99 protein-coding genes, 2 tRNA genes and 2 pseudogenes (2 of these 103 only partly in view) are annotated in these 112,936 nt (G+C 67.3%); 54 read left to right on the forward strand and 49 right to left on the reverse strand.

Annotated elements, in window-relative coordinates; genetic code table 11:
• Together dkgB and AC5P7F_RS14860 are read right to left on the reverse strand one after the other, a co-directional pair.
• On the reverse strand, positions 1 to 395 hold the start of the coding sequence (gene dkgB / locus AC5P7F_RS14855) for a 2,5-didehydrogluconate reductase DkgB (RefSeq protein WP_014648825.1). 415 nt of this gene lie to the left of the window's left edge; 395 of the gene's 810 nt are visible here — the first part of the coding sequence; the start codon lies at positions 393 to 395; the stop codon falls past the left edge of the window.
• A 245-nt stretch (positions 396 to 640) separates the two neighbouring features.
• The gene (locus tag AC5P7F_RS14860; RefSeq protein WP_164076993.1) at positions 641 to 2,761 is read right to left on the reverse strand and encodes a methyl-accepting chemotaxis protein; all 2,121 of its coding nucleotides are present in this window, start codon (positions 2,759 to 2,761) and stop codon (positions 641 to 643) included.
• Between the two features lie 183 nt (positions 2,762 to 2,944).
• Here AC5P7F_RS14860 and AC5P7F_RS14865 point away from each other — a divergent pair, with 183 nt between their 5' ends.
• Together AC5P7F_RS14865 and AC5P7F_RS14870 are read left to right on the forward strand one after the other, a co-directional pair.
• On the forward strand, positions 2,945 to 3,400 hold the full coding sequence (locus AC5P7F_RS14865; protein ID WP_014648823.1) for an Rrf2 family transcriptional regulator: 456 nt from the start codon (positions 2,945 to 2,947) through the stop codon (positions 3,398 to 3,400).
• Positions 3,390 to 4,295, forward strand: a complete 906-nt coding sequence (locus AC5P7F_RS14870) for an FAD-dependent oxidoreductase (protein WP_164076994.1) — start codon at positions 3,390 to 3,392, stop codon at positions 4,293 to 4,295. The genes AC5P7F_RS14865 and AC5P7F_RS14870 overlap by 11 nt, the downstream gene beginning before the upstream one ends.
• A 95-nt stretch (positions 4,296 to 4,390) precedes the next feature.
• Here the strand turns inward: AC5P7F_RS14870 and AC5P7F_RS14875 are convergent, their stop codons facing one another.
• The 4 genes from AC5P7F_RS14875 to AC5P7F_RS14890 form a co-directional block, all read right to left on the reverse strand.
• Complete coding sequence (locus tag AC5P7F_RS14875) at positions 4,391 to 5,611, reverse strand: RtcB family protein (protein WP_164076995.1); 1,221 nt, start codon at positions 5,609 to 5,611, stop codon at positions 4,391 to 4,393.
• 56 nt (positions 5,612 to 5,667) lie between these two features.
• Positions 5,668 to 6,792 (reverse strand): slipin family protein, encoded by a 1,125-nt coding sequence (locus AC5P7F_RS14880; protein ID WP_014648820.1) that lies wholly within the window; start codon positions 6,790 to 6,792, stop codon positions 5,668 to 5,670.
• 356 nt (positions 6,793 to 7,148) lie between these two features.
• Positions 7,149 to 7,221: transfer RNA gene (locus AC5P7F_RS14885), tRNA-Gln, on the reverse strand.
• A gap of 649 nt (positions 7,222 to 7,870) precedes the next feature.
• Positions 7,871 to 8,827 carry an aldo/keto reductase gene (locus AC5P7F_RS14890; protein WP_014648819.1) on the reverse strand — a complete coding sequence of 319 codons (957 nt, stop codon included), beginning with the start codon at positions 8,825 to 8,827 and terminating at the stop codon, positions 7,871 to 7,873.
• Positions 8,828 to 8,996: 169 nt separating this feature from the next.
• Between AC5P7F_RS14890 and AC5P7F_RS14895 the strand changes: the two genes are divergently transcribed.
• Together AC5P7F_RS14895 and AC5P7F_RS14900 are read left to right on the forward strand one after the other, a co-directional pair.
• Complete coding sequence (locus tag AC5P7F_RS14895; protein ID WP_046433148.1) at positions 8,997 to 9,854, forward strand: class I SAM-dependent methyltransferase; 858 nt, start codon at positions 8,997 to 8,999, stop codon at positions 9,852 to 9,854.
• 171 nt (positions 9,855 to 10,025) lie between these two features.
• The gene (locus tag AC5P7F_RS14900) at positions 10,026 to 10,565 is read left to right on the forward strand and encodes a pseudouridine synthase (RefSeq protein WP_164077011.1); all 540 of its coding nucleotides are present in this window, start codon (positions 10,026 to 10,028) and stop codon (positions 10,563 to 10,565) included.
• Between the two features lie 93 nt (positions 10,566 to 10,658).
• Here the strand turns inward: AC5P7F_RS14900 and AC5P7F_RS14905 are convergent, their stop codons facing one another.
• On the reverse strand, positions 10,659 to 11,033 hold the full coding sequence (locus AC5P7F_RS14905; RefSeq protein ID WP_014648816.1) for a hypothetical protein: 375 nt from the start codon (positions 11,031 to 11,033) through the stop codon (positions 10,659 to 10,661).
• Between the two features lie 200 nt (positions 11,034 to 11,233).
• The gene (gene hrpB, locus AC5P7F_RS14910; protein ID WP_046433145.1) at positions 11,234 to 13,738 is read right to left on the reverse strand and encodes an ATP-dependent helicase HrpB; all 2,505 of its coding nucleotides are present in this window, start codon (positions 13,736 to 13,738) and stop codon (positions 11,234 to 11,236) included.
• Between the two features lie 67 nt (positions 13,739 to 13,805).
• On the opposite strand from hrpB, the gene AC5P7F_RS14915 reads away from it, so the two are divergent.
• Positions 13,806 to 14,603: a TatD family hydrolase gene (locus tag AC5P7F_RS14915; protein WP_046433165.1), complete on the forward strand. Its 798-nt coding sequence runs from the start codon at positions 13,806 to 13,808 to the stop codon at positions 14,601 to 14,603.
• A gap of 55 nt (positions 14,604 to 14,658) precedes the next feature.
• Here AC5P7F_RS14915 and AC5P7F_RS14920 read toward each other — a convergent pair whose 3' ends face one another.
• From AC5P7F_RS14920 to AC5P7F_RS14940, 5 genes are all read right to left on the reverse strand, one after another.
• Positions 14,659 to 15,543, reverse strand: a complete 885-nt coding sequence (locus AC5P7F_RS14920; protein ID WP_262243158.1) for a Rossmann-fold NAD(P)-binding domain-containing protein — start codon at positions 15,541 to 15,543, stop codon at positions 14,659 to 14,661.
• On the reverse strand, positions 15,540 to 16,478 hold the full coding sequence (gene panE / locus AC5P7F_RS14925) for a 2-dehydropantoate 2-reductase (protein WP_164076997.1): 939 nt from the start codon (positions 16,476 to 16,478) through the stop codon (positions 15,540 to 15,542). Before panE ends, AC5P7F_RS14920 begins: the two co-directional genes overlap by 4 nt.
• Before the next feature lie 187 nt (positions 16,479 to 16,665).
• The gene (locus AC5P7F_RS14930; protein ID WP_164076998.1) at positions 16,666 to 17,433 is read right to left on the reverse strand and encodes a hypothetical protein; all 768 of its coding nucleotides are present in this window, start codon (positions 17,431 to 17,433) and stop codon (positions 16,666 to 16,668) included.
• A gap of 256 nt (positions 17,434 to 17,689) precedes the next feature.
• Positions 17,690 to 18,481 carry an ABC transporter permease gene (locus AC5P7F_RS14935; protein WP_014038898.1) on the reverse strand — a complete coding sequence of 264 codons (792 nt, stop codon included), beginning with the start codon at positions 18,479 to 18,481 and terminating at the stop codon, positions 17,690 to 17,692.
• Positions 18,478 to 19,446 (reverse strand): ATP-binding cassette domain-containing protein, encoded by a 969-nt coding sequence (locus tag AC5P7F_RS14940; protein WP_164076999.1) that lies wholly within the window; start codon positions 19,444 to 19,446, stop codon positions 18,478 to 18,480. The genes AC5P7F_RS14935 and AC5P7F_RS14940 overlap by 4 nt, the downstream gene beginning before the upstream one ends.
• 84 nt (positions 19,447 to 19,530) lie before the next feature.
• On the opposite strand from AC5P7F_RS14940, the gene AC5P7F_RS14945 reads away from it, so the two are divergent.
• Positions 19,531 to 20,280: a ferredoxin--NADP reductase gene (locus AC5P7F_RS14945; protein WP_014648809.1), complete on the forward strand. Its 750-nt coding sequence runs from the start codon at positions 19,531 to 19,533 to the stop codon at positions 20,278 to 20,280.
• 265 nt (positions 20,281 to 20,545) lie between these two features.
• On the opposite strand, the gene AC5P7F_RS14950 is transcribed toward AC5P7F_RS14945, so the two are convergent.
• From AC5P7F_RS14950 to AC5P7F_RS14960, 3 genes are all read right to left on the reverse strand, one after another.
• Entirely contained in the window at positions 20,546 to 21,715 is a 1,170-nt protein-coding gene (locus AC5P7F_RS14950) for a lytic polysaccharide monooxygenase (protein WP_142235043.1), read from the reverse strand.
• Between the two features lie 181 nt (positions 21,716 to 21,896).
• Complete coding sequence (locus tag AC5P7F_RS14955; protein ID WP_164077001.1) at positions 21,897 to 23,066, reverse strand: lytic polysaccharide monooxygenase; 1,170 nt, start codon at positions 23,064 to 23,066, stop codon at positions 21,897 to 21,899.
• Between the two features lie 191 nt (positions 23,067 to 23,257).
• Positions 23,258 to 23,785, reverse strand: a complete 528-nt coding sequence (locus tag AC5P7F_RS14960; protein WP_164077002.1) for a DUF1203 domain-containing protein — start codon at positions 23,783 to 23,785, stop codon at positions 23,258 to 23,260.
• A 296-nt stretch (positions 23,786 to 24,081) separates the two neighbouring features.
• Here AC5P7F_RS14960 and AC5P7F_RS14965 point away from each other — a divergent pair, with 296 nt between their 5' ends.
• The 3 genes from AC5P7F_RS14965 to AC5P7F_RS14975 are packed head-to-tail and all read left to right on the forward strand — an operon-like array spanning position 24,082 to position 27,532.
• Complete coding sequence (locus AC5P7F_RS14965) at positions 24,082 to 25,608, forward strand: alpha/beta fold hydrolase (protein WP_164077003.1); 1,527 nt, start codon at positions 24,082 to 24,084, stop codon at positions 25,606 to 25,608.
• The gene (locus tag AC5P7F_RS14970) at positions 25,605 to 26,351 is read left to right on the forward strand and encodes an ABC transporter ATP-binding protein (RefSeq protein WP_046433110.1); all 747 of its coding nucleotides are present in this window, start codon (positions 25,605 to 25,607) and stop codon (positions 26,349 to 26,351) included. The genes AC5P7F_RS14965 and AC5P7F_RS14970 overlap by 4 nt, the downstream gene beginning before the upstream one ends.
• On the forward strand, positions 26,348 to 27,532 hold the full coding sequence (locus AC5P7F_RS14975; protein ID WP_126411496.1) for an ABC transporter permease: 1,185 nt from the start codon (positions 26,348 to 26,350) through the stop codon (positions 27,530 to 27,532). The genes AC5P7F_RS14970 and AC5P7F_RS14975 overlap by 4 nt, the downstream gene beginning before the upstream one ends.
• Before the next feature lie 24 nt (positions 27,533 to 27,556).
• Here the strand turns inward: AC5P7F_RS14975 and AC5P7F_RS14980 are convergent, their stop codons facing one another.
• Both AC5P7F_RS14980 and AC5P7F_RS14985 read right to left on the reverse strand, forming a co-directional pair.
• Positions 27,557 to 28,267, reverse strand: a complete 711-nt coding sequence (locus AC5P7F_RS14980) for a transposase (protein WP_164077004.1) — start codon at positions 28,265 to 28,267, stop codon at positions 27,557 to 27,559.
• Positions 28,268 to 28,366: 99 nt separating this feature from the next.
• Complete coding sequence (locus tag AC5P7F_RS14985; RefSeq protein ID WP_164077005.1) at positions 28,367 to 29,164, reverse strand: helix-turn-helix domain-containing protein; 798 nt, start codon at positions 29,162 to 29,164, stop codon at positions 28,367 to 28,369.
• Positions 29,165 to 29,242: 78 nt separating this feature from the next.
• Between AC5P7F_RS14985 and AC5P7F_RS14990 the strand changes: the two genes are divergently transcribed.
• Complete coding sequence (locus AC5P7F_RS14990) at positions 29,243 to 29,497, forward strand: hypothetical protein (RefSeq protein ID WP_049442042.1); 255 nt, start codon at positions 29,243 to 29,245, stop codon at positions 29,495 to 29,497.
• Positions 29,498 to 29,580: 83 nt separating this feature from the next.
• On the opposite strand, the gene AC5P7F_RS14995 is transcribed toward AC5P7F_RS14990, so the two are convergent.
• Both AC5P7F_RS14995 and AC5P7F_RS15000 read right to left on the reverse strand, forming a co-directional pair.
• On the reverse strand, positions 29,581 to 30,594 hold the full coding sequence (locus tag AC5P7F_RS14995; protein ID WP_014648799.1) for an energy transducer TonB: 1,014 nt from the start codon (positions 30,592 to 30,594) through the stop codon (positions 29,581 to 29,583).
• Between the two features lie 201 nt (positions 30,595 to 30,795).
• Positions 30,796 to 31,437 carry a TIGR00645 family protein gene (locus tag AC5P7F_RS15000; protein WP_019661669.1) on the reverse strand — a complete coding sequence of 214 codons (642 nt, stop codon included), beginning with the start codon at positions 31,435 to 31,437 and terminating at the stop codon, positions 30,796 to 30,798.
• Between the two features lie 110 nt (positions 31,438 to 31,547).
• On the opposite strand from AC5P7F_RS15000, the gene AC5P7F_RS15005 reads away from it, so the two are divergent.
• From AC5P7F_RS15005 to AC5P7F_RS15020, 4 genes are all read left to right on the forward strand, one after another.
• A complete protein-coding gene (locus AC5P7F_RS15005) occupies positions 31,548 to 32,237 on the forward strand; it encodes a glutathione binding-like protein (RefSeq protein WP_046433096.1) in 690 nt (229 codons plus the stop codon).
• A 163-nt stretch (positions 32,238 to 32,400) separates the two neighbouring features.
• Positions 32,401 to 34,626: a S9 family peptidase gene (locus AC5P7F_RS15010; RefSeq protein ID WP_197641365.1), complete on the forward strand. Its 2,226-nt coding sequence runs from the start codon at positions 32,401 to 32,403 to the stop codon at positions 34,624 to 34,626.
• Positions 34,627 to 34,651: 25 nt separating this feature from the next.
• Entirely contained in the window at positions 34,652 to 35,167 is a 516-nt protein-coding gene (locus AC5P7F_RS15015; protein ID WP_014648795.1) for a cytochrome c oxidase assembly factor Coa1 family protein, read from the forward strand.
• 67 nt (positions 35,168 to 35,234) lie between these two features.
• On the forward strand, positions 35,235 to 37,034 hold the full coding sequence (locus tag AC5P7F_RS15020) for a DUF885 domain-containing protein (protein WP_046433089.1): 1,800 nt from the start codon (positions 35,235 to 35,237) through the stop codon (positions 37,032 to 37,034).
• Positions 37,035 to 37,139: 105 nt separating this feature from the next.
• Here AC5P7F_RS15020 and AC5P7F_RS15025 read toward each other — a convergent pair whose 3' ends face one another.
• The gene (locus AC5P7F_RS15025; RefSeq protein ID WP_005420187.1) at positions 37,140 to 37,598 is read right to left on the reverse strand and encodes a hypothetical protein; all 459 of its coding nucleotides are present in this window, start codon (positions 37,596 to 37,598) and stop codon (positions 37,140 to 37,142) included.
• A 186-nt stretch (positions 37,599 to 37,784) separates the two neighbouring features.
• Here AC5P7F_RS15025 and AC5P7F_RS15030 point away from each other — a divergent pair, with 186 nt between their 5' ends.
• From AC5P7F_RS15030 to AC5P7F_RS15045, 4 genes are all read left to right on the forward strand, one after another.
• Complete coding sequence (locus AC5P7F_RS15030) at positions 37,785 to 38,033, forward strand: hypothetical protein (RefSeq protein ID WP_005420185.1); 249 nt, start codon at positions 37,785 to 37,787, stop codon at positions 38,031 to 38,033.
• A 122-nt stretch (positions 38,034 to 38,155) separates the two neighbouring features.
• Entirely contained in the window at positions 38,156 to 39,073 is a 918-nt protein-coding gene (locus AC5P7F_RS15035) for a bestrophin family protein (RefSeq protein ID WP_014038878.1), read from the forward strand.
• Between the two features lie 19 nt (positions 39,074 to 39,092).
• Complete coding sequence (gene hemB, locus AC5P7F_RS15040) at positions 39,093 to 40,082, forward strand: porphobilinogen synthase (protein WP_164077007.1); 990 nt, start codon at positions 39,093 to 39,095, stop codon at positions 40,080 to 40,082.
• Between the two features lie 32 nt (positions 40,083 to 40,114).
• Positions 40,115 to 40,384, forward strand: coding sequence for a gas vesicle protein GvpG (locus tag AC5P7F_RS15045; protein ID WP_032959066.1), 270 nt, complete (start codon positions 40,115 to 40,117; stop codon positions 40,382 to 40,384).
• 120 nt (positions 40,385 to 40,504) lie between these two features.
• On the opposite strand, the gene AC5P7F_RS15050 is transcribed toward AC5P7F_RS15045, so the two are convergent.
• Complete coding sequence (locus AC5P7F_RS15050) at positions 40,505 to 41,368, reverse strand: TolB-like translocation protein (protein WP_164077008.1); 864 nt, start codon at positions 41,366 to 41,368, stop codon at positions 40,505 to 40,507.
• Between the two features lie 48 nt (positions 41,369 to 41,416).
• On the opposite strand from AC5P7F_RS15050, the gene aroE reads away from it, so the two are divergent.
• The 3 genes from aroE to dinG all read left to right on the forward strand — a co-directional run bounded on the left by aroE (position 41,417) and on the right by dinG (position 44,889).
• Entirely contained in the window at positions 41,417 to 42,262 is an 846-nt protein-coding gene (gene aroE, locus AC5P7F_RS15055) for a shikimate dehydrogenase (protein WP_046433083.1), read from the forward strand.
• Positions 42,263 to 42,265: 3 nt separating this feature from the next.
• Positions 42,266 to 42,619 carry a hypothetical protein gene (locus AC5P7F_RS15060; RefSeq protein WP_014648789.1) on the forward strand — a complete coding sequence of 118 codons (354 nt, stop codon included), beginning with the start codon at positions 42,266 to 42,268 and terminating at the stop codon, positions 42,617 to 42,619.
• Between the two features lie 167 nt (positions 42,620 to 42,786).
• Positions 42,787 to 44,889, forward strand: a complete 2,103-nt coding sequence (gene dinG, locus AC5P7F_RS15065) for an ATP-dependent DNA helicase DinG (RefSeq protein WP_049404916.1) — start codon at positions 42,787 to 42,789, stop codon at positions 44,887 to 44,889.
• 104 nt (positions 44,890 to 44,993) lie between these two features.
• On the opposite strand, the gene ilvD is transcribed toward dinG, so the two are convergent.
• Entirely contained in the window at positions 44,994 to 46,832 is a 1,839-nt protein-coding gene (ilvD, locus tag AC5P7F_RS15070) for a dihydroxy-acid dehydratase (protein ID WP_032959069.1), read from the reverse strand.
• 410 nt (positions 46,833 to 47,242) lie between these two features.
• Here ilvD and AC5P7F_RS15075 point away from each other — a divergent pair, with 410 nt between their 5' ends.
• The 3 genes from AC5P7F_RS15075 to AC5P7F_RS15085 are packed head-to-tail and all read left to right on the forward strand — an operon-like array spanning position 47,243 to position 49,660.
• Positions 47,243 to 47,815 carry a DUF1190 domain-containing protein gene (locus AC5P7F_RS15075; RefSeq protein ID WP_005420172.1) on the forward strand — a complete coding sequence of 191 codons (573 nt, stop codon included), beginning with the start codon at positions 47,243 to 47,245 and terminating at the stop codon, positions 47,813 to 47,815.
• A 7-nt stretch (positions 47,816 to 47,822) separates the two neighbouring features.
• Positions 47,823 to 49,001, forward strand: a complete 1,179-nt coding sequence (locus tag AC5P7F_RS15080) for a glutathionylspermidine synthase family protein (RefSeq protein WP_164077009.1) — start codon at positions 47,823 to 47,825, stop codon at positions 48,999 to 49,001.
• Positions 49,001 to 49,660 (forward strand): hypothetical protein, encoded by a 660-nt coding sequence (locus AC5P7F_RS15085; RefSeq protein ID WP_032957033.1) that lies wholly within the window; start codon positions 49,001 to 49,003, stop codon positions 49,658 to 49,660. The genes AC5P7F_RS15080 and AC5P7F_RS15085 overlap by 1 nt, the downstream gene beginning before the upstream one ends.
• A gap of 811 nt (positions 49,661 to 50,471) precedes the next feature.
• On the opposite strand, the gene AC5P7F_RS15090 is transcribed toward AC5P7F_RS15085, so the two are convergent.
• The 10 genes from AC5P7F_RS15090 to baeS all read right to left on the reverse strand — a co-directional run bounded on the left by AC5P7F_RS15090 (position 50,472) and on the right by baeS (position 61,045).
• A complete protein-coding gene (locus tag AC5P7F_RS15090; protein WP_164077703.1) occupies positions 50,472 to 51,770 on the reverse strand; it encodes a DUF58 domain-containing protein in 1,299 nt (432 codons plus the stop codon).
• Positions 51,767 to 52,753 (reverse strand): AAA family ATPase, encoded by a 987-nt coding sequence (locus tag AC5P7F_RS15095; RefSeq protein ID WP_014648782.1) that lies wholly within the window; start codon positions 52,751 to 52,753, stop codon positions 51,767 to 51,769. The genes AC5P7F_RS15090 and AC5P7F_RS15095 overlap by 4 nt, the downstream gene beginning before the upstream one ends.
• Positions 52,750 to 53,934: a DUF4350 domain-containing protein gene (locus AC5P7F_RS15100; RefSeq protein ID WP_049442036.1), complete on the reverse strand. Its 1,185-nt coding sequence runs from the start codon at positions 53,932 to 53,934 to the stop codon at positions 52,750 to 52,752. The genes AC5P7F_RS15095 and AC5P7F_RS15100 overlap by 4 nt, the downstream gene beginning before the upstream one ends.
• Positions 53,931 to 55,547 carry a DUF4129 domain-containing protein gene (locus AC5P7F_RS15105; protein ID WP_014648780.1) on the reverse strand — a complete coding sequence of 539 codons (1,617 nt, stop codon included), beginning with the start codon at positions 55,545 to 55,547 and terminating at the stop codon, positions 53,931 to 53,933. The genes AC5P7F_RS15100 and AC5P7F_RS15105 overlap by 4 nt, the downstream gene beginning before the upstream one ends.
• Positions 55,537 to 56,529: a stage II sporulation protein M gene (locus tag AC5P7F_RS15110; protein WP_014648779.1), complete on the reverse strand. Its 993-nt coding sequence runs from the start codon at positions 56,527 to 56,529 to the stop codon at positions 55,537 to 55,539. The genes AC5P7F_RS15105 and AC5P7F_RS15110 overlap by 11 nt, the downstream gene beginning before the upstream one ends.
• Positions 56,526 to 57,215 carry an RDD family protein gene (locus AC5P7F_RS15115; RefSeq protein ID WP_014648778.1) on the reverse strand — a complete coding sequence of 230 codons (690 nt, stop codon included), beginning with the start codon at positions 57,213 to 57,215 and terminating at the stop codon, positions 56,526 to 56,528. The genes AC5P7F_RS15110 and AC5P7F_RS15115 overlap by 4 nt, the downstream gene beginning before the upstream one ends.
• A 123-nt stretch (positions 57,216 to 57,338) precedes the next feature.
• On the reverse strand, positions 57,339 to 57,869 hold the full coding sequence (locus tag AC5P7F_RS15120; RefSeq protein ID WP_075075641.1) for a gamma carbonic anhydrase family protein: 531 nt from the start codon (positions 57,867 to 57,869) through the stop codon (positions 57,339 to 57,341).
• Between the two features lie 141 nt (positions 57,870 to 58,010).
• Positions 58,011 to 58,832 (reverse strand): nucleotidyltransferase domain-containing protein, encoded by an 822-nt coding sequence (locus tag AC5P7F_RS15125; protein WP_169411986.1) that lies wholly within the window; start codon positions 58,830 to 58,832, stop codon positions 58,011 to 58,013.
• A gap of 135 nt (positions 58,833 to 58,967) precedes the next feature.
• Positions 58,968 to 59,657: a response regulator gene (locus AC5P7F_RS15130; protein ID WP_014648775.1), complete on the reverse strand. Its 690-nt coding sequence runs from the start codon at positions 59,655 to 59,657 to the stop codon at positions 58,968 to 58,970.
• Positions 59,654 to 61,045 carry a sensor histidine kinase efflux regulator BaeS gene (gene baeS / locus AC5P7F_RS15135; protein ID WP_111206556.1) on the reverse strand — a complete coding sequence of 464 codons (1,392 nt, stop codon included), beginning with the start codon at positions 61,043 to 61,045 and terminating at the stop codon, positions 59,654 to 59,656. Before baeS ends, AC5P7F_RS15130 begins: the two co-directional genes overlap by 4 nt.
• 128 nt (positions 61,046 to 61,173) lie before the next feature.
• Between baeS and smeA the strand changes: the two genes are divergently transcribed.
• The 3 genes from smeA to smeC are packed head-to-tail and all read left to right on the forward strand — an operon-like array spanning position 61,174 to position 66,944.
• A complete protein-coding gene (smeA, locus tag AC5P7F_RS15140; RefSeq protein WP_481462355.1) occupies positions 61,174 to 62,370 on the forward strand; it encodes a multidrug efflux RND transporter periplasmic adaptor subunit SmeA in 1,197 nt (398 codons plus the stop codon).
• Positions 62,371 to 62,382: 12 nt separating this feature from the next.
• Positions 62,383 to 65,532, forward strand: a complete 3,150-nt coding sequence (gene smeB, locus AC5P7F_RS15145; protein ID WP_164077701.1) for a multidrug efflux RND transporter permease subunit SmeB — start codon at positions 62,383 to 62,385, stop codon at positions 65,530 to 65,532.
• Positions 65,529 to 66,944, forward strand: coding sequence for a multidrug efflux transporter outer membrane subunit SmeC (smeC, locus tag AC5P7F_RS15150; RefSeq protein WP_164077700.1), 1,416 nt, complete (start codon positions 65,529 to 65,531; stop codon positions 66,942 to 66,944). The genes smeB and smeC overlap by 4 nt, the downstream gene beginning before the upstream one ends.
• 150 nt (positions 66,945 to 67,094) lie before the next feature.
• Here smeC and mnmG read toward each other — a convergent pair whose 3' ends face one another.
• Both mnmG and AC5P7F_RS15160 read right to left on the reverse strand, forming a co-directional pair.
• Positions 67,095 to 68,984: a tRNA uridine-5-carboxymethylaminomethyl(34) synthesis enzyme MnmG gene (gene mnmG / locus AC5P7F_RS15155; RefSeq protein WP_111206564.1), complete on the reverse strand. Its 1,890-nt coding sequence runs from the start codon at positions 68,982 to 68,984 to the stop codon at positions 67,095 to 67,097.
• A gap of 547 nt (positions 68,985 to 69,531) precedes the next feature.
• On the reverse strand, positions 69,532 to 70,020 hold the full coding sequence (locus AC5P7F_RS15160; protein ID WP_164077699.1) for a hypothetical protein: 489 nt from the start codon (positions 70,018 to 70,020) through the stop codon (positions 69,532 to 69,534).
• Between the two features lie 160 nt (positions 70,021 to 70,180).
• Here AC5P7F_RS15160 and AC5P7F_RS15165 point away from each other — a divergent pair, with 160 nt between their 5' ends.
• The 4 genes from AC5P7F_RS15165 to AC5P7F_RS15180 all read left to right on the forward strand — a co-directional run bounded on the left by AC5P7F_RS15165 (position 70,181) and on the right by AC5P7F_RS15180 (position 72,401).
• A complete protein-coding gene (locus AC5P7F_RS15165; RefSeq protein ID WP_142235062.1) occupies positions 70,181 to 71,143 on the forward strand; it encodes a pyridoxal-phosphate dependent enzyme in 963 nt (320 codons plus the stop codon).
• Positions 71,128 to 71,772 (forward strand): YdcF family protein, encoded by a 645-nt coding sequence (locus AC5P7F_RS15170; protein WP_069117674.1) that lies wholly within the window; start codon positions 71,128 to 71,130, stop codon positions 71,770 to 71,772. The genes AC5P7F_RS15165 and AC5P7F_RS15170 overlap by 16 nt, the downstream gene beginning before the upstream one ends.
• A gap of 121 nt (positions 71,773 to 71,893) precedes the next feature.
• Positions 71,894 to 72,034: a hypothetical protein gene (locus AC5P7F_RS15175; protein ID WP_185741892.1), complete on the forward strand. Its 141-nt coding sequence runs from the start codon at positions 71,894 to 71,896 to the stop codon at positions 72,032 to 72,034.
• A 226-nt stretch (positions 72,035 to 72,260) separates the two neighbouring features.
• Positions 72,261 to 72,401: a hypothetical protein gene (locus tag AC5P7F_RS15180; protein ID WP_197649777.1), complete on the forward strand. Its 141-nt coding sequence runs from the start codon at positions 72,261 to 72,263 to the stop codon at positions 72,399 to 72,401.
• 33 nt (positions 72,402 to 72,434) lie between these two features.
• On the opposite strand, the gene bioC is transcribed toward AC5P7F_RS15180, so the two are convergent.
• The 5 genes from bioC to bioB form a co-directional block, all read right to left on the reverse strand.
• Positions 72,435 to 73,319: a malonyl-ACP O-methyltransferase BioC gene (gene bioC, locus AC5P7F_RS15185; protein ID WP_014648766.1), complete on the reverse strand. Its 885-nt coding sequence runs from the start codon at positions 73,317 to 73,319 to the stop codon at positions 72,435 to 72,437.
• 12 nt (positions 73,320 to 73,331) lie between these two features.
• A complete protein-coding gene (locus AC5P7F_RS15190) occupies positions 73,332 to 74,111 on the reverse strand; it encodes an SDR family oxidoreductase (protein WP_164077698.1) in 780 nt (259 codons plus the stop codon).
• 29 nt (positions 74,112 to 74,140) lie between these two features.
• On the reverse strand, positions 74,141 to 74,920 hold the full coding sequence (bioH, locus tag AC5P7F_RS15195) for a pimeloyl-ACP methyl ester esterase BioH (RefSeq protein ID WP_032957531.1): 780 nt from the start codon (positions 74,918 to 74,920) through the stop codon (positions 74,141 to 74,143).
• 18 nt (positions 74,921 to 74,938) lie between these two features.
• Positions 74,939 to 76,162: an 8-amino-7-oxononanoate synthase gene (gene bioF / locus AC5P7F_RS15200; protein WP_014648763.1), complete on the reverse strand. Its 1,224-nt coding sequence runs from the start codon at positions 76,160 to 76,162 to the stop codon at positions 74,939 to 74,941.
• Positions 76,163 to 76,229: 67 nt separating this feature from the next.
• The gene (gene bioB, locus AC5P7F_RS15205; protein ID WP_164077697.1) at positions 76,230 to 77,273 is read right to left on the reverse strand and encodes a biotin synthase BioB; all 1,044 of its coding nucleotides are present in this window, start codon (positions 77,271 to 77,273) and stop codon (positions 76,230 to 76,232) included.
• Positions 77,274 to 77,433: 160 nt separating this feature from the next.
• On the opposite strand from bioB, the gene AC5P7F_RS15210 reads away from it, so the two are divergent.
• The 6 genes from AC5P7F_RS15210 to AC5P7F_RS15235 all read left to right on the forward strand — a co-directional run bounded on the left by AC5P7F_RS15210 (position 77,434) and on the right by AC5P7F_RS15235 (position 82,003).
• A complete protein-coding gene (locus tag AC5P7F_RS15210) occupies positions 77,434 to 77,997 on the forward strand; it encodes a DUF3658 domain-containing protein (RefSeq protein WP_126412550.1) in 564 nt (187 codons plus the stop codon).
• A gap of 115 nt (positions 77,998 to 78,112) precedes the next feature.
• The gene (locus AC5P7F_RS15215) at positions 78,113 to 78,673 is read left to right on the forward strand and encodes an HAD family hydrolase (protein ID WP_197637303.1); all 561 of its coding nucleotides are present in this window, start codon (positions 78,113 to 78,115) and stop codon (positions 78,671 to 78,673) included.
• A gap of 123 nt (positions 78,674 to 78,796) precedes the next feature.
• Positions 78,797 to 80,137 (forward strand): chloride channel protein, encoded by a 1,341-nt coding sequence (locus AC5P7F_RS15220; protein WP_164077696.1) that lies wholly within the window; start codon positions 78,797 to 78,799, stop codon positions 80,135 to 80,137.
• A 93-nt stretch (positions 80,138 to 80,230) separates the two neighbouring features.
• On the forward strand, positions 80,231 to 80,926 hold the full coding sequence (locus AC5P7F_RS15225; RefSeq protein ID WP_049442014.1) for a ComF family protein: 696 nt from the start codon (positions 80,231 to 80,233) through the stop codon (positions 80,924 to 80,926).
• A gap of 58 nt (positions 80,927 to 80,984) precedes the next feature.
• Positions 80,985 to 81,536, forward strand: a complete 552-nt coding sequence (locus AC5P7F_RS15230) for an HdeD family acid-resistance protein (RefSeq protein ID WP_014648758.1) — start codon at positions 80,985 to 80,987, stop codon at positions 81,534 to 81,536.
• Positions 81,533 to 82,003, forward strand: a complete 471-nt coding sequence (locus AC5P7F_RS15235; protein WP_032957521.1) for a SecDF P1 head subdomain-containing protein — start codon at positions 81,533 to 81,535, stop codon at positions 82,001 to 82,003. Before AC5P7F_RS15230 ends, AC5P7F_RS15235 begins: the two co-directional genes overlap by 4 nt.
• A 52-nt stretch (positions 82,004 to 82,055) precedes the next feature.
• Here the strand turns inward: AC5P7F_RS15235 and AC5P7F_RS15240 are convergent, their stop codons facing one another.
• The 6 genes from AC5P7F_RS15240 to AC5P7F_RS15265 all read right to left on the reverse strand — a co-directional run bounded on the left by AC5P7F_RS15240 (position 82,056) and on the right by AC5P7F_RS15265 (position 89,385).
• Positions 82,056 to 83,834 carry an MFS transporter gene (locus AC5P7F_RS15240; RefSeq protein WP_014648756.1) on the reverse strand — a complete coding sequence of 593 codons (1,779 nt, stop codon included), beginning with the start codon at positions 83,832 to 83,834 and terminating at the stop codon, positions 82,056 to 82,058.
• Positions 83,835 to 84,026: 192 nt separating this feature from the next.
• Positions 84,027 to 85,142: an N-acetylglucosamine-6-phosphate deacetylase gene (gene nagA / locus AC5P7F_RS15245; RefSeq protein WP_046433040.1), complete on the reverse strand. Its 1,116-nt coding sequence runs from the start codon at positions 85,140 to 85,142 to the stop codon at positions 84,027 to 84,029.
• Positions 85,139 to 85,915, reverse strand: coding sequence for a DeoR family transcriptional regulator (locus AC5P7F_RS15250; RefSeq protein ID WP_014038836.1), 777 nt, complete (start codon positions 85,913 to 85,915; stop codon positions 85,139 to 85,141). The genes nagA and AC5P7F_RS15250 overlap by 4 nt, the downstream gene beginning before the upstream one ends.
• A gap of 33 nt (positions 85,916 to 85,948) precedes the next feature.
• Positions 85,949 to 87,283: a D-tagatose-bisphosphate aldolase, class II, non-catalytic subunit gene (locus AC5P7F_RS15255; RefSeq protein WP_164077695.1), complete on the reverse strand. Its 1,335-nt coding sequence runs from the start codon at positions 87,281 to 87,283 to the stop codon at positions 85,949 to 85,951.
• A 16-nt stretch (positions 87,284 to 87,299) separates the two neighbouring features.
• A complete protein-coding gene (locus AC5P7F_RS15260) occupies positions 87,300 to 88,238 on the reverse strand; it encodes an ROK family protein (protein ID WP_014648753.1) in 939 nt (312 codons plus the stop codon).
• Positions 88,231 to 89,385 (reverse strand): SIS domain-containing protein, encoded by a 1,155-nt coding sequence (locus AC5P7F_RS15265; protein WP_164077694.1) that lies wholly within the window; start codon positions 89,383 to 89,385, stop codon positions 88,231 to 88,233. The genes AC5P7F_RS15260 and AC5P7F_RS15265 overlap by 8 nt, the downstream gene beginning before the upstream one ends.
• A 322-nt stretch (positions 89,386 to 89,707) precedes the next feature.
• Here AC5P7F_RS15265 and AC5P7F_RS15270 point away from each other — a divergent pair, with 322 nt between their 5' ends.
• From AC5P7F_RS15270 to AC5P7F_RS15340, 15 genes and pseudogenes are all read left to right on the forward strand, one after another.
• Entirely contained in the window at positions 89,708 to 93,067 is a 3,360-nt protein-coding gene (locus tag AC5P7F_RS15270) for a TIM-barrel domain-containing protein (RefSeq protein ID WP_164077693.1), read from the forward strand.
• A gap of 134 nt (positions 93,068 to 93,201) precedes the next feature.
• Positions 93,202 to 96,177 (forward strand): TonB-dependent receptor domain-containing protein, encoded by a 2,976-nt coding sequence (locus AC5P7F_RS15275; RefSeq protein ID WP_197602794.1) that lies wholly within the window; start codon positions 93,202 to 93,204, stop codon positions 96,175 to 96,177.
• A gap of 65 nt (positions 96,178 to 96,242) precedes the next feature.
• Complete coding sequence (locus AC5P7F_RS15280) at positions 96,243 to 97,598, forward strand: Gfo/Idh/MocA family protein (RefSeq protein WP_142235067.1); 1,356 nt, start codon at positions 96,243 to 96,245, stop codon at positions 97,596 to 97,598.
• Between the two features lie 317 nt (positions 97,599 to 97,915).
• Positions 97,916 to 98,452, forward strand: coding sequence for a hypothetical protein (locus AC5P7F_RS15285; RefSeq protein ID WP_239508259.1), 537 nt, complete (start codon positions 97,916 to 97,918; stop codon positions 98,450 to 98,452).
• A gap of 562 nt (positions 98,453 to 99,014) precedes the next feature.
• Positions 99,015 to 99,582, forward strand: a pseudogene (locus AC5P7F_RS15290) (RHS repeat-associated core domain-containing protein); the annotation flags it as partial.
• Between the two features lie 52 nt (positions 99,583 to 99,634).
• A complete protein-coding gene (locus AC5P7F_RS15295) occupies positions 99,635 to 100,090 on the forward strand; it encodes an SEL1-like repeat protein (RefSeq protein WP_164077372.1) in 456 nt (151 codons plus the stop codon).
• A 262-nt stretch (positions 100,091 to 100,352) separates the two neighbouring features.
• Entirely contained in the window at positions 100,353 to 100,730 is a 378-nt protein-coding gene (locus AC5P7F_RS15300) for a DUF6869 domain-containing protein (protein WP_134967363.1), read from the forward strand.
• Positions 100,731 to 101,401: 671 nt separating this feature from the next.
• Positions 101,402 to 101,698 (forward strand): annotated as a pseudogene (locus AC5P7F_RS15305) (hypothetical protein); the annotation flags it as partial.
• A 773-nt stretch (positions 101,699 to 102,471) separates the two neighbouring features.
• Complete coding sequence (locus tag AC5P7F_RS15310) at positions 102,472 to 102,837, forward strand: hypothetical protein (RefSeq protein ID WP_111205652.1); 366 nt, start codon at positions 102,472 to 102,474, stop codon at positions 102,835 to 102,837.
• Between the two features lie 265 nt (positions 102,838 to 103,102).
• Positions 103,103 to 103,366, forward strand: a complete 264-nt coding sequence (locus AC5P7F_RS15315; protein ID WP_164077373.1) for an ankyrin repeat domain-containing protein — start codon at positions 103,103 to 103,105, stop codon at positions 103,364 to 103,366.
• Positions 103,367 to 103,394: 28 nt separating this feature from the next.
• On the forward strand, positions 103,395 to 103,814 hold the full coding sequence (locus AC5P7F_RS15320; RefSeq protein ID WP_164077374.1) for a hypothetical protein: 420 nt from the start codon (positions 103,395 to 103,397) through the stop codon (positions 103,812 to 103,814).
• Between the two features lie 114 nt (positions 103,815 to 103,928).
• A complete protein-coding gene (locus tag AC5P7F_RS15325) occupies positions 103,929 to 104,426 on the forward strand; it encodes a hypothetical protein (protein WP_239510506.1) in 498 nt (165 codons plus the stop codon).
• A gap of 957 nt (positions 104,427 to 105,383) precedes the next feature.
• Complete coding sequence (locus tag AC5P7F_RS15330) at positions 105,384 to 105,818, forward strand: hypothetical protein (RefSeq protein WP_046433006.1); 435 nt, start codon at positions 105,384 to 105,386, stop codon at positions 105,816 to 105,818.
• Positions 105,815 to 106,264 carry an adhesin gene (locus AC5P7F_RS15335; RefSeq protein WP_100450745.1) on the forward strand — a complete coding sequence of 150 codons (450 nt, stop codon included), beginning with the start codon at positions 105,815 to 105,817 and terminating at the stop codon, positions 106,262 to 106,264. The genes AC5P7F_RS15330 and AC5P7F_RS15335 overlap by 4 nt, the downstream gene beginning before the upstream one ends.
• Positions 106,265 to 106,434: 170 nt before the next feature.
• Positions 106,435 to 106,893 carry a hypothetical protein gene (locus AC5P7F_RS15340; RefSeq protein WP_142235072.1) on the forward strand — a complete coding sequence of 153 codons (459 nt, stop codon included), beginning with the start codon at positions 106,435 to 106,437 and terminating at the stop codon, positions 106,891 to 106,893.
• Positions 106,894 to 106,970: 77 nt separating this feature from the next.
• On the opposite strand, the gene AC5P7F_RS15345 is transcribed toward AC5P7F_RS15340, so the two are convergent.
• From AC5P7F_RS15345 to AC5P7F_RS15355, 3 genes are all read right to left on the reverse strand, one after another.
• Complete coding sequence (locus AC5P7F_RS15345) at positions 106,971 to 108,848, reverse strand: aspartyl protease family protein (protein ID WP_164077375.1); 1,878 nt, start codon at positions 108,846 to 108,848, stop codon at positions 106,971 to 106,973.
• Between the two features lie 82 nt (positions 108,849 to 108,930).
• Positions 108,931 to 110,055, reverse strand: a complete 1,125-nt coding sequence (locus tag AC5P7F_RS15350; RefSeq protein ID WP_164077376.1) for a helix-turn-helix domain-containing protein — start codon at positions 110,053 to 110,055, stop codon at positions 108,931 to 108,933.
• Between the two features lie 72 nt (positions 110,056 to 110,127).
• Positions 110,128 to 110,204, reverse strand: a tRNA-Arg gene (locus AC5P7F_RS15355).
• A 149-nt stretch (positions 110,205 to 110,353) separates the two neighbouring features.
• Here AC5P7F_RS15355 and ubiA point away from each other — a divergent pair.
• Positions 110,354 to 111,247, forward strand: a complete 894-nt coding sequence (ubiA, locus tag AC5P7F_RS15360; RefSeq protein WP_005411493.1) for a 4-hydroxybenzoate octaprenyltransferase — start codon at positions 110,354 to 110,356, stop codon at positions 111,245 to 111,247.
• Positions 111,248 to 111,519: 272 nt separating this feature from the next.
• A protein-coding gene (locus AC5P7F_RS15365) for a short-chain fatty acid transporter (protein ID WP_164077377.1) crosses the window boundary here: on the forward strand, positions 111,520 to 112,936 show its 5' portion. It continues 8 nt past the right edge of the window; the window shows 1,417 of its 1,425 coding nt (coding positions 1-1,417); the start codon lies at positions 111,520 to 111,522; the stop codon falls past the right edge of the window.

Raw genomic sequence — 112,936 nt, forward strand, 5'->3', positions numbered from 1 at the left:
TTGGAGATGCCGATCTCGCGGGTCAGGCCCTGCGCCTTGGCTTCAGCCAGTGCGGCCAGGTACTCCTCCATCGGCACGTCGACCTTGTCGTTCGGCGATGGCCAGTGGATCAGCGCCAGGTCGACGTACTCGGTTCGCAGCTTTTCCAGGCTGGTGCGCAGGCTGGCCAGCAGCGCATCGCGCTTGAACGCGGTGATCCAGACCTTGGTGGTCAGGTAGATGTCGTCGCGCGGCACGCCGGAATCGGCGATGGCCTGGCCGACCTCGGCTTCGTTGCCGTAGATCTGCGCGGTATCGATGGCGCGGTAGCCGACCGCCAGCGCGTTGCGCACGGAGTCGATCACGGTCTGGTCTTTCAGGCGGAAGGTACCGAGACCGAAGGCGGGGACAGTCATGGGGGCTCCAGCAGAGGGGGAGGGAGGCGGGAATATCCACGAAAGGGTAGGCCAGCGGCCGTGTGCATGCCGGCAACGGTGCATTGCATCGACGTGTACGACGGCAGGTGGTGGTGGGTGCGGACCGTTGGTCCGCACTGTTCATGCCGCCACCCGTGCAGCGTTGGACGCTGCCGGCCAGCGGCCGGCACTCCCCCTGTCTGCGCTCGACGGTAGTGCCGGCCGCTGGCCGGCAACCGGATCAATCAAGCCGCGCGTGCCAGCCCGCCCTTCGCCGCCGCCGTGGTCGACAGGTCGAACACATCCACCGCATCGATCAGGCGGTTGGCCTGCTGCTCCAGGCTGCGCGCGGCGGCGCTGGCTTCTTCCACCAGCGCGGCGTTCTGCTGGGTCGTGCCGTCCATCTGGATCACGGTCTGGCTGACCTGTTCGATGCCCGCGCTCTGCTCCTGCGAGGCCGCGGAGATCTCGGCCATGATGTCGGTCACGCGCTGCACCGATGCAACGATCTCGGCCATGGTGTCGCCTGCCTCGCGCACGCGCTGTGCGCCATGGCCAACCTGTTCCACCGAGGCTTCGATCAGTGACTTGATCTCCTTCGCGGCTGCCGCCGAGCGCTGCGCCAGCGTACGCACTTCGCTGGCGACCACCGCGAAGCCGCGGCCCTGTTCGCCGGCGCGTGCCGCTTCCACCGCGGCATTCAGCGCCAGGATGTTGGTCTGGAACGCGATGCCATCGATGACGCTGATGATCTCGGCGATCTGCCGCGACGAGGTCTCGATCGCGCCCATCGTCGCCACCACCTGGCCGACCACGCTGCCACCGTGCGAGGCGACCGTATGGGCGCCGATCGCCAGCTGGTTGGCCTGGCGCGCATGTTCGGCGTTCTGGCGCACGGTGGAGGTCAGCTCCTCCATCGATGCCGCCGTCTCCTCCAGGTTGGCCGCCTGCTGCTCGGTGCGGCGCGACAGGTCATTGTTGCCGGCGGCGATCTCCGCGGCGGCGGTGTGGATGTTGCCGGAGGTGTGCTTGATGTCGGTGACGATGGTCGCCAGCTGCGTGGCGGTGGTATTGGCATCGCCGGCGATACGGGCGAACACCCCCTGGAAATCACCGTGCATGCGCGCGCCGAGACGGCCATCGGCGATCGCGCGCAGCATCGTCGAGACTTCGCCGAGGTTCAGTTCGGTAGTCTGCATCAGGCGGTTCAGGCCTTCGACCATTGCACGGAAATCATGCTCGAAGCGGGCACTGTCGCCGCGCTGGCTGAAGTCTCCCGCGCCGGCAGCTTCGGCCAGGCGGCGGATCTCGCCATTGATCAGGCCGAGGTTGTGCTTGGCCATGTCCAGCGCTTCGGTGATCACCGCCTTCTCGCCGGGCAGGCGTTCCATGTCCTGGCTGAGGTCGCCGACCGCGTAGCGGCCCATGATCGAGATCGCGCGCATCTTCACCCGGATGTGCGCATCGACCAGTGCGTTGCAGTCGGCCACCATGGTGCCGAACGCGCCGGGGAAGGCAGCGGCGTCCATGCGATGGCTGATGGTGCCGGCTTCGTGCGCCTGCGCCATCGCGGCCTGTGCATCCAGCACGCTGCGCAGCGTGGATTGCACCGCCTGCATGGCCTGCGCGAGGCGACCGATCTCGTCGCGGCTGCGCACCTGTACGGCGTGCTGCAGGTCACCGGCGGCCACCGCGCGCGCCGCTGCTTCCACTGCCAGCACCGGCTGCACCACCGCACGCCGCAGCCACCAGGCCAGACCGATCAGCAGCAGCACGGCGGCCAACACGGTCAGCGCCGCGCACAGCAGCAGGGTCTGCCGGGCCTGCTGCGAACGTGCCGCCAGCGCCGCTTCAGCCACCTGCGTGGCGTGCGTGCTCAGCGCATCCAGAGCCATCGCCACCGGGCGATCCTTGCCGCGCACCAGGTTGTCGCCGGCCGCGGGATCGTAGCCGGCCGCGGCAAATGCCTGCAGCGCCGCGTGATAGTCCTGCTGCAGCTGCGCGTGCAGGCCAACGAACGCCTGCGCCAGCTCACGCGTGCGCGGGTCCGGGCTGGTGGCCAGACCCTTGGCCAGTTGCCCGACCAGGCGGCCTTCGCTGTCGAAGCCATCCAGGTGGCGTTGGCGCAGCGCATCGTCGTGCCCGCGCAGCAGCACGTTCTTCCATTCCTGCACCTGGCCACGGAACTCACGCTGCAGGCGTTCGGCATCGCGGCTGTGCGCGACTTCGGGCGGGACCTCGGTGGACAACTTCAACCAGGCGGAGGCCAGGCCTGCCAGCGCGCACAGCAGGACCACGGCCAAGCCAACAGAAACCGCGCCGAGCAGCTTGGACTGCAGGCGCGGAGCACGGACAGACGCATTCATCGGGAAGCACTCTCGGGAAGGGGTAATGCGGTATCGACCCGCTACGCTTCCGCTGAAGTGCGACGAACATCACATTAGCGTTTCGTTTAGTGATGTGAAGGAAGTGTTTCATAGGACAAATGTGTCCATATGGAACAAATGCGGACCCTGGACAGGGGATATAAATGTAACTAATGTAGTTACATGAAATCCGCGAACCCGCTCTCTGACGCCCTGCACGTGATGGCGCATCTGGTCGGCCAGGATGGCCCGCGCACCTCCGGGCAGCTGGCGTCCTGCCTGCCGACCCATCCGGTGGTGATCCGCCGTCTGCTGGCGCAGCTGCACAAGGCCAGCTTGGTACGCAGCACCCGCGGTCATGGCGGTGGCAGCCAGCTGGCCCGCGACGCTGCAACGATCACCCTGCATGACATCTATCTGGCCGTGGGCGCACCACCGCTGGTGCAGGTCGGCGCCCGCGACGCCGGCGGCGGCTGCCCGATCCAGCAGCTGGTCAACAGCGCGCTGCTGGAGGGGGCACGCGAGGCACAGCGGTTGCTGGAGGCGCGCCTGCGGGCGACCACGCTGGACCAGCTCGGCGCCGACTTCGCCCGCCATCTCGCCCATCACCGTTCCCTGGAAGGTCCTCATGAATCCTGATGTGCTCATCGTCGGCGGCAGCTACGCCGGCATTGCCGCCGGCCTGATCCTGGCCCGCGCCCGGCGGCCGGTCACCGTCATCGACGCCGGCTCGCCGCGCAACCGCTTCGCCAGCCATTCGCACGGGGTGCCAGGGCTGGATGGCATCAGCGGCGCCGAGCTGCTGAAGACCGCGCGCCAGCAGCTGCTGGATTACCCCAGCGTGCGCTGGGTGCATGCCGAGGCTGTGCAGGCCAACGCCAGCGCAGAGGGCGTGGAAGTACGTACCGCCGATGGCCAGGTGCTGGCCGCGCGCAAGCTGCTGCTGGCCAGCGGTATCGCCGACCAGCTGCCGGAACTGCCCGGGCTGGCCGCGCGCTGGGGCAGCACCGTGCTGCACTGCCCCTACTGCCATGGTTACGAAGTGGGTGGCGGCGCCATCGGCCTGCTTGGCGGCCATCCGATGTCCGCCGGCAAGGCGCCGCTGTTTGCCGACTGGGGCAATGTCACCTTCTTCAGCATGGGACGGGACATCACTGATGAGGAACGCGCTGCCATGCAGCAGCGCGGCGTGCAGATCGAGACCTCGCCGGTGCTGGGCGTGCAGGGCGACCAGCCGACCTGGCTGGAAGTGGAGCTGGCCGATGGCCGCCGCATCGCCCAGCGTGCGCTGTTCGTACCGGCCACCCAGGCGATGGCCACGCCATTGGTGCAGCAGCTTGGCTGCACCTTGGTCGAGAGCCCGCTGGGGGTGCTGATCGAGGTCGACATGATGAAGCAGACCTCGGTGCCGAACGTGTATGCCGCAGGCGATGCGACGACGGTCGGCAACATCACCCTGGCCATGGCCGAAGGCGTGCGCGCGGGCATCGGCGTGCATCATGCGCTGGTGGCCGAAGACAGCGTGCCGCGCTGAATGTGCCGGGGTCAGATCCCTTTCGCAGAAAGCGATCTGACCCCCGACGCGACGTGCTGCTCTGGTAGAGGCCGGCCTTGGCCGGCACCGCTCCGTTACCCCTTCACGCACAGCACCTGGCGCAGGGTGTGCACCACCTCGACCAGGTCCAGCTGCGCTGCCATCACATCGTCGATCGACTTGTACGCGGCCGGTGACTCGTCCAGCACGCCGCTGTCCTTGCGGCATTCCACGTGCGCGGTGGCCTCGCGGTGCTGGGCCAGCGTGATCTGCTGGCGCGCCGTGCCACGGCTCATCACCCGGCCGGCACCGTGGCTGCAGCTGTGGAAGCTGTCGGCGTTGCCCTTGCCGCGCACGATGTAGCTGCGCGTGCCCATGCTGCCGGGAATGATGCCCAGCTCGCCTTCGCGCGCACTCACCGCCCCCTTCCGGGTCACCAGCAGTTCCTGGCCGTGGTGCGTCTCCTTCTGCACGTAGTTGTGGTGGCAGTTCACCGCCATCGCTGCCAGCTGGAACTTCGGCAAGCGGTGGCGCATCTCGGCCAGCACGCGCGACATCATCGCCTCGCGGTTCTGCCGGGCGTAGTCCTGCGCCCACGACACGGCTTCGACGTAGTCATCGAACAGCGGCTCGCCTTCCATGAAGAACGCCAGGTCCTTGTCCGGCAGGTGGAAGCCGAGCACGCGCCGGGCCAGTTCCTCGCGCGCCTTCTCGATGAAGTAGGTGCCGATCAGGTTGCCGGTGCCGCGCGATCCGCTGTGCAGCATCACCCACACCGTGTCCGTCTCGTCCAGGCACAGTTCGATGAAGTGGTTGCCACCACCCAGCGTACCCAGCTGGCGGTCGAGCTTGTCGGTGCGGATTCTGCGATGCTTGTCCTTGATCTTCTCCAAGCCGACGGCCAGCCCGGACTGCACCAGCCGGGTGTGGATGCTGTCGGGCATGCGGTGATGCTCGCCGCCGCGCCCGTTGCCGACCGGAATGCTGCGCTCGATGCTGTTGCGCAGCTGCCGCAGGTCGTCGGGCAGGTCGTTGGCGCGCAGCGTGGTGCGTACCGCCGCCATGCCGCAGCCGATGTCGACGCCGACCGCGGCCGGGATGATCGCACCGCGGGTCGGGATCACCGAGCCGACGGTCGCGCCCTTGCCCAGGTGCACGTCCGGCATCACGGCCACCCACGGCCCGACGAACGGGATCGCGGCGATGTTGCGCAGCTGCTCATGCGCCTGCGCTTCCAGCGGCACACCGTTGACCCAGCCCTTGATCGGCGTGGTGCCCTCGGCGTGCAGCCATTGATAGTTGTGTTGAGTGTCCATGTCTTCGTGTATGTCCTTGATGGGCCGGCGGCGCGTCCCTGCGCCGCCGCTGCCCCCTACCTGATCGTCACCAGCTGCTTCAGCACGCCATCCAGGCCGCCGAATACGGTGAGCGTGTCGATCTTCTCGGTGACCTTCTCCAGTGCCTCCAGCTCCTTCAAGCGCATCAGCACCGGGTTGTCCTCGATCAGCTTTGCGGTGTTGAGCTGCGAACGCGTGGCGTTGGCCTCCTCGCGTCGACGGATCACGCTGGCCTGGGCCTGCTTCTCGGCCAGCACCACGCCATTGAGGATCTCCTTCATCTCGCCCGGCAGGATCACGTCCTTGATGCCCACGCCGAGCAGCCGCACGCCGTGGCCCTCGATCGCGGCCTGCACATGGGCGGCGATCTCGCCGTCCAGCGCCGCCTTGTCGCCCAGCAGCTCGTCCAGGCTGCGCGCGGCAATCGCCTGGCGCAGGCCGAACTGCAGCTGCCGGTAGACGAACTCATCGGCATTGCTGAGCGTGCGGTGTGCACGCACCGGGTCGATCACCTGCACGGTCGCGGCCAGGTTCACCCGCAGGGTCACCTTGTCGCGGCTGAGCAGCTCCTGGCCGGACACGTCCAGCGAACGTGCACGCAGTTCCACGCGCTCCACCGACACGTTGCCGTTGAAGTTCCAGAACGCGTGCAGGCCGGCGTCCAGCGTCTGCCGCAGCGTGCCATCGATGAACAGCAGGCCGACCGACTCGCTTGGCACGGTGCTGATCACCGCCACACGCGGCAGCACGCCCAGCTGGCCCAGGCGTTGCTGCACGTCCGCCGGGATGCGCGGCTCGTCACCCAGCGCCATCACGCGTACCTGGGTGTCGACCGAACCCCGCCAGTACAGGCGGCGGCTGCCCGGCGGCAGCACTTCATCGATGCGGCCGTTGCGCAGCAACAGGCCGACTTCGGTGGCGCTGACATTGGCCAGCACGAAGTGGGTGTCCAGCGTCGCGCCCAGTGCCTCGATCAGGCTGTCCTGGTCGCTGCCGGTATAGGCCGCGCCCTTCGATGCGGTGTGGATGTCCACGTGCGGGCGGCCGCCGAACGGCGACAGGCGGTGCACGCCCGGCAGCAGCATCTGCTGGAAACGACGGTTGCGATACACCAGGCCGCGCTCGCCGTCGCCGATCACGACCTTGATGGTCCAGAACATGGGAGTCTCTCCTTGTATGGCTCTGGTGGTTCGACCCGTTGCGGATGAATCGCCATGACCCGGGTCGATCAGGTCGTGGCGCGGCCGCCTGCACACCACGTGCAGGCAGCGGAAGAGGGCGGCCATCGGCGGACGGTCCGCGCGCGGAGCCTTCGGTGCGCCGGCAGTGCTGCCATCGCCGTTCCCGGCAGGCAGCACCGGGGCGGAACGTGGCTGGCAGTGGCGGCGGGCCGGGGCCCGGCGTGCGGTCCGTTGCCTTCCACGCCCCGCCCGAAGGCGATGGCGGTGGACGGCGACGATGGCCGCTGGGGCTTGCGCCCCGGGTGTTGCTTCAAGTCATGACGTGACAGGTCATGTGGTTTGGAGTGGGAGTCGAACCCACGACAGACGGAATCAGGATCCGTTGCTCTACCCTGCTGAGCTATCCAGTTGGGGACCGCGCGGAATCGAACCGCGTACCGGCGAACCGGCGCCTGCCTCCAGCAGGCGATCCAGGCGATGGCATGTCCGCGACCTCCGGCATACGCCACGGCAACGCCGCGCGCACCAGCCCGTGATGGAAACGGGACCGTTGGAGAATCGAGGGTGCAGGCCACCGACATTATCGACGAGCGATAATGTTTTGATGCGATGCAGATAATGTCCTGGCGCAGCCGATCGCGCGAAGTAAATCCTTCGGCGGGGCGGGAGAAACCTGGGTCAGTGAGCGGCGGGTTGCCGCGCGGGGTGCAGTTCTGGCATCGCGGGTCCTTGTGCCGACGCAAACGAAAACGCCCCCGGGACTTGCGTTCCGAGGGCGTCGTCAGGCATCGGAGATCGGGGGGGCCGATCTCCGCAGGGCGGGTATCAGGCCGTTGTCAGCTGGTCTTCCTTGCCGAACGCGCGCGCCAGCCCGTCCATGCGCAGGCATGGCAGCAGTTTGGCGATGGCGACGGAATGCGCGTTCAAGGGAAGTTTCCAGTGGTTGTTGAAACGAGGTGCGCACGATAAACCACGATTTAGTCGCGTGCAACCATTTTGTTCAATTGTTTTCTTCGGCACGTGGGCAATGCCGGCCAGCGGCCGGCACTACCGGGCCTCACGCTTCGGCGCTGGCGGCATCCAGCTGCGCGACATCCTGCACGCTCAGCGACACGTTGGCCGCTGCCAGCAGATCGTGCAGCTGTTCGACGCTGGTGGCGCTGACGATCGGCGCGGTGATCGACGGCCGCGCGATCTGCCATGCCAGTGCGATCTGTGCGGCGCTGGCATTGTGCTTGCTGGCCACGTCATCCAGCGCCTGCAGGATGCGCAGGCCGCGCGGGTTCAGATAGCGCTTCACCACCGTTTCGCCACGTGCCGGGCTCTTGGCCGCATCGGCCGGTGTGCGGTACTTGCCGCTGAGGAAGCCACTGGCCAGGGCGTAGTAGCCGATCACGCCGATCTGTTCGCGCTGCACCAGCGGTTCCAGCTCCTTCTCGTAGCCGGCACGGTCGTACAGGTTGTACTCCGGCTGCAGGGTTTCGTAACGCGGCAGCTTGTAGTCGGTGGACACCTTCAGCGCATCGGCCAGGCGCGTGGCGCTGTAGTTGGAGGCACCGATGGCGCGCACCTTGCCGGCTTCGATCAGGCGGCCGAACGCGGCCAGGGTCGCTTCCAGTGGCGTCGACTCATCATCCTCGTGGGCCTGGTACAGATCGATCACGTCGGTCTGCAGGCGGCGCAGCGAATCCTCGACGGCCGCATTGATGTTGTCCGGGGTCAGGCCGGGGCGTTCGGCCCATTTGGCCACCTTGGTCGCCAGCACCACCTTGTCGCGCTTTCCGCTGCGCGCGAACCATTTGCCGATCAGCGTTTCCGATTCGCCGCCGGCGTTGCCCGGCACCCAGGCCGAATACACATCGGCGGTGTCGACCAGGTTGAAGCCGGCGTCGACGAAGGCATCGAGCAGGGCGAAGCTGGCCTTCTCATCGGCGCTCCAGCCGAACACGTTGCCACCGAAGGCGAGCGGACGTACATGCAGGCCGGAACGGCCCAGTTCGCGGGTTGCCGTCATGGGCACGGACTCCTTGGGGGAAGTGCTCCAGAATAGAACGCGTAGTGTGACCGTGCTGCGGCGGCGACCACAAAACAGTGTTCCGCGATACGCACGCGGCTAACGTTTTGTGAACACCTGGGGCGCCGCGGCTGCTAGTCTCGCCGCATCTTCCGCTGGAGTCGCTCCGATGATGCCTGCTTCGTCCCTGCGTGGTTGCCGCCTGCTGCTTGCTTCGGCCCTGCTTGCCGCTGTTCCCGCGTTTGCCGCACCGGCCACGGTCGCGCCGGCGAAGATCCAGGTGTCGCCGGCCATCGACGCGGCGGTGAAGGCGCCCACCCGCGATGCCAACAACGTCAAGCGCGACGGTTTCCGCCACCCGGCGCAGACGCTGTCGTTCTTCAAGGTGACGCCGGAAAAGACCGTCATCGAGATCACCCCCGGCAACGGCTGGTACTCGGAGATCCTGGCGCCGCTGCTGCACGACAAGGGCCACTACGTTGCTGCGGTGGTCGATCCGATGGCGGTGCCCGAAGGCCGCGGCCGTGACTACCAGCAGCGCAGCCGCGACAGCCTGGAAAGGAAGTACGCCGCTGCACCGGCACAGTTCGGCAAGACTGCCGTGGTGGCCTACGATCCGGCCAAGCCGGTGTTCGGCCCGGCCGGTTCAGCCGATGTGGTGCTGACCTTCCGCAACGTGCACAACTGGCGCAAGGCCGGCCAGGCGCAGGGCATGTTCCAGGGCTTCTTCAACGTGCTCAAGCCGGGCGGCGTGCTGGGCGTGGTCGAGCACCGCGCCAAGGCCGACGTGGCTGACGACGATGACACCGGCTATGTCGGCCAGCAGCAGGTGATCGCGATGGCCGAGGCCGCCGGCTTCAAGCTGGACGCGCGCAGTGAGGTCAACGCCAACCCGCGCGACACCAAGGACCACCCGAACGGCGTGTGGACGCTGCCGCCGACCAACCAGCACGACAAGGCCGATGATGCGAAGTACCAGGCGATCGGCGAAAGCGACCGCATGACCCTGCGCTTCATCAAGCCGTAAGAGGGGTGCCGGGCTGGCGCATGCTGACTCTGTAGAGCCGAGCCCATGCTCGGCTGCTGTTGCGTTCCGCCGTGCTGTGCGCGATGAGCCGAGCATGGGCTCGGCTCTACAGCCGAGTGGCGCGTGGCGCGGCATGGGACAATGCGCCACCCGCTGACTGCCGTGCCCGCAATGCTGATCGCCTTCAACAAGCCCTTCAACGTGCTCTGCCAGTTCACCGACCGCAGCGTACCGCCGCGTCCGACGCTGGCCGGGTTCGGCCTGCCGCCGCGCGTGTATGCCGCCGGTCGCCTGGACCATGACAGCGAAGGCCTGCTGCTGCTGACGGATAACGGCATGCTGGCGCACACGTTGACCGACCCGAAGCACAAGGCCGACAAGACCTACTGGGTGCAGGTGGAAGGCACGCCCAGCGATGAGCAGCTGCAACGGTTGCGCGATGGGGTGGAGCTGAATGACGGGCCGACCTTGCCGGCGAAGATCGAGCGCCTCGATCCGGCGCCGTCGCTGTGGACACGCGATCCGCCGGTGCGCTTCCGCAAGACCGTGCCCGATGCCTGGCTGGCGATCACGATCCGCGAGGGCCGCAACCGCCAGGTGCGGCGGATGACCGCGGCAGTGAACCTGCCAACGCTGCGGCTGGTGCGGGTGGCGATGGGGCCCTACCGGCTGGACGACCTGCAGCCGGGGCAGTGGCGGCAGATCGGTTGAAACAGAAAGGGCCGGATACCTCGCGGCATCCGGCCCTCTCGTAGCTGGTAGGGTCAGAGCCCTTCCTGCGGAAGGGGTCTGACCCGGGCAGCTTCACGCGTCGCTGCCGATATCGCTGTGCTCGTCCACCACGGTGTCGTTGCGGCGGTCGCGTGCGTGGATGCGCTGCGCCTGCCCATTCACCACGTGGCCATTGGCAGCCTTCTTCTTCTGCTGCTTGCGGTACAGCGCATAGCCGAGCAGGCCGACGCCGACGGCAGCCGCGGCAATGGTCACGGCCGGGTTGCGGCGGGCGAACTTGGTGGCGACCTTGCCGCCGGTCTTCACTGCGCCGAGGGCGGCGCCGGTCTTGATCCAGTCCGCGTTGCGCAGGCTGCCACCGGCGCTCTTCAGGCCATCGCCGGCGGTGTGGGCCAGCTCCAGGGCGCGCTCCAGAGCGCGGTCGGTGATTACGGTCAGCTTGCTCATGCGGGGGTCCTTTGCCTCGGGTCGAAGTCCAGTGTCGCGTGTTGCCCGTAAACGGTATGTCAGTCGGGGACGCACGTGGTGTGACTTTACCGCAGCCATTCAGGATCAGGCAGGCTCCGCACCCGGTAGTGCCGGCCGCTGGCCGGCAATGCTCTCCGCCTGGTGCCAGGGGGCTGCCGGCCAGCGGCCGGCACTACCAATCAGGTTCCGCGCGGCTTGGCCCGGTGCGTGGCCGTCGCCGTCCACGGATCATCCGGCCATGGGTGGCGCGGGTAACGGCCCTTCATCTCCTTTTTCACTTCGGCGTAGGTGCTTTCCCAGAAGTTGCGCAGATCCTGGGTGACCTGCAGCGGGCGGCCGCCGGGGGAGAGCAGGTGCAGGGTCAGCGGCACGCGGCCATCGGCGATGCGCGGCGTGTCGGCCAGGCCGAACAGTTCCTGCAGCTTCACCGCCAGCACCGGCGGCAGCGGATCGCCGCTCTCGCTGTCCAGCGCATAGGTGATCGGCCGCTCCAGTCCGGACGGCACGGTGATGCGGGTCGGCGCATGACGCTCGACCAACTGCCGTTGTGACCACTCCAGTGGCGATTTCAGCGCTTCGCCGAAGCTGGATTCATCCAGCGCATCCAGTCGCGTCCTGCCGGCGAACGCGGGCTGCAGCCATTGTGCGCGCGTGGCCAGCAGGGCATCGTCGCTGCAGTCGGGCAGGCCGAGCTCGGGCATCCAGCGCCGCAGCGATTCCACCCGTGCCTGCCACTGGCGCAGGCCCTCGGTCCACGGCAGCGCCTGCAGGCCGAGCTCGGCCACCGCATCGGTCAGCGCCTGCGCGGCGTGCTGCGGATCGACCCGGCCGGCCGAGCGGCTGTCCAGCACGATCCGGTCGAAACGGGTCTCGCGCAGCGCCACCAGGGCGCGTCGCTCGCTGTCCCAGCGCACCACGTCTTCGGTGACGAAGCGCTCCGGCCATGCCTTGCGCAGCTGGCCTTCATCCACCGGTGCGGCACGCAGCAGCAGCGCATCGCGCGCCTCGAAGCGCAGTTCGCTGGCCACCAGCCACGGCTCACCGCGCAGGTCACTCAGTTCGTGCAGGCGCGCGCTGCGGCCATTGGCCAGCAGGTAGCGCAGCGGATCGCCGGGATGCTGGAAACCGATCCGGTCGGGAAAGGCGTGTGCAAGCAGATCGCCCAGTTCGTGCGCCTCGATGCTGGCCGGCGGCGTAGCCTCGCAGCGCAGGCGGCGACGCCACTGCTTGGCGGCGGCATCAATGGCGGCCAGCCCGCTGCGGTTGGCATCGCCCGGCGCGCGGCCAGTGCGGAACGCGGCCAGTGCGCGCCAGCGGGCCGCCAGCGCGTCACCGCCCTGGCGCAGCGGGTCGCGCGCTTCCAGCAGGGCGGCCAGATCGGCGGCCAGCGCCTGCGCGCGGGCATCGGGCGCTGCCAGCAGCATCGCCGCCATCCGCGGGTGCGTACCCAGCGCCAGTACACGGCGCCCGAGTGCGGTGATCGCGCCCGAGTCCGACAGTGCACCCAGGCGTTGCAGCAGCTCGCGCGCCGCACCCATCGGGCCGGCCGGTGGCGGGTCGAGGAAGCGCAGGTCGCTGCTGCCCCACGCGGCCAGTTCCAGCGCCAGTCCGGCCAGTTCCACCTGGTCGATCTCCGCGCGGCGCTGCGGCTCCAGCCGCTGCGACTGCGGCCACAGCCGCCAGGCCACGCCCTCGGCCACGCGACCGGCACGGCCCGCGCGCTGGTCGGCCGACGCCTGCGCGATGGCCACCACGTCCAGCCGGGTGAAGCCGCTGTTGGGGTCGTAGCGCGGCTCGCGCGCCTGGCCGCTGTCGATCACCACGCGCACGCCGGGCAGGGTCACCGACGACTCGGCCACGTTGGTCGCCAGCACCACGCGACGGCGGCCATCGCTGGCGGCCTGCAACACGCGCGCCTGTTGTTCGACCGGCAGCTCGCCATGCAGCGCCAGCACCTCGACGTTGCCATCGAGTGACTCCTGCAGGCCGGCCTGGACGCGCGCGATCTCGCGCTGGCCGGGCAGGAACACCAGCAGGTCACCGGGGTGCTCGGCCAGTGCCTGCTGCACCGCGCGGCGCACCTGCAGTTCCAGGGCTTCATCGCGGCGCGCCGGGAAGTGGCTGATCGCCACCGGATAACTGCGGCCCTCGCTGCTCAGCCGCGGCGCATCGAGGAAGCGTGCCAGCCGCTCGCCGTCCAGCGTGGCCGACATCACCACCAGGCGCAGGTCGTCGCGCAGCTGCGCCTGCACGTCCAGCGCCAGCGCCAGGCCCAGATCCCCACTGAGATGGCGCTCGTGGAATTCATCGAACAGGATCGCGCCGACGGTTTCCAGCATCGGGTCGTCCTGCAGCATCCGGGTCAGGATGCCCTCGGTGACCACCTCGATGCGGGTGCGCGCGGATACCTTGTTCTCGAAGCGGATGCGGTAGCCGACCGTGCCGCCGACCTCCTCACCCAGCTGCCGTGCCATGAACAGCGCCGCGCTGCGCGCGGCGACCCGGCGTGGTTCCAGCAGAATGATCTTGCGGCCCTGCAGCCACGGCGCGTCGAGCAGCGCCAGCGGCACCTGGGTGGTCTTGCCGGCACCGGGCGGGGCCTCCAGCACCAGCCGTGGTTGCACGGCCAGCTGCTGCTGGATCTGCGGCAGCAGCGGGGAAATCGGGAAGAGCGGGGCGTTCATATGCAAAGGATAAGGGGCCACGGCAGGCGCAGGTACAATGCGCGGGCACTTTTCCCCCGCGATGACCATGCACCTGATCGATATCGGCGCCAACCTGACCCACGACTCCTTCGACCGCGACCGCGATGCCGTGCTGGACCGCGCGCGCCAGGCCGGCGTGGTGCAGATGGTCATCACCGGTGCCAGCCGCGAGCACTCGCCACTGGCCCTGCAGTTGGCCCAGCAGCACCCCGGCTTCCTGTACGCCACCGCCGGCGTGCACCCGCACCACGCGGTGGAATACACCGAGGAATGCGATGCCGAAATGCGCGCGCTGCATGCCCACCCGGAAGTAGTGGCGGTGGGGGAGTGCGGGCTGGACTACTTCCGCGATTTCTCGCCGCGCCCGGCCCAGCACCGCGCGTTCGAGCGCCAGCTGCAGCTGGCCGCGGACAATGGCAAGCCCCTGTTCCTGCACCAGCGCGATGCGCATGCCGATTTCATGGCACAGATGAAGAACTTCGAAGGCCGCATCGGCCCGGCGGTGGTGCATTGCTTCACCGGTGAGCGTGACGAGCTGTTCGACTACCTGGACCAGGACTGGTACATCGGCATCACCGGCTGGCTGTGCGACGAGCGCCGTGGCGCGCACCTGCGCGAACTGGTGAAGAACATCCCGGCCAACCGCCTGATGATCGAGACCGACGCACCGTACCTGCTGCCGCGCACGCTGAAGCCGATGCCGAAGGACCGCCGCAACGAACCGATGTTCCTGTCGCACATCGTGGAAGAACTGGCGCGTGACCGTGGCGAGGACGTGGCAGTGACCGCCGCGAATGCAACGGCCGCGACGCGTACGTTCTTCCGCCTGCCCGGCGCAGGTTGATGGTAGTGCCGGCCGCTGGCCGGCAACACGGTTGATTGCCGGCCAGCGGCCGGCACTACCGGAGCAGGTCGCGCAGGCCCTCACGGTAGCTGGGGAACCGCGGCGCCCACGCCAGTGCTTCACGCGTGCCACGGCTGTCGATGCGCTTGTTGCTCTGGTAGAAGCGTCGCAGGGTCGGGCTGAGTGCAGGGTCGTCCCATGCCACGGCAGGTGGCATCGCAAACCCGCCCAGCTGCGCGGCGAAGGCCAGTACCTCCTGCGGCGGTGCCGGCTCGTCATCGGCCGGCAGATACAGGCCATCCACGCACGGCCGCTGCATCGACGCGATAACGACCGTCACCAGGTCATCCACGTGCAGCCGGTTGAATAGCAGCCCGGGACGCACTACGTGGCGGGCACGTCCCTGCGCCAGCTGCAGCAGCGCATTGCGCCCCGGCCCGTACAGGCCGGGCAGGCGGAACACTGCCGATGCGATGCCGCGTTCTCCTGCAAGCGCACGCCATTGCGCTTCGGCCCGCAGGCGCTGCACGCCGGCTGCTTCAGTGGCATCGGCTGCGCTGCGCTCGTCGACCCAGCCGCCGGCGCGGTCGGCATACACCGAGGTGGACGACAGATAGCCCACCCAGCGCAATGCCGGGCTGGCCCGCAGCGCGGGCAACAGCAGGCGCAGTGCAGGATCGCCATCGGGGTCGGGTGGCACGCTGCACAGCACGGCCTCGGCCTGCGCGATCTCATCGAGCAGGGTGGGCGATGGCGTGGCATCGGCACCCAGCGGATGGCGACGCAGACCATCGCGTGGTGCCGATGCGGGATCGCGTACCGTGCCGGCGACGTGTGCGCCCAATGCCTGCAGATGTCGGGCCAGCGCACAGCCACTCCAGCCCAGCCCGAGGATCAGCACCCGCGAGGGCAATGCACTGGCGGCAGAGATGAAGCTCACGCGCCGCGCAGTGCCTGGTAGGCCTGCAGGCTGCTGTAGGCGACCTGCAGCAGCAGGGCTTCCTGGTCGGCCTTGCGCGCGCGGGCCAGCATGTCGCCGACGATCTGTTCGGCCTCCACCTGTTGGCTGGCTTCCAGGTCACGCAGCATCGATGCCTTCAGTGCCGAGCCGGCCTGGGTCAGGGTGCCGCGCGCGGTGTCCTGCGCGGCCTCGGGAACCGGTTCACCGGCGGCTTCGGCCACGGCCAGGCATTCGTCGTACAGGCCGCGCACGATCGCCTCGCCATCATCGGTGGCAACGATGGTGCCGATGTCGGCGCGCAGCAGGCAGGTCGCCGCCGCCAGCGCGGTAAGGAAGGTGTACTTGATCCATTGTTCCTGGCCGATGTGTTCGCTGGCCAGGTGATCAAGATGGGCCTGCGCGCAGACCGCAGCGAAGGCGCGCACGCGCGTCGAAGCCAGGCCGCCGTCGCGCTCGCCGAAGGTGAGCTTGGCCGGTTTGCCCAGGTGCAGCACCGCACCGTCGGGGGCCTTGGTGGCGCTGATGAAGCACAGGCCGCCAAGCACGGCGTCGCGGCCGAAGCGCGCGTCCAGTGCGTTGTAGTGATGCAGGCCGTTGAGGATCGGCAGCACGGTGGTGCCTGCGCCCACGGCCGGGGCAATGGCGTCGATCGAGCTGTCCAGGTCGTAGGCCTTGCAGCTGAGGATGACCAGGTCGAACGGCTTCTGCGCGGCCAATGCGGGCAGTGCATCAGCGGTGACATGCTGCACGGGGAAGCTGGCATCGCCGAGCGGGCTGCGGATGACCAGGCCGTCGCGATCCAGCTGGGCGGCGCGCGCGGGGCGCACGAGGAAGGTCACGTCCACACCGGCCTGGGCCAGGCGACCACCGAAGTAACCGCCGGTACCGCCGGCGCCGAGGATCAGGATGCGCATTGCACGTTCACCGTGTTCTGGGGAATCAGGATTTCGATTGTGCCGGAGATCGCGGCCAACGGCGGTGCCCCTCGTGGTGGTTCGCGGAAAGCACGGTTCAGCGGGGTTGGCCGGGTGCGGCCACCACGGAAAACAGATCAGGAGCGGAAGCGGGCCGCTCGCTGCGCGAGCGCGTGTAGAACCGCGCTCAGGGCAGCTGTTCGCTGAAGCCTTCGGTGTATCCCAATAGAAGCGTGGTGCGGGAGCACAGCGTTGCAGCCAGTTGTGACCAGGTGTCGTGCGTTCCGGCAGCGTAGACGCGCTGCAGGTCCGCGACGAGAGCGTCCGCTTCCGCAGGCGACGGCGCGCTGTCACGCTGGAAGCCCAGCCACGATGCGCCAAGCCCGAACAGGCGGTAGTCGTGGTGCTTTTGCAGGTGCCGGATCAGGGCGTGGTTCTGGAAGATGTTCCAGTCCGCGCTGAAGTAGCCGTTGGGCAGGGCGGCGATCAGCAGGTCGTCACGATCCGCGGGCACCTGTTGTACGCAGACCACCTCGTCGACGATGAGATCCGGTGCGGCATTGGCCGCGACCAATGCCTCGATGTCTGCGTCATTGCACATCAGCGTGCCCGCCAGCGTGCTCCATTCCAGCCGATGCGTCGAATGCTCAAGCTGCGCGACCACATGCGCCAGCAACCGCCCGCGTGCCGCCAACGCATCGTCGGGGGTCGCCGGGTCTTCGTCCTCGTAGAGCGCGATGCGCGCGTCGTCTGACGCGTGCATGCTGGTGTAGCGGCACTGGCCGGCATCATCGAGCGTGCACAGGTAGCGATACCGGGGATCAGCCGCGTGCCGCGAGGCCAGGTATTCCAGCACCTCATCCAGCGTGGGTGAATCGCCCAGCAACGCATGGCTGAAGGCATCGATGGGGCCGTCCGACACGGCTTTGTCCAGCGCAATGGAAGTGATCTTCATCGCCACAGCCTAGCTGCAATCCCGAACGAGAAAAGCGGAACATCGGCTTTGCCGTGAAAGCTCCATCCACGCATGGCGTCGATCCATCGTGTCGACCAAGGTCGACACCTACCAGCAGCAGCGGAGAACGACATCCCGGCAGATCGCCGGAATTTGCCATCCCCCGGATAGTCAGCTTTTGCCGTTGCCGTTGCCGTTGTCGTTGAAGTTGACGTTGATTCGGCGGGTGCAGGGCCGCAGGCCCTGCAGGCCACCCTTAGCTGCGCATGCCCACGCCACGGCGCAGCAGCCACAGCGCCAGCGCCGTCAGCGCCACCACGAAGCCGATCATCAACCCATAGGCCACCGGCAGCGGCACATCGCTGCTGCCCAGCAGGCCATAGCGGAACGCATTGACCATGTAGAAGATCGGGTTCGCGTGCGTGGCCGCTTCGGCCCAGCCCGGCAGCAGCTTCACCGAATAGAACACGCCACCCAGGTAGGTCAGCGGGGTCAGGATGAAGGTCGGCACGATCGCCACGTCGTCGAACTTCTTCGCATACACCGCATTGATGAAACCGGCCAGCGAGAAGATCGTCGCGCCCAGGATCACCGTGGTCAGCATCACCAGCGGGTGCGGAATGCGCACCGGGGTGAAGAACATCGCGATGATCAGCACGATCACGCCCACCATCAGGCCGCGCAGCACGGCGCCGGCCACGTAGCCCCACAGGATCACCCAGTTCGGCATCGGGCTGACCAGCAGCTCTTCCACGTGGCGGCCGAACTTGGCACCGAAGAACGAGGAACTGATGTTGCCGTAGCTGTTCTGGATCACGCTCATCATCACCAGGCCCGGCACGATGAACTGCATGTACGTGTAGCCGCCCATGTCACCCACGCGCGACCCGATCAGGTTGCCGAAGATCAGGAAGTACAGGGTCATGGTGATCGCCGGCGGCACCAGGGTCTGGCCCCAGATGCGCATGATGCGGGCGACTTCGCGGCGCACGATGGTCATCAGTGCGATGCGGTTGCGCTGGCCGTCGGTCAGCTCGGTGGTGCTCATGCAGGCTTCTCCAGGTTGCCGGTGAGGCGCACGAACAGCTCCTCCAGGCGGTTGCTCTTGGTACGCATCGAACGCACGCGGATACCGGCCTCGTTGAGCGTGGCGAACACGCGGTTGAGGTCCATTGCGCGCGGCATGTCGATGTCCAGCGTGTGCGGGTCCGGCGCGGTCAGGGTCGCGCCCTCGATCACCGGCAGCTGCGCCGGCAGGTCACCGTCGATGTCCAGCAGGAAGCCCTCCACGTCCAGCTTGGCCAGCAGGGTGCGCATCGGCCCCTGCTCGACGATCTGGCCATGGTTGATGATCGCCAGGTGGCGGCACAGGTACTCGGCTTCTTCCAGATAGTGCGTGGTGAGGATGATCGTGGTGCCGGCAGCGTTGATCTCCTTCAGCACGCGCCACATGTCGCGGCGGATCTCGATGTCCACGCCGGCGGTCGGCTCATCCAGGATCAGCAGGCGTGGGCGGGTCATCATTGCGCGGGCGATCATCAGCCGGCGCTTCATGCCGCCGGACAGCGTGCGGCTCATCACCTGCGCCTTTTCCCACAGGTGGGCCCGCTTCAGTTCCTCTTCGGCGCGCTGCTCCGCTTCCTCGCGCGGCACGCCGTAGAAGCCGGCGTAGTTCACCAGGATGTCGAAGGGCTTTTCGAACAGGTTGAAGTTGATTTCCTGCGGCACCAGCCCGATCAGGCGCATGGTGGCGCTGCGGTTGCGCACCAGGTCGCTGCCGAACACGTCCACCTGGCCCTCGCTGAGGTTGACCAGGGAGCTGATGATGCCGATCAGGGTCGACTTGCCGGCACCGTTGGGGCCCAGCAGGGCGAAGAAGTCGCCCGGGGCCACTTCCAGGGAAACCCCCTTCAGGGCCTGGGTGCCGTTGTCGTAGGTCTTGCGCAGGTCGCGCACGCGCAGGGCGGGCGCCGTATCGTTCTGGGATGCCAAGCTCGAAGCCTTCGCGCCCATGGGCTGGCGCTGGAGAGGGGCGGGGAGGGGCTATTATAGAAGACCCCGAGGGCTTGCCCCGGCTACACACTGTCCCGAAAAGTCGTGCCTGTTCAATTCCCCCTCAAGCTGGTCGGCCGCCGCATGCTGGCCCCGACCGTCGGCCACTACCAGTTCGTGCGTGACGATGGGCAGCCGCTGGATTTCCAGCCCGGCCAGTTCATCCAGGTCCATTTCAGCTACGCCGATGGCACCGAAACCAAGCGCAGCTACTCGCTGGCGACCATTCACGACCACGCACTGGGCCCGGGCGAGGCGGTGGATATCGCGGTCAGCTTCGTGCCCGGTGGCGCCGCCACCGCGCTGTTCGAGGCGCTGGAGCACGGCGGCCAGATCAGTGCATCCGGCCCCTACGGCCGCTTCTGCCTGAATCCCGGTGACCACAATGCCCGCTACCTGCTGATCGCCACCGGTACCGGCGTTACCCCGTACCGCTCGATGCTGCCGCTGCTGGAAAAGGCCATGGCCGAACGTGGTGCGCAGATCGTACTGCTGCAGGGCGCGCGCAGCCCGGGCGAGCTGCTGTACAGCGAGGATTTCTACAGCTTCGCCGAAAAACACCCGAACTTCCGCTATGTTCCATGCCTGTCGCGCGAACTACCCGCCGATCCGCATCCGGACGTGCAGCACGGTTACGTGCAGCAGGCGCTGGCCGGTTTCACGCCGGACCCGGCCACGGACATCGCCTACCTGTGCGGCAACCCGGACATGGTCGATGCCTGCGCCGAGCTGCTGAAGGCCGCCGGCCTGGGCAACCCGCAGATCCGCCGCGAGAAGTACGTCAGCAGCAAATAGGTCCGGCTGGTGCCGGCCGCTGGCCGGCAACCCCACGAACCTGGTAGTGCCGGCCGCTGGCCGGCAACCACACGAACCCCGGTAGTACCGGCCGCTGGCCGGCAACGGCATGAACCCCGGTAGTGCCGGCCGCTGGCCGGCAACCCCACGAACCCCGGTAGTACCGGCCGCTGGCCGGCAACCGCACGAACCCCGGTAGTGCCGGCCGCTGGCCGGCAACCCTGGAAACCGGAGGCGACCCCACGCCGCCCCCGGTGCCCTGCCTTCAGTACTCGATCCAGGCATCACGCCAGGCAGAGCCGGTACCCGGGCGGTAGGCCTCTGCATTGATGTTGCACCAGGCGCCTTCCGGGAACGGGCGGCAGGCATACAGCTTGCCGTCGGTGCCCTTCACCACGGTCTGGCCCGGCGTGTAGCTGCCGATACCCGCGGGGTATACGAAGTCGTAGTCGTCAGCCGGCGGCGGATCGATCGGATCGACCGGATCCGGCACGCGGGTATCGAGCTGGAACAGGTGGCCTGGCTTCAGATAGACGCGGTTCCCGGTAGCCGAGGCGACGGGCGTGATCACGCCGTTCTTCATCACCCCCACGCGCGCCTGCTGCGCAGTGCCATTGACCTTGTGGGCCAGTGCCAGCGGCCACTGGTTCGCAGCGGTCTGGCCGGCGGCAAGGGTGATCTGCGGGCTTTCCAGATCGTTGCCCTGGGCGTTGAAGACCCGCAGGGTCAGGATGGTGCCCACGTCCAGCGCACCACGGGCAGTGACCGGACCCGCGTCCTGCCACTGCGGCGGCGGGGTCACACCACCGCCCCCCTCGAAGCGCACGTCTGCGCAGGTATAGAACGCCTCGCCCGAATCCGAGCGCTGCCAGGTGTTGTAGATGATGTGCTGGCCGCTGCGCTTGGGTAGCGGGCAGTCCAGCTTGTAAACGTCACCGGAGACCGGCACGTTGCCCAGCGTGCAGAATTCCTGCAGGTCGGCCCAGCGCAGCGGGCTGCCCGGTTGCCAGCCATCGCGGGTGACATAGAACTTCCACTCGCGGGTGGCATGCGGGGCCGGCGCCTTGAACTCGAACGTGTAGCGGCCACGGGCGTCGGCTCGGATCGGCGAGGTCTGCCAGTCACTGCGGTTCAGATCCAGGCCGCGGTATTTGCTGTTGCCGCCGCTGCACAACTCGCCATCGGGCACGACGGCCTGGTGGTTGCCATGGGCCTCGGCCTGGTTGATCCCGGCCCAGTCATAGAACGGTTGCGCACCACCGATGGCCTTGGCGGCAGCGCAGGCGGGGTTGGTGGGATTTTCGGGATTGCCCTGGTAACAGGCATAGACACGGCTGGCGGGTTTGGACAGGGTGCCGTGGGCGAACGCGCTGCCAGAGGTGGCAATGCCTGCGATCACAGACAGCGCGATGACGGTCCGGTGTGACAGATGCATGGAGATCTCCTGTGGGTGGTGAAACCCCGCGAAGTCTCGACATCCCGCCCGCCCGCATCCATCGGATTACGTTGAAAAAAGCATCGCGTGGTTGCATATGGGAACGGCTTCACACTCACGCGCTGGCGCGTCTCACGCTATGCAGGGAACGGCGCTCTGCCACCGTTCCCTGTACCCGGTCTCAGTATGCAATCCACGCATCGCGCCAGGCCGCACCCACACCCGGCCGGTACGCCTCGGCGTTGACGTTGCACCATGCACCTTCCGGGAACGGGCGGCAGGCGTACAGCTTGCCGTCGCTGCCCTTCACCACGGTCTGGCCCGGCACATAGCTGCCGATGCCCGCCGGGTACACGTGGTCGAAATCACCGCCCGGTGACGGTGTACCCGGGTCGGGCACCTGGGTATCGAGCTGGAAGCGGTTGCCGTCCTTCAGGTACACGCGGTTGTCGTTGGCCGAGGCGGTCGGCGTGATCACGCCATTGGCAAGCACGCCCACGCGCGCGTGCTGGGCACTGGCATTGACCTTGCGGGCGAGCACCAACGGCCACTGCGCGGGTGCGGTCTGGCCGCTGGCCAGGGTGGCCTCCACACGTTCGACGTCATTGCCGTTGGCGTTGAACACGCGCAGCGCCAGCGTCGTGCCAACCGGCAGCTCACTGCGTGCGGTGACCGGGCCGGCGTCCTGCCATTGCGGTGCCGGTGCGGTCCCTCCGCCTCCCTGGAAGCGCACGTCCATGCAGGTATAGAACGCCTCGGTCGAATCCGAGCGCTGCCAGGTGTTGTAGATCACATGCTGGCCGGTGCGCTGCGGCAACGTGCACTGAAGCTTGTAGGTGCCGTCGGCCGACAGCGGCGTATTGCCCAGCGTGCAGAACTCCTGCAGGTCGGCCCAGCGCAGCGGGCTTCCCGGCTGCCAGCCTTCGCGGGTGACGAAGAAGCGCCAGTCGCGCGTGGCGTGTGGTGCGGTCGCCTTGAACACGAAAGTGAACTTGCCATTGGCATCGGCCTGGATCGGCGTGGTCTGCCAGTCACTGCGGTTCACGTCCAGGCCGCGGAAGGTCGGGTTGTTGCCGCTGCACAGCTTCCCGTCGGGCACCACGGCCTGATGGTTGCCGTTGGCGTTGGCCTGGTTGATGCCGTTCCAGTCGTAGAACGCCTGTGAACCGCCGATGGCCTTGGCCGCGGCACAGGCCGGGTTGGTCGGGTTCTCGGGATTGCCCTGGAAGCAGGCATAGACGCGGCTGACCGGCGTGGTCATCGTGCCGTGGGCGAACGCGCTGCCGGCCAGGCACAGGCCCGCAGCGGCGAACGAGGTGGCCAGCAACAGCGGTGTGGATCGGAATGACATGGCGCATCCTTGTGGTCGTCGAAAGGGAACGGTGACCGCAGGAGCTGCGCTGCGCGGCGGACTTTCGGCGGCACCACGGCGAGTATCGAGTCGCACTGCAGGCGACGGAACCATCGCAGTGCCGATCCGTGACTGCGCATGTGAAGCCCTTCCCGCAGGCTTCACGCAGGGCTGAACGGATGCGCTGGACGTCACGTGACCGGCGTGGCATCGATCACGTCATGGAGATCACGCGACGCAGTCCCGGTACCCACCCGATCTGCCTGGCACGAGAAACAGCCATGCGCCGCGTTGTGCAGCTGCACGAACGCCACCGACGGGTCGGCAAACAGTGCATCCAGGTGGTCGGCCACCTCGGTGCCCGCGCAGACCTGGGCACCGCACATCAGCGCGGCGTGGTCATAGGCACGCATCGAGATCATCCGGCGCTGCACATACGGGGGCACCTCGCCCGGCGGCAGGACGCAACGGGTCACGCCGCGCTGCACGAAGATCGGGCCGGCGGCGCGGTACGGCGAATGCAGCGGCAGGTGAACGTGGGACAGCAGGAGCAGCTCGCTGCCAGGCGCGGGGTCGCTCAGGCTGATCCGGCAGGGATGTCCGCCGTTGGCGCCGGCCCAGCGACGCTGGATGCCGAGCACGGCGAGCGCGCTGTCGCTCATCTCGAACAGGTGCAGGAACGGGCGGTGGTCGATGCCGCCTAGGTACCACGCGTGCATGGGCGTCTCCTTGGGTTTTCCGCGGATTGTGCGCATGCGCCGGTCGCCGTGCTCGCCGTTTTCAGACCCCGCATCGCCGTCGGGCCGGAACACTGGCCCTTGGGGTGCTGCTGGCCGCCGCCGATGCCGCCCTGCACGGGCCAAGGCCGAGCGCGGGACTGCCAGGTCTGCGCGCCGTCGGCGGCGGATTCGTCATTGCCCATCGCCGTCGGCGCGCTGCCCGTGTAAGTTGGGTCACATCTTCCGCGGCAGCCCGTCGTGGTCGACAGGAACGTCCTCCAGGGGAAACGAGCACGATGCAAAGACACCACCTCGCGCTGGCCGGGATGCTGGCCAGCCTGATGCTTGCCGGGTGCAGCCAACCGCCGCCGGCCGCCGCCGGAAGCGCCAGCGATGCACCCAGCCGCCGCTTCGGCACGATCGACTTCCAGCCCTGCACGTTGTCCACCGAAGGCGCCAGCGCCAACGTGGAGGCGCAGTGCGCCACCCTGCAGGTGCCGGAGAACCGGGTCCAGCCCGATGGCCGCCGGATCGGCCTGCGCATCGCCTGGCTGGAATCGGGCAGCAGCGGCGCCAGCCAGCCCGACCCGGTGTTCTTCCTGGCCGGCGGCCCCGGCCAGGCGGCCAGCGAGGTGGCGGTCATCGTCGATACCGCACTGCGCCAGGTGCGCAAGCAGCGCGACGTGTTCCTGATCGACCAGCGCGGCACCGGCGGCTCCAACCCGCTCAGCTGTCTGGGCGCAGATGGCAAGCCGCTGCAGATGGACGAGGATGCCGCGCCTTCCGAGGCATCGCTGCGCGACTACGCCCAGCGCTGCGCCGCATCGCTGCAGGGGCGTGCCGATGCGCGCTTCTACACCACCACCGAGGCGATCGCCGATCTGGATGCGGTGCGTGCGGCGCTCGGTGTGGACCAGCTGAACCTGGTTGGCGGCTCCTACGGTACCCGCGTGGCCCAGCGCTATGCCGGGGCCTATCCGCAGCACACCCGCAGCATCGTCATCGATGGCGTGGTACCGAACGAGCTGGTGGTCGGTGGCGACTTCGCGACCACCTTCGAGGATGCGATCGCCCTGCAGTCGGCGCAGTGCCGCAAGGATGCCGCGTGCAGCAAGCGTTTCCCGACCGACACCCGCGTGCAGCTGCGCAGCGTGGTCGACACCCTGCGCCGTGCACCGGTCTCGGTCGAGTATCGCGACCCGGGTACCAACGCACCGCGGCAGGATGTCCTGACGCCGGACAGCGTGGTCGGCCTGGCCTTCGCCTTCTCCTACGTGCCGCAGTATTCCTCGCTGCTGCCACTGGTACTGGATGAAGCCGCGCACGGTCGTTATGCCCCGTTGGCATCGCTGGCGCGCGGCGCGAACCGCAGCATGGATTTCCAGATCAACCGCGGCATGCAGTGGTCGGTGATCTGCAGCGAGGATGCGCCGCGCTACCACGCGCCGGCCGAGGACCCCGAGCGGCTGTTCGGCAACGAAGTGGCCAGCGCCTTCTTCGCCGCCTGCCCGGTGTGGCCGCACCGTCCGGCGCCGGCAACCGATGCCGTGCCGCTGCGCAGCGACGTGCCGGCACTGCTGCTGTCCGGTGAGCTGGACCCGGTGACCCCCCCGCGCTACGCCGCACAGGTGCTCAAGGGCCTGCCCAATGGCCGTGCGCTGGTCGCCCGTGGCCAGGGCCATGGCACGTTGACCGCCGGCTGCATGCCGCGGCTGCTCGGCCAGTTCATCGACAAGACCGATGCCAAGGCGCTGGATGCCGGCTGCCTGGACACGCTGAGCTACGTGCCGGCGTTCACCTCGTTCAACGGATGGGAACCATGATCGTCGCCGACAACCTGCACAAGGCCTTCGATACCCGCACGGGCCGCATCCAGGCGGTCGCCAACGTCGGCTTCCGCGCCGGCGATGGGCAGATCACCGGCCTGCTCGGCCCCAACGGTGCCGGCAAGACCACCACCATGCGCATGCTCTACACGCTGATGACCCCGGACCAGGGCAGCATCAGCGTCGATGGCATCGATGCCGCCGGCAATCCGGTGGAGGTACGTCGCCACCTGGGCGTACTGCCCGATGCGCGCGGCGTCTACAAGCGTCTGACCGCGCGCGAGAACATCGCCTACTTCGGCGAGCTGCATGGCCTGTCGGCCGAGCGCATCCGCGAACGCATCGAGGTGCTGTCGCACGCGCTGGACATGGGCGACATCCTCGACCGGCAGACCGATGGCTTCTCGCAGGGCCAGCGCACCAAGACCGCGATTGCCCGCGCGCTGGTGCACGATCCGCGCAACGTCATCCTCGACGAACCGACCAACGGCCTGGACGTGATGACCACGCGCGCGCTGCGCCGCTTCCTGCTGGGCCTGCGCGAAGAGGGTCGCTGCGTGATCCTGTCCAGCCACATCATGCAGGAGGTGGGCGCGTTGTGTGACCACATCGTGATCATCGCCAAGGGCACGGTGATGGCCGCCGGCAGCGCCGATGATCTGCGTGCGCAGGCCGGTGAAGCCAATCTTGAGGACGCGTTCGTGAAACTGATCGGCAGCGAAGAGGGCCTGCACGCATGAGCATGATGTCGACCCTGATGACGGTGATGCGCAAGGAACTGCGCGACCTGTCGCGTGACCGCCGCACGCTGCTGCTGACCCTGCTGTTCGGGCCGCTGCTGTACCCGGTGCTGCTGCTGGGCATGGGCAAGCTGGCCGAGAGCCGGGTGCGCACCCAGATCGAGGAGCCGTTGCAGATCCCGACGATCGGCGCGGAGAACGCGCCGAACCTGGTGCGCTTCCTCGCCGCACAGGGCCTCAATGCCGCACCGGCGCCGAAGGACCTGGCCGAAGCCATCCGCAGCCAGGATATCGATGTGGCGCTGCGCATCAGCGGGGACTTCGGCAAGGACTGGGCCGAGGGCAAGCCGGCGCTGGTGGAGGTGATCAAGGACAGCACGCGTCGCGCGGCCGAGGTACCCAGTGCACGCCTCGAGGCGGCGCTGGCCACCTACAACGGCCAGGTCGGTGCCTTGCGCCTGATGGCACGCGGCATCGATGCACAGGTGGCACGCCCGCTGGACGTGGCACGCCAGGACCTGGCCAGTGCCGAGGCCAAGCGCGGCATGATCCTGTCGATGCTGCTGCCGGTACTGCTGACGCTGACCTCGTTCATCGGGGGCGCCTACCTGGTGATGGACGCCACCGCCGGCGAGCGCGAGCGGCAGTCGCTGGAACCCCTGCTGGCCACGCCGGGCTCCCGCAGCGCGATCGTCAGCGGCAAGATCGCCGCCGCCTGCGTGGTCGGTTTCGTGTCGCTGCTGCTGACCCTGGTCGCGTTCAAGGTGAGCGCGCAGATCGCACCCGGCAACATCGGCCGCCAGTTCAACATGAACGTCGGCTCGATGCTGCAGATGTTGCTGGTGATGCTGCCGATGCTGCTGATCGGCACCTCGCTGCTGACCTTCCTGTCGGCCGCGGCCAAGAGCATGAAGGAAGCGCAGAGCCACATGACCTGGCTGATGCTGCTGCCGATGCTGCCCGGCTACGCACTGGTGGCCTATCCGCTGAAGAGCGAACTGTGGCAGTACGCCGTGCCGTTCCTGTCGCAGAACCAGATGCTGCTGAAGGTGATCCGCCACGAGACCATCACCCCGACGGTCTGGGCGATCTACCTTGGTGCCAGCCTCGGCCTGGCCGCCGTGCTGTGGTTCGCCGCCGTGCGCCGCTACCACAACGAGCGCCTGGCCATCTCCGGCTGACCCCAAAAAAGGGGACGGAGGGGATTAAGTCGTTTCTGCCCCTCCCGTCCCCTCCTTGCGCGGGCGGCCTTGTCTTCGCATCGCCACCGGCCGGCCGAGCATCTTCTCTACCATCCGCAGGAACGCAGCATCCCCCAACGGACGCTGTTTGGCGCTATGACTGCGGATTGCGGGCAGATCGGCGGACGCATTCACATCGCGCAGGAATCGCGCATACACCGTTGTCCTGTTGCGAGCGGTCGCGGCCAACGCTCTGAATGCGGGATGCGGGGTCAGCATGGGGTCATCGCGTCGTTGAAGGTTGCCGTGCACGCTGGACCACGGATGATCTTCAGCACTGACCGCAATGCCGGCACGAACGGGATTGCGTTCGATGTAGCGGTATACGCTGAGCAGGTAAGCGTCGCTGTCGATCATCGAGGAATGGAAGCGGCCCTGCCACAGGGGACCGGTGCGGCCGTGCCACTGGTTGAAAGCCTGCACATAGTTATTGCCCTGCATGCGCATTGCATCGGCCAGCCCACGCTGCGTGGATGGCGTGGCCAGCAGGTGGATGTGGTTGTCCATCAGTACGTAGGCATGCAGTGCGACGCGGTGCTTGAGGAAAGCGCTGTGCAGCAGATGCAGGAACAGTTGCCGGTCGATGTCGTCGACAAAGATCGCACCCTTGCTCACACCGCGCTGGATCACGTGATAGGCCTGGCCGGCCAGCATCAGGCGCGCTTTTCGGGGCATGGGATTCCCAGGTCGAAGGGGGCCTCAGCCTGGCATCGGCACCGTGGCGTAGGGCATCAGGTAATGCCGCGCAGGCGTATCGGAGGAGTCAGAAGCGACTTAATCCTCTCCGTCCCCTTTTGCGTACCGCGCGGGCGTTACCCCCATCTCGCGCTTGAATACGTTGATGAAGGAACTGGGGGTGTCGTAGCCCATCGACAGGGCGACGCTGATCACCGGCTCGCCTGCCAGCAGGCGTGGCAGTGACAGCAGCACGCGCAGGCGCTGCCGCCACTGGCCCAGGGCCATGCCTGTTTCGGCCTGCCAACGGCGGGCGAGGCTGCGGCTGGACAGTCCGCTGGCGGCTGCCCACGCTTCGACGCTGCGCAGGTCGTCCGGCGAACGCGCCAGCGCCGCCGCGATCCGCCGCAACCGGCGATCCCGCGGCTGTGGCAGGGCAAATGGCAAGGGAGTGCTGGCACGGATCTCATCGGCGATGACGCCGGCCAGGCGTGCCTGCGCAGCGTCCAGTGCCTGATGCGGCCAGCGCAGTGCGCGCGTCACCGCCGCCTGCAACAGCGCATCGGGTTGGAAAATACGGGGCAGCGGGGGCAGATCCAGGCCGGCATCGGCGCGGACGTACAGGCTCCAGCCATCGAACCCGTCTGCCCCGAGCAGCGCATGGGGCAGCAGCGGCGGTATCCAGGCAACGTGCCCGGCCGGAAGCAGCCACTGCAGATTCCCGGCTTCGATCCGCAACAGGCCCTGATGGGCGCCCAGCAATTGACCGCGCCGGTGTTGGTGGCGGGCGGTGCGCCGCCTCCCGGGCACGCGCAGCTGGCCGGCCAGCACGATGGGGCCGCCGTCGGCGTCCGCCAATGCCGGATCAATCAAGCCGGTCGGTGTCTGATCTGCCATATCCATTGGCAGTTATACGGCAGAAGCGCCGATCCGCGCGCGCCACACTGGGCGCCCATTTCAACACGAGCCGCCCCGATGCAGCCCCAGGACATCCTTCCCGACCACCAGAACGAAGTACAGGTAAACGGCCTCACCGTGCGCAAGGGCAGCGTCGGCGCCTTCCTCGCCAGCGTCCGTGACTGGCAGGACCCCGCCAGCGATGACGCCACCCGGGCCACCGCCGAAGCAGATCTGCGTGGGCTGCTGCCGGGCCTGCATGCGCTGGGCCTGTTCCAGGTGCTGGCCGCGCGCGATCCGGCACTGCAACGCCTGATCGACAGCCTCTCCTGAAACGAACACGGCCCGGACATGCCGGGCCGTGTCCTCATTGCGGGGGCGGAAACGACTTAATCCCCTCCGTCCCCTTTTTGCGGTCAGGTGCCGCCCGGGGCGAATACCAGGGTACGGCGGGTGGTGACCGGTGCGCTGACCGGCTCGAAGCGCCAGCGCTTGACCGCGTTCATGGCCTCGCGATCGAAGACGCGCGACGGTGTTGCGCGCAGCACGCGGGCGTTGGTCACTGAGCCGTCGGTGCCGACGGTGATTTCCACCAGCACTTCGCCGGAGGTGCCTGCACGCAGTGCCTCGGACGGATAGCGCGGCGCCGGGGTGCTGACCGGGCGCAGGTTCGGCGCCGCAGCGGCCGCTGGAGCCGCGGCCTGGCGTGCGGCACTGGCCTGCTGGGCGGCGGCCTGCTGCTGCTTCAGCTCGGCTTCGCGGCGCGCGGCGGCCTGGCGCTCGGCTTCCTGGCGCTCGTTGTCGCGGCGGGCGGCATCCTGCTGCGCAGCGATCTGCTTGGCCGCGTCGGCTTCCTTGGCACGCTGCTCGGCCAGGCGCTGCTGTTCGGTCTGCTGCTTGCTGCGGTCCTCGGCGTCCTTCTTGGCCTTCTCGGCTTCGGCCTCGGTGCGCTTGGCCGCGTTCTGCACGCCCTTGGCCAGGCCGTCCTTCAGGCGCGGCAGGGCCGGCGCGGATGCATCCACCTTCTCGATCAGCGCCACCAGCCGCTGCGCTTCGGTGTAGTCCTCGCGCCCCAGGTGCTGCTCGGCGGCGATCAGGGTGTACGGCAGCAGGTCGGTCAGCGCGCTCTTCACCGAGGCGTCGTCCGGGGTCTTGTCGCGCAGGGCGAGGTAGTACTCGATGGCGTTGTCGCCGGCCGGCGCGTACATGCGGTTCTCGCGCAGGGCCTGGCTGGCCGACTCACGCAGCTGCTCGGTGCCCATCGACTGCACCTTGGCGGCGACCACCGGTGCGGCCGGTGCAGCGGCGGTGGGGGCGGCGGCCGGAGCCGGTGCTGCGGATTCTTCCTTGCCCGAGCAGGCGGCCAGCGCCAGTGCCAAAGCAACCGGCAGCCACCGGCGCGCGGCGGTGATCGTTGAGACGTGCGACATCCTGCTCCCCTTTAGAAGACGACGTGACGTAAATCATTGATATGCATGGCCGGGACCCGTGGTCCAGGCGCGGCAGGGTGGCGTTTCCCGACGCCACTGCCGGCAACGGCGAGGATGCAATCTAGCATCCCGGCCACTGCCCCGCACAAGGGGTGGTGGCCGGGTGGGGCTGCGGCGATCATGTCGTGGCCGGCGGCGACCTCAGTGGTCGTGTGCCTTGTCGTGCGACTTGCTGTGGCCGTTGGACATCAGCTTGTCGGTCCAGGCGATGCCGATCGCCGACAGGATGAACACGCAGTGGATGATGGTCTGCCACAGCACGCCTTCCTGGGTCATGGTCGTGCAGGTATCGACGCCAGCGTTGTAGAAGCTGGTCGAAGCAGAAGACACTGCTGCCGCCCATTGTTCCGGCTTGCACAGTGGCAGTCCCTTCAGCGCGCTGGTGGCAATGAAGGTCTTCAGCAGGTGGATCGAGGAGATGCCGATGATCGCCATCGCCAGCTTCACCTTCAGCACGCTGGCGTTGACGTGGCTCAGCCATTCCGGCTGGTCCGGGTGGCCTTCCAGGCGCAGGCGCGAGACGAAGGTCTCGTAGCCGCCGACGATCACCATCACCAGCAGGTTGGAGATCATCACCACGTCGATCAGGCCCAGCACGATCAGCATGATCTGCTGTTCGCCCATCGACACCGAGTGGGACAGCAGGTGCCACAGTTCCTTGCCGAACAGGAACACGTAGACGCACTGGGCAAGGATCAGGCCCAGGTACAGCGGCAGCTGCAGCCAGCGCGAGGCGAAGATCAGCGAGGACAACGGGGACAGGGGACGGGGACTGTGGCTCATGCAGGACAGTGCGTTTCGGGGGAGCCGCGAGGTTACCGGCCCGCCATGACGGTGCCAACCCAACTCACGCACTAGACTTCAGGTTCCTTTCCGCACCCCGAGCCGACGCCATGATCGACCTGTATTACTGGCCCACCCCGAACGGCCACAAAGTGACCCTGCTGTTGGAGGAAGCCGGCCTGGAGTACCGCATCCACCCGGTCAACATCGGATCGGGTGACCAGTTCAAGCCAGAGTTCCTGGCCATCTCGCCCAACAACAAGATGCCGGCCATCGTCGACCACGCCCCGGCCGATGGCGGTGCCCCGCAGAGCGTGTTCGAGTCCGGTGCGATCCTGCTGTACCTGGCCGAGAAGACCGGCCGCTTCCTGCCCAGCGACCCGCGCGGCCGCGTGGCCACCCTGGAATGGCTGTTCTGGCAGATGGCCGGGCTGGGCCCGATGAGTGGCCAGATGGGCCACTTCAACGTGTACGCACCAGAAAAAATTCCCTATGCCATCGAGCGCTACGACAACGAAGTGCGCCGCCTGCACGGGGTGATGGACAAGCGCCTGGCCCAGCACGCCTTCCTGGCCGGCGACGAGTACACCATCGCCGACATGGCCAGCTACCCGTGGATCGGCGCCTACGACAAGCTGCCGGTGGACTTCGCCGCGTTCCCGAACCTCAAGCGCTGGCACGAGGCCATCGCCGCGCGCCCGGCCACCCAGCGCGCCTATGCGCTGCGCCAGCAGGTGAACCCGAACGCCGGCAAGCCGCTCAGCGACGAAGAGCGCAAGCACCTGTTCGGCCAGCGCTGACTCGCCGCGGGGTCGGATCCCTTTGCAACGCAAAGGGCCCTGACCCCAGCACCGCAGCATGGGCAGAAGGTCATGCTGCCTTCCTGCACGGGCTTGGTTAGGATGGGGGAACGACCGCCCCGCGCCCGCCGCCGGGCGGACCTGCCGTTTGCCGGGATCCTCCATGCGCCACCTGTTCGCTTCGCTTGCCCTCATGCTCGCCACCAGTACCGCCGCCCACGCCGAAAAGCTGACCCTGGAGGCCATCACCGGCCCGCTGCCGCTGTCCGGCCCGACCCTGATGAAGCCCAAGGTGGCGCCGGACGGTTCGCAGGTCAGTTTCCTGCGCGGCAAGGACAGCGATCGCAACCAGCTGGATCTGTGGACCTACGACATCGGCAGTGGCCAGACCCGGTTGCTGGTTGATTCCAAGGTGGTGCTGCCCGGCACCGAGACCCTCAGCGATGAGGAAAAGACGCGCCGCGAGCGCCAGCGCATCGCCGCGATGACCGGCATTGTCGATTACCAGTGGTCGCCGGACGCACAGCGCCTGCTGTTCCCGTTGGGCGGCGAGCTGTACCTGTACGACCTGAAGCAGCAGGGGGCGGCGGCCGTGCGCCAGCTGACCCACGGTGAGGGCTTCGCCACCGACGCCAAGCTGTCGCCCAAGGGCGGCTTCGTCAGCTTCATCCGCGGCCGCAACCTGTGGGTGATCGACCTGGCCAGTGGAAAGCAGCTGCAGCTGACCCGCGACGGCAGCACCACCATCGGCAACGGCGTGGCCGAGTTCGTCGCCGATGAAGAGATGGACCGCCACACCGGTTACTGGTGGGCACCGGACGATTCGGCCATCGCGTTCGCGCGCATCGACGAGGCACCGGTGCCGGTGCAGAAGCGCTACGAGGTCTACGCCGACCGCACCGATGTGATCGAACAGCGTTACCCGGCCGCCGGTGACGCCAATGTGCGCGTGCAGCTGGGCGTGATCGCACCGGCCGCCGAGGCGCAGCCGCGCTGGATCGACCTGGGCAAGGAACAGGACATCTACCTGGCCCGCGTCGATTGGCGCGATGCGCAGCACCTGAGCTTCCAGCGCCAGTCGCGCGACCAGAAGCAGCTGGACCTGGTGGAAGTGGCACTCGACTCCAACCGCCAGCGCGTACTCGCCCACGAAACCAGCCCGACCTGGGTGCCGCTGCACAACAGCCTGCGCTTCCTTGAAGACGGCAGCGTACTGTGGTCGTCCGAGCGCACCGGCTTCCAGCACCTGTACCGCATCGACAGCAACGGCAAGACCACCGCGCTGACCCACGGCAACTGGCCGGTGGACGAGCTGCTGGCGGTGGATGAGACGGCCGGCAAGGCCTACTTCCGTGCCGGCATCGAAAGCCCGCGCGAAAGCCAGATCTACGCGGTATCGCTGCAGGGCGGTGAGCCGCAGCGCCTGTCGAAGGCGCCGGGCATGCACAGCGCCACGTTCGCCCGCAATGCCAGCGTCTATGTGGACAGCTGGTCCAACAGCACCACGCCGCCGCAGATCGAGCTGTTCCGCGCCAACGGCGAGAAGATCGCCACACTGGTGGAAAACAACCTGGCCGATCCCAAGCACCCGTATGCGCGCTACCGCGACGCGCAGCGCCCGGTCGAGTTCGGCACGCTCACCGCCGCCGACGGCAAGACGCCGCTGCACTACAGCCTGATCAAGCCGGCCGGCTTCGATCCGTCCAGGCGCTACCCGGTGGCGGTGTATGTCTATGGCGGCCCGGCCAGCCAGACTGTCACCGACAGCTGGCCCGGCCGTGGCGACCATCTGTTTAACCAGTACCTGGCCCAGCAGGGCTACGTCGTGTTCTCGCTGGACAACCGCGGCACCCCGCGCCGCGGCCGCGACTTCGGTGGTGCGCTGTACGGGAAGCAGGGCACGGTGGAAGTGACCGACCAGCTGCGCGGCGTGGCCTGGCTCAAGCAGCAGCCGTGGGTGGACCCGGCGCGCATCGGCGTGCAGGGCTGGTCCAACGGCGGTTACATGACCCTGATGCTGCTGGCCAAGGCGTCGAACCAGTACGCCTGCGGCGTGGCCGGTGCCCCGGTCACCGACTGGGGCCTGTACGACAGCCATTACACCGAGCGCTACATGGACCTGCCGGCGCGCAACGACGCCGGTTACCGTGAAGCGCGCGTGCTGACCCACATCGATGGGCTGCGCTCGCCGTTGCTGCTGATCCACGGCATGGCGGACGACAACGTGCTGTTCACCAATTCGACCAGTCTGATGAGCGCGCTGCAGAAGCGCGGACAGCCGTTCGAGCTGATGACCTACCCGGGTGCCAAGCATGGCCTGTCCGGCGCCGACGCCCTGCATCGCTACCGTGTGGCCGAAGCCTTCCTGGGGCGCTGCCTGAAGCCTTGAAACACAGACGGGAAGGAGCCCGCCGATGACACTGCCGCCGCCGATTCCCACCCACGGCCCGAAGCCCGCCGGCTGGTGGTCCCGCCACTGGCGCTGGGCGATGCCCGTGGCCGTGCTGCTGGTGCTGGCCGGGGCCGGTGGCACGGTGGCCTGGAGCGTGCTGCGCTGGAGTGAGGCGGCACGCGAGAGCCCACCGATGCGCGAGGCGATGCGTCGCGCCGGCTGCAGCATCGAACTGGTGGAAGCCTTCGGCGAGCCGCTGCGTACCGAATCGATGCCGCTGGGCAGCATGCAGACCGCGCTCAACGGCCAGCGCGATGTCGGCCTGACCGTGGCCCTGGAAGGCCCCCGCGCACACGGCCGGTTGTTCGTGAAGGGCACCCGCAGTGACGACGTGTGGGACTACCCGGTGATGTACGTGCTGGGCGAGAACAAGCAGACCTTCGACCTGACTGCGCTGGATGACGATGAGGCCGCGCAGGAATGCGAACTGCAGGCCTGCCGCGAACGCGGCGAATGCCCGCTGACCGCAGCGTTGTGACCTCCGGCCGATTGTCGCCACCGCGCTGAGCGCGTAGGGTGCGGGCAACCCTGTCCTGGAGTGCACCATGAAGCCGATCGCGTTGGCCGTTGCCCTGGCCCTGACCGCCGCCCCGCTGCTGTCCGCACCGCCAGCGCTGGCGGCACCCGCCGCCAAGGCCGCCACACCGGCCAGCCCGGCCTGGGTGGCCCGCAGCAACGCACTGGCGCAGATCCTGCTCGATGCGCAGGGCCCGTTCCAGCCGGAAGAAACCGGCTTCTTCGGCGTGCCCGGCTACGACGACAAGGTGGCCGACCTCGGCGCGGACAACGGCAAGCGCTACCGCGCCGCGATGGCCAAGGCCCGCGACGAACTGAAGGCGAAGCTGGCCACCGAGCAGGATCCCAACGTCCGCCAGGACCTGGAGATCATGATCCACGCCGCCAACCAGAACATCGAAGGCAGTGAGCTCAACGAGAAGTACCTGCTGCCGTGGAGTGACGCGCCGCAGACGGTGTTCAGCGGCCTCAACCTGCTGCTGTCCGACCAGGTGCCGGCCGAGCGCCGGGCCAAGGCGATCGACCGCCTCAAGGCTTACGCCGGCCTGCAGCCGGGCGGCACCGCGTTCACCACGCTGGCCCGCCAGCGCTACGAAGAGCGCTTGAAGGACAGCAGCCTGTTGCAGCCGACGAAGATCGAAGTGCAGCAGTCGCTGGACAACGTCGAGACCTACATCAGCGGCATCGAGTCGCTGCTGAAGAAGTACCAGATCGCCGGCGCCGATGAAGCGATGAAGGCCCTGGCCGGGCAGATGAAGGACTACGCCAGCTGGACGCGCTCGACCGTGCTGCCGAAGGCGCGCACCGACGCACGGCTGCCGGCGCCGCTGTACGCCTACCAGCTCAAGCAGGTCGGCATCGACATCGACCCGAAGCTGCTGATGCAGCGCGCGCAGCTGGAGTTCATGGAAACCCGCTCGGCGATGCAGCAGCTGGCGCCGCTGGTGGTGAAGGAGAAGGGCCTGAAGGTGGCCGACCCGAGCGACCCGGTGGCGGTGATCCGCGCGCTGAAGGCCGACAAGATCGCCGACGACCATCTGGAAGGCCACTACCGCAAGGTGATCGATGCGATCGATCCGCTGATCCGCGAGCACGCCATCGTCGACGTGCCCAAGCGCGCCATGCAGATGCGCCTGGGTTCGGCCGCCGAGAGCGCGGCCAGCCCGGCCCCGCATTTCCTGCCTGCGCCGCTGGTCAACAACACCGGGCAGCAGGGCACCTTCGTGCTGCCGCTGGGCAACCCGGCCGCGGGCCCGGGCGCACAGTACGACGACTTCAACTTCGGTGCGGCGGCGTGGACGCTGAGTGCGCATGAAGGCCGCCCCGGCCACGAGCTGCAGTTCACCGCGATGGTCGAGCGCGGCGTGTCGCTGGCACGCACCATGTTCGCGTTCAATTCGGTGAACGTGGAAGGCTGGGCGCTCTATGCCGAGGCCGAGATGGTGCCGTACGAGCCGCTGGACGGGCAGATGATCGCCCTGCAGTTCCGCCTGCTGCGCGCCGCACGCGCGATGCTCGACCCGATGCTCAACCTCGGCCTGACCGACCGCGCCAACGGCGAGCGCGTGCTGATGGAGCAGGTCGGCCTGTCCAAGGCGATGGCCACCCAGGAACTGGACCGCTACATGGTGCGCATGCCGGGCCAGGCCGGCAGCTACTTCTACGGCTACACCCGTATCCTGGAACTGCGCATGCAGACTGAGCTGGCACTGGGTGCGAAGTTCGACCGCCTGGCGTTCAACAACTTCCTGCTCGACCAGGGCCTGCTGCCGCCGGACCAGCTGGCCGACGCGGTGAACAAGGTGTTCGTGCCGAAGTACAAGCGCTGAACACCCCCCGGTAGTGCCGGCCGCTGGCCGGCATTCCCCTGACGTCGGGAGGATTCCTGAGGTTGCCGGCCAGCGGCCGGCACTACCTGCGGTGATGCTGCCGCGTCACCGCTGCGGGGTGATCACCTGCGTCGGCAGTCGTGCCGGCGGTTCCGGGTTCGGCACCCAGATCGCCACGCCGGCGGCGCGCTTCTGCGTGGTCGGAATACCGATGCCGACGCCACCGCCGACATGCGAGCCGAACGTGCCGGCACCCACCGACATGCCCACCGGTGAGCCGCTGCTGCCCACGCCCATCAGCACCACGCCATTGGCGCCCAGCGCTGCGGCCTCGCGCTTCAGGCGCGCCACCGCTGCATCGGTCTGGCCCTGCGTGCCGAAGCCCACGGCAGACGCCGATTCCAGCTGGGCGATTTCCTGGGAGCCGGCCGGCGGCGTCGAATAGATCTGCACCAGTGCCGGATCGATCGGCGCGCGGGCGCGCCCCAGCATGACCTTGGAGGTGCTGGCACAGCCGGCGGCGACCAGCAGGATGGCCGCCAACGCGGCCCAACGGATGTTCATGGCACGACCCCTGTAGGACTGGTTGCGATCATCGGCGGGCCACTCTGAATCGGCGCCAACACCCGGCCCAGAGCAGGCACGGCGGCACGCTAGCACGGTGCCGGTGACAGCCCCGCCAACGGCAGTAGGCGGCGACGGCGGGAACGACTATGGTGCACAGACAGGAACCAACTGCGGGAGAGTGGAATGGGCGTGATCAGTCTGTTGTGGGGCGTACTGGCGCTGTTGTGGATGATCCTGGCGCTGATTCCGCTGCTGGGCTGGGGCAACTGGTTCCTGATCCCGTTCGCCGCCGTGGGCGCGGTGATCGCCGCGCTGGGCATCCTGTTCACCCACCCGACCAAGCGCGGCCGGGCCTGGGCCGGGCTGGTGCTGAACGGCATCGTGGTGGTGGTCGGCATCCTGCGCCTGGGCCTGGGTGGCGGCGTGATCTGAGCCGCATCGCCGGGTGCGACAGGGCGTCGCAGGTACACGGCCGCGGGCCGGGCAGGGGCGTACAATGAACGGCTGCGCGAGCCCCCCGCGTGCCTGTGAATCCGCGCCCGGCGCGGCTGCCCATGATCATCCGACCCCGTCCCCACGGCTGGCAACTGCTGTACATCCTGCGCGGCTCGATCGTAAAAGCGATCGCGCCGAAGGTGCTGGCCATCCTGATCCTGTCCATCGCGGTGGCCGCGGTGGTGGAGCTGGCGCCGCCGACCGGCATCGAGCGCGTTTCCGTCACGCCGTTCACCCTGCTCGGCCTGGTGCTGTCGATCTTCCTCAGTTTCCGCAACAGCGCCTGCTACGACCGCTGGTGGGAAGGCCGCAAGCTGTGGGGCCAGCTGGTCTACGAATCGCGTTCGCTGGCCCGCCAGGTGAACCTGCTGCTGGCCGATGACGCCGGTCGCCGCCGCCGCATCGCCTACCTCACTACGGCTTTTGCCCATGCGCTGGCCGCGCGCCTGCGCGGGCGCATCGTGGCCCTGGCGGCGTTGCCGTGGCTGGACAAGCCGCAGCGCGAGCAGCTGGGCCAGCGCGAGAACGTGCCCGACGCATTGCTGTCGATGATCGCTGCCGAGCTGGCCCAGGCCCTGCGCGCCGGCGAACTCGACCCGATCCTCTACACCCAGCTGGAAGAGCGCCTGCACGCGATGTCGTCGATCCAGGCCGGCTGCGAGCGCATCCTCACCACGCCGCTGCCGTTCGCCTACACCCTGCTGCTGCATCGCTGCGCATGGATGTTCTGCGTGCTGCTGCCGTTCGGCCTGGCCAGCTCGCTGGGCTGGGGCACGCCGGTGCTGTCGGCGGTGCTGGCCTACGCCTTCTTCGGCCTGGACCAGCTGGGCGAAGAAATGGAAGACCCGTTCGGCCTGGAGCCGAACGACCTGCCGCTGGACGCGCTGGTGCGCACGATCGAGATCGACCAGCTCGACGCGCTCGGCGAACGCCCGTTGCCCGAACCCCTGCTGCCGCAGGGCTACCTGTTGCAATAGCCACTCCTCGGAGCCTGCCATGTCCCACCCGCTTTACCGCCCGCGCCGCATGCGCCACGACGAGTTCTCGCGCCGCCTGATGCGCGAGAACACGCTGACCACCGACGACCTGATCTACCCGGTGTTCGTGCACGAACGGGCGGGCCGCACCGCAGTGCCGTCGATGCCGGGCGTGGAGCGGCTGTCGATCGAAGAGCTGCTGAAGGTGGCCGAAGAAGCGCTGGAACTGGGCATTCCAGTGATCGACCTGTTCCCGGTGATCGACCCGTCGCTGAAGTCGCTGGACGCGTCGGCGGCGTGGGCCGAGGACGGCCTGGCGCAGCGTGCGATCCGCGCGCTGAAGTCGCGCTTCCCGGAACTGGGAGTGATGACCGACGTGGCGCTGGACCCGTACACCACCCACGGCCAGGACGGCATCATCGACGACAAGGGTTACGTGCTCAACGACATCACTGTCGAAGCGCTGGTCAAGCAGTCGCTGTCGCACGCCGAGGCCGGTGTGGACATCGTCTCGCCGTCGGACATGATGGACGGCCGCATCGGCGCGATCCGCCGTGCGCTGGATGCCGACAACCACATCAACGTGCGCATCATGGCCTACTCGGCCAAGTACGCCTCGGCGTTCTACGGCCCGTTCCGTGATGCGGTGGGCAGCGCGGCCAGCCTCGGCAAGGCCGACAAGAAGACCTACCAGATGGACCCGGCCAACGGCGACGAGGCCTTGCGCGAGATCGCGCTGGACCTGGAAGAGGGCGCCGACATGGTGATGGTCAAGCCGGGCATGCCGTACCTGGACCTTGTGCGCCGGGTGAAGGAGACATTCGGTGTGCCGACCTTCGCCTATCAGGTGAGTGGCGAGTACGCGATGATGAAGGCCGCCTTCGCCAACGGCTGGCTGGAGGAACGCGCCTGCGTGCTGGAGTCGCTGCTGGGTTTCAAGCGGGCCGGCGCCGATGGTGTGCTGACCTATTTCGCGCCGCAGGTGGCGCGATGGCTGCGCGAGCGCTGACAATAGCGCCACGATAGACGGAGGACTGCGCGATGGGACCCGAACTGGGATGGATGCAATGGCTGATCTGGGGCACCGGTACGCTGGTGTTCGGCGCCATCATCGTCGCTGTCTTCATCGCCGCCTGGCGGGCCGGCAAGCGCCCGCCGGAACAGCTCTCCGCTGCCCGCCACGTGGCCCGTGAGCAGGCGCTGCCGGAGACCGTGCAGGCCGAGCTGGCCGCGTTGAACCAGCGCAAGGACAACGGCCAGCTGAGCGAGATGGAGTACGAGCAGTTGCGCGCCAAGGTGTTGTCGCGCTGACGGGGCGTTTCATCCACGCATGGCGTGGATCTACTGGTAGTCGCCAACCTTGGTTGGCGCTTTCATGTATGCCAACCAAGGTTGGCATCTACCAAACGGCCATCCACGCATGGCGTGGATCTACCGCGCGCACCCGGCCACCGCCGCCACCTTCGGCACCGCCAACCGGTACACGTCCACGCCACCGGCACGCGGCGCCTTCGCTGCACTGCTGGCCACCATCATCTCGCCCGGTTTGGCGTTGTCGACCACCGGCGCACCGGTCCAGCCGCCGGCCTGGTTGAACGACAGCCCCAGCGGCTGCAGCGCCGCGCCGCTCCACGCACAGCCGCTGCTCCAGACCTGCGCGGTACTGCCGCTGCCGCGGCTGAACACCACGGCGGCGTCCTGGCCCAGCCAGTCGCCGTCGGTCTCGTCGTCGGCGCTGTTCAACGCGCTCAGTGCGCTGGCCGGGCCGCGCAGGCCCTGCGCATCCAGCGTCGCCACGAACAGGTCCCAGCCGGCGCCACGGCCTTGCTGGCGGGCAAACAACAGCTGCTTGCCGTCCGCGCTCAGGGCCGGCCCGCGCTCTTCCCGGCGCCCGCCGTCACCGGCCAGCGGCTGCGCCGGGCCCAGCCGGCCGTCGGCGGCCAACGCGGCGCGGTACAGCGCCAGCGCGCCCTCGCGGCCGGCCGCGAACAGCAGCCAGCGGCCGTCACGGCTGAAGTAGGGATCGCGCGCTTCACCGGCCACGCCTACCGGCAGTACCTGTGCCTGCTGCCAGCGACCGTCCACCACGCGCGCCTCCCACAGGCCCCAGCCGGCCTCGCCGCGGCGGGCGAAGACGATGCGCTGGCCATCGGCGCTGATCGTGGCGCGACCTTCGTCGGCGCGGGTCGAGACCACGCCCATGCCTTCGATGCCGTACTCGTTCAACGCCATCGCCACGGGGGCAGAGAGTAGACTGGCGGCGAGCACCAGCAGGGGCGGGGTGATGCGCATCATCCGGTTCCGTGCACGAAAGAGCATCAGTCTAGCCAGCTTGAGGATTCCATGACCGACCGTTACGCCGTCTTCGGACACCCCGTTGCCCACTCGAAGTCGCCGCAGATCCACGCGACGTTCGGTCGCCAGGAAGGCATCGCCATCGACTACCGCGCGATCGACCTGGCCCCGGATGCGTTCCTGGCCGGACTGGAGGCCTTCGCCGCCGAGGGCGGTGTCGGCGCCAACGTCACCCTGCCGCACAAGGAAGCCGCGTTCTCGCTGTGCACCACGCTGACCGCGCGCGCGCGCCGCGCCGGCTCAGTCAACACACTGCTGCGCAAGGGCGACCGCTGGCACGGCGACACCACCGATGGCATCGGCCTGGTGCGCGACCTGACCGACCGCCACGGCCTGGACCTGCGCGGCCGCCGCGTGCTGATGATCGGCGCCGGTGGCTCGGCGCGCAGCGTCGCCCCGGCGCTGCTCGATGCCGGCATCACCGAACTGGTGGTGGTCAACCGCACGCCGGAGCGCGCCGACGAACTGATCGACGCGATGGGCGAGCCCGGCCGTGCGATCAGCCGCTACTGGGAAGACCTGCGCGACCTCGGCGACTTCGAACTGATCGTCAATGCCACCTCGGCTGGCCGCGACCGCGACGTCGAGTTCAAGCTGCCGCTGTCGCTGGTCAATTCGATGACCACTGCTGTCGACCTGAACTACGGCGAGGCGGCCATCGCCTTCCTGGCCTGGGCCCGTGCGGCGCAGTGCCGCAATACCGTCGACGGCCTGGGCATGCTGGTCGAGCAGGCCGCCGAGAGCTTCCTGCAGTGGCACGGCGTGCGCCCGCAGACCGGCGAGGTCTACCAGTCGCTGCGCCAGGGCTCGGCCGTGCTGGCCGGCGAGGACTGACCGATGGACAGCACAACCCTGATGGTGACCGTGCTGAGCATGGTCGGCGTGCGCCTGCCGGTGCTGATCGCGCTGTGCGTCGGCCTGGTCTGGGTGGTCGGTGCGCCGCGCGATGCCACCCGCACCGGCGCGCTGGTCGGCCTGCTGCTGTTGCTGCTGTCCAGCCTGGGTGGCCTGGCGGCGGGCATGCTGCCGATGTGGCTGGTCAGCAGCGGCAACTTCAGCGCCATCTCGGGCATGAGCGCCATCTTCGGCGTGGTGCACTTCGCGCTGGCGATGGTCGAGGCCATCGGCGTGGTGCTGCTGGTGTGGGCGCTGGTGCGCCTGCTGCGTAGCCGTCCCGCCCCGGTCGCCTGAGCGCTGGCGCCGGGCCACGCCCGGCGTGTTTCGCCCCTGTGCGGCGCGGGCTTCGGACCGTGCGCGCCGGCGGGCGTCGTCGCTGGCTCGTTCAGGGTGCCAGCAACAGTGAACGCGGCCGGCCATGCGACAATGACCGGCCTGATCCAGCTACGGTAGTTCCCGGCGTGACCGAAACCGTCGCCGCTCCGCGCACGCTCGATGACACCTTGAAGGACGCGATCCGCAAGGCGTACACGACGCTGCAGGCCAACACCCCCGGCTTCTCCACCCGTCGCTCGCAGAGCCAGATGATCGGCGTGGTGTCGCGCGCGCTGTCGAAAAGCGGTGGCGTTGGCGTGGTCGAGGCGCCGACCGGCGTCGGCAAGAGCCTGGGCTACCTCACCGCAGGCGTGCCGATCGCGCTGGCCACCAAGAAGAAGCTGGTGATCAGCACCGGCACCGTGGCGCTGCAGTCGCAGCTGGTCGAGCGCGATATCCCGAATTTCCTGAAGGCCACCGGCCTGGAAGCGACCGTGGCGCTGGCCAAGGGACGCACCCGCTACCTGTGCACGCGCAATGCCGCCGAGGCGCAGGGCGAGGGCTCGCAGGGCGGCATGTTCGAGGATGACGCGCCACTGTTCGACCGGCCGCTGGCGCCGATCGAGATGGACATCGCCAAACGCCTGACCGACGCCTTCACCAGCGGCAGCTGGGATGGCGATATCGACAATGCGCCGGAGACCATCAGTCCCGGCCTGCGCAGCCGCATCACCACGCCGGCCTCGGGTTGTGCCGGGCGACGCTGCGCCTATTCGGCGCAGTGCGCGGTGCTGCGCTCGCGCAATACGGTGCGCGACGCACAGATCGTGGTCACCAACCACGCGCTGCTGCTGTCGGCGCTGTCGATCGGTGACAGCGACAACGGCCAGCCGTTGATCGCGCCACCCTCGGACATGCTGCTGGTGCTGGACGAAGGCCATCACATCGGCAACGTGGCGATCGACCAGGGCGCGGCCAGCCTCGCGCTGGACGAGATGGCCAAGCGCACCGGCCGCCTGCAGATCCTGATCGCCGGTGCCTACCGCGCGGTCGACAAGGACCGGCTGGGCAACCTGCTGCCCAACGAAGCGATCGAAGTCGCCAGCAACGTGGCCAAGCAGCTGCGCGCGTTCCGTGATCACATCGAGCGGGTGTGGATGCCGGCGCCGGCGGACGAAGAGCCGATGTGGCGCGCGGCCAATGGACGCCTGCCCGAGGCCTGGCGCGAGCCGATCGAGGCACTGGCCGACGATACCCGCAGCCTCTACAACTGGGCGCATGCGGCCACCACGCAGGTGGCCAAGGGCAAGCCGGACGATGCCGCGCGCGAGCGCCTGCAGCGCAACCTGGGCATGGCGCTGGAGATGATCGAGCAGCAGTACAACCTGTGGCAGGCGTGGCGCCGCGAAGACAAGGACGGCGCGCCGCCGATGGCGCGCTGGGTGACTGCCACCCGCGATGGCGACCTGGTGCTGCACGGTTCGCCGGTGTCGGCCGCGCACGTGCTGCGCAAGCTGCTGTGGGATGAAGTGGACTCGGTGGTGATGACCTCGGCGACGCTGACCGGCGGTGGCGACTTCCAGGCGCTGGCGATCGACAACGGCATTCCGGAAGAGGCCGAGATGGTCTCGCTGTCGTCGCCGTTCGACCTGCCCAACCAGGCCGAACTGATCGTGCCGAAGTTCCCGGTCACGCCGGACGACCGCGAAGGCCACCCGCGCGAAGTGGCGCGCTACCTGGACACCGAACTGGACTGGGCCAAGGGCTCGATGGTGCTGTTCACCTCGCGCTGGAAGATGGAGAAGGTGGCCGGGCTGATGCCGGCCGCGCGCCGCAAGCAGGTGCTGGTGCAGGGCGAGATGTCCAAGACCCGGCTGATCGAGGAACACCTGAGGCGTGTCGAGGCAGGCGAGGGCTCGGTGCTGTTCGGCCTGAACTCGTTCGGCGAGGGCCTCGACCTGCCCGGCGAGGCCTGCACCACGGTGGTGATCACCCAGGTGCCGTTCGCCGTGCCGACCGACCCGCAGACCGCCACCCTCAGCGAGTGGTTCGAGGGACGCGGGCTCAACGCGTTCAACCTGATCGCCATTCCGCATGCGCTGCGCACGCTGACCCAGTTCGCCGGCCGCCTGATCCGCACCTCCACCGACACCGGCCGCGTGGTCATTCTTGATTCGCGGCTGCTGACCCGCCGCTACGGCAAGCGCATCATCGACGCGCTGCCGCCGTTCAAGCGCGTGATCGGCTGAAAAAGGGGACGGAGGGGATTAAGTCGTTTGAGGCACAAACGACTTAATCCCCTCCGTCCCCTTTTCCCAGATGGCGGCCAGCGGCCGGCACTACCGGATCGGCATCAATCGCCGAGCAGGGCGGTGTTGCGTACGGCGCCCTTGTCGGCGCTGGTGGCCAGCAGGGCGTAGGCCTTCAACGCGCTGGTGACCTTGCGCGGGCGTGGCGCGCGCGGTTTCCAGCCACGTGCGTCGGCGTCGGCGCGGCGCTGGGCCAGCGTGGCCTCATCCAGCAGCAGGTCGATGCGGCGGGCCGGGATGTCGATGCGGATGCGGTCGCCGTTCTCCACCAGACCGATGACACCGCCGCTGGCGGCTTCCGGCGAGACGTGGCCGATCGACAGGCCCGAGGTGCCGCCGGAGAAACGGCCATCGGTGAGCAGCGCGCACTGCTTGCCCAGTCCCTTCGACTTCAGGTAGCTGGTCGGATAGAGCATTTCCTGCATGCCGGGGCCGCCCTTCGGCCCTTCGTAGCGGATCACCACTACCTCACCCGGTTGCACCTCGTCGGCGAGGATGCCGGCGACGGCCGCGTCCTGGCTTTCATAGACACGCGCGGGGCCTTCGAACACGTGGATCGATTCGTCCACGCCGGCGGTTTTCACCACGCAGCCATCCACGGCCAGATTGCCACGCAGCACGGCGAGGCCGCCTTCCAGTGAGTACGCATGCTGCAGCGAGCGGATGCAGCCCTCGGCGCGGTCCATGTCCAGGGTCGGCCAGCGCGTGGCCTGGCTGAAGGCCTCCTGGGTGGGGATGCCGGCCGGGCCGGCCTTGAAGAAGGCATGCAGGGTGTCGTTGTCACTGCGCACCACGTCCCAGCGTTCCAGCGCGTCGGCCAGGCTGGCGCTGTGCACGGTCGGCACCGTGGTATCGAGCAGGCCGGCGCGGTCCAGCTCACCGAGGATGCCGAACACGCCGCCGGCGCGGTGCACATCCTCGATGTGGTACTTCGGCGTGTTCGGCGCCACCTTGCACAGCTGCGGCACGCGCCGCGACAGCGCGTCGATGTGGGTCAGGTCGAAGTCGACCTCCGCCTCCTGTGCGGCGGCCAGCAGATGCAGGATGGTATTGGTGGAGCCGCCCATGGCGATGTCCAGGGTCATCGCATTGGCGAACGCGGCCTGGGTGGCGATGCCGCGCGGCAGCGCGCTGGGGTCTTCGCCGCCATACCAGCGATGGCAGAGTTCGACGATCAGGCGGCCGGCGCGGCGGAACAGCGCCTCACGGTCGGCGTGGGTGGCCAGCGTGGTGCCGTTGCCGGGCAGCGACAGGCCCAGCGCCTCGGTCAGGCAGTTCATCGAGTTGGCGGTGAACATGCCCGAGCAGGAACCGCAGGTGGGGCAGGCGCTGCGCTCGAACGCGGCGACTTTCTCGTCGGAGGCGCTGTCATCGGCGGCCACCACCATCGCATCGACCAGATCCAGCTTGTGCTCGGACAGCCTGGTCTTGCCCGCTTCCATCGGCCCGCCGGAGACGAACACCACCGGGATGTTCAGGCGCAGCGCGGCCATCAGCATGCCGGGGGTGATCTTGTCGCAGTTGCTGATGCACACCAGCGCGTCGGCGCAGTGCGCGTTGACCATGTACTCCACGGCGTCGGCGATGATCTCGCGGCTGGGCAGCGAATACAGCATGCCGTCGTGGCCCATCGCGATGCCGTCGTCCACGGCGATGGTGTTGAATTCCTTGGCGACGCCGCCAACCTGTTCGATCTCGCGCGCGACCAGCTGGCCGAGATCCTTCAGGTGCACGTGGCCGGGCACGAACTGGGTGAAGGAGTTGGCGATGGCGATGATCGGCTTGTGGAAGTCGCCGTCCTTCATGCCGGTGGCGCGCCACAGGGCGCGGGCGCCGGCCATGTTGCGACCGGCGGTGGAGGTGCGGGAACGGTATTCGGGCATGGCGGGCGGAACGGGCGGGCCGTACGACGTGGGGGTCAGCCGATCATGGCCAATTTTTTCGGTTGCTGCTGCAACCACCTTCACCGCTTGCAGCGGCTTGGCGGTCCGCGCATTTCCCCTTATCCCCGCGCCTTCGGCGCGCCCCCCTTGAACAACAAGGGGGCTTCTTGCCGGAGACTTGGCTGCGCGCGCCGGGCATGACCGGGCGCCGCGGGATGTGTGCCAACCAAGGTTGGCACCTACCAGAGCGGTGCGTCGCCTGGGGGTCGGATCCCATCGCGGCGCGATGGGCTCTGACCCCAATGCCGACGAAAATGAAAGTCCGTTCATCTTTCGCACTTTGCCGATTCCGGTTGCTGGCCCGGATTTGGCATCATTGGGGCATTGATCCGTCGACAGGGCATGAGGCCATGAAACGTTCCCGCACCACCGCGCTGCTGCTGATGAGCGCCGCGCCGCTGCTGTTCACCGCCTGCCAGAAGGAGCCGGAGGTGAAGGTGCAGGAAGGCCTGTATACCTCGGTGGAGGCCTGCACCGAGGCCACCGGCGATCCGTCGTCGTGCCGCAATGCGTTCGCTGAAGCGCAGAAGCAGGCCGCCGATGCGGCGCCGAAGTACGCCAGCAAGGAAGCCTGCGAGAAGGACTACAAGCCGGAGCAGTGCGTGCAGCAGCACACCTCGGCCGGTACCTCGTTCATCGGCCCGATGATGATGGGCTTCTTCATGTCGCAGATGCTGAGCAACCGCGGCGGCCTCGCCCCGCAGGCGCCGGCGTCGGCACCGGCCTACCAGGACAAGAATGCGGGTTGGGCGCGCCCGGCACCGGGTGGCACCGGTGGCCTGAACACCGCCAGCGGCATCGGTGCCGGCAAGGCCGGCCTGGCGCCGGTCACCAGCGAGCCGAACCGTGCGGTCACTGCCAGCCGTGGTGGCTTCGGCAATACCAGCGCACGCCGCAGCACCAGCGGCAGCTACGGCGGCTGATCGACCCATGCAGCGCATCCGGATTGCCGAGCGTGCCCAGTGGCGGGCGCGCGCGGAAGAGGCGGGTTTCCGCTTCCACACCATCGACGGCCAGCCGTACTGGGATGAAAGCGCGTATTACGCCTTCACCCTGCGCCAGATCGAACAGGACATCGAAGACCCCAGCGCCGAGCTGCACCAGATGGCGCTGGATCTGGTCGGTGATGTCATCGGCAGCGAACGCTTGATGGACCAGTTGGCGATTCCGTCGCACTACCGCGACTGGATCGCCGACAGCTGGCGCCAGCGCCAGCCGCACCTCTATGGCCGCCTGGACCTGGCCTACGACGGTACCGGTCCGGCCAAGCTGTACGAATTGAACTACGACACGCCGACCTCGCTGTTCGAAGCCAGCTTCTTCCAGTGGCAGTGGCTGGAAGGCCAGCGCAATGCCGGTCGCCTGCCGCAGCATGCCGACCAGTTCAACGCCATCCATGAGGCGCTGGTCGAGCGTTTCGGCGACCTCGCCGCGCAGCTGCCGCCGCCGCTGTACTTCAGCGCGGTCGGCAGTTCGGAGGAAGACCGCGGCACGGTCGAGTACCTGCGCGACTGTGCGTCGCAGGCCGGCCTGCATGGCCAGGCCATCGCCATCGAGGACATTGGCCTGTCCGAGGACGGCCGCTTCACCGCGCTGGACGATTCGGTGATCGGCACGCTGTTCAAGCTGTATCCGCTGGAAGACCTGATGGCCGAGGAATTCGGCCGCGCGCTGCCCGGTTCGGGCGTGCAGCTGCTGGAACCGGCCTGGAAGGCGGTGCTGAGCAACAAGGGCATCCTGCCGTTGCTGTGGCAGCGCAACGTGGGCCATCCGAACCTGCTGGAAGCGCATTTCGATGACGGCAGCACGCTGGCGTCGGGCTGGGTACGCAAACCGCTGTTCTCGCGCGAAGGCGCCAACATCGAGATGCACCTGGCCGATGGCAGCACCCAACGCAGCGACGGGCCCTACGACGGCCCGGCGATCATCCAGCGCGCCCATCCGCTCACCCGCTTCGAAGGCGGTTACCCGCTGATCGGCAGCTGGGTGATCGGTGACCATGCCTGCGGCATCGGCATCCGCGAGGACGACAGCGCGATCACCCGCGACAGTGCGCGCTTCGTGCCGCACGCGATCGTCGACGAGGCGCCGACGCGGATCTACGTCTGATGACGGTGCGGCGCAATCGCGACCTGCGGCCTGCGCCGCTGCCGGGCCGGCATCTGGATGACGGCCACGCCCTGTGGCGCTATTCGGACCGCATCGCGGTGCGCTGCCACCGCTGCGATACGCCCGGCTGGGTGGTGCGGACGCCGGAATCGCGACGTTTCCGCTGCCTGGGCTGCAGCGCAGCCCTCGACAGTGGATGCGGCTGCGGTTGCTGTGCCGCGGGCGACTGGGTCGGGCCCGTGCGCTACAGCGGCTATCGTCCCTGCGGATACTGCGGGCACAAATGGGTCCGCGCCGAGCTGCACCGTGCGCGTGCAGTGTCGCCGTTGCGGACGCTGGCGGCGGACTGCAGTCAGTGCGGACGCAGCAGCGAGGTGGAGGTCACGTTGTCGCGATGGCGTGGCAATGAGGCGATCGATCCGCATTTTGGCTTGCCGCTGCGGCTGGTCGAAAAGACTGCGGCCGGAGTGCTGTGGGCCTACAACGAAGCCCATCTGCAGGCACTGCACGACTACGCTGCCGCGCCTCTGCGCGAGCGCGCGGGCGTTACCAACGGTTCGATGTTCTCGCGCCTGCCGCAGTGGATGAAGCTGGGCCGCAACCGGGTGCTGCTGCAGCGTGCGGTGGAGCGGTTGCAACGTCGGTTGCTGCAGGGGTAGTGCCGGCCGCTGGCCGGCAACCGGTTTTGGTAGATGCCGACCCTGGTCGGCGCTGTGGATTTCGTGCCAACCAAGGTTGGCACCTACCAGGGCGATGCATCGGTTGTTGCAGGGGTAGTCCCGGCCGCTGGCCGGCAACCGGTTTTGGTAGATGCCGACCTTGGTCGGCGCTGTGGGTTTCGGGCCAACCAAGGTTGGCACCTACCAGGGCGATGCGGCGGTTGTTGCAGGGGGTAGTGCCGGCCGCAGGCCGGCAACCGGTTTTGGTAGATGCCGACCTAGGTCGGTGCTGTGGATTCGTGCCAACCAAGGTTGGCACCTACCAGGGCGATGCATCGGTTGCCGCAGGGGTAGTGCCGGCCGCTGGCCGGCAACCGGTTTTGGTAGATGCCGACCTTGGTCGGCGCTGTGGATTTCGTGCCAACCAAGGTTGGCACCTACCAGGGCGATGCGGCGGTTGTTGCAGGGGGTAGTGCCGGCCGCTCGCCGGTAACCGGTTTTGGTAGATGCCGACCTTGGTCGGCGCTGTGGGCGGGCCAACCAAGGTTGGCACCTACCAAGGCGATGCGGCGGTTGTTGCAGGGGGTAGCGCCGGCCGCTGGCCGGCAACCGGTTTTGGTAGATGCCGACCTCGGTCGGCGCTGTGGGTTCGTGCCAACCAAGGTTGGCACCTACCAAGGCGATGCGGCGGTTGTTGCAGGGGGTAGCGCCGGCCGCTGGCCGGCAACCGGTTTTGGTAGATGCCGACCCTGGTCGGCGCTGTGGATTCCGTGCCAACCAAGGTTGGCACCTACCAGAGCGATCGCGGGTATCAGAGCAGCCCTTCGCGCTTCACCGCCAGATAGCGTTCCACCAGCGCGCCGGGCAGGGCATCGGCGGTCACGTCCAGCACCATCACCTTTTCGCTGCGCAGGGCCTCATGCGCCTTCGCGCGTTGCTGCAGGTACAGCGCGGCGGCACCGGCCTGGGTGGCGTCTTCCAGTGTCTGCACCTCGCCCTCCAGTGCGCCGTCCAGCTCGCGTTCGCGCAGGCTGGCCACGCACACCAGGTGGCGCCGCTGCAGCAGGCGCACTGCCGCCAGCAGGCCTTCGATGTCCTCATCACGCACGTTGCTGACCAGCATCACCAGCGCACGCCGGCGCTGGCGCAGCGACACCTCGGTGGCGGCGGCCAGGTAATCGGTGGCCACCGCGCGTGGCTGCAGGTCGTAGCTGGCGCGCAGCAGGTGCTCGACCGTACCCATGCCGCGCTGCGGTGCCACCCAGCGGCGTTCGCCACCGGCAGCGTACAGGCCGGCAGCGTCGCCCTGGCGCAGCGCCAGGTAAGCCACCACCAGCGAGGCGTTCAAGGCATGGTCGAAGTGCGAGAGCCCGCCTTCGCTGGCCAGCATGCGCCGGCCACTGTCCAGCATCAGCAGCAGCTGCTGGTTCTTCTCGTCCTGGTATTCGCGCGAGATCAGCTTGCGCGCACGCGCGGTGGCCTTCCAGTCGAGCTGGCGCAGGCTGTCGCCGATGCGGTACTCGCGCATCTGGTGGAAATCGGTGCCTTCGCCACGGCGGCGCTTCACGTGCGCACCAACCAGCCGCGAGGCCTGGTCGGCACTGAACAATGCGAAGCGGGTGAGCGGCACGAAGTTCGGATAGACCCGCACCTCCAGCGCCGGCGGCAGCGTGCGTTGCTGCCACCACAGGCGCCACGGCGAACGCATGCGCAGGTGCACCCCCTCGAAGCGGAAGTGCCCACGCTGCAGCGGCTGCAGGTGGTAGTGCAGGGTGGACGCCGTACCGGCCTGCAGGCGCACGCGCTGCGGCAGCGCTTCCAGCGGCCAGCCGCCGGGCACCAGGTCGAACACCTGCACCGTCATCGATTGCTCGGCCTGCAGGCGCAGCGCCGCCTCGCGGCGCACGCCCAGCGCCAGCGCTTCGGGCAGCTCGCGCTGTACCTGCGGCGACGGACGCCGCGACTGCCGCCACAGATCCCACAAGGCGGGCAGCGCGATGACGACGGCTGCCAGCGCCCAGCTCCAGCGCGGCAGCCACCCGCCCAGCACCAGGCCGCCCAGGGCAGCCCAGGCCAGCAGCAGCGCCAGCAGCAGCGGGGCCGGTCTCATCGGCGCGGTGCTTCCACCTTGGCCAGCAGCGCGCCCAGCACGTCGTCGGCGTCCTGGCCTTCGATCTGCAGCTCCGGGGCCAGTGCAATGCGGTGGCGCAGCGCCGGGCGCGCAATGTCGCGCACGTCGTCCGGCGTGACGAAGTCACGGCCGGCCAGCACCGCCTGCGCGCGCGAGGCACGCACCAGCGCGATGCTGCCGCGGGGGCCAGCGCCGACCGCGATGCCCGGCCACTGCCTCGTGGCCGCCACAATCCGCACCGCGTAGTCGATCACTTCGTCATCGACGGTGATCGCCGCGGTCGCGCGCTGCAGTTCCAGCAGCTCGCCGGCCCCCAATACACGCGGCACCTGGCTCAGGTCGAAATCGCTGGCGGCACGGCCACTGGTGATCGCGGTCACCATGCGCTTCTCGTCCTCCAGCTGCGGGTAGTCGATCAGCACCTTCAGCAGGAAGCGGTCCAGCTGTGCTTCCGGCAACGGGTAGGTGCCTTCCTGTTCCAGCGGATTCTGCGTGGCCAGCGCCATGAACGGCGGCGCCAGGGTGAAGGCCTTGCCTTCGATGGTCACCTGGCCTTCCTGCATCACTTCCAGCAGGGCCGACTGGGTCTTGGCCGGGGCACGGTTGATCTCGTCGGCCAGCAGCAGGTTGGTGAACACCGGGCCGCGACGGATCTTGAAGCTCTCGCTCTTCGGGTCGTACACCGCGTGGCCACTGACGTCGCTGGGCATCAGGTCGGGGGTGAACTGCACGCGCCCGTAGTCCAGCTCCAGGGCCTGTGCCAGTGCACGCACCAGCAGGGTCTTGCCCAGACCGGGCACGCCTTCGATCAGCACGTGGCCACCGGCCAGCAGCGCCACCAGGATCTGGTCCAGTACATCGGCCTGGCCGATGAAGGCGTGTCCAACGGCGGTGCGGATGGCATCGACGCGTTCGATCAGGCGGGCGTTGGCGGCCGCCGGCAGCTCGGGGACTTCGGTCATAGCAGGGATCTCATCTGGAGCAGCAAGCGGATGCGCTCGCGCAGGGCGGAGGAATCGTGCGGTGGCGGGGGCGTGAGCGCGCTGGCAACACGGCCTTGCGGCCATTTCAGCAGCTCGGCGATGGCCTGATCGCGCGGCGCACCGTCCAGTGCAGCGGCTACCGGTGCGCGCAGGCGCAGGCGATGCAGGAACAGGGCGAACACGGCGTCGTACAGGCGCGTGCCGTGGCCGAAGCGCAGCAGCAGCTCGCCACTGGCACGCACGTGCTCCAGCAGCGAGCGGCGTTCCAGCACCGGCGACGGCAGCAGGCTGCCGAAGCGCTGCGAGCGGCCCCACAACCAGCCCAGCAGGGCCAGCAGCAGCGGCGCCCACAGCGGCCAGCCCTGGTAGAACAGGCGCGCCCACAGTGACGGCGGGCGGCTGGCATAGACCAGCCAGAACGCACCCTTGCCGTAATTCGGGTCGAGCAGGTAACGGGTCAGGTCGCGGTGCGAGAGATCGTGCAGGCCATCACTGGCCTTGCCCGCGGCCGACGCCAGGCGTGCCGCCGGCGAATCCACCTCGCCGCGCATGAATTCCATGTCGGCCAGCACGCTCACCTTGCCCTGGCCATGGTGCAGGCGTGCGAACACCAGGCTGTGCTCGTTGCCCCAGCGCCGTTCGGCCCGCGCATTGGCGGCAAAGCCCAGCGTGAAGCGACGGCCGCCGCAGAACTCGACGTGGCTGGGATCATCGATGACGTGGAATGGCTGGCAGTCGCTCTGCTGATACAGGCTGTCCACGCCCAGCTGGTCCAGCAGGGGCCCCTGCGTGCTGCTGGCGTCGTCCTCGGCGGGCGGCGGCGTACGCACCAGCAGATGGCCACCACCATCAACCCAGGCCAGCAGGGCCCTGGCCGCCGGTGCCGGCAGTTCGCTGCTGTCCTGCAGCAGCACCACCGTATCGTGCGGGCCCAGCGCCATCTGCTGCAGGTCCAGCCGCGGCCGCGAGTGCACCTCGATGCCATCGGCACGCAGGGCCTGGCCCAGCACGTACAGCGGGTTGTAGCCAGCTTCGCCCTGCGGCGGCAGCTGCACGGTCTCGGTCACGCGTTCGTGCGTGCGCAGGTAAAGGATCGTCAGCGGCACGCCGAACAGCACCAGCCCACCCAGCAGCAGCGACCAGAACAGGCGCGGACTCATGCCAGCCACCTGTACTGCCGGCGCAGGGTATCGGCCAATGCATCGAAATCGGCGCGGCTGGGCAGGCGGCCACCGTAGGCGGCGTACTGCCACATGCGCACGATGCGCGCGAACAGGTCACGGTCGGTGGCATCGGGCATGCGCCGCGACGCGCGCAGGCATTGCGCTTCGGTAGCACCGGGCGGAAGCGCGATGCCGCTGCGCTCGCCCACCGTGCGCACGCTGGCGCGGTACAGCAGGGCCAGCGCCTGCCGCGGCCGCCCCTGGTCCCACAGCAGGCCGGCCTGGGTGGCCACGTCCGGCGGCAGCACGACCGGCAGTTCCACCGGTTCTTCCACTACCTGCGGTGCGGCCTCGGCCTTGCGCCGGCCACTGCCGCGCAGCCACGGCAGCCACAGCCGTGCGGTCAGCAGCAGCACCAGCAGCAGGACGCCCAGCAGGCCCCACAGGCCCCACTCGGCCAGGCGTGCCAGCCAGGCGATGCCGTCCTTGCGCGCTTTGCGTTCACCCTTGCTGTTGGTGTCACGCTGCAGCTGCTTGTCTTCCTTCTTTTTTTCCTCGGCCTGCTCGATCGGCTTCCAGCGGGTGATCTCGCGGGTCGGGCGCTGCAGCGGGTCCTCATAGGCGCGGTTAACCGCCTGGCGGAAGCCGGCGGTGTCCACTGGCGCTGCACCGAAGATCATGGCCGGTGCATTGGCCGGATCGTTCGCCGCAGTGGCCGGTTCCTCCGCGCTGTCCTCGTCCTCTCCGGCATCGTCCGCCTGTTCTGCGGCCGTCTGCGCGTCCTGCGCATGCACTGGCGCGGAGGCCAGCGGCAGGGCAAGGCACAGCAGCAGCGCCAGCGTCGATGCCGCCGGCAGCAGCCGCTCGCGCAGGCGGCGCAGGGCGATCTCAACGTCCCACGCTTCCATCTGCGTGCGCCGGTTCAAGTACAGGCCGAAGCCGGCGCCGACGTAGAACGGACCGATCAGCACCGAGGCCAGCCAGCACGCCAGGTTGAAGCCGGCCCGCGCCCAGGCGGGTGTGTCCTGGCCGATCATGTCCCACGCGGCACGCCATGATTCGGACATCAGCTCCAGCGGCATGAACATGAACACCGCGCCGATCGCACCGGACACCAGCACCGCTTCAAACGCCATGCAGGCCACGGTCAGCACGGCGGCGGCACCCGCCGCACCAGCGGCCACGGCACGGCGGCGTGCACCGCGCTGGGCCGGCGCATTGCCCTCCAGCAGGTTCACCGGCAGGCACAGGCTGCGCAGCACGCTGAAACGGCGCCAGCCCAGGTAGCCCCAGAAACCTGCATTGCCCCAGCTGCGTTGCGCGCGCAGGGCCGCCAGCGTACCGACCGGCTCGCCGAAGATGCCACGCGACAGCACGTACAGCGGCGCCCGTTCGAACAGCGGCTTGCACCACCACATCGCCAGCCACGCCCAGCCGAATGCATCCAGCCACCAACCCAGCGCGTTGAAGACCACGAACAGCGGCGCACTGGCCAGCAGCCAGCTGCCCCATACCGCGCGTGCGTGGCGGCGCGACAGGGCACTGCCCAGCTCCATTGCTTCCCAGCCGCTGCGCGCGCGCAGCACCACGTCCAGGTGGTCAATGCGCATGGCCGCCTCCGCGTCCGCCGCGCCACAGCCACAGCAGCACGCCGGCCCACAGCATGCCGGCCACGCTGAACTTGCCCCACGCCGGCACGTCGGCAATCGACGACCAGAAGGCTTCGATGAACGCGGCCACCAGCAGCATGAACGCCACGCCCAGGCACAGGCGCGCACCGATGCGGCCGCCCTCGACCAGTGCATCCAGGCGGCTGCGCCGGCCGGGTGCCAGCAGTTTCATGCCCAGCTGCAGGCCGGCACCGCCGGCGATCACGATCGCGGTCAGCTCGAAGGCACCATGGCCTGCGACGAAGCGCCAGAACGGATCACCATGGCCGATGTGCTGCAGGTGGCCCGCCACCGAACCGATGATCACGCCGTTGAACAGCAGCACCAGCAGCGTGCCCAGGCCGGCCAGCAGGCCGCTGGCGAAGGTACGCAGGGCGATGCTGATGTTGTTGAGGATGTAGTGGCCGAACATCATCCAGTCGGTGCCGCTGTCGCGTCCCAGGCGCTCGGCGGCCGGATCGTACATGCGCTCCATCTCGGCGATCTGGCGGTTGTCCATCACCATGTGGATCAGGTCCGGATAGACCTGCACCAGCACGAAGCAGGCCAGCGCCGGCAGCGCGAACATCGCCAGCGCCACCCACATGCTGCGCGCCTGGCTGCGCACCAGCAGCGGGAAGTCGGCCACCAGGAATTCCAGCGCACCGCGCCAGCGCGTCGGCGGCGTGCGGTACAGCACGCTGTGGCCCTGCTGCATCAACTGCTGCAGGCGCTGCACCAGCTGCGGGCTGTAGCCGCGCTCGCGGGCCAGCGCCAGCTGCTGGCACAGGCGCCGGTAGCGCTGCGGGAAGGCGGTATCGTCCAGCGCGAGCGCGCTGGCCTTGCGCCGCGTGCGGCGCGAAGCACCGGCGCGCAGCAGCAGCCAGTGTTCCAGGTCCTGCCATTCCTGCTGGTAGCGGGCGACGAACTGTTCCTGCTTCATCGCCGCCCCAGCAGCCAGTTGGCCATGGCATACAGGCGCAGCACGCCGACCTGGCCGTGGGTGCCGGTCAGTGGCTCGGCAATGCCGGCCAGTTCCTGCTGGCGTGCCGCCGACAGCCGCGGCGCGCGCTCGGCGAAGGCCATCAGCGCCGCCTGTTCTTCCGGTCGCAGCGGCTGCGGCGGGGCCAGCACGCTGTCGATGGTGGGCGGAGGCGGCAGGTACAGCACCGGTGCATGCACCACCACGGTACCGGCCACCAGGTCGCCGAGGCGGCGGCCGTGGGAATCGAACAGGCTGCTGATCAGGCCCAGTGCATAGCCGAACGGCAGCATGTCCACGGTGCGCAGCAGGTTGCGGGTGATGGCGGCCATCCAGCCCACCGGCGCGCCATCGCGCGCGAGCACGTGCAGGCCCAGTGCGCGCTTGCCCAGGGTGCGGCCCCACCGCGCTTCGCAGACGATCGGGTAGGCCCAGTAGACCAGGAACATCAGCACCAGGCCGAGCCCGGAGCCGAACGAATCCAGCAGTGCCAGCGGAATCGACATCAGCACCAGCACCGCGATGCGCACGCCCAGATCGATCAGCCAGGCCATCGCCCGTGGCACCGGGCCGGCCGCCGGCAACTGCAGCGGCACACCCTCCGGCGTCACCACCTCGCGGTAGGTATCGAGCATCGGTGCGGCCATCAGTGCGATGGCCTTCGTTGTGGGCGGCGGAGTCCTCTCCGGCAGGCAGCCACAGGCATGGGGGTCTCGACAGGTCCTGGTCGGGCCCAGACTTTAGCAGAGCCGCATGGCGGCGTTGGCCGATCAGCCCAGGTATTCGTCCTTCAGCCGCACGTAGTGGTCGGCCGAATAGTGCAGCGACTCGATCTCCCTGTCGCTCAGCGTGCGCGCCGGGCGGGCCGGGTTGCCCACCCAGAGCTCACCTTCACCGACCACCTTGCCCGGGCCGACCACCGCTCCGGCACCGACGAAGCCATGGCGTTCCACACGGGCGCCATCGAGGATGCAGGCGCCCATGCCGATCAGGCTGTAATCACCGATGGTGCAGGCGTGGATGATGCAGCCATGGCCGACGGTCACGCCTTCGCCGATCAGGGTCGGGTAGCCGGCCTTGTTGTACGGGCTGTGGTGGCTGACGTGGATGATGGTGCCGTCCTGCACATTGGTGCGCGCACCGATGCGGACGTAATTGACGTCGCCGCGGATGATCGTACCCGGCCACACTGATACGTCCTCGGCCAGTTCCACGTCACCGATGAGGGTGCAGGCCGGATCGATGTACACGCGCTGGCCGAGGACGGGCATCTTGTCGCGGAAGGGGCGCAGCGGGTTCATCGGTGTCTCCGGAAATCAGGGCGTTCACCGCGATGATACCTGCGTGGTAGTGCCGGCCGCTGGCCCGCAACGTCATGGGCGTACCTGGAATTCTGCGGTTGCCGGCCAGCGGCCGGCACTACCCGAGTCAGGTGCAGCCGCTCAGATCGGCGCGTGCTCGGCCAGCATCTGCCGGAACAGCTCATCCAGCCACGCCGCATCACCGTGTCCAGCGGGCAGCTGCGGCGCCTGCGCAGTCCGGATGGCCAGTTCACGATCGATGAAATCGCTGATCGCCGCGATGCGTGGTCCGGCACTGACCTCGGCACTGGCGCGTTTAACGGCCAGCAGGGCATCGATGGCTTCACGCACCGGGCCGTGCGGCAGCAGCCGGTCCAGCAGGTCCTCGAAGGCCATCGGCGGGGGGGGCTGTTCGTGCTCGATCCACTGGCAGGCCAGCAGTGGGCGCAGCACGTACAGGTACTTCTTCGTGCGTACCGTTTCGCCACGCAGGTAACCGCGATGGTTCGAGCGCGCCATGTTGAAGTAGTGCCACCACGTGCCCAGTGGTGAATAGAACGACTCAGCTGCCTTCCAAAGCTGCGACACTGCGGTGTGATCCTGCTGGTAGATGATCGGCGAGCGCAGCCATTCAATCAGTGTCGGATTGGATTTTGAAACCAGGCGCAATGCCTTGCGCAGGTCCCAGCCGCTGACATCGAGCTCATCGTCGATCGGCAGTTCGATCACATCCCGCTGCGCATCGCCGGGGCCGGTGCTCTCGTTGACGGTGAGATACCACGGCTGGCGATGCACGTAGATGAAGCGTGCATCGTAATCGCTGTCCGGCGAAGAGAAGCCCCAGCCACGGCTGCCGGACTCGCACGCCAGCAGAACGCGCACGTCGTGTCGCCGTTCGATGTCGGCGAGGCTGGAAAGAATGGCGGCGCGCTTGCCCGGCGCGATCGGGTGGATGTCGTCCATGCAGTCGTGATCCGTTGATGTCGAGCGTGCTCGACTGTAGCGCAGTTGCGCACGGGTAGTGCCGGCCGCTGGCCGGCAACCTCAATGGACGCACCTGGAATTCTGCGGTTGCCGGCCAGCGGCCGGCACTACCGGCTAGGGTTCGTAGCTGTAGCCCATGCCGTACACCGAACGGATCGGTTCGCCTTCCATGCCGGCGTCGGCCAGCTTGCGGCGCAGGTTGCGCACATGGCTGTCGACGGTGCGGTCGACCACCACGCGGTGGTCCAGGTAGAGGCGGTCGAGCAGCTCATCGCGCGCCCAGATCCGGCCGGGCGTGGCCAGCAGGGTGCGCAGCAGGCGGTATTCCACCGGCGTCAGGTCCAGGCCCTTGCCGTTCCAGGTGGCGCGTGCCGCCGGTTCGTCGATATGCAGGCCGCTGTTGGCGCGTGCAGCGGGGTCCGGGCGGTAACGGCGCAGCACTGCCACCACCCGCGCCACCACCTCGCGCGGACTGAACGGCTTGCAGATGTAGTCGTCGGCACCGATGTCCAGGCCCAGCAGGCGGTCGATCTCTTCCACCCGCGCGGTGACCATGATCACCGGTACGTCGCTGCCGGCGCGCAGTTCGCGGCACAGGTCCACGCCATCGCGTTGCGGCAGCATCAGGTCCAGCAGCACCAGGTCGGGCTGGTAGCGGGCGAATGCGTCGATCACCTGGCCGCCATCGTCCACCCATTCGCTGGTCATGCCGGCGGCGGCCAGGTAGTCACGCAGCACCGAGGCCAGGCGTGGCTCATCCTCGACGATCAGGATCTTCGCGGACGCGGCGGGGGACAGGCTCATGCGGACTCCGGCAGGGTGACGACCACGCGCAGCCCGCCCAGCGGCGAGGGCTCGGCGTGGATATGGCCGTGGTGGGCGAGGATGATGTTGTGGCTGATGGCCAGGCCCAGCCCGCTGCCGCCGCTGGCGCGGTTGCGCGAACTCTCCACCCGGTAGAAGCGCTCGAACAGCAGCGCACACTTGTCGGCCGGTACGCCCGGCGCGGTGTCTTCCACGATCAGCTGCACGCCGGCGGGCACGCGCGCAGCCTGCACGCGCACGCGGCCGCCGCCATGGGTATAGCGCAGCGCATTTTCCAGCAGGTTGGCCAGCACCTGCTGCAGGCGGCGCTCGTCACCGGACACCTGCAGCGGTGTGGCGGGCAGCGCTTCTTCCAGTGCCAGCCCCGCCGTGGAGAAGCGCACGCGCATGCCATTGAGCTCGCTACGCACCAGCGCCACCAGGTCCAGCGGGGCGAAGCGGTAGGCCAGGCCGCCGGACTGGGTCATCGACAGGTCGTGCAGGTCGTCGATCAGCTTGCCCAGCTGGCGGATCTCGCCCTGCAGGGCACCCAGGTTGGCGCGGTCCAGCGGGCGGATACCATCCTCGATGGCCTCCAGTTCGGCGCGCACCACCGCCAGCGGCGTGCGCAGTTCGTGCGAGATGTCGGCAATGAAGGCGCGGCGGTTGCGCTCGGTGTCGTCCAGCGCCTGCGCCATCCGGTTGAAGTCGTTGACCAGTGCATCCAGCTCGTCATCGCTGGTGCGCTCGATGCGGGTGGCGTAGTCGCCGGCGGCGAGCCGGTGGGTGGCGGCGGCCAGCTTGGCCAGGCGCTGGCGCAGCGCGCGCGACACCAGCCAGGCCAGCACTACGGTCACCAGCAGCAGCGAGATGCCGATCACCCACCATGCGCGCATCTGGGTGTTGTAGAAATTCAGGTCGTTGGTAGCGATGACGGTCTGGAACGGCACCATGCCCAGCCAGCCGACGGTGTGTCCGTCCACCTGCACACTGTGCGGCTCGTCGTCGCTGATCGCGTCCGGGTTGCCGGCCACGAACCGATGCTGCGCATCGAACAGGCCCAGCCGCGAGGGAACGCCGGTCTGGTCGGACAGCGGCGGCACGGGCCCCTCGTGCCCATGGCCCAGGTCCGGGCGCAGCAGCCGCGCCCAGCGGTCACTGTCACCGCGCAGATGCTCCCAGCCGCCGTGCGTGCGGTACTCGCGCTGCAGGTGTGGCATCACGCGCTGCATGCGCAGGTCGCCCTGGTCGTTGAGGTAGTCCAGGAAGCCGGTCTGGAACGCCACGCGGCTGGCAATGCCGTTCACTGCCAGCACCAGCAGGCAGGCGGTGAAGATCGCGAGGAAGGTCTTCGCGGTCAGGCCGAATTTGAATCGAATCTTCGCCATCGCCGGGCCATTAGCGGCGCATGCGGCGCCGAAAGCAAGCGCCCGCTGAGCCGGTCGCACAATCTCCATATTCTCTGCACACTTTCACGGCAGCGTGCACGGGTCAACGAAAGGCCCCCACGCCCCCCATGTCACTCCTGCGTCCGCTGTTCCGCTCCCCCCGTGCGTTGATGTTGCCCCTGCTGCTGGCCCTGGCGGCCTGCTCGGCGGGCAGGACCGAGGCCCCGGCCACCCCCGAAGTCGGCGTCATCACCGCCCGCGCGCAACCGCTGGCACTGCAGCAGACCCTGCCCGGCCGGGCGGTGCCGTTCGAGGTGTCCGAGGTGCGGCCGCAGATCGGTGGGCTGATCCGCCAGCGGTTGTTCACCGAAGGCCAGCAGGTCAAGGCCGGCCAGCTGCTGTACCAGGTCGATCCGGCGCCGTACCAGGCCGCCTTCGATACCGCGCGTGGCCAGCTGGCGCAGGCCGAGGCCGCTGTGCTGTCGGCGCAGCCTAAGGCCGAGCGCACCCACACGCTGCTGGGCATGGACGCGGCCAGCAAGCAGGACGCCGACGATGCCACCTCGGCACTGAAGCAGGCCCAGGCCAACGTGATTGCCGCGCGCGCGGCATTGCAGGCCGCCCGCATCAACCTCGACTACACCCGGGTGACCGCACCGATCGACGGCCGCATCGGTACCTCCAGCGTCACCGCCGGCGCGCTGATCGCCGCCGGCCAGGACGCGGCGCTGGCGACCATTCAACGGCTGGACCCGGTCTATCTGGATGTGACCCAGTCCAGCACGCAGATGCTGGCGCTGCGCAAGCAGCTCGACGCCGGCCTGGTGAAGGCCATCGATGGCAAGGCCCAGGTGAAGGTGCTGCTGGAGGACGGCAGCACCTATGCCCATGAGGGCACGCTGGAGTTCGTCGGCAGCGCAGTCGATCCAGGCACCGGCAACGTGGTGCTGCGCGCGGTCATTCCGAACCCGGAGGGCCTGCTGCTGCCGGGCATGTACCTGAAGGCGGTGTTGCCGATGGCCACCGATGCGCGTGCCCTGCTGGTGCCGCAGAAGGCGGTGCTGCGCAATGAACGTGGCGAGCCGCTGCTGCGCCTGCTCGACGCAAAGGATCGCGTGGTCGAGCGGCGGGTCAGCACCGGCCAGGTGGTGGGCAACCAGTGGCAGATCACGCAGGGCCTGAAGGCTGGCGAGCGGGTGATCGTCAGCAACGGCAGTGCGGTAGCGCTGGGCCAGCAGGTGAAGGCGGTGGCGGCCACCACGGCGCAGCTGGCGGCGATGCCGGCGGTCGACCCGAACGGCAACACCGACGAAAAGTCGCACTGAGGCCTGCCGCGCATGGTTCGTTTCTTCATCGACCGGCCGATCTTTGCCTGGGTGATCGCCATCGCGGTCAGCCTGCTCGGCCTGCTCGCGATCCTGATCCTGCCGGTGGACCGCTACCCGCAGATCGCCCCGCCCACCATCACCATCCGCGCCACCTACACCGGCGCCTCGTCGCAGACCGTGGAAAACGCGGTCACCCAGGTCATCGAGCAGTCCCAGCAGAGCCTGGACCACCTGATGTACATGACCTCGACCAGTGCTTCCGATGGCTCGGCGCAGGTCAACCTGGTGTTCGCCACCGGCACCAACCCGGACACCGCGCAGGTGCAGGTGCAGAATCAGCTGCAGGCCGCGATGGCGACGCTGCCGCAGGCGGTGCAGCAGAACGGCCTGACCATCACCAAGTCCAGCGGTTCGATCTTCGAGGTGCTGTCGTTCACCAGCGAAGACGGCAGCATGGACAACTTCGATGTCGCCAACTTCATGGAAGCGCGCATCGACGACCAGATCAGCCGCGTCAGCGGTGTCGGCAACATCCAGCCGATCGGCCAGGAATACGCCATGCGTATCTGGCTGGACCCGGAAAAGATGCGCCAGTACGCGCTGATGCCGTCGGACATCGAGACCGCACTGCAGGCGCAGAACACCGACGTGTCGGCCGGTGAACTCGGTGGCCAGCCGGCGCTGAAGGGCCAGCAGCTGGACGCGACCGTGACCGCGCGCAGCCGCCTGCACACGCCCGAGCAGTTCGCGCAGGTGGTGCTCAAGGCCGATGCCAGTGGCAGCGTGGTGCACCTGGGCGACGTGGCGACGATCGGCCTGGGCCCGGAAAGCTATGACAGCATCAGCACGTTCAACGGCAAGCCGTCGGCCTCGCTGGGCATCGAGCTCAACGCCGGTGCCAACGCCATCGCCGTCTCCAAGGCCGTCGAGGCACGACTGCAACAGCTGCAGAAGTACTGGCCGCATGGCTACACCTACCACGTGGCGTTCACCACCACGCCGTTCGTGACCATCTCGCTGAAGGAAGTGGTGATCACCCTGATCGAGGCGATCGCACTGGTCGTGCTGGTGATGTACCTGTTCCTGCAGAACTGGCGGGCCACGCTGGTCCCGACCATCGCGGTGCCGGTGGTGCTGCTGGGCACCTTCGGCGTGCTGGCCGCCTTCGGCTATTCGATCAATACGCTGACCATGTTCGCGCTGGTGCTGGCCATCGGCCTGCTGGTGGACGACGCCATCGTGGTGGTGGAGAACGTGGAGCGGGTGATGACCTTCGAAGGGCTGGCACCGAAGCCAGCCACGTTGAAGGCGATGGGCCAGATCACCGGCGCGCTGGTCGGCATCGTGCTGGTGCTGACCGCGGTGTTCCTGCCGATGGCGTTCTTCAGCGGTGTCACCGGCGTGATCTATCGCCAGTTCTCGGTGACGATCGCCGCTGCGATGATCCTGTCGGTGCTGGTGGCGATGACCATCACCCCGGCGCTGTGCGGCAGCATCCTGCACCAGATTCCCAAGGGCGGCCATCCGCATGGCGACCACGCTGGCGAGCCGGGCCTGCTGGGCAAGTTCTTCATCTGGTTCAACCATCGCTTCGAGCGCACCTCCAACCGACTGCGCCATCGCGTCGACCGCTTCCTCGGCCGGCGCACGCTGGGCGTACTGTTCTACCTGGTGCTGAGCGTGGCCACCGGCCTGTTGTTGTGGCACCTGCCGGGCGCGTTCCTGCCCGATGAAGACCAGGGCATGCTCAACGCGCTGGTGAAGCTGCCCGCCGGGTCCACCCTGGAGCAGACCCGTGCCGTGATGGATCGCCTGAGCGCCGCCGCGGTGAAGGACGACAGCGTACTGTCAATCCAGGCCACCGCCGGTTTCAGTGTCACCGGCAGTGGCCAGAACGTCGGCCAGGCCTTCATCCGGCTCAAGGATTGGGACGACCGCAAGGACGATGCCGATACCATCGCCGCGCGCTTGACTGCGGCCATGGCCAGCGTGCCCGATGCGCAGGTGTTCATCACCTCGCCACCGGCCATCCTCGGCCTCGGCGATGCCGGTGGCTTCACCCTGGAACTGCAGGACGAAGGCGGTGCCGGCCATGCCGCCGCCGTGGCCGCGCGCAACACGCTGCTGAAGGAGGCTGCCAAGGATCCGAAGCTGGTCAACGTGCGCTACGCCAGCCTGGAAGACGCGCCGGTGTACGCGGTGAAGGTGGATGACGCCAAGGCGCAGGCGATGGGCGTGAATCCGCAGGACATCAATGACACCTTGAACGCCGCGCTGGGTGGCGACTTCGTCAACAACTTCATCTACAAGGGCCGCATCAAGAAGGTGTTCATCCAGGGCAGGGCCGAAGCCCGCATGCAGCCGCAGGACATCGAGCGCTGGAGCGTGCGCAACCAGGCCGGGCAGATGGTACCGCTGTCGTCGCTGGTCAGCGCGCACTGGACCAGTGCGCCGGCCGCGCTGCAGCGCTACAACGGCGTCTCGGCGATGGAGATCACCGGCCAGCCGGCACCGGGCGTCAGTTCCGGCGAGGCGATGGCCGAGATCGCACGCCTGGCCGACACGCTGCCGGAAGGCTTCAGCCATGCCTGGTCGGACATGGCCTACCAGGAACAGCTGTCGGGGAACCAGGCGCCGATGCTGTATGCCATCTCGCTGCTGTTCGTGTTCCTGTGCCTGGCCGCGCTGTATGAAAGCTGGGCGGTACCGTTCGCGGTGATGCTGGCAGTGCCGGTGGGCGTGTTCGGCGCCGTGCTGATGATGAACCTGCGTGGCCTCAACAACGACGTGTACTTCCAGGTCGGCCTGCTGACCACGATTGGCCTGGCTGCGAAGAACGGCATCCTGATCGTCGAGTTCGCGCGCATCCTCGAGCAGCAGGGCAGGCGCACCCGCGACGCGATCCTGCAGGCGGTCTACCTGCGGCTGCGCCCGATCGTGATGACCTCGCTGGCATTCCTGATGGGTGTGCTGCCGCTGGTGTTCGCCACCGGCGCCGGTTCGGCCGCGCGCCGTTCGCTGGGTACCGGCGTGGCCGGCGGTACGGTCGCCTCGATGGTGCTGGGCATGTTCTTCGTGCCGTTGTTCTACCTGCTGGTGCGCCGCCTGTTCCCGGGCCGCGCGCCGGCCGACGCCACTGCCCCGGAGGCACGCCCATGAAGCCGATGCTGCTGCGCGCCCTGGCGGCCGCAACGATGACCACCGTGCTGGGCGGCTGCGTGAGCATGGCCCCGCACTACCAGCGCCCCGAGGCGCCGGTGCCGGCACAGTTCGCCAATGCCGCCACCGGCGAGACCGGGCCAGCACTGGCGATGCCGGCCTGGCGCGAGGTGTTCCTGGAGCCGCGCCTGCAGCAGGTCATCGCGCTGGCACTGCAGAACAACCGCGACCTGCGCGTGGCGGTGCTGCAGGTGGAGAAGGAACGCGCGCAGTACCGCATCCAGCGCGCGGCGCTGCTGCCGTCGGTGGATGCCAGCGGCAGCGTGACCCGTTCGCGGGTGAGTGATGCCAACAGCGAGATCGGCGTCAGCCAGGTGACCGAATCCGATGCCGTGCAGGTGGGCTTCAGCAGCTGGGAACTGGACCTGTTCGGGCGCATCCGCAGCCTGAAGAACGAGGCGCTGCAGAGCTGGCTGGCCAGTGCCGAGAACCAGCGTGCGGCGCGCACCAGCCTGGTCGCCGAAGTGGCCACGGCCTGGCTGGCGCTGGCGGCCGACGAGCAGTCGCTGGCGTTCACCCGGCAGACGCTGGACAGTCAGCAGCAGACCCTGCAGCGCACCGAGGCCCGCCATGCACAAGGCCTGGCCTCGGGCCTGGACCTGTCGCAGGTGCAGACCAGTGTGGACGCCGCGCGCGCTGCGCTGGCCAGGCTGCAGACCCAGCAGGCGCAGGATCGTGATGCGCTGCAGTTACTGGTGGGTGCTCCGCTGGACGCGGCATTGCTGCCCAGCGCACAGGCACTGGACGGCACCGTGGCGCTGGCGCCGTTGCCTTCCAACCTGCCCTCGAGCGTGCTGCTGCAGCGTCCGGACGTGCTGTCCGCCGAACACGCGTTGCAGGCGGCCAACGCCGATATCGGCGCCGCGCGCGCCGCGTTCTTCCCGACGCTGACGCTGACTGCCAACTACGGCCACAGCTCCACCGCGTTGTCGACGCTGTTCTCGGCCGGCACCCGCGGCTGGTCGTTCGCGCCCAGCATCACGGCGCCGATCTTCCACGCCGGTGCGTTGAAGGCCTCACTGGATGCCTCGAAGATTGGCAAGGACATCGGCATCGCTCAGTACGAGAAGGCGATCCAGCAGGCCTTCAGTGAAGTGGCCGATGCCCTGGCCACGCGCGATCACCTGGGCGCGCAGATGGAGGCACAACGGGCACTGGTCGCCGCCAGCCAGCGCAGCTACACGCTGGCCGAGGCGCGCTATCGCACCGGGCTGGACGGCTATCTGCAGGCGCTGGATGCGCAGCGCAGCCTGTTTGCCGCGCAGCAGGACCTGATCGCGCTGCAGCAGCAGGAAGCGGGAAACCGGGTGACGCTGTTCAAGGTGCTGGGCGGTGGCGCAGACGTACGGTAACGCGCCCTGCTCTGGTAGGTGCCGACCTTGGTCGGCACGGAAGCATGGAGTGTCGCGATCTGATGATTCGTGCCGACCAAGGTCGGCACCCACCAAGGCAGATTCATGTGCCGACCCAAGTCGGCACCCACCAGAAGCGGACGGTGCTGCCTACGCCACGCGGCCCCGGCGTGCACGCTCCAGGTGCACCAGCAGCAGCGAGATTGCCGCCGGGGTCATGCCCGGGATGCGCTGCGCCTGGCCGATGGTCTGTGGGCGCACGCGCTCCAGCTTCTGCAGGGCTTCGGCCGACAGCCCGCGCACCGTGGCGTAGTCGAAGGCTTCAGCGATCGGCGTGGCTTCATGCCGCTGCTGGCGCTCGATCTCCTCGCGCTGGCGGTCCAGGTAGCCGGCGTACTTCACGCCGATCTCCACCTGCTCGGCCACCTTGGCGTCGGCCACGGCCGGGCCCAGCGACGGCACCTGCATCAGCTGCGCGTAATCCAGCTCGGGGCGCTTGATCAGGTCCAGCACGTTGGTTTCGCGGCTGACCGCCACGCCCAGCGTGTCCTGCACTTCGCGGCCCAGCGCATTGGCCGGGGTCGCCCACAGCGCGCCCAGGCGCGCGCGCTCGGCGGCGACGGCGGCCTGCTTGGTCTCGAACGCGCTCCAGCGCTGGTCATCCACCAGGCCCATCTCGCGGCCGGCCGGGGTCAGGCGCTGGTCGGCGTTGTCCTCGCGCAGCTGCAGGCGGTATTCGGCGCGGCTGGTGAACATGCGGTACGGCTCGTTGGTACCGTGGGTGATCAGGTCATCCACCAGCACGCCCAGGTAGGCCTCGTCGCGACGCGGGCACCAGCCGTCCAGCCCACGCACCTGGCGTGCGGCGTTGAGGCCGGCCAGCAGGCCCTGCGCGGCGGCTTCTTCATAGCCGGTGGTGCCGTTGATCTGGCCGGCGAAGAACAGGCCGTTGACCAGCTTGGTTTCCAGCGAAGCCTTCAACCCGCGTGGATCGAAGAAGTCGTACTCGATCGCGTAGCCGGGGCGGGTGATGTGCGCGTTGCCGAAGCCGCGGATGCTGCGCACCATCTCCAACTGCACGTCGAACGGCAGCGAGGTGGAGATGCCGTTGGGGTAGATCTCGACGATGCCCAGGCCTTCGGGTTCGACGAAGATCTGGTGGCTGGCCTTCTCGGCGAAGCGCACCACCTTGTCCTCGATGGACGGGCAGTAGCGCGGGCCGATGCCTTCGATCTGGCCGCTGTACAGCGGCGAGCGGTGCAGCGCGTCGCGGATGATCTGGTGGGTCTGTTCGGTGGTGTGGGTGATCCAGCAGCTGACCTGCTGCGGATGCTCGTCCACCGAACCCAGGAAGGACATCACCGGGCGCGGCAAGTCGCCGGGCTGCTCATCCATCACGCTGTAGTCCAGCGAGCGGCCGTCGATGCGCGGTGGCGTGCCGGTCTTCAGGCGGTCCACCTGGAACGGGCGCTCGCGCAGGCGCGCCGCCAGCGTGGTGGCCGGCGGGTCGCCCATGCGGCCGGCGGCGTACTGGGTCGGGCCGACATGGATCTTGCCGGCCAGGAAGGTGCCGGCGGTCAGCACCACGGCCTCGGCATCGAAGCGCAGGCCGGTCTGGGTGATGACCCCGCGCACGGCGTCGCCTTCGATGACCAGGTCATCGACGGCCGCCTGGAACACGGTCAGGTTGGCCTGGCCTTCAACGATGGCGCGGATCGCCATGCGGTACAGGTTGCGGTCGGCCTGGCAGCGGGTGGCGCGCACGGCCGGGCCCTTGGAGGCATTGAGGGTGCGCCACTGGATGCCGGCACGGTCGGCGGCATGCGCCATCGCACCGCCCAGGGCGTCGATTTCCTTGACCAGGTGGCCCTTGCCGATGCCTCCGATGGCCGGGTTGCAGCTCATCGCGCCCACCGTTTCGATGTTGTGGGTCAGCAGCAGGGTGCGCACGCCGGTACGGGCCGCGGCCAGCGCGGCTTCGGTGCCGGCGTGGCCACCGCCGATGACGATGACGTCGTAACGATGGAAGGACGGGTTCATGGGGCTGTTCAGCTGGGGGCGGGCGCGGCCGGGGCGCCGCCGGGGTGGCGATTTTAGCGCCATTCGGGGCCGCGGCGTCGGTGCCGGCCGGCCGGCGTCGAAATCAGCCCTAAAGTTGGCAGGATTATTGCAGATAACCCAATAGCACCCACCGTGGCTGGCGCCGCAGGCGCCCGTGACCGGAATTGGAACAGGGGCCGGTACAGGCGCACGGTGGGGGAGCAGAGGGCCGGCAGTCGGGGGACTGTCCGGCCCTGTTTTTTCGGGATTGCCGGGAAAGGCCCGACCACGCATGGCGTGGATCTACCGACGCTGGGGCTCTCTCCGGTTGGCGACCCGGCAAAACAGACGGCCCCGCAGTGCGGGGCCGTCTGTCTTCAGAGGTGCCGACATCCGACAGGGCCGGAACAGGGGGGATCCAGATGTTCCTGTCGGATATCGACGTAGAGATTTTTGCGGCGGCCCGTCTCGCTTTTTGTCACTTTGTGACGCGGGCCGTCACCGGTTCCGTAGAGTGCAACCTGGACCGGGTGAAATGCAAGACGGTTCAGCGCTCAACTGTGCGCTGCGTCCCACGATCCATGTTGCGCCAAGGGGAACCGTTCATCCTCGGCGCGCTCGGCGCCGGGGTCGGACGGGCCGGCGGCGGCGCCGACGGCTGGATGTTCGACTGCGGCGGGCGACGCATCGAGTCCATGTTCCGCCACGGCGAACCGCCGTTGTACGACGGCCGCGGCGGCGGCGGCGGACGGTTCTCGCCACCGTTGCCGGGCGGGCGCGGTGGCGGACGGTGGTTGTGCGGCGGGCGGTAGATCGGGCGCGAGTAGTACGGATTGCCATAGCCGCCGTAGTAGCCGCCATAGCCGCCGTAGTAAGGGTAGCCGTAGTTGTAGGGATAGCCGGCCGGGTAGCGGTACTCCACCGACGGCGCACCGTGGTAGTAGCTGCCGCTGCGGCCACCGCCGACATAGTCGTAGGTGGTGCAGCCGGTCAGGGCCAGCAACAGGCCACCGGCAAGCATCAGGCGCGTTTTCATGGTGGGTCCCCCCAGAGGACGGGTTGTGCAGTCAGCTTCGTGCGCAGGCGTTGAATCGGCCCTTAACTTCACTGGCCAGGATGAATGGAGGTGAAGGCCCTCATGCTGGCATGACCTGTGCCGGGGTCGCCAGCGTGGGGCCATACGTTAATCTTGCGTCATGAGCGATTCACTGTTGCCCCGTGCCGACGATGTCCTGGCTGCCGCTGCGCGGATCGCGCCGCACGCCAGCGTGACCCCGGTGCTGCGCTCGCGCACGCTTGATGCGCTGGCCGGCGCGCAGCTGGCGTTCAAGGCCGAGCACCTGCAGCGCGGCGGCGCATTCAAGTTCCGCGGGGCCTGCAACGCGGTGTGGTCGCTGGATGCCGATCGCGCCCGTGCCGGCGTGGTCACCCATTCGTCCGGCAACCACGGCGCTGCCCTGGCCCTGGCCGCGCGCACCCGTGGCATTCCCTGCCACGTGGTGGTGCCCGAAGGTGCGGTGGCGGCCAAGCTGGCCAACATCGCCCGCCACGGTGCCACGCTCTGGCGCTGCCCGCCGACCATCGCCGACCGCGAGGCCGCCTGCGCCAAAGTACAGGCTGATACCGGCGCGACCCTGGTCCATCCCTATGCGGACCCGGCGGTGATGGCCGGGCAGGGCACCGCGGCCCTGGAGCTGCTGCACAGCGACGGTCCGTTCGACGTGCTGGTAGTCCCAGTCGGAGGGGGCGGCTTGGCCAGCGGTACCGCCCGGGCCCTGCAGTTCGCCAGCCCGCAGACCCGGCTGGTGCTGGCCGAACCGGCCGGTGCCGACGACACCGCGCGCTCGCTGGCCGCAGGCGAGCGCCAGGGCGCGTTCACCCCTGACACCATCTGCGACGGCCTGCGTACCCTGATCGGCGCCCCCAACTTCGCGCTGCTGCGCGCGGCCGGCGTCGAGGTGATCGTGGTCGACGACGCCGCCATCATGGTCGCGATGCGCCTGCTGTGGGAGGTGCTCAAGCAGGTGGTCGAGCCGTCCTCGGCCACCGTGCTGGCCGCGGTGCTGGCACAGCCGCAGCGGTTCGCCGGCCTGCGGGTGGGCCTGGTGCTGTCCGGTGGCAATGTCGACCTGCCCGCGCTGCGTTGGGGGGCGCCTTGAGCCGCGACCGGCACCGGCCCCGCACCGGCCTGCTGGGCTGGCTGTGGCGGCTGTTCGTGCTGCTGGTGGTCTGGCTGCTGGGCGTGACCGCCTGGATCGTCTGGGTGGGGGAGCGCGACCAGGCAGCCAAGGCCGACGCCATCATCGTGCTCGGTGCGGCGGCCTATGACGCCAAGCCGTCGCCGGTCTTTGAAGAACGCATCCGTCATGGCCTGGATCTCTATGAAGCCCGGTACGCGCCACTGCTGATCTTCACCGGCGGCTACGGTGGCACCGGCGCGCGCTTTTCCGAATCGCAGGTGGCGCGGCGCTATGCGCTCAAGCATGGCGTGCCGGACGATGCGATCCTGATCGAGACGGCCTCGCGCAACACCGTGCAGAACCTGGTCGAGGCCAAGCGGCTGATGGACCAGCGCGACCTGCACCGGGTGATCATCGTCAGCGACCCGTTGCACATGGCGCGCGCGCTGCGCCTGAGCAAGGCGCTGGGCATCGATGCGCTGGCCTCGTCCACGCCCAGCACGCGCTTCCGCAGCTTCCACACCAGCTGGCGCTTCCTGGTGCAGGAAATCTATTTCTTCCACCGCGACCTGGTGCGGCCGCCGCTGAGTTCGCCGGCCAACACCTGAGGGCGGAAACCTGATTTGGGCGGGTGCCATGCGGTAGTGCCGGCCGCTGGCCGGCAGACGCCCATCGTGGAATCGTGAGGTTGCCGGCCAGCGGCCGGCACTACCGGGCGATCAGGTCTGCTTGCGCCAGATCGGGATCGCCGACACCGCCCGAATTAGGTGGGTGCCGACCAAGGTCGGCACCTACCCGGGCGATTCGCGCACGATGTGGCATACGGTAGTGCCGGCCGCTGGCCGGCAGACGCCCATCGTGGAATCGTGAGGTTGCCGGCCAGCGGCCGGCACTACCAGCCGGTCAGGTCTGCCTGCGCCGGATCGGGATAGCCGACACCGCCAGGATTGGGTGGGTGCCGACCAAGGTCGGCACCTACAGAGCGATTCGCGCACGGTGTGGCATGCGGTAGTGCCGGCCGCTGGCCGGCAGATGTCCATCGTGGAATCGTGAGGTTGCCGGCCAGCGGCCGGCACTACCAGACGATCAGGTCTGCTTGCGCCGGATCGGGATCGCCGACATCGCCCGAATTAGGTGGGTGCCGACCAAGGTCGGCACCTACCCGGGCGATTCGCGCACGGTGTGGCATGCGGTAGTGCCGGCCGCTGGCCGGCAAATGTCCATCGTGGAATCGTGAGGTTGCCGGCCAGCGGCCGGCACGACCGGGCGATCAGGTCTGCTTGCGCCGGATCGGAATCGCCGACACCGGCACCGAGGCCACGTCATGCCCGCCTTCGCGGATCGGTGCGCCCGGGTCCGGTGCCCAGGCGTGGGCATAGATCACTTCCCAGCTGCTGGGCAGCTTGCCGTCGGCGCGTCGCATCGGTTCATACGCCGCTGCCGCCGCGGCGAAGCGGCCACGCCCGGTCAGCGTGTGGCGGCGGTCCACCCGCGCATTGGTCGCGCCCATCGCGCGCAGCTCCCGCATCAACGAGGGCAGGTCGTCGTAGGTCAGGGTGAACAGGTCGCGGTCCAGCACCGGGTCGCGGAAACCGGCCATCATCAGCGCATCGCCGAACTGGGCGATCTGCGCGAAGCGGCTCACGTGCGGGCGGTCATCGGCGGCCGCGAACGCTTCGTTGAGTTCGACCAGCGTGTCCGGGCCGAAGGTGGAGCACAGCAGCAGGCCGCCGGGCTTGAGCACGCGACGGAACCCGGCGAACACCGCCGGCAGGTCGTCCACCCACTGCAGGCACAGGTTGCTGAAGATCACGTCCACGCTGTTGTCGGCCAGTGGCAGCGCGGCGGCGTCGCCGCACAGGCGCTGGAACGGCTTCCACCAGCCGGCCTGGCGCTTGGCCTGGTCCAGCATCGGCAGGGCCACGTCCAGCGCGATCACCTGCGCCTTCGGCCAGCGCTTCTTCATCAGCGCACTGGCGTGGCCGGTACCCGCGCCGATGTCCAGCACTACCTCGGGCTTGCGTGCCTCCAGGTAGTCCAGCGATTCCACCAGCCGCGCCTGCACCTCGCGCTGCAGGGCGGCGGCGGCGTCGTAGCTGTTGGCGGCGCGGGCGAACGCGCGGCGGACATGGCGGGCATCGAAGTGGGACGGCATTGCGAAAGTCTCTTAGAACGTACCGGGGTAGGCGCCGCCGTCGATCAGCAGGTTCTGCCCGGTGAGGTAACCGGCCTGTGCGCTGCACAGGAAGGCGCAGGCCGCGCCGAATTCATCCGCCGTGCCGAAGCGGCCGGCCGGGATCTGCTGGCGGCGGCGTTCGGCCACTTCGGCAGCATTGCCGTCCTTGCCCGCACTGTGGGCGAAGTTGGCGCGCAGGCGGTCGGTGTCGAACTGGCCGGGCAGCAGGTTGTTGATGGTGACGTTGTGCGCCACGGTACGGCGCGACAGGCCGGCGACGAAGCCGGTCAGGCCGCTGCGCGCGCCGTTGGACAGCGCCAGGATGTCGATCGGGGCCTTCACCGCCGACGAGGTGATGTTGACGATGCGGCCGAAGCCACGCGCGATCATCGCGTCCACGGTGGCGCGGATCAGCGCGATCGGCGCCAGCATGTTGGCGTCCAGCGCGGCGATCCAGTCGTCGCGCTCGAAACTGCGGAAGTCGCCCGGCGGCGGGCCACCGGCATTGGTGACCAGGATGTCCACCTGCGGGCACGCGGCGGGCGCTGCGGAGCGACCGGCCTCGGTGGTCACGTCGGCGGCGACCACGCGGACTTCGGCGGCGCCGGGCAGGGCGCGCAGCGCTTCGGCGGCGGCCTGCAGCGCAGCCTCACCACGGGCCACGATCACTACGTTGACGCCCTCGCGCACCAGCGCACGCGCGCAGCCCAGGCCCAGCCCCTTGCTTGCGCCGCAGACCAGTGCCCAGCGGCCGTTGATACCCAGATCCATGCATCAATCCTGCGGAATGAGGAAGGCGCTCATTGTCCGCCATCGGCCGGTGACAGGCCGGCAACGAAGTGTTGCAGGGCGGCGGCCACCTCGTCGGCATGGCCGAGGAAGGGCGCATGGCCGCCGTGGGCGATGGTCAGCGCCTGCGCACCGGGGGCCAGTGCCGCGGCGGCCTGCATTGCCGCCGGAGACACCAGCCGGTCACGCTGGCCGGCGATCCACAGGCTGGGCTTGGCCAGCGTCGGCAGTGCGCCACGCAGGTCGGTGCTTTCCAGCAGGCGCAGGCCTTCCAGCAGGGCGCGTTCGGTGGGTGCACCGCGCTCGACCAGGCGCTGGCGCAGCGTGCGCAGCTCCTCGCGGGCGTGTGCCGAGCCCATGACATCCAGCGCCAGGAAGCGTTCCAGGGTGCCACCGAAGTCGGTGGCCAACTCGCGCCCGAACTGCTCGAACACCGCCGGCTCCACCGCATGTGGCCAGTCGTCGCCACGCACGAAGCGCGGCGTGGCCGCGATCATCGCCAGCCCGCGCACCTTCGGCAGTGTCGCGGCGGCGTGCAGCGCGAACAGGCCGCCCAGCGACCAGCCGCACCACACCGCAGGCGGCGTGGCCGCGGCAATGGCATTGACCACGAACGGCAGGCGCAGCGGCGTGGTGTCCTCGCGGCTGTGGCCATGGCCCGGCAGATCAACCAGATGCAGGGTGAAGTGATCGGCCAGGCGTTGCACCAACGGCGCGAACACGCCGCCCTGCAGGGCCCAGCCATGGATCAGTACCAGGTCCGGCCCCTGGCCGGTGACGTCGATATGCATGGGGAAACGGCAACAGGCTCAGGCGAAGACAGGCAGCGGCGGTGGCGCGGCCTCACGCGCGGCCAGGTCGACGCGATCGCGCGCGCTGGCAATGGCTTCGACCAGGCCACGCACCTGCTCGGGGGTGTGCAGCGCGGACAGCGTGACGCGCAGGCGCGCCTTGCCTTCGGGAACCGTGGGCGGGCGGATCGCGCCGACCAGCCAACCGGCCTGTTCCAACGCCTGGGACATCGCCACGGCGCGATGGTCGTCGCCACACAGCAGCGGCTGGATCGGCGTTTCCGAGGCCATCAGGTCCAGGCCATGGCGGCGGGCTTCGCCGCGGAAGAGCGCGATCAGATCGGTCAGTTTCGAGCGCCGCCAGTTGTCACGGCGCGCCAGGCGCACCGCTTCCAGTGCTGCGGCGGCCAGCGCCGGCGGCATCGCAGTAGTGTAGATGTACGGGCGTGCGGTTTCGGCCAGGTGCTCGACCAGGTCGTCGCGGCCCAGCACCAGCGCGCCGGAACCGCCCAGTGCCTTGCCCAGCGTGACCAGCTGCAGCGGCACATCGTCCACGCCCAGCCCGGCGGCGGCCACGGCACCACGGCCATCACCGACCACGCCCACGCCGTGTGCATCGTCCACATAGAACAGCGCCTGCTGCAGGCGTGCCACCAGCGACAATGCACGCAGCGGTGCGATGTCGCCATCCATGCTGAACACACCGTCGGTGGCCAGCATCGCCGCGCCGTCGGGCGCGTGCTTGAGCTGGCGCATCGCGCCTTCGGCGTCAAGGTGCGGATAACGGCGCAGGCGCGCACCCGCCAGCCGCGTCGCATCGAGCAGGCTGGCGTGGTTGAGCTTGTCCTGCACGCACACATCGTTCTCTTCGCTCAGCAGCGCCTGCTGCACGGCCAGGTTGGCGGCGAAGCCACTGCCGAACAGCAGCGCGCGCGGGTAGCCCAGCCACTCCGCCACTTCGCGCTCCAGTGCCTCATGCAGAGCGTGGTGGCCGCAGACCAGATGCGAGGCGCCCGCGCCGGAGCCTTCGCGTGCGGCCGCATCCTGCAATGCGTTGACCACGCTGAACTGCTGGGCCAGGCCCAGGTAATCGTTGCTGCAGAAGCCGGTCAGCCACTGGCCGTCCACCTCCAGGCGGACGCCATCACGACGGCTGACCGTGCGCCGCGTGCGGCGACGGCCTTGGGCATCGCGCAGGGCGCGTTGGGCGTGGAGGCGGGCGGTCAGGTCGGGGCGGGCCATGGCGGCTGAATGCGGCGACGGGGCGGCTAGGGTAGCGCGTTGCCGCGGCGCCTGCTTGCGGCCCGTCTCAGGCCGCGTGAGCGCAGCCACAGGCGGGCGCATCGGCGCTGATATCAGCGTGCACGGTGCCGCCGTGGTCGTGGCCCTCGGCATCCACCTGCACCGCCATCGGCTGCAACCCCAGCCGCGCGAACAGGGCCAGGTCGTGCTCGCTCTCCGGGTTGCCGGTGGTCAGCAGCTTGTCGCCGTAGAAGATCGAGTTGGCACCGGCCACGAAGCACAGCGCCTGCAGTTCGTCGCTCATCGCCTCGCGACCGGCCGACAGCCGCACCATCGAACGCGGCATGGCGATGCGTGCCACCGCGATCATGCGCACGAACTCGAACGGATCCAGTTCGGCACTGCCATGCAGTGGCGTGCCCGCCACCTGCACCAGCTTGTTGATCGGCACCGAATCGGGATGCGCCGGCAGCGTGGCCAGCGCCAGCAGCAGGCCCACGCGCTGCGCGCGCGTCTCGCCCATGCCGACAATGCCGCCGCAGCAGGTTTTCAGACCGGCATCGCGCACGTGCGCCAGCGTGTCCAGGCGGTCCTGGTACTGGCGCGTGTGGATGATCGAATCGTAGTAGTCCGGCGCGGTGTCGAGATTGTGGTTGTAGTAGTCCAGGCCCGCATCCTTCAGCGCACGCGCCTGCTCGCCACTGAGCATGCCCAGCGTGGCGCAGGTTTCCAGGCCCAGCGCCTTCACCCCGGCGATCATCGCCGCCACCTTCGGGATGTCGCGGTCCTTCGGCGATCGCCACGCGGCACCCATGCAGAAGCGCGATGCGCCGGCAGCCTTGGCCTGGCGTGCCTTGGCCAGCACCGCGTCGGTGTCCATCAGCTTCTGCGCGTTCACCCCGGTGCTGTAGCGCTGTGCCTGCGGGCAGTACGCGCAGTCTTCCGGGCAGCCGCCGGTCTTCACCGACAACAGCGTGGACACCTGCACCTGCGCTGGGTCGAAGTGCTCGCGATGGACTGCGGCAGCGCGGAACAGCAGCTCGGGGAACGGCAGATCGAACAGCGCCTGCAGTTCGTCGTGTTGCCAGTCGTGGCGGATGGCAGCAGCCATGGCGGGACCTTGGGTACGAGTGGAGCGAGGGCGGCAGTGTGGGTGGGTTGGTGAGTCCTGTCAACTTTGCTGTTTCTCATCTGGTTTACATTGGTGGACCGCCATGAATGGGCGCTACGGTGTAATTTCATTGCTGCATACGGACGCGCGAGCACGTGCCATGAACAGCTACCAGCCCTACCCGATCCGCCGCGACGCGGTGCTGTGCAGCCTTGCCGAACTGCCCGACGGCGGCCTGCGCGTGGTGCTGGATGATCTGCGCCAGTCCGACACGCCAGGGCAGTGGAAGAACCACGTCTTCGTGACCTTCAAGGACTACCCGGCAGGGCAGTTCGATCCGGCGACGTTGCCCAAGGAGGAACTCGAGGCTTTCGGCCACTATGTGCTGGTTCGCCTGTTGGCCATCAATGGCTGCCTGCGCGATACGGACGAGCGCTCCGACAACGATGCCCATCTCACTGACCAGGCGCGGCAGAACATCGCCGCGCTGAACAGCGAGGACATCGCCTCGATCGACGAGCAGCTGTTCTCCCTCTGCGACGGGCAGTTCCGAAAGATCGCCTACATTGTGGGCATGGTCATGTCGCTGCAGCCGAAGTGCCGATCGGGAATTCCCGATGTGTTCTATGCAGGGCGTGTACGCATGCTGGTGGAACGGGGCATGTTGCAGGCGCAGGGCGACCTCACGCGGATGGGCTGTTGCGAAGTGCGCGTCCGGCAGTAGGCTTGCGCCCACCAGGACCTGGCTGGAACTGTGCTTACATCTACCTGCTGGAAGGACACATGCTGAAGTCCATCCAGAAGATGGCGGCAGCCGAGGCAATGAAAGAAGGATGCGCATGGAACCGGACACGATGCCGCAGGGCGGAAAGCTGCTGATACTCGATCTGGATGAGACGCTGGTGCATGCCAGCGAGCGTGAACTGGAGCGACCCGCGGATTTCCGCCTCGTCGGCTACCACGTCTACCTGCGGCCCCATCTGCAGGCATTCCTCGACTATGCCTTTGCCCATTTCACGGTGGGTGTGTGGACGTCGTCCGGGCAACTGTACGCCGAACCGCTGGTGGACCGGCTGATGCCGGGGCGTCCGCTGGCGTTCCTGTGGTCCGCGCCGCGGTGCAGCACGGCCCGTGATTGGGAAACCGGCGGTTACACCTCGCAGAAGCGGCTGGGCAAGCTGAAGCGCCACGGCTTCCGTTTGGAGCAGATGATCGGTATCGATGACACGCCCGGCAAGTACGCCAGAAACTACGGAAATCTGGTCGCGGTGCGTGAGTTCACCGGTGATCCGGCTGATGACGAGCTGGCCCATCTGCAGCTGTATCTGGAGTGGCTGCGGCAGCAGCCCAACGTGCGTGCGGTGGAGAAGCGCCGGTGGCGGGAGCGCCTGCACGCATAGGTAGCTGCACAGGGCAGGTGCTATCGGCGAGCACCCGCACTCGCGCGTTTCACCGCATCCTGCAAGGCCTGCAGCCACAATAACCGCTGCCCAACGCAAGCGCTGGCGCGCAGACTGTGCCCCATGACCGATCTCCATCGCCTCCGCGGCCGCATCACCGCGCTGGTTCTCAGCGAGGCCTGGCGCCGCCGCGCCGCGCTCTGGGGCGGCGCTGTGGCCGTAGCGCTGGTGGCCATCCTGTTCGCCAAGGCCAGCGACGCGGCCTTCCATCTGTTCCAGCGCATCACCGCGCACTCGCCGTGGTGGGCCCTACTGCTCACGCCGGGCATCTTCGCGCTGCTGGCCTGGTTGACCAGTGGCGTGCTGAAGCCCACGCGGGGCAGCGGCATTCCGCAGGTCATCGCTGCGTTGGACAAGCCCGATGAGCCATTCCGGAAGACCAATCTTTCGCCTGCGGTCTCAGCCGGCAAGCTGCTGCTGACCTCGTTGTCACTGCTCGGCGGCGCGTCGGTCGGACGCGAAGGTCCCACGGTGCATGTGGGTGCCAGCCTGATGTACCTGTTCGGCCGCTGGTTCGGCTTCAGGGATCCTCGCGAGCTCTCGCACTTCCTGCTGGCCGGCGGTGCAGCGGGCATTGCCGCGGCGTTCAACACGCCGCTGGCCGGCATCGTATTCGCCATCGAGGAGCTCAGCGGCCGTTTCGAGCATCGCTTCTCCGGCACCCTGCTGACGGCGGTGATCGTCGGTGGCGTGGTGTCGCTGGGCCTGCTTGGCAACTACACCTACTTCGGCCATGTGAGCGCGCGGCTGCCGCTGGGGCAGGGCTGGCTGGCGATCCTGCTGTGCGGCGTGGTGGCCGGGTTGCTGGGCGGCCTGTTCGCGCGCGCGGTGCTGGCCAGTGCGGCGGGCCGCCCGCGTTGGCTGGGCCAGCTGCGCCAGCGGCATCCGGTGCTGCTGGCCGCAGGCTGCGGCCTGGCGGTGGTGGCACTGGCTTTGACGTTCGGCGACGGCGCGTTCGGCACCGGCTACGAACAGGCGCGCAGCCTGGTGCAGGGGCAGCCGTTGGTCGGCCACGAGTTCGGGTTGATGAAGCTGCTGGCCAACCTGGCATCGTACGTGGCCGGCATACCCGGCGGCCTGTTCTCGCCCGCGTTGGCGGTCGGCGCGGGGCTGGGCCACAACCTGGCGGTGCTGATGCCGGGCGTGGATCCGCGCGCGTTCGTGCTGCTGGGCATGTGCGCCTACCTGACCGGCGTCACCCAGGCACCGCTGACCTCGGCGGTGATCTCGCTGGAGCTGACCGACAGCGGCGATCTGCTCCTGCCGATCCTGGCCACGGTGCTGATCGCGCGGGGCGTGTCCGGTCTGGTATGCCGGGTGCCGATCTATCGTGGGTTGGCGGAGGTGTTGACGGCGTCGGCCGTTGCATCAACCGGGCCTGGGCAGGGCGGACGCCTTTCCTGATCGGCAGCACCCTCTGCAGTTGCGGGCAGTCCCGACACTGCGATCGGTGCTTCGCCGATGGCCGCACATGGGCAGCGCGATGAAGCATGGGCAATGCGTATTGATCTCCTGCATTCGGCAACCCGTGTCTCCCGCGCACTGCTGGGTGTCCTGCTGCCACTGCGCTGCCTGGTCTGCGGCGATCCGGGCCATGATGATCTCGATCTGTGCCGCGCCTGCCTCGCCGGACTGCCCTGGGCCGGTCGCGCCTGCCTGCGGTGTGCACTGCCGTTGCCGGATGAGGCCCTGATCGTCTGCGGCAGCTGCCGCGAGGAAGCACCACCGCAGACGGCCACGCACGCCAGCCTGCTGTACCTGCCGCCGGTGGACCAGCTGCTGCTGCGCTACAAGTTCCATCAGGACCTGGCGGCCGGTCGCCTGCTGGCGCAGTTGATGCAGCGCGCACCACCGCCCTGGTCCTGCCCGCCGCTGGTGCCGGTGCCGCTGCACCGCCGGCGCCTGCGCCAGCGCGGCTACAACCAGGCTGCCGAGCTCTGCCGGCTGCTGCCGTTGCCGGTCTGGCAGGGGCTGTACCGGCGGCGGCACACCGCACCGCAGTCCGAACGCACGGCCGAACAGCGCAGGGAAAACCTGTTCGATGCGTTCGATGTCCACGGGCCGGTGCCCACGCATCTGACCGTGGTCGACGACGTGATGACCACCGGCAGCACGGTGATGGAAATCGCCGAAACCCTGCGCTGCGTGGGCGCCAGAGAGGTGCGGGTATGGGTGTGCGCGCGGGTGCCGTGATCGCTCCCTTCATCGCAACGGGCTAGGATGAACCCGGTTCCGGATCGAAGGAGTGACCATGAATTCCCCCTTGTCTCCCTTGTTGTCAGCGGTTGGCCGCAGCTGGTGGATCCTGCTGCTGTATGGCCTGGTCGCGCTCGGCTTCGGCATCATCGCCATCGGTTGGCCGCTGTCCGCAGCCATGGCATTGGCCTGGACGCTGGGCGTGATGGCCATCATCGAAGGGGTCATCAGCCTGTTCGCACTGATCAGTGGTGGCAGCGGCGCCTCGCGCGGCTGGCTGGCGCTGTATGCCATCGCTTCGCTGGGCTTCGGCATCCTGGCGGTGATCAACCCGCTGGCCACCGCCAGCGTGCTGGTGCTGTTCCTGGCGGCGTGGCTGCTGGTAGCCGGCATCTATCGCATCGTCTTCGCGATCCGCGTGCGCAAGCAGATCCAGGGCGAGTGGCTGCTGATCCTCAGTGGCGTGCTGGCGGTGGTGCTGGGGCTGCTGTTCGCGGCCAATCCATACGCAGGCGTGGCGGTGACCACGCTGTGGATCGGCATTGGCAGCCTGCTGTACGGGCTGCTGCAGGTGCTGGTGGCGTTCAAGCTGCGGAAGCTGAAATGAGGGGCGCGCTTCCGCTCCTGCTGGGCGCGGCGCTGGTGCTGGCCGGATGCATGCCGGGTGCCGCGCCCGGTGCGCTGGCAGGCAAGGATCATGCGCCGCGCGCCGGCGTGGACGTGCGCCTGAGCGCGGTCGATGCGGCTGGCAACGGCACTCCGGCGCACTGGCAAGGTGAAACCCTGGCCCTGCGCGAGCCGCCGATTGCCGGCAGTGCGGACATCGCCGATGTGCGCTACGTGCTGGACGATGCCAAGCAGCCAGGCCTGCAGATCCGCTATCGGCCAGAAGCGCATCAGCGCATCCACGATGGCACCTCGGCCCTGGTGGGCCAGCGCGCGGCGATCAGCGTGGACGGCCGCGTGCTGATGGTGGCGACGGTGAAAGGCCCCTTCGGGGAATCGATGATGCTGAGCGGGCTGCCGAGCATTGCCGAGGCACAGGCGCTGGCCAGGCACATCACCGGTCAGTGACGGGCGCGCCAACACCACCGCGCTACGCGCGGAGGTCGACCAAGGTCGACCGCTACCGTGCGAACCGTGCCTCGATCTCCTCCAGTGACTTGCCCTTGGTCTCCGGCAGCCAGAACGCGGCTACCAGGAAGAACACGAACGTGCACGCCGCCCAGAACAGGAACATGCTGGCGTAGCCGTAGTGGCCCACCGTGGGCAGGAAGATGGCGGCGATGGTGGTCGACACGAACTGGTTGATCAGCAGGGCGATGCTCATGCCGTTGGAGCGGATGCGATTGGGCATCAGTTCCGACAGTGCCAGCCACACGCAGACGCCGGGGCCGACCGCGAAGAACGCGACGAACACCAGGATGCAGGCGGCTACCGCCCAGCCATGCGCCGGCGGCGGCACCGGGCCGATGCGGGCCTGCTCGATGCGCAGCGGTGCCTGTGCGGCCTTGGCCGGGTCGGCGAACGGGTTCAGATGCAGCTTGCGGAAGAACGCGCCGATCACACTGTCCGGCTGCACGGTCCCGGCACGCTCGATGCGCAGCTCGCGGTCGGTCAGGCTGTCGCTGCGCAGGGCGCGCACATTGGTGAAGTCACCGTAGGCGTACGACACGGTCAGCTGCATCGGCCGGCCTTCGCTGTTTATGCCACCGCCCAGGCGCTGCCACTGTGCGTCGTCCAGCACCAGCCGCAGGCCGTCGCCGCTGACCGCCGCCTGCAGTTGCGGCTGCACGTCGGCGCGGCCACGCTCGGCCTGGAAGAACAGCGTGGCGGCAGCCAGCAGGGCCACGCAGATGCCGCCGCTGCCGAGCATCAGCAGGAACTTGCGGCCCTTGCGGTCGACCAGCAGCAGCGCGACCACGGTCATCACCGCGTTGAGCAGCTTGATCGCCACGTCGGCGCCGTTGGCCACCGAGCCGGACAGGCCGGCCTGGTTGAGGATGTTCACCGCGTACGCCAGCACCGAATTGATGCCGGTGGCCTGGGTGCAGGCCAGCACCACGCAGGCCAGCACGAACGGCACCACGTAGCGGCGGCTGAGCAGTGGGTCGCGCTTGCCGTCGCTGCTGCTCGATTCCGGCGCCTGGATCTGTGCAAGGGTGGGTTCCACGTCGGCAGCAGGCAACACCCGCTGCAGGCTGCGGCGGGCATCATCGACGCGGCCGCGGCGCACCAGCCAGCGCGGCGATTCGGACAGCCAGAAGATGCCGGCACAGAACAGCAGGCCTGGCGCCAGGCAGCTCCAGAAGATGGTGCGCCAGGCCTGGTCCTTCACCGTGAACAGTTCCTGCGCCTGCTGCGCCAGCGGCAGCGAGCGCACGGCTTCGGCGGCGGCATCCACCGCATGTGCGTGGTACAGCCCGATCAGTGCCGCCAACACCAGGCCGATGGTCAGCAGCAGCTGGAACATCGCCGCACCGCGTCCACGCCGCTCGGGGCTGAGCACTTCGGCCAGGTACAGCGGGATCACCACGCCGATCAGGCCGCCACTGATGCCCTGCAGCAGCCGCCCGAGCAGCAGCGGCGTGTAGCCCGAGGCCAGCGCCATGATCGGAATCGACGCGGTGAACAGCAGGCCGGCCAGCAGCATCGCACCGCGGCGACCGATCAGGTCGGCGACCATGCCGGCGAACAGCGAGGACAGCACGCTGCCCAGCAGTACCGCCGCCACCACGAAGCCGAGTTGCTGGCTGCTGAGCTGCCAGGCGTGGCTGGCCGTTGCCTCCAGGTAGGGCAGGGCACCGGCGATGATGCCGATGTCGATGCCGTACAGCAGGCCGCCGAGGCCGCCGATGAAGAGCAGGTAGCGTACGGGCCAGCGCGGGGCGGTGCTTGCAGTCATCGGCAGTTCCTGTGGTAGCGCCGGGCCAGGCCCGGCGGCGGTTCGTCGCAGAGTGCATTCTGTAGAGCCGAGCCATGCTCGGCTGCTTTCCGTTCCGATATCGAGGTTCCCCATGCCGCGCTTCGCGCGGTGAGCCGAGCATGGCTCGGCTCTACAGGGAGCCCGCGCGGCATCCGGGCCGCATCGCTTGCGTCAGGTCAGATCGACCACGCGCCCACCAATGACCACCTGCTGCAGGCGCAGTTCGGCGTCCAGCACCACCAGGTCGGCGCGGGCGTCGGGCGCGATGCGGCCGCGATCGCCCAGGCCCAGATAGTCGGCCGGGAAGGTGGAAACCCGCTGCGAGGCGTCGGCCAGGTCCAGGCCGACGCGCACCAGGTTGCGCAGCGCCTGGTCCATGGTCAGTGCGCTGCCGGCCAGCGAACCCGTCGCCAGGCGCACGCAGCCGCCGCACTTGTGCACGCGCTGCTCGCCCAGCGCGTACTCGCCGTCGGGCATGCCGGTGGCGGCAGTCGCGTCGGTCACCGCGTACAGGCGCGGGATCGCGCGCGCGGCCAGCCGGATAACGCCGGGGTGGATGTGCTGCAGGTCGGGGATGATCTCGGCGTACTGCGCATGCGCCAGCGCCGCCGCCGCAATGCCCGGGCGATAGTGGTCAACGCCAGTCATGCCGTTGAACAGATGGGTGAAGCCGGAGGCACCGGCCTGCAGCGCCGCCACGCCCTCCTCGTAGGTGCCGGCGCTGTGGCCCAGCTGCACGCGGATGCCCATCGCCGAAAGCGCGGGTATCAACGCGGTGTGCTCGCCGATCTCCGGCGCCAGCGTCATCACCCGGATCGGCGCCAGCGCGTGCAGCTGCTGCACCAGTGCCACCGTCGCCTCGATCGTACGATTGGGCTGTGCGCCCAGCCGCTGCGGGCTGATGAACGGTCCTTCCAGATGCACGCCGACGATGCTGGCGGCGTCGGTATCGGGCGCCGCCATCGCCGCAGCGACGCCGTGCAGCGCGTGCTCGATCTCGTCCAGCCCGGCAGTCATGGTGGTCGCCAGCAGCGTGGTGGTGCCGAAGCGCAGATGGGTGCGGGCGATGGTGCGTGCCACGTCGCCGCCCTGCATCAGGTCCACGCCGGCCGCGCCATGCACATGCAGGTCGACGAAGCCGGGCAGGATCACCGGCAGCTGCAGGTCGTCGGCGCCGCTGTGGTCGTCCACCTGCAGCCGGCGCACGCGTGAATCGAAGTGGACGTGCCCGCGCCGCCAGCCCAGCGGGGTGAGGATGCGGCCATGCAGGGTGCGGGTGTCGGTCATGCGGTGGGCTCGGCGATGATCACTTCGATGCCCAGCCGCTGCAGCCCTTCGCGGGTTGCATCGTCGATGCCGGCGTCGGTGATGATGGCGTGGATCTGGTCCAGCAGGGCGATGCGGTGCAGGCTGACGCGGCCGAACTTGGAGGCATCGGTCAGCACCACGATGCGGCGCGCACGCTCGACCATGCGGTGGTTGAGGCGGGCTTCGGCCTCGTCGTGGGTAGTCAGGCCGAACTGCAGGTCCAGGCCGTCCACGCCCAGGAACAGGGTGTCGAAGCTGTACGAGTTGAGGCTGGCTTCGGCCTGGCTGCCCTGCAGCGACAGCGACTGCTGGCGCAGCAGGCCACCGGTCAGCAGCACGGTGATGCCCGCGGCATTGGCCAGTTCCCAGGCGATGTTCAGGCCGTTGGTCATCACCGTCACGTCGCGATGCGCGCGCAGGTGGCGGGCCAGCGTCATCGTGGTCGAGCCGGAATCGATGATGATGTTGTCACCCGGCTGCACCAGGCGCGCAGCGCGCGCACCGATCGATTCCTTCAGCGGCAGGTTCAGCGCGTCCTTCTCATGGATGTCCTGTTCCTGCGGCGGCGTGCGCACCAGGGTCGCGCCGCCGTGGGTGCGGTTGGCCAGGCCCTGCGATTCGAAGTGGGTCAGGTCGGCACGGATCGTCACCGCCGACACGCCGAAGCGCTCGACCAGATCGGCCACCTGCACCGAGCCGTGCTCGATCAGCAGCTGCAGGATCTGTTGCCGGCGGGAGCGGGTGTTGCGCATGGCCATTCTCGGTTTTGCGGGAAAAGGTAGAGATTAGCCGTTCGCAGGAACGCCGGCAGCCGAACCTGCGTTCTGCGTGCGGGGTCCGGCCTGGTTGGCGCTGCAGGCACGGGCGTACTCACCCAGGCACAGGCCGATGCGGTGCTGCACCAGCGCGGTGGGGGTGTTGGCCAGGCTGCCTTCGCGCACGGCGCGGTACTGCTCCGGCAGGTACTGGCTGAGCAGCACCAGCGGCGGCGCATGCTGCTCCAGGTTGGCGAACAGGGTCTGCACCGCCTGTACCAGCGCCGGCTCGCCCCAGTAGTAGCGGCAGCGGTCGCTGAAGGAATAACGGCGCAGCAGGCGCAGCGCGGCGGCATCGCCCTGGTAGTAGGACTGCCAGTACTTCGGCTGCGCCACCATCACCTCGTCCAGCACCTGCGGCAGGCGCGAGCACTGTGCGGCCGGCAGCAGTTCGGCCTCGATCGCGGCCAGCGCGAACAGCGCCTCGCGGTAGGCGAAGGTGGCCGCCGGGCCGACCTTGAGGATGGCGAAGTGGTCGCGTACCAGCGCATGCAGGCCGCTTTCGCGCTGGTAGTCGGTGGAATGCGCTTCGAACACGATGCGCGGCTGCCGCTCGAGGAAGTCGGCGAGCGCATGGGCGGCGTCCCGGTTGTACTCATGCACGCTGCTGTGGTCGAAGTCCACGCCAGGCTGCACCACCATCGCGATCACGCGCTGCCACGCATCGCGCAGCTGTGGCGTGTCGAACGCCTGCTGGTGGATGGCCAGGGTCTGCGCGGCGGCAGCCGGCGTGGTCACCTGCAGGCCTTCGGCCAGCGAGGCTTCGCCACCGGGAATCGGCACCTCGGTACCGATCACGTAGACCGGCGGCGGCAGGCCGTGTTCGGCGGCGGTGCGTTCGGCGATCTCGGCAAGCTCGGCCGAACGTGCAGCGACGATGGCATCGGGCAGCGGCACCGGGTCATCGGCGCAGGACATGCTGCAGTCGAGGTGGATCTTGTGGAAACCGGCGGCGACGTAGGCTTCGATCAGCACGCGCGCGTGGGTCATCGCTTCGGCCGCCGGGCGCCTCTGCCAGGCATTCGGGCCGAGATGGTCGCCGCCCAGGATCAGCCGTTCGCGTGGGAAGCCTTCCTCATCGGCCAGGGCGCCGACGTAATCGCGGTACTGCGGCGGGGTCATGCCGGTGTAGCCGCCGAACTGGTCGACCTGGTTGGAGGTGGCCTCGACCAGCAGCACGGTGCCATGTGCCTGTGCCACGTGCATGGCCGCGCGCAGCACCTGCTCGTTGCTGCAGCAGACGCTGTACAGGCCGACATTGGCACCGGCGCGGTGGGAAGCAAGCAGGGTCTGCAACGGGGACATGGTCAGGCTCCGGACATCAGGAAAACGAGGGTTGGCAGGCGAGCAGGGCGGCACCACGTGCGCCACCGGCATCGCCGAAGCGTGGCGGCACGATCGGTGGCACCTGCACACCCTTGAACAGGTGGGTGGCGATGGCGGCGGGCAGGTGCTGGTACAGCGGCGCGTACTGCGAAAGGCCGCCGCCGAGCACGATCACGTGCGGGTCCAGCGCCAGCACCAGCGCGGCCAGGCTGTGGCCGAGCAGGTCGCGATGGATGTCCAGCGCCTTGCGCGCGCGGGCATCACCGGCTTCGGCCAGGGCGATCACCGCGCTGGCGTCGGCGGCGCTGCCACCAAGGTGGCGCTCGATCATCGCCACGCCACTGCCGGACACATAACGCTCCACGCAGCCCTGCAGGCCGCAGGCGCAGTCGATCAGCGGCAGGCCGTGGCGCTGCAGCAGATGACCGGGCACGCTCCAGTGGCCCCATTCGCCGGCCAGCCCGTTGAAACCGGTCAGCAGGCGGCCCTGCACGCAGAAACCACCGCCAGCACCGGTGCCGAGGATGGCGCCGAACATGCTGGGGTAGCCGTCGGCGGCACCGCCGTGTGCTTCAGACAGGGCAAAACACTGCAGGTCGTTGCCGAAATGCAGCGGGCGTTGCAGCCGCGCCTGCAGGTCCGCGGCCACGCTGTGGCCGGTCAACGCAGGCACGTTCGCGCTGAGCTGGCGGCCGCTGCGGCGGTCGCGCACGCCGGGCAGGGCGATGCCGATCGCCGCATCACTGCGGCCCAGTGCGGCATCGGCCTCGGCGACCAGCGCCACGACTGCCTGCAGGAAACCGTCGTAGTCACCCTGTGGGGTGGCCACGCGGCGGCGCCAGGTAACCTGCATCGCCACATCGCACGCCACCAGCTCGATCTTGGTGCCGCCGATGTCGATGCCGTAGCAGGCGTGGGCGATCAGCTCAGCCATGGTGGATGGTGACGCCCTTGACGACGCGGTTGACGGTGCCGTCCGGGAACGGGTTGTCCGGGGTCAGGCCCAGCGCGGCCGAGCGCTGTAGTGCGAACAGCTGCGCAAAGCCCAGCCACACCGGTGCCAGCCACGGATCGTCCAGTGCCGGCACGGTGAGGGTGTATTCGTCGTCGGCGCCGATGTCCGAATGCGGACCGATCGCCAGCACCTGGCCGGCCACGCCGTCGCGGCGCAGTTCTTCCAGCAGGTCCTGTTCGTAGCGGCGCGCCAGCGGCTGCACGCTGCGCAGCACCACCACCAGGGTGTTGCCATCCAGCGTCGACTTCGGGCCATGACGGAAGCCCAGGGGTGTGTTGGCCAGCGCCAGCACGCGGCCAGCGGTGAGCTCCAGCACCTTCAGCGCGCACTCGCGTGCCAGTGCTTCCAGCGGGCCGCTGCCGAGGTAGATGATGCGGTTGAACGGGCGCTGCGCCAGTGTCGCCACCGGTGCATCCCACTGCGCCAGGCCTTCGCGGGCCAGCGCGGCGATCTGCTTCAGGCGCGTCACGCGCGCATCCCACGGCGAACGATCGAACACGGTCAGCGCGGCCAGCAGCATGCAGGTCAGGCTGCTGGTCATGGCGAAGGCGCGGTCGCAGCTGGCCGACGGCATCAGCAGGGTGCAGGTGTCGGCACGGCCGGCGCCACTGCGGGCCAGCTCGCCATCGGCGTTGCAGGTGATGTCGAGGAAGCGCGCGTCATCCACGTCGCTGCGCACGCGGTCAACCGCCGCCACGCTCTCCGGGCTGGAGCCACTGCGGCCGAACGAGACCAGCAGGGTCGGACGGTCGCGCTGCAGGTACAGCGCCGGGTGGGTCAGCAGGCTGGTGGTGTGCACCACGCGCACCTCGGCAGGCCATTGCGCGTTGATCGCGTCGGCCACCATTTCGGCGATGAAGCCGGAGCTGCCGGCGCCGGTGAACAGCACGCGCTGGTTGGAATCGTTGAGGCTGTCGCCGAGGAAGGCCTGCAGGCGGTCGCGGGCACGCGACAGGTCCTGTGCGAGGGCGTCCCACAGCGCAGGCTGCTGGGCGATTTCGGTAGCGGTATCGGCTCCGCCAAGGCGCTGCCAGGCGGACACATCGGAAAGCAGGGTGACGTCCATTCGGAGGTTCCAGTTGGGCCAGCGCACCATCTGCGTTTTCTTTCGAAATGTCAAACATCGAAAGTAAAAAGAAAGAAAAAAGGTGGGTGGCTTTGCCCTGTGCGCAATGCCGGGAAAAACGAAAGGACCCACTGAATTCCGTATCGCACAATGCTTAACAGGCAACTGCAAGCGCTTACACAAAGTATTGCGGCGCAACAACTTTCGTTTCAACGGAATATATCTTCCTTTTTCCTTTCAATTTGTTGACATCTTTCGAATCGCTGCCCTAGAGTCGGCCCAATCGCTTTCGAAACGCCCGGTGAACGGGTTGGGAGTCCGCGTGGAAAACTGCGTTCGTCGCTCGCCGCTGATGCTGGCCCTGGTGCCGGCCTTGATGCTGGCGTCCATGACGGCCCGCGCCGAGCCGGTCGGCAACCTGCGTACGGTCAGCGCCAGCGCCAGCCGCGACGGCGTGCAGGGCTGGGACCTGCAGACCGACAAGGGCGCGCGCATCCGCATTGAACTGCCGGCGACCGACATCATCCGCGTGCAGGCCGGCCGCAACGGCACGTTGACCGGCGCCGGCGACAAGGCCGCGCCGATCGTGCTGCCGCAGCCCAAGGCGAGCGTGCAGGCGCAGCTGGAAGAAGACGCACAGGAAATCCGCGTGCGTACCGAGGCACTGGTACTGCATGTACAGCGGCAGCCGCTGCGCCTGCGCCTGGAACGGCTGGACAATGGCCAGCCCACCGCGCTGTGGCAGGAACTGCAACCGCTGGACCTGGATGCCACGCAGAGCGTGCAGGTGCTGTCCTCGCAGGCCGATGAGGGCTACTTCGGTGGTGGCCAGCAGAACGGCCGTTACCAGTTCAAGGGCCGCGAGCTGGAGGTGTCCTATTCCGGTGGCTGGGAAGAAGGTGATCGGCCGAGCCCGGCGCCGATGCTGCTGAGCAGCCGTGGCTGGGGCATGCTGCGCAATACATGGAGCGATGGCAGCTACGACCTGCGCCAGAGCGACCAGGCCACGTTGCTGCATCGCGAAGACCGCTTCGATGCGTACTACTTCGTGGGCGCCGACCTGCCCAAGCTGATCGAACGCTACACCCAGCTGACCGGCCGCCCCAACATGGTCGCGCGCTGGGCGCTGTCCTACGGCGATGCCGATTGCTACAACGACGGCGACAACAGCAGGAAGCCCGGCACCGTGCCCGAAGGCTGGAGCGACGGCCCGACCGGCACCACGCCCGATGTGATCGACAGCGTGGCCAAGCAGTACCGCGCCCACGACATGCCCGGTGGCTGGATCCTGCCCAACGATGGCTACGGCTGCGGCTACAAGCAGCTGCCGGAAACGGTGAAGGGGCTGGCCGGCTACGGCTTCCGCACCGGCCTGTGGACCGAGAACGGCGTCGACAAGATCGCGTGGGAAGTGGGCAAGGCCGGCAGCCGCGTGCAGAAGCTGGACGTGGCCTGGACCGGCAAGGGCTACCAGTTCGCGATGGACGCCAACCGCCAGGCATTCAACGGCATCCTCGACAATTCCGATTCGCGCCCGTTCCTGTGGACGGTGATGGGCTGGGCCGGCATCCAGCGCTACGCGGTGGCATGGACCGGCGACCAGAGCAGCAGCTGGGATTACATCCGCTGGCACGTGCCGACCCTGGTCGGTTCGGGCCTGTCCGGCATGGCCTACGCCAGCGGCGATGTGGATGCGATCTTCGGCGGAAGCGCCGAGACCTTCACCCGCGACCTGCAGTGGAAGGCGTTCACGCCGGTGCTGATGGGCATGAGCGGCTGGTCGTCGAACGCGCGCAAGCACCCGTGGTGGTACGACGAGCCCTACCGCAGCATCAACCGCGACTACCTGAAGTTGAAGATGCGCCTGACGCCATACATGTATGGGCTGGTGCACGAGGCCGCGCAGACCGGTGCACCGCCGGTGCGTGGCCTGATGTGGGACAACCCGCGCGACCCGCATGCGCAGGATGAAACCTACAAGTACCAGTTCCTGCTCGGCCGCGACCTGCTGGTGGCGCCGGTGTACCGCAGCCAGGCCGCCAGCCGTGGCTGGCGCCGCGACATCCACCTGCCGGCCGGCGGCTGGATCGACTACTGGGATGGCCGTCGCGTGCAGGCCGCCGCCGATGGCCGCCAGCTGGACCGCCAGGTGGACCTGGCCACGCTGCCGGTGTTCGTGCGTGCCGGTGCGATCCTGCCGATGTACCCGTCGATGCTGTTCGATGGCGAAAAACCGCTCGATGAAGTGACCTTCGACCTGTACCCGCAGGGCGACTCGCAGTACACGTTGTACGAAGACGATGGCAACACGCGCCGCTACCAGCAGGGCGAGTCGAGCATGCAGGTAATCCGCGTGCAGGCGCCGGCGCAGGGCAGTGGCCCGGTGCAGGTGCAGATCGACGCCGTGCAGGGCCAGTACAACGGCCAGCTGGCGCAGCGCCGCTACGGCCTGCGCGTACTCAGCCGGCAGGCACCACGTGCGGTGCAGGCCGGTGGCCGCGCGCTGCCGGCGCTGGCCGATGCTGCCGCCTTCCACAGCGCCAACGAGGGCTGGTACTTCGATGCCAAGGACCGCCGCGGCACCGTGCATGTGCGCACTGCCACCCAGGATATCCGCCAGCCACTGCAGCTGCAGCTGGACTTCGCAGTCGCTGCCGCAGCCACCGATGATGCCTATCCGGCCGCACCGGTGCTGGGCCGCGAACTGCCGGCCGACAGCCTGCTGGTGGTCAACCGCCCGGCCGAAGAGCCTGGCCATGCGTTGGAAAATGCTTTCGACGACGATCCGGCCACCTGGTTCCGCAGCGTGCGCAACCAGGCCGTGCGCACCGGCGCCCACGAGTGGGTGATCGGCTTCGGCGAGCGGAAGATGATCGATGGCATCGACATCGCGCCACGCAATGACAAGAACTGGAAGCACGGGCAGGTACGTGACTATGAGGTCTACCTGGGCGACAGCAACGGTGAGTGGGGCGAGCCGATCGCCCGTGGCCGCCTGCAGTTGAAGGAAGGCGTGCAGCGCATCGACTTCCCGGCCCACGCCGGCCGCCTGCTGCGCTTCCGCGTGCTGAGCGTGCAGAACCCCGAAGGCGACGGCGCCAGCAGCACCGACCCGATGGTCACCGCCGCACAGGGCAGCGCCCGCGCGTTCGATGCACTGCAGCCGCGCGATGTCGGCCCGATCGCCCTGTCCACCTTCCACATTCTCGAACACCAGGAACCGGAGCGACCGGCCCGGCAGCGCTATCTCTCCGAGCTGCCGGTGCCGGCCGCGCTGGCCAGCCAGCTGCGTACCGACCAGTCCTTCCGTGGCGACGCCGGCATGCGCATGAACGGCCTGCAGTTCCGCCGTGGCCTGGGGGTCGGCGCCAACAGCCGCATCGACCTGCGCCTGCAGGGCGGCTGGCACCTGCTGCGTGCCGACCTCGGCATCGACGACGCCTGCCGCAACGCCGGCGGCCTGCAGTTCCAGGTATGGGGCGACAACCGCCTGCTGTACGACAGCGGCCTGGTGAAGGCGCCCGGCGTGGTCAAGCCGGAGCTGGACATCCGTGGCCTTTCCACCCTGAGCCTGCGCACGCTGGGTGCGCAGGGCAGCCAACCCGCCCAGGTCTGTGCCAACTGGGCCAACGCCGTACTGATCGGCCAGGAGGGCGACTCCGCCAGCATCGTCGCCCCATGACCCCCACGTAACACCGCTCCTCCCCCGCCCCATCCCGACTACGGCCCTCATGGCCGTGGCCCGGGAGCGTTTTGCCCGCCGAACGCCCACGCGCTCACCCAGTTGCGCCGCACCCTTGCCAGGAGAGAACCCCGATGTTGCCCGCCCGCCACCACCGCCCCCCCTGCCGCCCGATCGCTCCGCTGACGCTGGCGATTGCCGGCGCGCTGTTCTCGCTTGCCGCTCCTGCCTTCGCCCAGGAGAGCAAGGACAACGCCACCGACCTGGCCCGCATCGAGGTCACCGGCTCCAACATCCGCCGCACCGACGTTGAAACCGCCTCGCCGGTGCAGGTGATCAGCAAGCAGGACATCCAGAACATGGGTGCGCGCACGCTGCTGCAGGTGCTCGACAACCTGCCGGCCGCACGCCCGGCGCAGCAGGATGCGCGCTCGCTGTTCACCGGTTCCGATGGTGCCTCGCAGGCCAACCTGCGCGGGCTCGGCGCACAGGGCACGCTGGTGCTGCTGAACGGTCGCCGCCTGTCGTACTACGGTGCGCCGGCCGGCTTCCAGACCCAGTTCGTCAACATCGATGCGATCCCGGCGGCGGCCATCGAGCGCATGGAAGTGCTGACCGACGGCGCGTCGGCCGTGTACGGTACCGACGCGGTGGCCGGCGTGATCAACGTGATCACCAAGCGCAACTTCCAGGGTGCCGAGATCAGCTTCACCAACGACACCTCCTCGCGCATCGATTCCTACGGTGAGCGCCAGGCCAGCATCACCGCCGGCTTCGGTGACCTGGCCGAGAACCGCTTCAATATCTATGGCGCGGTCAACATGTACCGTCGCGACGCGATTCCGCTGAGCGATTTCTACGACAAGCGGCCCGACCAGTACTACGTCAACAATCCGAACTACCTCAACAACCTGCGCCTGGGCGTGGGCAGCAAGCCGGGTGAATTCAATCCGGGCACTTACTTCGCCTTCGATCCGGTCACCGGCCGCCGCGTGCAGGAAGCTGCGCCGGGCTGCAGGAACGTGCTGACCAGTGAAGCGGCCGGTCCGCGTTGCGTCTGGGAAACCTGGATGAACAACGAGATCGATGCCGGTGCCAAGTCCGAGCGCAACACCGCCTACCTCAACGGCACCTTCCTGGTGGGTGACAGCACCGAGATCTTCGCCGAGGCGACCTACACCGACATCGACCTGCGCGCCAACGGTGGCACGCCGCGCACCTACGGCACCACCACCGGCAACCCGACCAGCTGGTTCTCGCGCAATACCGGCAACACCGTCAACCAGTTCCTGTACCCGTTCCTGGGCCCCAACAACGAATACAACCATGCCAGTCCGCAGCTGAAGGCGATGATGGGCGGCGTGGTCGGCCTGAACTACCTGCTGCAGGATGCCGGCCCGAACTATTTCGGCCAGCGCAATACCGACAAGAGCTACCGCGTGCTGGCCGGTGCGCGTGGCAACCGGGGTGACTGGAACTGGGAAACCGCCTTCGCCAGCGCGGGTACCCACTCCACCACCTACCAGACGATCAACGTCAACACCAAGGGCTTCGAGAAGGCCTTCGGCCCGTACACGATCGATCCAGGTACCGGTCGGGTGATCATCTCCGACCACCCGGCGTACAAGTTCGGCGAGATCAGCGAAGCCAACGCCGCGTTGATCCGTGAAGCGTTCCCGACCTTCGACATCCAGTCGTGGACCCGCCTGCATACCCTGGACGGCAAGATCGAAGGACCGCTGTTCCAGCTGCCGGCCGGCGAGATGCGCGCCGCGTTCGGTTTCAACGCCAGCCGTGAGACCTTCTACACCCCGGGCAACGCCGATGCGGCCAATGGCCTGATCACCCAGCAGGGCGGCTCGTGGTTCGACGGCAAGCGCAACACCTACGCGCTGTTCGCCGAGACCGTGGCGCCGATCACCGACAAGCTGGAACTGGATGCGGCGGTGCGCGTGGACAAGTACCCGAACTTCAGCGCCAACATCGCGCCGAAGATCGGCTTCAAGTACCAGGCGTTCGATCAGCTGATGCTGCGCGGCACCTACTCCACCGGCTTCCGCGCGCCGAGCCTGGCCGAGTCCGGCAATGGCGGCGTGTTCGCACAGCTCGGTGGCTTCCGTGACGAACTGCGCTGCGGCGAGACCAATGCCATCGCCAACCTGCTGCTGAAGTCGCAGCGGCCGGGCGATGTCGATCTGGGCAAGAGCCTGCTGAACGTCGATTGCAGCCGCACCGTGGCGCGCATGACCCAGCCGAACAAGGACCTGAAGCCGGAGAAGGCGAAGATCGCCACCCTCGGCTTTGTCTACGAGCCGGCCAGCTGGCTGTCGGTGTCGGCCGACTACTGGTTCATCTACCGCAACAACGAAATCGTCGCGCCGGACTATCGCCGCATGGAAGACATCATCTCGATGTCGCGCTCGCCGATCACCGACAGCGACCGTGCCAACCTGGCCCAGCTGGCGGCAATGTGCGCCGATCCGGCCAGCGGTGTGAGCTGCCCGGCGAACCTGCCGGGCTACTCCGCCGGCAACGTGGCCAGCGTGGTGGGCCAGTACAAGAACCGCGGCAAGACCCTGATCGACGGCTTCGACATCGACGCGCGCAGCCGCTTCTCGCTGGGTGACTGGGGCAACCTGAACATCGGCCTGGCCGCCACCATCGCCAACCGCAACCGCTTCTACATGGACGCCGAGAACGGCTGGTACTACGGCGACGTGGTGGGCTACTACAACAACCCGCGCCTGCGTGCCACGCTCAATGCCGACTGGACCTACAAGCAGGTGACCACCAGCATGTTCGTCAACTATGTCGGCGGCACCAAGTGGGCCACCGACCAGATCGACGAAGAGAGCAACAACAAGGAAACCTGCACCGGCGGCTACCTGGCCCTGCAGAAGAGCAAGTGCGATGGTGCACCGTCGTGGTGGACCGCCAACATGAGCGTCACCTGGCGCCCGGATGATGCGTGGAACCTGAGCTTCACCGTCAAGAACCTGTTCAACCGCCTGCCGTTCTACGACCCGAACAGCTTCCTGGGTGACTCCAGTGACTACGCAACCATCTTCGGCCGTGGTTACAGTGTGACCATCGGCTACCGGTTCAAGTAATTCCGTTTGCGTGACCTGGCGTGCCGGCTGCGGCCGGCACGCTGCCAAGAGGAGAGATGTTTGCCATGAAGCGTAGGGAATTCATCGCGGCCAGCGCCGCTGTCGCCGCCAGCAGCCTGCTGCCGCAGACCCCCGCCTGGGCACGCGGGCGCAAGGTGCGCCTGGCCATGATCGGCACCGGCATGCGCGGGCTGGTGCTGCTGAAGGAACTGACGCGTCGCGACGACGTCGAAGTGGTTGCCCTGTGCGATATCGAGCCGATCATGCTCGGCCGTGCCACAGAGATGGTGGCGAAGGCCGGCAAGCCCGCGCCGAAGACCTATGGCCAGGACCGCGACACCAACGCCTGGAAGCGACTTCTGGAACAGAAGGGCATCGATGGCGTGATCATCGCCACGCCGTGGGAATACCACGCACCGATGGCGATTGCCGCGATGCAGGCCGGTGTGGCCGTCGGCTGCGAAGTGGTGGCTGGCATCACCCTGCAGGACCACTGGGACGTGCTGAAGACGCAACTGAGCACCGGTACCCCGTACATGCTGCTGGAGAACGTCTGCTACCGCCGCGACGTGATGGCGGCGTTGCAGATGGTGCGCCAGGGCCTGTTCGGCGAACTGGTGCATCTGCAGGCCGGCTACCAGCACGACCTGCGCGGCGTGAAGTTCAATTCCGGCGATCCCAACCAGCCCTACGACAGCGGCGTGGAGTTCGGTCCCAAGGGCTGGAGCGAAGCACGCTGGCGCACCGAGCATTCGGTGGAGCGCAACGGCGAGCTGTATCCCAGTCACGGCATCGGCCCGTGCGCGATGTACACCGGCATCAACCGTGGCAACCGCTTCACCCACATCAACGCCTTCGCGACCAAGGCACGCGGCCTGCACGAATACACCGTGGCCAAGAGTGGCGGCACCACCCACCCCAGCACCAAGGTGAAGTTCAAGCTCGGCGATATCGTCACCACCACGCTGGCCTGCGAGAACGGCGAGACCATCCTGCTGCAGCACGACACCTCGCTGCCGCGCCCGTATTCAATGGGTTTCCGTGTGCAAGGCACCAAGGGCCTGTGGATGGACGTGAACCATTCGATCCACATCGAAGGCCGCAGCCCGCCGCACCAGTGGGAAGAGTTCAAGAAGTACCAGGACGAGTACGAGCACCCGCTGTGGAAACAGAATGCCGACACTGCCGCCAGTGCCGGCCATGGTGGCATGGACTGGTTCGTCATCCATGCATTTGTGGAAGCGCTGAAGGCCAAGGCACCGATGCCGATCGACATCTACGACGCGGTGACCTGGAGTGCGATTACCCCGTTGAGCGAGCAGTCGATCGCCAACGGCTTCCAGACGCTGGAGTTCCCGGACTTTACTGCTGGTGCGTGGAAGACGCGCAAGCCGATCTTCGCGTTCGACGGGAAGTATTGAGGTTTACACCCTTCCACGCTGTGACGGAGACGCCGGGCACTGCCCGGTGTTTCTGTTTCTGGAAGCATTCGTCTTGTAGAGCCGAGCCCACGCCCGGCTGCTTGTTCGGTCGGTCGCTCGCTTTATCAGAAAACTCTGAAATCCGACCCACTCCACAGTTTCTGACTTGAATGTGTAAACCACATCGGAGATAACGTTCCCCGCGCGGTCATGGCCGCATTCCGGACCAGGGACGATCCGAAGCATGACGTGGTGAGACAGCTGCCCCACGTTCTCGTTCCCGCCGGAGCTGTGTTCGTCCAGGAAGGAGAACAGGGATGTTGGAACGACTGAAGACCATTTCGTGTGCCGCACTGGCGATGATCGCGCTAGGGAGCTTGGCTCCTTGGGCTGCGCAGGCGCAGGAGGTGCAGAAGAAGTGGGAGAGCTACCTGTCGATGGGCCAGCCGCGAGCCACCGAAGCGGCGGTGCAGAAGGACATCAAGTCGCTCTTTTCCCAGTACGAAAAGGACAAACCCTTCGATTGGCATGTCAAACGCCAACGCGTCCTTGGAAAGAAGGTCATCTACGACTACCGGGTCAGACCCGAGAAGATCGTTACTACCGACTGGGTCTACATCCACTCAGGGCAGGAGTACTCCTCCGAAGATCAGATTCGTAGCGTGATCCTCGCTACCCGCGTCAGCGACCCGCGGGCGGTGGGGCGTATCTTGGCGCAGGGACGTCAGCCAATGCTTCGAAGAGCTCAGGGCCGCTGCCAAAGAAATCTTGGGGCGTCTATCGATACTCTGAAATGGCGGGCGGTTGGGGGCCATCGATTGGCGGCTCCATTCAAGGTTCAGATAATCTTATGAAGGGCAATAAGGACGGTGATAATTGGGCGTGGTTTCGTCGCCTGTTCTCACTGGACGATATGGGAAGAGATAAGGTGGGTGGTGGATCCCTTTCTGTTCCTCCGCTGCCTGGAGTTGGGTTTGGCGTCATGTCGGGATCTGGTTACACAGTTTCTGGGCAGATAGCTACGCCGACTGGAAATGGGTGCGGGTGTCCTTGAGATGAATAAATACAATCGATTCCTTCGGGCTTACTACATCATGTTCTTCTGGGCACTCAGGCTAGTTGCTTGCCTTGCAGCTGCCGTGAATATAGTAATCCTTGCTTTTGTGCTGATTGATCTTGCTGATGGAGGCCGAGACTATGGATTTACGGGCTTGGCGTTTGTCGCTTTCTCTCTTTGCATAGCTTTTGCCATGTGGAAAATCGGGTCTGTCGGCCTGCTCCGTCTCCGGCAAGCGAAGGAGTCATAGATCTTGCGAGGTCGTCGGTCGCGGGAGCGAGTGTGAGGGCTTTAGGCCAGCGCGCCCGTGTCGTGATCGCCTTCCACAGCTGCGATGCGCTTGCCTGTCGAATCCTCCGGATATGGGCTATAGCTGTGACGTAGCACCCGCTGCCTGGGCCGCAGACAAGCGGCTTCGCCAAGGGGCGTCTGGGGCAGGTGCTGCACGCCAATGGCTGCACCCAGTACTGCCACGACCGCTTCGGCCAGGTCACCCGCAAGGTGCAGACCGTCAACGGCGTTGCCAGCACGCTGCGCTATGCCTACAGCAAGGCGGGCCGCCTGGCCGCGCTGACCTACCCGGGTGGCAGCGTGGCCGACTACGTGCGCGATACCCAGGGCCGCATCAGCCAGATCGGCCTGACCCGGCCCGGCCAGGCGCGCCAGTTCGTGGGGAACAACGTGACCTACGCGGCCTTCGGTCCGGCCACTGGCTGGACATATGGCAACGGCCGCCAGCTGCAGCGTCCGCTGGATCTGGATTATTGCCCGCAGGCGGTGCATGACCCGGCCGCCGGTGGCCTGTCGCTGGGCTATGGCTATGATCCCGTCGGTTCGATCACCGAGCTGAAGAACGGCACAGGCTCGACGGCGCTGGCCAAGTACGCCTATGACGCGCTGGGTCGCCTGACCCAGACCCAAGACGGATAAAAAGCAATCCTGGAGAGTGGGTGAATTTCATGAAAGAGGGTGGGGTCAAATGAGCATGTTCAAGAAGACTGGTCTTCTCCTGTATCTGGTGGGTGCAGGGTATGTAAATGCGCAGGTGCCCCCTCAGCCGGAAAGGCCGGTGGTTGAGCTTGACGGCTCGATCGCGACGGATAGTGGCGCTGAGCTTGATGATAAGCAGCTACTTGCGTTGACTGGCCGCGCAGACGCGGGCGACGCTGAGGCAGCGTTTCGAATCTCACGCCACTTTGAGGGCAGAGGCACGGCTGGCAGCTCCCACATGTGGCTTGTCTATGCCGCAGCACTGGGGCACCCGATTGCACAGTACAACGTGTTCTTCATGTTGAAGGACAAGAAGGACTGCGCGTCATCAAGTGAGGCATACGCATGGCTCAAGAGTGCCGCGTTGAAGGGGGTGAGAGCCGCGGACTCTGAACTTGAGCGAGCGGCCCGCATAGCAGCTCAACGATGCGGTAGTAAACGATAGGGAGAGAGAGGTCACTTGCCGATTGAGGGCTAGCAACGTCCAGCTACCCACTAAGTCCCCAGGCTCACATGGTGCGCAGAGGATGGGCGTGGGCTTCCGGCTACCGGTCGTATGTCAATAGATGGGCATGTGCAGCAACTTCAAAACAAGCAGGCGCGGTTGAGGCGATTGCTTGCTGATTCTGCAGCAAAGCGCTGTGCAGGTTATAGCAATGAGGCTTGGCAATGGGTGACTATGGCTCAACCAATTTGAGATATACATAATGTTTGATAAAGAGCGCGTGGAAAAAATAGCTGAAGCTTGGGTCAATTTTAATCGGCTCGCAATCGATGCGATTGAGCGGGATCCGCTCACAGGCGGGCTGGATGAAGTTGATGACATCATCCAGCGAGATCCTGGCGAAGGTTGGAAATTCATTGAGGCTGTCAGGCGGATGGATGTAGATGCGCACCTACTTTCCAATCTTGCTGCCGGACCTTTGGAGGACTACCTGGTTGCCCACGGCGAAACCGAGATCGAGAGGGTTGAACGCTTGGCAAAACACGACCCGTCTCTTCGGGATCTCCTCGCTCAGACGTGGAAGAACTCGATGTCGGATGAGGTGTGGCGGCGGGTACAACGTGCTGCCACATCAGGTTAGGCTGCCATGGGTAACGCTCGAACGCCTTATGACTACGCCTGGCAGCTTCGCTATCGGCATGGCCCGCGAGGCCGCAGGGGGAGTGCAGTGCAATAAGTCATAACTGCGGGAGGCCGTTGCGGAAGTGCATGCGGGAGATTGGCAAGGAGCTTCAGCCCGCGAAAATGAATCTTCCGGAATCAATAAACCACCTGCTTTGGGATGTCTGATGACTCAACCATTCAGCGCGGGCAAAGATGATGAAATTTATTCCTATTATTTTTATCTGCTCAGTCTTCACTATCACCTCTTGCGATCGCAAGGGCAGGGAAGTTGTGCCGGAGGGCGTGATCGAAGTCTATGATTCGGCAGAGGGGGGTGCCGTAATTGGTACAAGTACTACTCCGGTTCCGGTTGTTGGATATGTCTATCCGGACAAGACTCGTTACGTGCTGAAGGTTTGCCATCTGGGTCACATAGGATATGTGCGGGATGGAATACGGGAGCTAAGGGCAGCAGTAAACCCGAGGTCATGCTGCCCGGAAACCGCGAGGAGCGCGGACTAGAGTTAACTAAACGAGGCGAAACTGAGATCATCAAGTTGGAGACTGTGGCGAAACAGGAGCTGCCACTGCGTGAATTACCTAGTTGGATGTGGGCCAGGGCGTACCCCAGCCAGGTTGGGAAGACACAGTGATGGCAGGGCACCTCGGAGCGGTCCCGCAACCGGCCATCGTGACTGCGGTGGATGGCGAAGCGCGCAACCATGACGCAGTGGGCAATACCACCAGCACCGGCAGCTACAACCACCGCGGTGACGCGTACTGTGTACTCAGGCTAGTGGCGCAGCACAGATCACGTTGTACGACGAGGCTGGGTAGTGGCTGGGGAACTATTCGGGCACGGGCCAAGCGCAACGGCAGGCCATCTGGCTGGACAACTACCCGGTGGCGTTGATCAATGTGCCGGGCCCCGGTATACCGGAGCTAGATCAGCACTTTCGGATACGCAGGTGGCGTCCCGTCGTCTTTGGTAGATCAACTTGGTATGTGTCCCTGCGACGAGTGCGTTGACTACCTAAGCATAACGTTCGGTGTGGCAGGCCTCACCTTTGGAGGCTTGGAAGCTGTGAATGGCGCAGGAGTCACCATTGCCGGTGTTTTGTCTCTGCAGCCCGAAGTTGCAATCCCCGGATTTCTGGTAATGGTGAATGGTGTGGCAACGGCGTACGATGGAGTGTCAGCGATACAAACCGCACAGGATGGAAAGGGAAGAGAATCCACCTACACCGAGGCGGCGGGGGATTGCTGTGGTATTTGGCGCGAATGCGGGAGAGCTGTTGTCATTCGGCTTCACATTGAGCAGTTGCCTTCAGGTCACACCAGAACTGCTGCAACGCGTAGCTACTGACAAGGATGCCATGAAGGTGGTGAAGGATGTTTGGGGTGGGTCTGGGTGCAATTGCAGATAATTGAGATGATATGCATATGCGCAATAGAATGCTGAATTGGCTCGGTTTGCTGTTTTTTTCGCTAATTTTTCTGAGGTCATCGTCCTATCTCGCATTGAAGGTGTATGCGATTGGTCACCTTGAGAGGGGCGATTATTTTGTAATGTTGCCTCTGGCGCTGGGTTCGCTCCTGATCTGCGGCATGTTTGTGGCAATTGTTCTTAAGAACGTAAAATCCAATCAATAGATTCCACCTGGAAGTTCACGCGCGACGTATGGATCCGTCAAGTGATTGGCCAAGAAGATGAGCCGATGGGTATCACTATCCATGATTTCAAGATGACCGGAATTCGTCTTGATCCGGTGTCCGGAGTGACTGTTTCTCTGTTTGATGACTCTGTGCAGGGATCCTATGATTTGGTCTTTGGCCGAGTCAGGAAGGCGAGCATTGATGGCTTCTCTAGCCAGAATGTCGTACTCGATCTCAAGGTCTTCCATCGAAAGGATGATTCCTTTGAATTCCAGCGGTGTTGCTTTCTCCTTGGTCTAGACCCAGTGGCTGCCCGGGAAATTGTCGATGGCGACACCTTGGTCTTCATTGAGGCCTCTGTCGGCGCAGAAATTGCACTTCTAGTAGAGGGGACTTGGGAAAGCCGGTTGATCCCGGTCAAATCATGATTCTTGATCTGTCGAATGCATCGCTCCAAGACGCACGCACCGCCTGGCTTGTAGGTCGACAGGGATCTGACAGAGAGATGGATTACAGGACGGATCACCATCGGGCCAACGCAATGGGGCTCTACCGTGCGTGCAGCCCGATGAACATCATCGATCCTGTACTCAGCGAACTGCTTTCCCGGCTCGGTGTCGACACTGACTTCGGCGACGCGGTGCTGACTTGTCCGGAGACCCAAGGGCCTATGAGGACACGCCCCTGCATGTGGTGGCCTATTACAACGATGTGGCCCTCCGCAGCGCATTGATGCCCTTCGTGACCAACATCGATGTGCGTGGTGATCTTGATCTGACGCCGCTGGCAAGTGCGGTGGCACATGGCAGCGTCGCGGCAGCGGCTTATCTCCTCTGGTGTGGTGCAGACCCGCACGCAGGGAATGAGCTTGATCGGACACCACTGGAAATGATGTGCCAGGACCCGAGGTTTGATGATGCGGTGCGTATGGTCGACACCGCAGATGGAGCCTGGTGATGGAAACTTCTGAAAAGAGGTTCTACCGATGCGCCTGATGACCTTCATCTGCCCACTTTGTGGCGCTAGCGGGCAGCGCTTTCCGCTGCGATCTGCTGGAAAGCGTCAAGCGAAGACGTCCTGCCGGGGGTGTCACGTCGAGCTTCGTTCAGACCCGCGGTTGGGCACGTACACGTTCTATCTTCTGTACGCACAGGTCATCATCCTGGTGGCGGCATTGCCGCTGGTCGGGGCCGGTGTCGCGGGTGAAGGGGCACGGCTGGGAATGATCTGTCTGGTAGTGCTGGTGCTGTGCTGGTTCCCCGGCGTGATCAGGCACGCACGAAGTCCGATCGTGCGCGCCTGCCAAGATCCCGATTACAGCTATGCGCGCAGGCCGGGTGCTTCGACTACGCACGCTGCCGCAAACCCGGAGCAGAGTAGCGACACGCCAAGCGCCAGCCCGTGATAGGGAAGTCAAGAAATGACATACCATCTCGGCACGAGGTACAGTTCCTGGATCGTTTTGCAGAACGGGTTGCAGATGGTAATTGACATTTGGCCGGCCCATTCTGGGGCTCTCATGTCTATGCCGAAGGCTGACATCTTGCGTGCAGCGGTGCTGCTCTTGCCAATGCTGGGGGGCTGCAGCATTCACCAGTTTCAACAGACGGAATGGAAGTCGGACTGGGTAGATGTTTCGTCCGGTGCGATTTTCCCTGGCAATTCAACGACTCTGCCGCTTGACCGCATTTCCATACTTGATCCTGATAGTGAAGCAGCCATTGCGGAGTGGATGTTGGAGCATTCGCTGGTCGTGGTATCGGCATCAGAGGTTGAAGGGAAGATCGGTCCAATGCCGTTGAGTGACCTGAAGCCAGCGGCCGGGGAGAGCGTCTATCTCGTCAGGGCCGCTTCGGATGAAGGTAGGGGCAAGTTCATCGGCTACGTCAACGACAAGGGACTTCTCATCCTGTACGGGGTGATGGGGGGCTGCGGTGAGCAGAAGCAACGGGTGGTTGCCGTGAGTCTTCGGGAGAAACCCGCCAACGTATTCGCTCGATGCTCGGCGGCGCTATAGTGCGCTGAAGCGCCGAGCTCCGCCTACTGCCTGGCGGATGACGCCAGGTGTGCGACCAATGGCGCGATCGGCAACCGCAAGGGAGATCGGCGCAGCGCGACCAATGCGTTCGAGCAGATCGTTCTGGGGAGGTAATGGAAAACAGTCAAAGGAAATCGGGGTTGCTCAAGAGTTCTCTCGATGCCAAAGGCTTCTTCCTGCGCGCTTTGTCTGTCGCGTCCGTCTGTGTGCTCGCCCTGAGCGCATGCGAGAATGACCGCTTAGGGGAGCTGCAGCTGAAACCCATCTACGCGGAACTGAGTAGTGCGTATTACGGTGGGATGTGCGAGGGTGCAGCCGGTCCAGACGCCAGTATCGAGAAGGTTCGTGCGGTGCGCATTGGTACGATCGCTGGTGATTGCGCAGTGCTCTATTTGGACGGAGTAGATAGGAAGGGTGAGCCCGTGATCTATGGAGCGAAAACTGGGGATCGGCCTGAATGTGCTGGATTGATACGGAAGCTCGAAGTCGGACGGGCAAGTGCGGCAGTTCTCGGCAGGGCGCGGGAAATATGCAGATAGTGATTTTCAGATATTCTCCGTATGACCTCCACTGTTGGGGGGGCGCAGATGCCCGCTGTGGGCCGGCAGTCGCAATCTTCTTCTCAGTGCCAGCCTGGCCTTAAGAAACTCGAATTCGGCGTCTAGTATGAAGATGAATTTGGATACCTTGGAAAAGGTCTCATCAATATTGTTCGACGCGCTCCGCTCCAGGGGCTTGCAAGAGAACTGGCCGCACTGTTCAGGAGGTATCGGATTCCACTGGCCCAGCTGCGAACGCTGGAGGCAGGCAGGTACTCTCGAGCGCTGCGCGATGCGTTGCGCGAGTAGGGCGCCAAGCGGGAGGCAAGGTGCATGAGCTCCCGCACTCCTCCACAAAAGAACGCGATCGGTCTGCACGCCCTCGGAGAGGTACAAGATGAAAGCCAGGCAGATTCTTCGGTACGGGCTGGCCTACGCGGTGTCGTGTGGAGCACTCTGGCTGTTCCTGCACTTTGTGGGCAGGGCGCTTTACGCCTTCGACTCACATCAGGTTTTCTTCTGGCTGTATGCCGTCAGCCTTCTGTTGCTGGGAATTGGCGCACGAGTTCCCGCCGCGGGCCGCCTGACGATCAAGCGGCTTGCCAAGGGGGCAGGCCTAGGGCTGCTCGCGGGCCTTCTGGCCCAGGTCGTGGTGCTTGTACTGGAAGCCTATAGATTCAGCGGATTCAGGCCATCGCTGCTCTGGCAGGTACCGGTTTCGCTGACGGTGATGAGCGTCGTGCTGCTCACGCCGCTCTGGGGCGCAGTGCTGGTTGCCCTCACTGCCGCTTGCCGCCGCGACAACAACCCACATCAGGCCTCGAACCCATGAAGCGCCTGACTGCCTTTTGCCTCGTGGTTGCACTGACATCCTGTGCGGCGCATCCGAACCGCACCACGAAGTGTCCACCGGCCCATTTCACCTACGTCGGCACCGAGAGAGTCGACGGACTGACCTACGGGCGCTTCCAGATCACCCACAACGCTGATCAGCCGCTTCAGCTGTGGGTGGATGAGAGACGCAGGTTGAACTCAAGGACCGCTCGCGCAGAGATGAGGCGTAAAGGCGAGGATGCCTGGCGACCTTACAACGTGATCCTTGAGGAAATCACACCGGGAGCGATCGGGCTGTCGATCGGGCAGGGTGAACAGCAGAGCGTTTTGTTCGATGGTGATGGCGTGTTCCTGCCCGGCCAATCCAGTGCGGACACGGAGTACTCCATCGTGGTACGGGATGCAGCCGGTTGCGAACATCGCACCGCGTCATTCATTCCCTGACGTTGCCGCCGCTGTGCGAGATTCTCGGTCACCCCCGCTCAGCGGCACCCACTGCATGCGCAGCGGGTGCCCCACAGCGGTTTGCGCGATCTCAATCGGCACGCCATCCCGCAGCCACGCGGCCCGCCAGCACCAGCTCGGTATCTGAGGTCAAACTACAGCAAATGCCAATGTCCCGCGAACTGATTTTCATAAGGTGCATGAAGGGCGCAGCTGCAGTTGGAGCGTTGGCGATCTGCTGCGCGCTGATTGCGTCCATGATGAATATGGGCTGTCCAGTCGTTGGGTACTCTCCAGCAGTCATGCTTGCTCTTTTTTTCGCATTGCTGGTGCTGCTTGTGTATTCCAAGTTCGAACTGGCGGGGAGGGGAATTCTGTCGGTTGAGGTTGGGCGAGTGCGATTCGCATTCGCTATGGCTTTCCTGGCCGAGATGTTCATGATTGGGTTGCTGGTCGCCCGCAACCTCGAATGCGATAGCTTTGTTCGCGCGATTCCCATTCCTGGGGCACTACTTGTCTTCTATACAGCTGCCGCCTTCTCATTTGTATTCAGTGACTTCTACCTTGGTGCAGCGCGAAAAATCATCAGACTTGGTGCTCGGCCGAGGAACTTCTTAAGAGACAAATAGTTGGAACTGCCTTTGTGGTGCGTGAGCATCCGCCACGTGAGTGGCGGGTGCTCCGCAGGGATAGCGCCAGTGCTGACTCAATCGGCACGCCATCCCGCAGCCACCCGGTCCGCCAGTACCAGATCGGTATCCACCTGCCGGCCATCGCGCAGATAACGGATGCCCACGCGCGTCCCAACCGGACGCTCACGCAACAGCGCACGCCAGTTCGCCAGCATCCGCGTGGCAATCGGCTCGCCTGAAACCATGACAATGCGATCATCCCTGCGCAGCCCAGCGCGTGCCCCGGCGCTGGACGGCGCCACATCGGCCACACGCAGTGCATCGTGTTCAGCCTGCAGCCACAGCCCGCTGCGATCGAAGGCATCGGCCTGCGTGCTTTCGGTATTGGGTACCAGATAGAGGCGCTTGGCACCGTAGTCGATGCCCATCGAGAAGCGCCGCAGCACGCCGCCACCCAGGATCGCGCCGTAGTCGGCCAGGGCCAGCGCGCCCTTGTCAGTGCTGGACAGATCACCGACCAGACCAGTGACCTCGATATCGCCCATGCGCAGCACACCGAGCCGGGCAGGTCGCGCCCGCCCCGCGCCACCCAGGCCCCATCCAAGCACCGCCTCCTCACTGGCGTGGTATTTCTCCAACAGACCATGGGTACGCACGAACGGACTGCTCAGGCTCAGCGAGTTGCGTGAGCCGGTGTCCAGCCACAGGCGAAGCGGGATGCCGTCAAGCTCGCCATTCAGTACCGGCGCGCGGTCATCCTGTTCGAACGGCAGCACCACCGCGTTGGCAGGCGGCTGGTAGTGGCCCGGCAGGGTGAAGCCGAGCACGCGCGCGCCATAGTCGAAGGTGGTGACGAAGCGCAGGAAGGTCTCGTAGCCGATGAAGCCATCATGCGGCACGCCCATCGAGTTGATCTGCTGGCCGAGGTCGATGATGTGGAACACCGGGTTTGCAAGGTGCGCGCCACCGATGCGCAGGTGGCGGGCCTGTGCCAGGCCCAGGTCGCTGGCGTTGTCGCCGGCACCATGCACGCTCAGGCGGCCCGTGGTGGTCAGCCCCAGGCGCTTGGCGGCGGTCGGTGTCAGCAGATTGATGGCGCCCGTATCCACCAGGAATCGCGCCGGCTGTCCGTCCACTTCGGCCTCGATGTAGACATGGTTGTTGATCAGGTCGAACGGAATGCGGGTGGTGCCGCTGGCATCCTCGATATAGCTGTCATGGGCCATCATTGGCGGTGCATACACGGTGTCTGTTACCGGGCCATCCACCTGGTAGCGCTGCACCTGTACATCGCTGCGCAGTCGCGGATCAGCACGGCCCCGGGCATCGAGGGTGTCGGTGATGATGCGATGGGGCAGCAACAGGCCTTCGACCGCCCGGTAGTCCTCCAGTGCGGTGGCGGTGGGTGTGCGAGCGGATGCAATGACCACGCGGCCGAGCAGGCCGCTGCCCGTATCGAACCAGAGCTCGATCGGGTCGGCGCCCCTCGGCTTCGTGGCCAGGACGGTATAGCGCCGGCCATCCAGAGCCTCGGTGCGGGGCGCGGCAAAGTGCGTGGTCGGATAGGCGTTGGACCAATAGGCACGGGTCGCCAGCCACGACTGCGTGCGCGCGGTCCGACGTGGCACGGTGCCATCCAGCAGGCCGACCTCGCCGCCATAGTCGCGCCGCCAGGACAGTTGCCCATCAAAGCCCTGCGCGACGGTGAAGTCTCCCAGTTGCGCCTGTTCGGCATAGCGCCCGGCACGCAGGTCCTGGTTGAGCTGCCAGCGCCCGTGCAGGCCGCCCACCGACTGCTCGCCCACCGCCTGCAGACGCTGTACCGACAGCCACTGCTCGCCACCACTGGCTACGCGGGCCTTGGCCAGCACATCGGCAGCATCCACCCCCGCGGCGTGTGCCGGAACCGCCAGCACCCACAGCAGGCCACCTAGCATCCATCGCAAACGCATCGCCTCACCTCCTTCGTTGGGTCAGGAGGTGATGGCAGCGCCCGGACCGGGGATATTCGACCGGGCGTGAAGGATTGGACGTTCAGTTGGACGCGGTGAGGCGGCGGTACTCGCTCGGCGTCTGTCCGGTGGCGCGCTTGAACGCGCTGTTGAAGGTCGACTTGCTGCCGAAGCCGGCGGCAAGGCCGATGTCCAGCACGCTGCGGAGGTCGGACGGATCGGACAGGCACGCCCTCGCGGCAGCGACGCGGAAGCTGTTCACGAACTCGGAGAAGCTCTGGCCCACCCCTTGGTTGAGCGCCTGCGAGACCTGGTTGGGTGACCAGCCGCTGCGCTGGCTGAGGGTCTGAAGATCCAGCCCGGGCGCTTCATGCAGGCGTTCGTCCTGCATCAATGCGGTCAGCGCGCTGGCGATGGCCGCGCATTGTGCTGCGTCGATGCCCGAGCGTTCGTAGCGTGCGTGGGTCGTATCCTCGGCGGACGCGGTCATGTCCACCAAGATGGGTGCCGCAGTGCTCGCACGTACGCGCAGCTGCTGGCGTACGACCCGGCACGCCAGCAGGTACATGCCCATGGTGGTCAGCAGGCTGAGCCCGATGCTGGCCAGCAGTGGAGCAGCGTCCGGCGGCCACCGGTTCATTGCGCTGGCAAGCCAGCATCCCGCCATCACGATCGCCAGCCCGCGCAGTCCGCTGCGTTGGATGGCGGCTCCGGGCGGGGCGGGCGGCACACGCAGCGAGAGCCACAGCGCGGCCAGCAGGTAGGGAGCACCCTGCAGCAGCCAGCCGTGGAAACTGAGCTGGAACAGCACATCGCCCAGCGGTGAGGCCTCGAAAGGCGCGAGTGCGTTCAACAGGGAAATGGCGAACGCGAGGCCAGCCGGCAGCAGATGCGCGAGCGGCAAGGGTGTTGCAGCGGCCTGCGCGGGTGTCAGCAGCGCACGCGCATGGCCATACAGCAGTGGACCGAGCAGATAGACCAGAGGCACTTCGATGACCCGCAGCCAGCGCACGGCGTCGGGCGAGATCCAGGCCTGACCACCCAGCAGCACCAATCCGAACAGATTGGCGGCGGCGAAACAGGCGAGGAATGCGGTGAGCAGCGGGTTCCCACGCGATGTGCGACCGACGCTCACGCCGGTGGACAAGGTGGCCAGGCCGAGAATCGCAGCACCCGCGGCCAGCTTCAGCAGATCCGGTGGCGTCATGCGCGCAGTGTTGATGAAGCACGTGGCAACGTCCAGCGCGGGCTGGCGGCGTGCAGGCAACACAGGGGAAGATGGCGCGCCCGGAGGGATTCGAACCCCCGACCAATGGCTTCGGAAGCCACTACTCTATCCGGCTGAGCTACGGGCGCGTTGTAGAACCGCCGCGCCGTCGGCCGGTGCCGGGGCGGGCATCGCAGCGCCATGAAGCGGTGCGGGACCGGCATTCTATCCAGTTTCGCCGAACAAATCTCCCCCCACGGGCAAAGCCGTGCCGGAGGGGCAGGAGTATCCTATCGCCATGGCTGATACCCCCCTCACTTCGCCGCAGTCGCCGGCGACGCCGCGTTGGCGGCATTACTGGAGTCTGATGCGCGCTGATCGCCCGATCGGCACGCTGCTGCTGCTGTGGCCCACCTGGTGGGCGTTGTGGCTGGCCGCGGGCGGCCTGCCGCCGCTGTGGACGCTATTCGTGTTCACCGCCGGCGTGTGGCTGACCCGCTCGGCCGGTTGCGTCATCAACGACTACGCCGACCGCTGGCTCGACCCGCATGTGGAGCGCACCAAGGCGCGCCCGCTGGCCACCGGTGCGATCAGCGGCCGCGCCGCGCTGGCGCTGTTCGCCGTACTGATGCTGGTGGCGTTCGGCCTGGTGCTGACCCTGAACGGGCTGACCATCGGCCTGAGCTTCATCGGCGTGTTCCTGGCTGCCAGCTATCCGTACCTGAAGCGCTACACCCATCTGCCGCAGGTCTACCTGGGCATGTCGTTCGGCTGGGGCATCCCGATGGCGTTCGCCGCCGTGCAGGGCGAGGTGCCGATGCTGGGCTGGCTGCTGTATGCCGGCAACATCCTGTGGTCCACCGCCTACGACACCTGGTACGCCATGGTCGACCGCGAGGACGACCTGAAGATGGGCTCGCACTCCACCGCGATCCTGTTCGGTGATCTCGACCTGGTCATCCAGGGCGTGCTGTACGCACTGTTCCTGGCCACGATGGCGCTGGTCGGCGTGCGCGGCGGGCTGGGCGGGTACTACCTGGCCGGCGTGGCCGTGGCCACCGCGCTGGTGGTGTACGAGTTCTGGATCTGCCGCAACCGCGAACGCGGCCCGTGCTTCAAGGCGTTCCTGCACAACAACTGGGTGGGTGCCGCGCTGTTTGCCGGCATCGCCGTGGACCTGGCGCTGCGTTGATCCCAAGGCCTGGTAGAGCCGGCCGCTGGCCGGCTGCACGACCATCCCGATTAGGAAATTGCCGGCCAGCTGCCGGCACTACCGCCTTCCACCACCTGCGGTGATGCCTGGATCTGGTAGAGCCGGCCGCTGGCCGGCTGCACCCGTGCGCGATCCCGAGGTTGCCGGCCAGCGGCCGGCACTACCGTTCTGTGCCGCCTACGACCAATAGGTGGCTGACAGCCCGCACCCCACCGCCCAGAATCGATCCATCGAACCTGGGAGGGTAGGCGATGGCCTCTACGGCAGCAGTACAGGACGGCTGGATGGCGCGCGCAGCGCTGCGTTCGGCCGCCTGGGCGGAAAAGTGGTTCCCCGACGCGTATGTGTTCGCGGTGCTGGGCGTGGTCATCGTCGCGCTGGCCGCGATGGGCTTCGGCTCGACCCCGCAGGCCACCGCGAGCGCCTTCGGTGACGGCTTCTGGAGCCTGATTCCCTTCACCATGCAGATGGCCTTCGTGGTCATCGGTGGCTACGCCGTGGCCACCGCGCCGGTGGTCGCGCGCTTCATCGACTTCCTGGCCCGGGTGCCGCGTACCGGCCGCGGTGCGGTGGTGTACGTGGGCCTGGTCAGCATGCTCGCCTCGCTGCTCAGCTGGGGGTTCTCGCTGGTGTTCGGTGGCCTGCTGGCGCGTGCGCTGGCCCGTCGTACCGAACTGCGCATGGACTACCGCGCCGCCGGTGCTTCGGCGTACCTCGGCCTGGGTGCGGTGTGGGCAATGGGGCTCAGTTCCTCGGCCGCACAGCTGCAGGCCAACCCGGCCAGCATGCCGCCGGGGCTGGTGGAGATCACCGGCGTGCTGCCGTTCACCGAAACCATCTTCCTGTGGCAGTCGATCGCGCTGACCTCGGTGCTGATCCTGGTCTCGCTGCTGATCGCCTGGCTGACGGCACCCGCGGCGGGTAGTGCGCGTACCGCCGAGGAGTTCCCCGGTGCTGCACAGGCCGAGCCGGAACCGCTGCAGCGACGCACGCGCCCGGGCGAATGGCTGGAATACAGCCCGCTGCTGACCGTGCTGCTCTCGCTGCTGGCGTTCGGCTGGCTGTTCAACGAGTTCGCCAACAAGCCGGTGATCACCGCCATCGCCAACCTCAATACCTACAACTTCCTGTTCATCTCGTTGGGCCTGCTGCTGCACTGGCGCCCGCGCAGCTTCCTCAACGCGGTGGCCAAGGCGGTGCCGAGTACCACCGGCGTGCTGATCCAGTTCCCGCTGTACGGCGGCATCGCGATGATCCTCACCCACGCCGCTGGCGGTGACGGGCAGACCCTGGCGCACCGGCTGTCGAGCCTGTTCGTGCACGTGGCCAGCACCGATTCGTTCGCGCTGGTGATGGGCGTCTATTCGGCCGTGCTGGGCTTCTTCGTGCCGTCCGGTGGCGGCAAGTGGATCATCGAGGCGCCGTACGTGATGCAGGCCGCCAACGAACTGAAGGCGCACCTGGGCTGGGCGGTGCAGGTCTACAACGCGGCCGAAGCCCTGCCCAACCTGATCAACCCGTTCTGGATGCTGCCGCTGCTGGGCGTGCTGGGCCTGAAGGCACGCGACATCGTGGGCTTCACCTTCATCCAATTGCTGGTGCACATCCCGCTGGTGCTGGGCCTGTTGTGGCTGCTGGGCATGACCCTGGCGTATGTGCCACCGGTGA

Source organism: Stenotrophomonas sp. YJH_SMC_105-26, assembly GCF_059368915.1.

Bases quoted from the DNA above. Each gene is read 5' to 3' on its own strand.
- AC5P7F_RS14860 (WP_164076993.1), bottom strand. From the start codon at position 2,761: ATGAATGCGTCTGTCCGTGCTCCGCGCCTGCAGTCCAAGCTGCTCGGC.
- AC5P7F_RS14890 (WP_014648819.1), bottom strand. From the start codon at position 8,827: ATGACGGCAACCCGCGAACTGGGCCGTTCCGGCCTGCATGTACGTCCG.
- AC5P7F_RS15100 (WP_049442036.1), bottom strand. From the start codon at position 53,934: ATGAGTCCGCGCCTGTTCTGGTCGCTGCTGCTGGGTGGGCTGGTGCTG.
- AC5P7F_RS14930 (WP_164076998.1), bottom strand. From the start codon at position 17,433: ATGAAGATCACTTCCATTGCGCTGGACAAAGCCGTGTCGGACGGCCCC.
- AC5P7F_RS15345 (WP_164077375.1), bottom strand. From the start codon at position 108,848: ATGCGTTTGCGATGGATGCTAGGTGGCCTGCTGTGGGTGCTGGCGGTT.
- AC5P7F_RS15125 (WP_169411986.1), bottom strand. From the start codon at position 58,832: ATGGACGACATCCACCCGATCGCGCCGGGCAAGCGCGCCGCCATTCTT.
- AC5P7F_RS15295 (WP_164077372.1), top strand. From the start codon at position 99,635: ATGAGCATGTTCAAGAAGACTGGTCTTCTCCTGTATCTGGTGGGTGCA.
- AC5P7F_RS15060 (WP_014648789.1), top strand. From the start codon at position 42,266: ATGGACAGCACAACCCTGATGGTGACCGTGCTGAGCATGGTCGGCGTG.
- AC5P7F_RS15075 (WP_005420172.1), top strand. From the start codon at position 47,243: ATGAAACGTTCCCGCACCACCGCGCTGCTGCTGATGAGCGCCGCGCCG.
- smeC (WP_164077700.1), top strand. From the start codon at position 65,529: ATGAAGCCGATGCTGCTGCGCGCCCTGGCGGCCGCAACGATGACCACC.
- AC5P7F_RS15120 (WP_075075641.1), bottom strand. From the start codon at position 57,869: ATGAACCCGCTGCGCCCCTTCCGCGACAAGATGCCCGTCCTCGGCCAG.
- AC5P7F_RS15030 (WP_005420185.1), top strand. From the start codon at position 37,785: ATGGGCGTGATCAGTCTGTTGTGGGGCGTACTGGCGCTGTTGTGGATG.
- AC5P7F_RS14905 (WP_014648816.1), bottom strand. From the start codon at position 11,033: ATGAGCAAGCTGACCGTAATCACCGACCGCGCTCTGGAGCGCGCCCTG.
- AC5P7F_RS15190 (WP_164077698.1), bottom strand. From the start codon at position 74,111: ATGGATCTGGGTATCAACGGCCGCTGGGCACTGGTCTGCGGCGCAAGC.
- AC5P7F_RS15265 (WP_164077694.1), bottom strand. From the start codon at position 89,385: ATGGACGTCACCCTGCTTTCCGATGTGTCCGCCTGGCAGCGCCTTGGC.
- bioF (WP_014648763.1), bottom strand. From the start codon at position 76,162: ATGGCCCGCCCCGACCTGACCGCCCGCCTCCACGCCCAACGCGCCCTG.
- AC5P7F_RS14975 (WP_126411496.1), top strand. From the start codon at position 26,348: ATGAGCATGATGTCGACCCTGATGACGGTGATGCGCAAGGAACTGCGC.
- AC5P7F_RS15350 (WP_164077376.1), bottom strand. From the start codon at position 110,055: ATGACGCCACCGGATCTGCTGAAGCTGGCCGCGGGTGCTGCGATTCTC.
- AC5P7F_RS14995 (WP_014648799.1), bottom strand. From the start codon at position 30,594: ATGTCGCACGTCTCAACGATCACCGCCGCGCGCCGGTGGCTGCCGGTT.
- AC5P7F_RS15015 (WP_014648795.1), top strand. From the start codon at position 34,652: ATGACACTGCCGCCGCCGATTCCCACCCACGGCCCGAAGCCCGCCGGC.
- AC5P7F_RS15115 (WP_014648778.1), bottom strand. From the start codon at position 57,215: ATGGCCGCACCGATGCTCGATACCTACCGCGAGGTGGTGACGCCGGAG.
- AC5P7F_RS14865 (WP_014648823.1), top strand. From the start codon at position 2,945: ATGAAATCCGCGAACCCGCTCTCTGACGCCCTGCACGTGATGGCGCAT.
- smeA (WP_481462355.1), top strand. From the start codon at position 61,174: ATGTCACTCCTGCGTCCGCTGTTCCGCTCCCCCCGTGCGTTGATGTTG.
- AC5P7F_RS15250 (WP_014038836.1), bottom strand. From the start codon at position 85,915: ATGCGCAACACCCGCTCCCGCCGGCAACAGATCCTGCAGCTGCTGATC.
- ubiA (WP_005411493.1), top strand. From the start codon at position 110,354: ATGGCTGATACCCCCCTCACTTCGCCGCAGTCGCCGGCGACGCCGCGT.
- AC5P7F_RS14900 (WP_164077011.1), top strand. From the start codon at position 10,026: ATGCTGATCGCCTTCAACAAGCCCTTCAACGTGCTCTGCCAGTTCACC.
- AC5P7F_RS15105 (WP_014648780.1), bottom strand. From the start codon at position 55,547: ATGCGCATTGACCACCTGGACGTGGTGCTGCGCGCGCGCAGCGGCTGG.
- AC5P7F_RS15035 (WP_014038878.1), top strand. From the start codon at position 38,156: ATGATCATCCGACCCCGTCCCCACGGCTGGCAACTGCTGTACATCCTG.
- AC5P7F_RS15230 (WP_014648758.1), top strand. From the start codon at position 80,985: ATGAATTCCCCCTTGTCTCCCTTGTTGTCAGCGGTTGGCCGCAGCTGG.
- AC5P7F_RS15310 (WP_111205652.1), top strand. From the start codon at position 102,472: ATGGGTATCACTATCCATGATTTCAAGATGACCGGAATTCGTCTTGAT.
- AC5P7F_RS15000 (WP_019661669.1), bottom strand. From the start codon at position 31,437: ATGAGCCACAGTCCCCGTCCCCTGTCCCCGTTGTCCTCGCTGATCTTC.
- AC5P7F_RS15090 (WP_164077703.1), bottom strand. From the start codon at position 51,770: ATGAGACCGGCCCCGCTGCTGCTGGCGCTGCTGCTGGCCTGGGCTGCC.
- smeB (WP_164077701.1), top strand. From the start codon at position 62,383: ATGGTTCGTTTCTTCATCGACCGGCCGATCTTTGCCTGGGTGATCGCC.
- AC5P7F_RS15110 (WP_014648779.1), bottom strand. From the start codon at position 56,529: ATGAAGCAGGAACAGTTCGTCGCCCGCTACCAGCAGGAATGGCAGGAC.
- AC5P7F_RS14965 (WP_164077003.1), top strand. From the start codon at position 24,082: ATGCAAAGACACCACCTCGCGCTGGCCGGGATGCTGGCCAGCCTGATG.
- ilvD (WP_032959069.1), bottom strand. From the start codon at position 46,832: ATGCCCGAATACCGTTCCCGCACCTCCACCGCCGGTCGCAACATGGCC.
- AC5P7F_RS15260 (WP_014648753.1), bottom strand. From the start codon at position 88,238: ATGGCTGAGCTGATCGCCCACGCCTGCTACGGCATCGACATCGGCGGC.
- AC5P7F_RS15085 (WP_032957033.1), top strand. From the start codon at position 49,001: ATGACGGTGCGGCGCAATCGCGACCTGCGGCCTGCGCCGCTGCCGGGC.
- nagA (WP_046433040.1), bottom strand. From the start codon at position 85,142: ATGACCGACACCCGCACCCTGCATGGCCGCATCCTCACCCCGCTGGGC.
- mnmG (WP_111206564.1), bottom strand. From the start codon at position 68,984: ATGAACCCGTCCTTCCATCGTTACGACGTCATCGTCATCGGCGGTGGC.
- AC5P7F_RS15330 (WP_046433006.1), top strand. From the start codon at position 105,384: ATGAAAGCCAGGCAGATTCTTCGGTACGGGCTGGCCTACGCGGTGTCG.
- AC5P7F_RS15335 (WP_100450745.1), top strand. From the start codon at position 105,815: ATGAAGCGCCTGACTGCCTTTTGCCTCGTGGTTGCACTGACATCCTGT.
- AC5P7F_RS15320 (WP_164077374.1), top strand. From the start codon at position 103,395: ATGCGCCTGATGACCTTCATCTGCCCACTTTGTGGCGCTAGCGGGCAG.
- AC5P7F_RS15285 (WP_239508259.1), top strand. From the start codon at position 97,916: ATGTTGGAACGACTGAAGACCATTTCGTGTGCCGCACTGGCGATGATC.
- bioB (WP_164077697.1), bottom strand. From the start codon at position 77,273: ATGGCTGCTGCCATCCGCCACGACTGGCAACACGACGAACTGCAGGCG.
- AC5P7F_RS15095 (WP_014648782.1), bottom strand. From the start codon at position 52,753: ATGACCGAAGTCCCCGAGCTGCCGGCGGCCGCCAACGCCCGCCTGATC.
- AC5P7F_RS15160 (WP_164077699.1), bottom strand. From the start codon at position 70,020: ATGAAAACGCGCCTGATGCTTGCCGGTGGCCTGTTGCTGGCCCTGACC.
- AC5P7F_RS15220 (WP_164077696.1), top strand. From the start codon at position 78,797: ATGACCGATCTCCATCGCCTCCGCGGCCGCATCACCGCGCTGGTTCTC.
- AC5P7F_RS15045 (WP_032959066.1), top strand. From the start codon at position 40,115: ATGGGACCCGAACTGGGATGGATGCAATGGCTGATCTGGGGCACCGGT.
- AC5P7F_RS15215 (WP_197637303.1), top strand. From the start codon at position 78,113: ATGGAACCGGACACGATGCCGCAGGGCGGAAAGCTGCTGATACTCGAT.
- AC5P7F_RS14940 (WP_164076999.1), bottom strand. From the start codon at position 19,446: ATGGGCGCGAAGGCTTCGAGCTTGGCATCCCAGAACGATACGGCGCCC.
- panE (WP_164076997.1), bottom strand. From the start codon at position 16,478: ATGCGCATCCTGATCCTCGGCGCCGGCGGTACCGGCGGTTACTTCGGT.
- AC5P7F_RS15235 (WP_032957521.1), top strand. From the start codon at position 81,533: ATGAGGGGCGCGCTTCCGCTCCTGCTGGGCGCGGCGCTGGTGCTGGCC.
- baeS (WP_111206556.1), bottom strand. From the start codon at position 61,045: ATGGCGAAGATTCGATTCAAATTCGGCCTGACCGCGAAGACCTTCCTC.
- AC5P7F_RS15280 (WP_142235067.1), top strand. From the start codon at position 96,243: ATGAAGCGTAGGGAATTCATCGCGGCCAGCGCCGCTGTCGCCGCCAGC.
- AC5P7F_RS14880 (WP_014648820.1), bottom strand. From the start codon at position 6,792: ATGTTCTGGACCATCAAGGTCGTGATCGGCGACGGCGAGCGCGGCCTG.
- AC5P7F_RS15325 (WP_239510506.1), top strand. From the start codon at position 103,929: ATGTCTATGCCGAAGGCTGACATCTTGCGTGCAGCGGTGCTGCTCTTG.
- AC5P7F_RS15050 (WP_164077008.1), bottom strand. From the start codon at position 41,368: ATGATGCGCATCACCCCGCCCCTGCTGGTGCTCGCCGCCAGTCTACTC.
- AC5P7F_RS15080 (WP_164077009.1), top strand. From the start codon at position 47,823: ATGCAGCGCATCCGGATTGCCGAGCGTGCCCAGTGGCGGGCGCGCGCG.
- AC5P7F_RS14970 (WP_046433110.1), top strand. From the start codon at position 25,605: ATGATCGTCGCCGACAACCTGCACAAGGCCTTCGATACCCGCACGGGC.
- AC5P7F_RS15300 (WP_134967363.1), top strand. From the start codon at position 100,353: ATGTTTGATAAAGAGCGCGTGGAAAAAATAGCTGAAGCTTGGGTCAAT.
- AC5P7F_RS15025 (WP_005420187.1), bottom strand. From the start codon at position 37,598: ATGAACATCCGTTGGGCCGCGTTGGCGGCCATCCTGCTGGTCGCCGCC.
- AC5P7F_RS14980 (WP_164077004.1), bottom strand. From the start codon at position 28,267: ATGCCCCGAAAAGCGCGCCTGATGCTGGCCGGCCAGGCCTATCACGTG.
- AC5P7F_RS14870 (WP_164076994.1), top strand. From the start codon at position 3,390: ATGAATCCTGATGTGCTCATCGTCGGCGGCAGCTACGCCGGCATTGCC.
- AC5P7F_RS15165 (WP_142235062.1), top strand. From the start codon at position 70,181: ATGAGCGATTCACTGTTGCCCCGTGCCGACGATGTCCTGGCTGCCGCT.
- bioC (WP_014648766.1), bottom strand. From the start codon at position 73,319: ATGCCGTCCCACTTCGATGCCCGCCATGTCCGCCGCGCGTTCGCCCGC.
- aroE (WP_046433083.1), top strand. From the start codon at position 41,417: ATGACCGACCGTTACGCCGTCTTCGGACACCCCGTTGCCCACTCGAAG.
- AC5P7F_RS14955 (WP_164077001.1), bottom strand. From the start codon at position 23,066: ATGTCATTCCGATCCACACCGCTGTTGCTGGCCACCTCGTTCGCCGCT.
- AC5P7F_RS14875 (WP_164076995.1), bottom strand. From the start codon at position 5,611: ATGGACACTCAACACAACTATCAATGGCTGCACGCCGAGGGCACCACG.
- AC5P7F_RS15255 (WP_164077695.1), bottom strand. From the start codon at position 87,283: ATGTCCCCGTTGCAGACCCTGCTTGCTTCCCACCGCGCCGGTGCCAAT.
- AC5P7F_RS14895 (WP_046433148.1), top strand. From the start codon at position 8,997: ATGATGCCTGCTTCGTCCCTGCGTGGTTGCCGCCTGCTGCTTGCTTCG.
- bioH (WP_032957531.1), bottom strand. From the start codon at position 74,920: ATGCATATCGACGTCACCGGCCAGGGGCCGGACCTGGTACTGATCCAT.
- hemB (WP_164077007.1), top strand. From the start codon at position 39,093: ATGTCCCACCCGCTTTACCGCCCGCGCCGCATGCGCCACGACGAGTTC.
- AC5P7F_RS15010 (WP_197641365.1), top strand. From the start codon at position 32,401: ATGCGCCACCTGTTCGCTTCGCTTGCCCTCATGCTCGCCACCAGTACC.
- AC5P7F_RS14990 (WP_049442042.1), top strand. From the start codon at position 29,243: ATGCAGCCCCAGGACATCCTTCCCGACCACCAGAACGAAGTACAGGTA.
- hrpB (WP_046433145.1), bottom strand. From the start codon at position 13,738: ATGAACGCCCCGCTCTTCCCGATTTCCCCGCTGCTGCCGCAGATCCAG.
- AC5P7F_RS15240 (WP_014648756.1), bottom strand. From the start codon at position 83,834: ATGACTGCAAGCACCGCCCCGCGCTGGCCCGTACGCTACCTGCTCTTC.
- AC5P7F_RS14985 (WP_164077005.1), bottom strand. From the start codon at position 29,164: ATGGCAGATCAGACACCGACCGGCTTGATTGATCCGGCATTGGCGGAC.
- AC5P7F_RS14935 (WP_014038898.1), bottom strand. From the start codon at position 18,481: ATGAGCACCACCGAGCTGACCGACGGCCAGCGCAACCGCATCGCACTG.
- AC5P7F_RS15225 (WP_049442014.1), top strand. From the start codon at position 80,231: ATGCGTATTGATCTCCTGCATTCGGCAACCCGTGTCTCCCGCGCACTG.
- AC5P7F_RS15210 (WP_126412550.1), top strand. From the start codon at position 77,434: ATGAACAGCTACCAGCCCTACCCGATCCGCCGCGACGCGGTGCTGTGC.
- AC5P7F_RS14950 (WP_142235043.1), bottom strand. From the start codon at position 21,715: ATGCATCTGTCACACCGGACCGTCATCGCGCTGTCTGTGATCGCAGGC.
- AC5P7F_RS15340 (WP_142235072.1), top strand. From the start codon at position 106,435: ATGTCCCGCGAACTGATTTTCATAAGGTGCATGAAGGGCGCAGCTGCA.
- AC5P7F_RS15005 (WP_046433096.1), top strand. From the start codon at position 31,548: ATGATCGACCTGTATTACTGGCCCACCCCGAACGGCCACAAAGTGACC.
- AC5P7F_RS15275 (WP_197602794.1), top strand. From the start codon at position 93,202: ATGTTGCCCGCCCGCCACCACCGCCCCCCCTGCCGCCCGATCGCTCCG.
- AC5P7F_RS14960 (WP_164077002.1), bottom strand. From the start codon at position 23,785: ATGCACGCGTGGTACCTAGGCGGCATCGACCACCGCCCGTTCCTGCAC.
- AC5P7F_RS15020 (WP_046433089.1), top strand. From the start codon at position 35,235: ATGAAGCCGATCGCGTTGGCCGTTGCCCTGGCCCTGACCGCCGCCCCG.
- AC5P7F_RS14915 (WP_046433165.1), top strand. From the start codon at position 13,806: ATGCACCTGATCGATATCGGCGCCAACCTGACCCACGACTCCTTCGAC.
- AC5P7F_RS15130 (WP_014648775.1), bottom strand. From the start codon at position 59,657: ATGAGCCTGTCCCCCGCCGCGTCCGCGAAGATCCTGATCGTCGAGGAT.